Source organism: Lacibacter sediminis, from assembly GCF_014168535.1.
Lineage (GTDB): Bacteria > Bacteroidota > Bacteroidia > Chitinophagales > Chitinophagaceae > Lacibacter > Lacibacter sediminis.
The window spans coordinates 2249192-2364534 of sequence record NZ_CP060007.1; the positions used below are offsets into that span (position 1 = coordinate 2249192).

Annotated in this window: 92 protein-coding genes and 1 tRNA gene (1 of these 93 cut by a window edge); 61 read left to right on the forward strand and 32 right to left on the reverse strand. The window is 39.4% G+C overall.

The annotated features are described in order from the left end of the window. Positions 1–791 carry the 5' portion of an MFS transporter gene (locus H4075_RS09635; protein WP_182806284.1) on the reverse strand. Its footprint begins 445 nt before the window's first position, so 791 of the gene's 1236 nt are visible here — the first part of the coding sequence; its start codon is at positions 789–791; its stop codon lies off the left edge, out of view. Positions 792–1060: 269 nt separating this feature from the next. Between H4075_RS09635 and H4075_RS09640 the strand changes: the two genes are divergently transcribed. Then, positions 1061–2848: a hypothetical protein gene (locus tag H4075_RS09640; RefSeq protein WP_182806286.1), complete on the forward strand. Its 1788-nt coding sequence runs from the start codon at positions 1061–1063 to the stop codon at positions 2846–2848. Positions 2849–2939: 91 nt separating this feature from the next. Here the strand turns inward: H4075_RS09640 and lpdA are convergent, their stop codons facing one another. Further along, positions 2940–4346 (reverse strand): dihydrolipoyl dehydrogenase, encoded by a 1407-nt coding sequence (gene lpdA / locus H4075_RS09645; protein WP_182806288.1) that lies wholly within the window; start codon positions 4344–4346, stop codon positions 2940–2942. A gap of 353 nt (positions 4347–4699) precedes the next feature. Here lpdA and H4075_RS09650 point away from each other — a divergent pair, with 353 nt between their 5' ends. From H4075_RS09650 to H4075_RS09660, 3 genes are all read left to right on the forward strand, one after another. Further along, entirely contained in the window at positions 4700–5398 is a 699-nt protein-coding gene (locus H4075_RS09650; RefSeq protein WP_182806290.1) for a MotA/TolQ/ExbB proton channel family protein, read from the forward strand. Between the two features lie 12 nt (positions 5399–5410). Then, positions 5411–5824, forward strand: coding sequence for an ExbD/TolR family protein (locus tag H4075_RS09655; protein ID WP_182806292.1), 414 nt, complete (start codon positions 5411–5413; stop codon positions 5822–5824). A gap of 73 nt (positions 5825–5897) precedes the next feature. Next, positions 5898–6599, forward strand: a complete 702-nt coding sequence (locus tag H4075_RS09660) for a hypothetical protein (RefSeq protein ID WP_182806294.1) — start codon at positions 5898–5900, stop codon at positions 6597–6599. A 14-nt stretch (positions 6600–6613) separates the two neighbouring features. Here H4075_RS09660 and prmC read toward each other — a convergent pair whose 3' ends face one another. Further along, the gene (gene prmC, locus H4075_RS09665; RefSeq protein WP_182806638.1) at positions 6614–7507 is read right to left on the reverse strand and encodes a peptide chain release factor N(5)-glutamine methyltransferase; all 894 of its coding nucleotides are present in this window, start codon (positions 7505–7507) and stop codon (positions 6614–6616) included. 50 nt (positions 7508–7557) lie between these two features. Here prmC and ribD point away from each other — a divergent pair, with 50 nt between their 5' ends. Genes ribD through H4075_RS09680 form a run of 3 tightly spaced genes read left to right on the forward strand, consistent with a single transcriptional unit; the run spans position 7558 to position 10163 of the window. Then, positions 7558–8622, forward strand: a complete 1065-nt coding sequence (ribD, locus tag H4075_RS09670; RefSeq protein WP_182806296.1) for a bifunctional diaminohydroxyphosphoribosylaminopyrimidine deaminase/5-amino-6-(5-phosphoribosylamino)uracil reductase RibD — start codon at positions 7558–7560, stop codon at positions 8620–8622. A gap of 1 nt (position 8623) precedes the next feature. Beyond that, positions 8624–9508 carry an EamA family transporter gene (locus H4075_RS09675; RefSeq protein WP_182806298.1) on the forward strand — a complete coding sequence of 295 codons (885 nt, stop codon included), beginning with the start codon at positions 8624–8626 and terminating at the stop codon, positions 9506–9508. A 52-nt stretch (positions 9509–9560) separates the two neighbouring features. Then, positions 9561–10163 carry an IMPACT family protein gene (locus H4075_RS09680; RefSeq protein ID WP_182806300.1) on the forward strand — a complete coding sequence of 201 codons (603 nt, stop codon included), beginning with the start codon at positions 9561–9563 and terminating at the stop codon, positions 10161–10163. A 93-nt stretch (positions 10164–10256) separates the two neighbouring features. On the opposite strand, the gene H4075_RS09685 is transcribed toward H4075_RS09680, so the two are convergent. Next, complete coding sequence (locus H4075_RS09685) at positions 10257–11018, reverse strand: YdcF family protein (RefSeq protein WP_182806302.1); 762 nt, start codon at positions 11016–11018, stop codon at positions 10257–10259. 92 nt (positions 11019–11110) lie between these two features. On the opposite strand from H4075_RS09685, the gene H4075_RS09690 reads away from it, so the two are divergent. Both H4075_RS09690 and H4075_RS09695 read left to right on the forward strand, forming a co-directional pair. Further along, positions 11111–11608: a hypothetical protein gene (locus H4075_RS09690; protein ID WP_182806303.1), complete on the forward strand. Its 498-nt coding sequence runs from the start codon at positions 11111–11113 to the stop codon at positions 11606–11608. A gap of 75 nt (positions 11609–11683) precedes the next feature. Continuing rightward, the gene (locus H4075_RS09695) at positions 11684–12181 is read left to right on the forward strand and encodes a hypothetical protein (RefSeq protein ID WP_182806305.1); all 498 of its coding nucleotides are present in this window, start codon (positions 11684–11686) and stop codon (positions 12179–12181) included. A 4-nt stretch (positions 12182–12185) separates the two neighbouring features. Here the strand turns inward: H4075_RS09695 and H4075_RS09700 are convergent, their stop codons facing one another. The 8 genes from H4075_RS09700 to H4075_RS09735 all read right to left on the reverse strand — a co-directional run bounded on the left by H4075_RS09700 (position 12186) and on the right by H4075_RS09735 (position 18104). Further along, positions 12186–12830, reverse strand: coding sequence for a L,D-transpeptidase family protein (locus H4075_RS09700; RefSeq protein WP_182806307.1), 645 nt, complete (start codon positions 12828–12830; stop codon positions 12186–12188). A gap of 160 nt (positions 12831–12990) precedes the next feature. After that, entirely contained in the window at positions 12991–13974 is a 984-nt protein-coding gene (locus tag H4075_RS09705; protein ID WP_182806309.1) for a bestrophin family protein, read from the reverse strand. A gap of 56 nt (positions 13975–14030) precedes the next feature. Further along, positions 14031–14576, reverse strand: a complete 546-nt coding sequence (locus H4075_RS09710) for a GNAT family N-acetyltransferase (RefSeq protein WP_182806310.1) — start codon at positions 14574–14576, stop codon at positions 14031–14033. Positions 14577–14698: 122 nt separating this feature from the next. Further along, the gene (locus H4075_RS09715) at positions 14699–16015 is read right to left on the reverse strand and encodes a sugar porter family MFS transporter (RefSeq protein ID WP_182806312.1); all 1317 of its coding nucleotides are present in this window, start codon (positions 16013–16015) and stop codon (positions 14699–14701) included. 128 nt (positions 16016–16143) lie between these two features. Further along, positions 16144–16365: a hypothetical protein gene (locus tag H4075_RS09720; RefSeq protein WP_182806314.1), complete on the reverse strand. Its 222-nt coding sequence runs from the start codon at positions 16363–16365 to the stop codon at positions 16144–16146. Between the two features lie 81 nt (positions 16366–16446). Next, complete coding sequence (locus H4075_RS09725; RefSeq protein ID WP_182806316.1) at positions 16447–16989, reverse strand: hypothetical protein; 543 nt, start codon at positions 16987–16989, stop codon at positions 16447–16449. Between the two features lie 106 nt (positions 16990–17095). Further along, positions 17096–17560, reverse strand: a complete 465-nt coding sequence (locus H4075_RS09730) for a hypothetical protein (RefSeq protein WP_182806317.1) — start codon at positions 17558–17560, stop codon at positions 17096–17098. Between the two features lie 130 nt (positions 17561–17690). Next, positions 17691–18104 (reverse strand): DsrE family protein, encoded by a 414-nt coding sequence (locus H4075_RS09735; protein ID WP_182806319.1) that lies wholly within the window; start codon positions 18102–18104, stop codon positions 17691–17693. A 300-nt stretch (positions 18105–18404) separates the two neighbouring features. Here H4075_RS09735 and H4075_RS09740 point away from each other — a divergent pair, with 300 nt between their 5' ends. Continuing rightward, the gene (locus H4075_RS09740; protein ID WP_182806321.1) at positions 18405–19094 is read left to right on the forward strand and encodes a hypothetical protein; all 690 of its coding nucleotides are present in this window, start codon (positions 18405–18407) and stop codon (positions 19092–19094) included. 153 nt (positions 19095–19247) lie between these two features. Here H4075_RS09740 and H4075_RS09745 read toward each other — a convergent pair whose 3' ends face one another. The 3 genes from H4075_RS09745 to H4075_RS09755 form a co-directional block, all read right to left on the reverse strand. After that, a complete protein-coding gene (locus H4075_RS09745; RefSeq protein ID WP_182806323.1) occupies positions 19248–19769 on the reverse strand; it encodes a hypothetical protein in 522 nt (173 codons plus the stop codon). Positions 19770–19901: 132 nt separating this feature from the next. Continuing rightward, positions 19902–21071 carry an aminofutalosine synthase MqnE gene (gene mqnE / locus H4075_RS09750; protein WP_182806324.1) on the reverse strand — a complete coding sequence of 390 codons (1170 nt, stop codon included), beginning with the start codon at positions 21069–21071 and terminating at the stop codon, positions 19902–19904. Between the two features lie 139 nt (positions 21072–21210). Next, positions 21211–23487: a M43 family zinc metalloprotease gene (locus tag H4075_RS09755; protein WP_182806326.1), complete on the reverse strand. Its 2277-nt coding sequence runs from the start codon at positions 23485–23487 to the stop codon at positions 21211–21213. Between the two features lie 182 nt (positions 23488–23669). On the opposite strand from H4075_RS09755, the gene H4075_RS09760 reads away from it, so the two are divergent. Then, positions 23670–24935, forward strand: coding sequence for a nucleoside permease (locus H4075_RS09760; protein ID WP_182806327.1), 1266 nt, complete (start codon positions 23670–23672; stop codon positions 24933–24935). 70 nt (positions 24936–25005) lie between these two features. Here the strand turns inward: H4075_RS09760 and H4075_RS09765 are convergent, their stop codons facing one another. Together H4075_RS09765 and rocD are read right to left on the reverse strand one after the other, a co-directional pair. Beyond that, positions 25006–26667: a glutamine--tRNA ligase/YqeY domain fusion protein gene (locus tag H4075_RS09765; RefSeq protein WP_182806328.1), complete on the reverse strand. Its 1662-nt coding sequence runs from the start codon at positions 26665–26667 to the stop codon at positions 25006–25008. Between the two features lie 125 nt (positions 26668–26792). Beyond that, positions 26793–28031, reverse strand: a complete 1239-nt coding sequence (gene rocD / locus H4075_RS09770) for an ornithine--oxo-acid transaminase (protein ID WP_182806329.1) — start codon at positions 28029–28031, stop codon at positions 26793–26795. A gap of 185 nt (positions 28032–28216) precedes the next feature. Between rocD and H4075_RS09775 the strand changes: the two genes are divergently transcribed. Next, on the forward strand, positions 28217–28702 hold the full coding sequence (locus tag H4075_RS09775; protein WP_182806330.1) for a VOC family protein: 486 nt from the start codon (positions 28217–28219) through the stop codon (positions 28700–28702). Between the two features lie 558 nt (positions 28703–29260). Here H4075_RS09775 and ispE read toward each other — a convergent pair. From ispE to H4075_RS09795, 4 genes are all read right to left on the reverse strand, one after another. Continuing rightward, on the reverse strand, positions 29261–30127 hold the full coding sequence (ispE, locus tag H4075_RS09780) for a 4-(cytidine 5'-diphospho)-2-C-methyl-D-erythritol kinase (RefSeq protein ID WP_182806331.1): 867 nt from the start codon (positions 30125–30127) through the stop codon (positions 29261–29263). 69 nt (positions 30128–30196) lie between these two features. Continuing rightward, positions 30197–30793: a bifunctional nuclease family protein gene (locus H4075_RS09785; protein WP_182806332.1), complete on the reverse strand. Its 597-nt coding sequence runs from the start codon at positions 30791–30793 to the stop codon at positions 30197–30199. A 151-nt stretch (positions 30794–30944) separates the two neighbouring features. After that, a complete protein-coding gene (locus tag H4075_RS09790) occupies positions 30945–31910 on the reverse strand; it encodes an electron transfer flavoprotein subunit alpha/FixB family protein (RefSeq protein ID WP_182806333.1) in 966 nt (321 codons plus the stop codon). A 77-nt stretch (positions 31911–31987) separates the two neighbouring features. After that, complete coding sequence (locus H4075_RS09795) at positions 31988–32731, reverse strand: electron transfer flavoprotein subunit beta/FixA family protein (protein ID WP_182806334.1); 744 nt, start codon at positions 32729–32731, stop codon at positions 31988–31990. Between the two features lie 106 nt (positions 32732–32837). Between H4075_RS09795 and H4075_RS09800 the strand changes: the two genes are divergently transcribed. The 4 genes from H4075_RS09800 to tilS all read left to right on the forward strand — a co-directional run bounded on the left by H4075_RS09800 (position 32838) and on the right by tilS (position 35305). Beyond that, entirely contained in the window at positions 32838–33149 is a 312-nt protein-coding gene (locus H4075_RS09800; protein ID WP_182806335.1) for a tetratricopeptide repeat protein, read from the forward strand. Between the two features lie 155 nt (positions 33150–33304). Next, positions 33305–33616 carry a type II toxin-antitoxin system RelE/ParE family toxin gene (locus tag H4075_RS21810; protein ID WP_182806336.1) on the forward strand — a complete coding sequence of 104 codons (312 nt, stop codon included), beginning with the start codon at positions 33305–33307 and terminating at the stop codon, positions 33614–33616. Continuing rightward, positions 33616–33915, forward strand: coding sequence for a HigA family addiction module antitoxin (locus H4075_RS09810; protein WP_182806337.1), 300 nt, complete (start codon positions 33616–33618; stop codon positions 33913–33915). The genes H4075_RS21810 and H4075_RS09810 overlap by 1 nt, the downstream gene beginning before the upstream one ends. 7 nt (positions 33916–33922) lie before the next feature. Beyond that, complete coding sequence (gene tilS / locus H4075_RS09815) at positions 33923–35305, forward strand: tRNA lysidine(34) synthetase TilS (protein ID WP_182806338.1); 1383 nt, start codon at positions 33923–33925, stop codon at positions 35303–35305. A gap of 24 nt (positions 35306–35329) precedes the next feature. On the opposite strand, the gene H4075_RS09820 is transcribed toward tilS, so the two are convergent. From H4075_RS09820 to H4075_RS09835, 4 genes are all read right to left on the reverse strand, one after another. Further along, complete coding sequence (locus H4075_RS09820) at positions 35330–35944, reverse strand: rhomboid family intramembrane serine protease (RefSeq protein WP_182806339.1); 615 nt, start codon at positions 35942–35944, stop codon at positions 35330–35332. Positions 35945–36021: 77 nt separating this feature from the next. Next, complete coding sequence (locus tag H4075_RS09825; protein ID WP_182806340.1) at positions 36022–36495, reverse strand: 23S rRNA (pseudouridine(1915)-N(3))-methyltransferase RlmH; 474 nt, start codon at positions 36493–36495, stop codon at positions 36022–36024. A gap of 138 nt (positions 36496–36633) precedes the next feature. After that, a complete protein-coding gene (locus H4075_RS09830) occupies positions 36634–37539 on the reverse strand; it encodes a hypothetical protein (protein WP_182806341.1) in 906 nt (301 codons plus the stop codon). A 4-nt stretch (positions 37540–37543) separates the two neighbouring features. Then, the gene (locus H4075_RS09835) at positions 37544–38812 is read right to left on the reverse strand and encodes a CHASE2 domain-containing protein (protein ID WP_182806342.1); all 1269 of its coding nucleotides are present in this window, start codon (positions 38810–38812) and stop codon (positions 37544–37546) included. A 72-nt stretch (positions 38813–38884) separates the two neighbouring features. Here H4075_RS09835 and H4075_RS09840 point away from each other — a divergent pair, with 72 nt between their 5' ends. The 23 genes from H4075_RS09840 (at position 38885) to H4075_RS09950 (ending at position 66549) form a co-directional block, all read left to right on the forward strand. Then, on the forward strand, positions 38885–42112 hold the full coding sequence (locus H4075_RS09840; RefSeq protein ID WP_182806343.1) for a tetratricopeptide repeat protein: 3228 nt from the start codon (positions 38885–38887) through the stop codon (positions 42110–42112). A gap of 102 nt (positions 42113–42214) precedes the next feature. Further along, positions 42215–43795 (forward strand): amidohydrolase family protein, encoded by a 1581-nt coding sequence (locus tag H4075_RS09845; RefSeq protein WP_220494929.1) that lies wholly within the window; start codon positions 42215–42217, stop codon positions 43793–43795. 64 nt (positions 43796–43859) lie between these two features. After that, on the forward strand, positions 43860–44297 hold the full coding sequence (locus H4075_RS09850; RefSeq protein ID WP_182806344.1) for a Rossmann-fold NAD(P)-binding domain-containing protein: 438 nt from the start codon (positions 43860–43862) through the stop codon (positions 44295–44297). A 110-nt stretch (positions 44298–44407) separates the two neighbouring features. Continuing rightward, positions 44408–45085, forward strand: coding sequence for an OmpA family protein (locus H4075_RS09855; protein ID WP_182806345.1), 678 nt, complete (start codon positions 44408–44410; stop codon positions 45083–45085). Between the two features lie 44 nt (positions 45086–45129). Continuing rightward, complete coding sequence (locus H4075_RS09860; protein ID WP_182806346.1) at positions 45130–45798, forward strand: porin family protein; 669 nt, start codon at positions 45130–45132, stop codon at positions 45796–45798. A 126-nt stretch (positions 45799–45924) separates the two neighbouring features. Next, positions 45925–45998: transfer RNA gene (locus H4075_RS09865), tRNA-Arg, on the forward strand. 159 nt (positions 45999–46157) lie between these two features. Next, positions 46158–46622: a hypothetical protein gene (locus H4075_RS09870; RefSeq protein ID WP_182806347.1), complete on the forward strand. Its 465-nt coding sequence runs from the start codon at positions 46158–46160 to the stop codon at positions 46620–46622. Continuing rightward, positions 46531–47403, forward strand: a complete 873-nt coding sequence (locus tag H4075_RS09875) for a phage integrase SAM-like domain-containing protein (RefSeq protein ID WP_182806348.1) — start codon at positions 46531–46533, stop codon at positions 47401–47403. Before H4075_RS09870 ends, H4075_RS09875 begins: the two co-directional genes overlap by 92 nt. Further along, a complete protein-coding gene (locus tag H4075_RS09880) occupies positions 47400–48353 on the forward strand; it encodes a hypothetical protein (RefSeq protein WP_182806349.1) in 954 nt (317 codons plus the stop codon). The genes H4075_RS09875 and H4075_RS09880 overlap by 4 nt, the downstream gene beginning before the upstream one ends. 69 nt (positions 48354–48422) lie before the next feature. Then, entirely contained in the window at positions 48423–48644 is a 222-nt protein-coding gene (locus tag H4075_RS09885) for a helix-turn-helix domain-containing protein (RefSeq protein WP_182806350.1), read from the forward strand. Between the two features lie 26 nt (positions 48645–48670). Beyond that, the gene (locus tag H4075_RS09890; RefSeq protein ID WP_182806351.1) at positions 48671–49090 is read left to right on the forward strand and encodes a hypothetical protein; all 420 of its coding nucleotides are present in this window, start codon (positions 48671–48673) and stop codon (positions 49088–49090) included. Beyond that, complete coding sequence (locus H4075_RS09895) at positions 49074–49346, forward strand: hypothetical protein (RefSeq protein WP_182806352.1); 273 nt, start codon at positions 49074–49076, stop codon at positions 49344–49346. Before H4075_RS09890 ends, H4075_RS09895 begins: the two co-directional genes overlap by 17 nt. Before the next feature lie 872 nt (positions 49347–50218). Further along, positions 50219–51619, forward strand: a complete 1401-nt coding sequence (gene rmuC, locus H4075_RS09900; RefSeq protein ID WP_182806353.1) for a DNA recombination protein RmuC — start codon at positions 50219–50221, stop codon at positions 51617–51619. Positions 51620–51975: 356 nt separating this feature from the next. Beyond that, complete coding sequence (locus tag H4075_RS09905; protein WP_220494931.1) at positions 51976–52812, forward strand: DNA adenine methylase; 837 nt, start codon at positions 51976–51978, stop codon at positions 52810–52812. A gap of 2 nt (positions 52813–52814) precedes the next feature. After that, positions 52815–54827, forward strand: coding sequence for an ATP-binding protein (locus tag H4075_RS09910; RefSeq protein ID WP_182806354.1), 2013 nt, complete (start codon positions 52815–52817; stop codon positions 54825–54827). Positions 54828–54832: 5 nt separating this feature from the next. Beyond that, complete coding sequence (locus H4075_RS09915; RefSeq protein ID WP_182806355.1) at positions 54833–56167, forward strand: hypothetical protein; 1335 nt, start codon at positions 54833–54835, stop codon at positions 56165–56167. A gap of 27 nt (positions 56168–56194) precedes the next feature. After that, entirely contained in the window at positions 56195–58798 is a 2604-nt protein-coding gene (locus tag H4075_RS09920) for a UvrD-helicase domain-containing protein (RefSeq protein ID WP_182806356.1), read from the forward strand. Beyond that, the gene (locus H4075_RS09925; RefSeq protein ID WP_182806357.1) at positions 58795–59637 is read left to right on the forward strand and encodes a PD-(D/E)XK nuclease family protein; all 843 of its coding nucleotides are present in this window, start codon (positions 58795–58797) and stop codon (positions 59635–59637) included. Before H4075_RS09920 ends, H4075_RS09925 begins: the two co-directional genes overlap by 4 nt. 25 nt (positions 59638–59662) lie before the next feature. Then, a complete protein-coding gene (locus H4075_RS09930; protein ID WP_182806358.1) occupies positions 59663–61519 on the forward strand; it encodes a site-specific DNA-methyltransferase in 1857 nt (618 codons plus the stop codon). 8 nt (positions 61520–61527) lie between these two features. Beyond that, positions 61528–64575 carry a restriction endonuclease gene (locus tag H4075_RS09935; RefSeq protein WP_182806359.1) on the forward strand — a complete coding sequence of 1016 codons (3048 nt, stop codon included), beginning with the start codon at positions 61528–61530 and terminating at the stop codon, positions 64573–64575. Between the two features lie 19 nt (positions 64576–64594). After that, positions 64595–65233 (forward strand): uracil-DNA glycosylase family protein, encoded by a 639-nt coding sequence (locus H4075_RS09940; RefSeq protein ID WP_182806360.1) that lies wholly within the window; start codon positions 64595–64597, stop codon positions 65231–65233. Positions 65234–65250: 17 nt separating this feature from the next. Beyond that, positions 65251–65820, forward strand: coding sequence for a hypothetical protein (locus H4075_RS09945; RefSeq protein ID WP_182806361.1), 570 nt, complete (start codon positions 65251–65253; stop codon positions 65818–65820). Positions 65821–65823: 3 nt separating this feature from the next. Continuing rightward, on the forward strand, positions 65824–66549 hold the full coding sequence (locus H4075_RS09950) for a hypothetical protein (protein ID WP_182806362.1): 726 nt from the start codon (positions 65824–65826) through the stop codon (positions 66547–66549). A gap of 31 nt (positions 66550–66580) precedes the next feature. Here the strand turns inward: H4075_RS09950 and H4075_RS09955 are convergent, their stop codons facing one another. The 6 genes from H4075_RS09955 to H4075_RS09980 all read right to left on the reverse strand — a co-directional run bounded on the left by H4075_RS09955 (position 66581) and on the right by H4075_RS09980 (position 72786). Beyond that, complete coding sequence (locus H4075_RS09955) at positions 66581–67120, reverse strand: DUF1643 domain-containing protein (protein ID WP_182806363.1); 540 nt, start codon at positions 67118–67120, stop codon at positions 66581–66583. A gap of 59 nt (positions 67121–67179) precedes the next feature. Further along, complete coding sequence (locus H4075_RS09960; RefSeq protein ID WP_182806364.1) at positions 67180–67878, reverse strand: uracil-DNA glycosylase family protein; 699 nt, start codon at positions 67876–67878, stop codon at positions 67180–67182. A gap of 194 nt (positions 67879–68072) precedes the next feature. Continuing rightward, positions 68073–69755 carry a BUD32 family EKC/KEOPS complex subunit gene (locus H4075_RS09965; protein WP_182806365.1) on the reverse strand — a complete coding sequence of 561 codons (1683 nt, stop codon included), beginning with the start codon at positions 69753–69755 and terminating at the stop codon, positions 68073–68075. Further along, positions 69755–70495: a PP2C family serine/threonine-protein phosphatase gene (locus H4075_RS09970; protein ID WP_182806366.1), complete on the reverse strand. Its 741-nt coding sequence runs from the start codon at positions 70493–70495 to the stop codon at positions 69755–69757. The genes H4075_RS09965 and H4075_RS09970 overlap by 1 nt, the downstream gene beginning before the upstream one ends. Then, positions 70495–71343, reverse strand: coding sequence for a vWA domain-containing protein (locus tag H4075_RS09975; protein WP_182806367.1), 849 nt, complete (start codon positions 71341–71343; stop codon positions 70495–70497). Before H4075_RS09975 ends, H4075_RS09970 begins: the two co-directional genes overlap by 1 nt. A gap of 423 nt (positions 71344–71766) precedes the next feature. After that, positions 71767–72786, reverse strand: coding sequence for a P-loop NTPase family protein (locus H4075_RS09980; protein WP_182806368.1), 1020 nt, complete (start codon positions 72784–72786; stop codon positions 71767–71769). A gap of 404 nt (positions 72787–73190) precedes the next feature. Here H4075_RS09980 and H4075_RS09985 point away from each other — a divergent pair, with 404 nt between their 5' ends. From H4075_RS09985 to H4075_RS09995, 3 genes are read left to right on the forward strand one after another with little or no spacing between them, the layout of a single operon-like run. After that, positions 73191–75485: a glycosyltransferase gene (locus H4075_RS09985; RefSeq protein ID WP_182806369.1), complete on the forward strand. Its 2295-nt coding sequence runs from the start codon at positions 73191–73193 to the stop codon at positions 75483–75485. Between the two features lie 15 nt (positions 75486–75500). Then, positions 75501–76934, forward strand: coding sequence for a tyrosine-protein phosphatase (locus H4075_RS09990; RefSeq protein ID WP_182806370.1), 1434 nt, complete (start codon positions 75501–75503; stop codon positions 76932–76934). Next, complete coding sequence (locus tag H4075_RS09995) at positions 76934–77635, forward strand: WG repeat-containing protein (RefSeq protein WP_182806371.1); 702 nt, start codon at positions 76934–76936, stop codon at positions 77633–77635. The genes H4075_RS09990 and H4075_RS09995 overlap by 1 nt, the downstream gene beginning before the upstream one ends. Positions 77636–78325: 690 nt before the next feature. On the opposite strand, the gene H4075_RS10000 is transcribed toward H4075_RS09995, so the two are convergent. Then, positions 78326–82465, reverse strand: coding sequence for a hybrid sensor histidine kinase/response regulator transcription factor (locus tag H4075_RS10000; protein ID WP_182806372.1), 4140 nt, complete (start codon positions 82463–82465; stop codon positions 78326–78328). Positions 82466–83204: 739 nt separating this feature from the next. On the opposite strand from H4075_RS10000, the gene H4075_RS10005 reads away from it, so the two are divergent. From H4075_RS10005 to H4075_RS10095, 19 genes are all read left to right on the forward strand, one after another. After that, complete coding sequence (locus tag H4075_RS10005) at positions 83205–83813, forward strand: RNA polymerase sigma-70 factor (protein WP_182806373.1); 609 nt, start codon at positions 83205–83207, stop codon at positions 83811–83813. Between the two features lie 590 nt (positions 83814–84403). Continuing rightward, positions 84404–87508: a SusC/RagA family TonB-linked outer membrane protein gene (locus H4075_RS10010; RefSeq protein ID WP_182806374.1), complete on the forward strand. Its 3105-nt coding sequence runs from the start codon at positions 84404–84406 to the stop codon at positions 87506–87508. An 18-nt stretch (positions 87509–87526) separates the two neighbouring features. Beyond that, positions 87527–89353 (forward strand): RagB/SusD family nutrient uptake outer membrane protein, encoded by a 1827-nt coding sequence (locus tag H4075_RS10015; RefSeq protein ID WP_182806375.1) that lies wholly within the window; start codon positions 87527–87529, stop codon positions 89351–89353. 84 nt (positions 89354–89437) lie between these two features. Further along, complete coding sequence (locus H4075_RS10020; RefSeq protein ID WP_182806376.1) at positions 89438–92437, forward strand: SusC/RagA family TonB-linked outer membrane protein; 3000 nt, start codon at positions 89438–89440, stop codon at positions 92435–92437. A gap of 30 nt (positions 92438–92467) precedes the next feature. Next, complete coding sequence (locus tag H4075_RS10025) at positions 92468–94225, forward strand: RagB/SusD family nutrient uptake outer membrane protein (RefSeq protein WP_182806377.1); 1758 nt, start codon at positions 92468–92470, stop codon at positions 94223–94225. 31 nt (positions 94226–94256) lie between these two features. Continuing rightward, positions 94257–95285: a DUF5627 domain-containing protein gene (locus H4075_RS10030; RefSeq protein ID WP_182806378.1), complete on the forward strand. Its 1029-nt coding sequence runs from the start codon at positions 94257–94259 to the stop codon at positions 95283–95285. A gap of 112 nt (positions 95286–95397) precedes the next feature. Beyond that, on the forward strand, positions 95398–96531 hold the full coding sequence (locus H4075_RS10035; RefSeq protein WP_182806379.1) for an endo-1,4-beta-xylanase: 1134 nt from the start codon (positions 95398–95400) through the stop codon (positions 96529–96531). A gap of 225 nt (positions 96532–96756) precedes the next feature. Beyond that, positions 96757–98718, forward strand: coding sequence for a family 43 glycosylhydrolase (locus H4075_RS10040; protein WP_182806380.1), 1962 nt, complete (start codon positions 96757–96759; stop codon positions 98716–98718). 63 nt (positions 98719–98781) lie between these two features. Next, entirely contained in the window at positions 98782–101244 is a 2463-nt protein-coding gene (locus H4075_RS10045) for a glycoside hydrolase family 95 protein (protein WP_182806381.1), read from the forward strand. Positions 101245–101572: 328 nt separating this feature from the next. Then, positions 101573–102736, forward strand: a complete 1164-nt coding sequence (locus tag H4075_RS10050; RefSeq protein WP_182806382.1) for an alpha/beta hydrolase — start codon at positions 101573–101575, stop codon at positions 102734–102736. A gap of 6 nt (positions 102737–102742) precedes the next feature. After that, a complete protein-coding gene (locus H4075_RS10055) occupies positions 102743–103819 on the forward strand; it encodes an esterase (protein ID WP_182806383.1) in 1077 nt (358 codons plus the stop codon). Positions 103820–103859: 40 nt separating this feature from the next. Further along, complete coding sequence (locus H4075_RS21680) at positions 103860–105089, forward strand: alpha/beta hydrolase-fold protein (RefSeq protein WP_255460439.1); 1230 nt, start codon at positions 103860–103862, stop codon at positions 105087–105089. Between the two features lie 32 nt (positions 105090–105121). Next, a complete protein-coding gene (locus H4075_RS10065; RefSeq protein ID WP_220494935.1) occupies positions 105122–106390 on the forward strand; it encodes a glycosyl hydrolase family 8 in 1269 nt (422 codons plus the stop codon). A 23-nt stretch (positions 106391–106413) separates the two neighbouring features. Then, a complete protein-coding gene (locus H4075_RS10070; RefSeq protein WP_182806385.1) occupies positions 106414–108339 on the forward strand; it encodes an alpha/beta hydrolase-fold protein in 1926 nt (641 codons plus the stop codon). 19 nt (positions 108340–108358) lie between these two features. Continuing rightward, positions 108359–109201 carry a sialate O-acetylesterase gene (locus H4075_RS10075; protein WP_182806386.1) on the forward strand — a complete coding sequence of 281 codons (843 nt, stop codon included), beginning with the start codon at positions 108359–108361 and terminating at the stop codon, positions 109199–109201. 78 nt (positions 109202–109279) lie between these two features. After that, the gene (locus H4075_RS10080) at positions 109280–111295 is read left to right on the forward strand and encodes an alpha-L-arabinofuranosidase C-terminal domain-containing protein (RefSeq protein WP_220494937.1); all 2016 of its coding nucleotides are present in this window, start codon (positions 109280–109282) and stop codon (positions 111293–111295) included. 8 nt (positions 111296–111303) lie between these two features. Beyond that, positions 111304–112257, forward strand: a complete 954-nt coding sequence (locus H4075_RS10085; RefSeq protein WP_182806387.1) for a glycoside hydrolase family 43 protein — start codon at positions 111304–111306, stop codon at positions 112255–112257. Positions 112258–112300: 43 nt separating this feature from the next. Beyond that, positions 112301–113878 (forward strand): glycoside hydrolase family 43 protein, encoded by a 1578-nt coding sequence (locus H4075_RS10090; protein WP_220494939.1) that lies wholly within the window; start codon positions 112301–112303, stop codon positions 113876–113878. A 46-nt stretch (positions 113879–113924) separates the two neighbouring features. Further along, the gene (locus tag H4075_RS10095) at positions 113925–115274 is read left to right on the forward strand and encodes a family 43 glycosylhydrolase (protein WP_182806388.1); all 1350 of its coding nucleotides are present in this window, start codon (positions 113925–113927) and stop codon (positions 115272–115274) included. Positions 115275–115343: the final 69 nt, after the last annotated feature.

The following is a 115343-nucleotide window of genomic DNA, read 5'->3' on the forward strand; positions in this document are numbered from 1 at the left end:
GCGACATACTGTAACATCAATGCTTTTGGTTGATCGAAACCGGCAATGCCGAACTGCTTGGCAAACTCATCGGAAAAACTGATAATGATACCGATGATGTACCAAACAGGTAAGCCAATGGTGATAGCCCGCAGGTAACGCACAAAACGTTCTTTGTTATTTAGCAGCATGAGAAAATTGCCACGGGGTGTGTTGTCTTTTTTTACAGCTGCAAACATGTGGCTCTCCAGAAAACCTACCCGCAAAAATAAAAGAGCCAGTCCCATGCCGCCGCCTATAAAATAGCAGAGCCTCCAGTTTTCATCGCTCAGGTAATGAATAAAATAAGCAGTGATGGTGCCAAACACACCGCTTGTTGCAATGATAGCAGCAGCAATACCTCGTTTTTCTTTTGGCAACAGTTCACTTGTTAAGGTAATGCTGGCGCCTAATTCACCGGCTAAGCCTAATGCCGCAATAAAACGTATCCAACGGTATTGCTCAACATCTGTTACAAATCCATTGGCAACAGTTGCCAGCGAATACAATAAGATAGAACTGAAGAGCACACTTTTTCTTCCTTTCTTATCGCCCAGTATTCCCCAAAGAATACCGCCGATGGTTAAGCCGAGCATTTGCCAGCTCAATAAGTTTTCACCAATGTTTTTTAATTCGTTTTCAGGAACGCCTAATTCAGTGAGGCTTGAACGCCTCGTGATATTGAACAGCAGGAGATCATAAATGTCAACAAAGAATCCTAAAGCGCCAACGATAACAGGTAGGGAGAAAATGCCGTATTGTTTTGGTTGCATGCAAACGTGATTTGAAACGGAAGATAAAATATTCTGTTGAAGTAAGTCTCTCCGGGGTTTAGTAGATATGGATGTGAATTATCACCGATGTTTAAAACTGAGCTGACGAAGATCATCTTTTGATCAGTTTACTGTCAGTTGTTTCAAAACCTTACTACTGATCATACAGGATACTTTTGCGCTAGCAAAAAAGTTGGTCAAATCGAACCACTATTTATTCATCACTATCCAAAAATTTCAGGCCGGTTTTCGTCTGTTTATTTCAACTCATGAATTATTCTTCTCCGCACAGGTTTCATATTCCCGTAATGGGATTGGCATATACTGTTGATAGTCCCATTAAAGTTGCACGCTTCGGCATTTCATCCGTTATTTCCATTGTGGAAGACCGGTTGATCGAAATGATGCGTAGTCATTATTATCAAACAGCGAATCTTCCTTACACACCTATTGCTGTGCATGAAGAAGATTACAGGGCAAAGCGAATTACCGATTATCTCAACCTTGTAAACGCAATTGTGCAGGAGCAGGTAGAGAAATTGAAAACAGCAGCTTTTGAAAAAGGCTCGGAGATCATCAAGTATTTTGAAATGTTGCCGGAGGATAGTGCGTTGAAACAACTATACAGGCAGATGATAAAGTTAAATGATCAATCTGAAAAAGAAAAGATCGAAAGTTATCTGCGTTCGCAAATCGTTCCCGGTACAATTGATGTAAACATCATGACCAAAGTTGACCGAGAAACATTCACTAAAGAAGGAACATTGGTAGAAGATGGATCGGACGCTGTTGCTGCACTACGTGGATTTGTAAAAAGTAATCTCAGCAATTCATCGGTGATCTTTTCTGCAGGAATGAATCCACGTTTGTACAACTACCTTGAACATTGCAAAGAGCTTGATGCAAATGAAGAAGCTGTGTTTACTAAGAAAGTGGTTGTAAAAGTGAGTGATTACCGCTCTGCATTGATACAAGGAAAATATTTAGCGAAAAAAGGTATTTGGGTAAGTGAGTTCAGAATTGAATCGGGTTTGAATTGCGGCGGACATGCATTTGCCACAGAAGGTTATTTGTTGGGCCCAATTCTTGAGGAATTTAAAACGAAGAAAGAAGAACTGACCAATTCTTTGTTTGAAATTTATAATGCGGCACAACTGAAAAAGAATAACCGCAGTTTTGAAAAGGCGCCTGCAATTGTTTATTCTGTGCAGGGTGGAATAGGTACATATGAAGAAGATGTTTTTCTGCATCAGCAATATGGTATTGAAAGCACTGGTTGGGGCACACCGTTTTTGTTAGTGCCCGAAGCCACAACTGTTGATGATGAAACTCTGCAACTCTTATGTGCAGCAAAAGAAAAGGATGTGGTGCTGAGTGGCAACTCACCGTTGGGTGTGCGTTTCCATTACCTCAAAGGAACAAGTTCGGCTAAAGAAAAAGCAGCAAGGATCAGCAATGGAAATCCCGGCAGCCCTTGCACTGAAAAACATTTGTCGTTCAATACAGAATTTACCAAAGAACCCATCTGCACCGCTTCAAAAAAATACCAGAAACTGAAACTGGAACAATTAAAATCACTTGAGCTTCCGGGGCCGGAATACGAAAAGCAAGTGCAGGAAGTGCTGGATAAAGAATGTTTATGCGTTGGTCTAAGTAACTCTGCTGCTATTAACTATCAGCAAACTTTTGTAAAAAAGCTGGAAGCGGTAACAATTTGTCCCGGCCCGAATATCGCTAATTTCTCCAAAGTGGTTTCATTGCAAACGATGACAAATCATATTTATGGCCGTGAAAATATCATGGAAAATAAAAACCGGCCGCACATGTTTATTGCCGAGCTGAATTTATATATGAACTATCTCCGTGAGCAATTGGCAGATCGTGCAGCAATTGAGCAAGATGCAAAAAAGAAAAAATACATTGCTTCTTTCTGTACTAATCTTCGGGAAGGAATAAACTACTACCGCAATCTTACTACCTGCGCATTGAATGGGAGAGAAGCATTTGAAAGCGCATTGCATAAAACTGAACTGGAACTGGATGTTTTATTGTGTTGATTCAATATCAGTGAAAATCAAAAGCCCCGACATTTCTGTCGGGGCTTTTTTATCTTTTGAATCAAATCAATTTTATTCCTCGTTCAAACTCTTAAATATCAATCGCTTCACCATAAGCAGCAGCAGTTGCTTCTTTCAACGCTTCGCTCATAGTTGGGTGAGGATGTACACCGTTCAATATCTCGTGATAAGTTGTTTCAAGTTTACGTGCAACAACTACTTCAGCGATCAATTCGGTTACACCGGCACCAATCATGTGTGCACCAAGAAACTCACCATATTTTGCATCAAAGATCACTTTTACAAAACCATCTGTATTACCTGCTGCACTTGCTTTACCACTCGCCATGAACGGAAACTTACCAACCTTTACTTCGTAACCTGCTTCCTTCGCTGCTTTTTCTGTATAACCTACAGATGCAATTTCAGGAGTGCAATAAGTACAACCAGGAATGTTATTGTAGTCCATTGCTTCAGGAGCGTGGTTGTATTTCTTTTCCATGTAAGCAATATGCTCAGCAGCATTGATACCTTCTTTACTTGCAACGTGTGCCAGCGCCTGGCCGGGAGCCACATCACCAATTGCATAAATGCCGGGTACTGATGTTGCACCATATTTATCAACAACAATTCTGCCTTTATCTGTTTTAATACCGTTTTCTTCCAATCCAATGTTTTCGATGTTGGCAACAACACCAGCCGCACTTAATAAAATGTCTGCTTCAAGTACCTGTTCGCCCGCAGCAGTTTTCACAGTAGCTTTTACACCTGCACCAGACGTATCAACTTTTGTTACTTCAGCACTGGTCATAATAGCAATGCCTTTTTTCTTGAACTGCTTTTCCAGTTCTTTCGAAATATCTTCATCTTCAACAGGCACTACACGTGGCATAAATTCCACGATTGTAATTTTTGTACCCATACTGTTATAAAAATCAGCAAACTCTACACCAATGGCACCACTGCCCACCACGATCATAGATTTTGGTTGAGTTGGTAACACCATTGCTTCACGGTAGCCAATGATCTTTTTACCATCCTGGGGCATTGAAGGCAATACACGACTACGGCCACCTGTTGCAATAATTATATATTTAGCTTCAACTGTTTGTTTACTTCCATCTGCAGCAGTTACTTCCAGTTTGCCTTTGCCGGCAACTTTTCCGTAACCCATGATCACATCAATCTTGTTCTTCTTCATTAAAAAGTTAACACCCTTGCTCATTTTATCGGCCACACCACGGCTGCGTTTTACCACACCGCCAAAATCGTGTTTAACATCGTTGGCAGAAATACCATAATCGGCACTATGTTTCATGTATTCATACACCTGAGCACTCTTCAACAAGGCTTTGGTTGGAATACAACCCCAGTTTAAACAAACGCCACCAAGGCTTTCTTTTTCAACAATTGCAACTTTAAAACCAAGCTGTGAAGCACGGATAGCAGCAGGATAACCACCGGGGCCACTACCAAGAACAATTACATCGTATGCCATACAAAGAATTTGAAAATTTGAAAATGCAGTAATTTGAAAATTATCGGCTGCGAAGGTAGTTGAAGTGGGGGAAATAGCAAAAGGCAAGAAGCTGCTGAATGTTAGCCGATAGTCCATAGCCTGTAGCCGGTAGTTAGTAGTAAGGGCCGGAGTTCTTTTCCCACTTCCTACTACCCAATAACCACTATCGGCTCTGTTTTAGCTTTCCTCTAACACAAATCGTTAAAACATGGACGCATATTTGACTGTGGAAAATAAACAGTGAAAGCGCACGTTTAGATGCTTTGCAAGATTTACATTTGACCGTCGCAACCTTTTAGGAATGTGACAATTACTAAAACCATTGAACAGATATGAATTTCTTTCTTCTCCAGGTTCAGAATGCAGTTGATACCTTAACCAATGCAGCAACAACACAGGTAGTACCCAAAAAAGAAATGCATCTCATCGATCTGCTGATGCAGGCCGGTTGGATCATGATCCCTTTGTTATTGTTGAGCGTGGCCACCGTGTATGTGTTTGTTGAACGCTGGCTGGCCATTAAAAAAGCCACTGAAGTGGATGGTAATTTCATGAACATCATTCGTGATAATATCCTTAGCGGCAACGTAACAGCAGCACGCAACTTTGCCCGTAACACACAAAATCCAGTTGGACGTATCATCGATAAAGGTCTGCAACGTATTGGCAAGCCCATCGATTCTATTGAGAACAGTATGGAGAATGTGGCCCAGCTGGAGATGTATAAACTGGAGCGTAACGTCAACATCCTTTCCGTGATCTCTAAAGTGGCGCCCATCTTTGGTTTCGTGGGTACACTGGTTGGTTTGATGCAACTCTTCTTTAATATTAATGCCACCGGCGAATATGAACTGAGTACCATTGCCGGCGGTATCTACACAAAACTGATTACATCAATCAGTGGTCTGGTGATCGGTTTGATCGCTTACCTGTGCCATAACATTCTGCATACGCAGGTGGAGAAAGCATTGAATAAAATGGAAGCATCAGCTGCCGATTTTCTTGATGTATTGCAGGAACCAACCCGTTAAACCAACTCACGCATGAATCTCAGAAAGAAAAGAGCAGAATCATCGGAGGTGTTTACAGATGCGCTGAACGATATCCTGTTCATCCTGTTGATGTTTTTCTTAATTGTATCAACACTGGCTAACCCCAATGTGCGCAAAGCATCATTGCCAAAAGCCAAAAGCAATACCCGCAGTAAGCAAACGGTGGTGGTAACCATTGATGCCACCAATCATTTTTATGTTGGCTCCAAACCTGTTGATCCGTTGCTGATGGATACAACGCTTTCGCAAATGATCAGCGCTAAACGCAACAGCGGAGAAGAAGTAAGTATTGTGATCAATGCCGATCGTAACGCCACCATTGAAAGTTTTGCTGCAGTTCTCCGTGCTGCCGATCGCTTGGGTGTGAAGGCGGTGATGAGTGTTGATAAGAAAGGAGTGCAGTAAAGTACAAAGTGGGAAGTTGAAAGTACGAAGTATTCAAATGCAGTTTCGCCGATAAAATTGATACATCTTACCGATGAATAGAATACCTATATGCACATATAACTCTTGCAAGTCTGCACTTACATTTTTGTTATTGTTTACTGCTATTTCGGTTGGTGGGCAAACTGTAAATAATACTGTTTCAATTTATAATGCGAAGGGCGATACAATGTATTCTGATAAATCGAATGCAATAGCGGTTGTATCCGATAGTAATGTAAGAAAACAGATGATGATCACGGTAAATCAGGGAAGGATTTTTAGCCCTGATAAACAAATATATCTTGTTGATAGTTTAAAAAATGGCAGGGTAGTGGTTTCTGCCTACAATGTTAACGAAGGGAAAAAGATGTTACTTGCAAGGGAAAGCTACATCGTAGTTACTTCCCCTGAAAAAATTGTTTATGATGGATACGGTATTGAACATGGCTTTAATCTTCTCGGATATTATACAGGAAATATTCCGGTATCTATGTTCAAAAAAATTGATCGAATCAGTTTAACTCCAGGTCTGGACTTGGTTAGTGCCGTAGTTTACATAACCGTCGATAAAGAATTTGCCGAACCATATTACACAATAATTTCGTCGGCAACATTTCCTGATTACTTGTTGAGTGCATGGGCTAGAATAAAAGCAGGATATAGTGTGATTTTCGATGAGGTTAAAGTCAAAGATCAACAAGGGAATATCATAGCATTACCCAATAATATCGCATTTAAGGTGACTGCAGATTGACAACCTAGTGCTATTTATTTTTCACTGCTCACAAATGCTTTTATCATCCGCTCATTCCCACTCATATCATTCCTCAATTCAACAGTAAATCCTTTTTGCTGAAATAATTCAACGGTTTCTTTCCCCAACTGCTGATTGATCTCAACATACACAGCTCCGTTTGACTTTAGATGATGCAATGCAAAGTCAGCGATCTTTCGATAGAACAACAATGCATCTACATCAGGTACAAACAAAGCTTTGTGCGGTTCAAACTCCAGCACATGTTTACTCATCGTGTTTGCTTCTGTTGTTTTGATATAGGGTGGATTGCTGACGATGATATCGTATTTCCTTAGTTCACTCCATTTGCTCTCATCCAAAAAATCAAGCAATTGAAAGTTGATCTCTGCTTCGTTGTTTACAGCATTAATTGTAGCTGTGTGTAATGCTTCACTGCAAACATCAATGGCTGAGACTTCTGTTTCGGGAAGGTTTTTTTTGAGAGCGATGGGGATGCAGCCACTGCCGGTACCGATGTCGAGAATGGTGAGTGGTGAATAGTTAGTGGCGAGTGAGGCTGAATCCTGTACCACGTACTTCGTATTTCGTACTTCCCTGATGATCCAATCAACTAATTCTTCTGTTTCCGGTCTTGGTATCAACACAGTTTCATTTACTTCAAACTTCAACCCATAGAACCAGGCTTCGTTCAATACATATTGTAGCGGACGATGAGTGAGCAATTGTTGCAGAATGCGATCAATCTTTTGGGTTTCTTCAGCTGGGATGTTCTCTTGTTTGAGGTGATACAACTTCTTTTTACCTACATGTTCAACTACTAAAGCAGCCATCGCTTCAGCTTCAGATATTTCATGTACAGCAGTTAATGCTTCCCGTAAGTGTTGGTATTGTTCCTGCCAAGTCATACGCAAATCTACCTGCTTCTTCCGAATCCGCTATTTTTGCAGCCTTACAGATGATCACCGACGAACAATATATGCAACGCTGTATTGAACTTGCCCGTAAAGGCACAGGTTCGGTTGCGCCCAATCCCATGGTTGGGGCGGTGTTGGTACATGGTAGCGAGATCATTGGCGAAGGATGGCATCAACAGTATGGCGAAGCCCATGCGGAGGTAAATTGTATAGGTGAGGCTGTTCAAAACGGCCAGACCGATAAATTTCAACAATCTACTTTGTACGTTTCACTCGAACCCTGTGCCCATTTTGGTAAAACGCCGCCCTGCAGCGATCTCATCATCAACCACAAGATCCCGAAAGTGGTGATCGGTTGTCGAGATCCGTTTAAAGAAGTGGATGGCAAGGGAATTGAAAAACTGAAAGCTGCTGGTGTGGTAGTGATCGTTGATGTGTTGAAAGACGAATGTATTGATCTCAACAAACGGTTCTTTACGTTTCACCGGCAGCAACGTCCTTATATCATTCTCAAGTGGGCACAAACAAAGAATGGAATGATGGCTTCTAAATCGTCGGAGCGATTGTTGATCAGTAATGAAATGACCAACCGTTTGGTACATCAATGGCGCAGTGAAGAAGCTTCTATACTTGTAGGAACAAATACTGCTTTGCTTGATGATCCGCAACTTACCAACCGTTACTGGCCCGGCAAACAACCTGTTCGTTTGGTGCTGGATAAACAATTGCGGTTACCGAATACATTAAAACTGTTTAATGATGAAGCAAAAACCATCATTTTTAATTCAATAAAAAATAGTGAAGAAGTGAATGTGCGATACTATCAATTGCCAAATGCCGAAACCGTTCCTGCTTTATTAAATGCATTATATCAACTCAACATTAACAGCGTAATTGTGGAAGGCGGTGCGCAACTGCTGCAAAGTTTTATTGCTGCCGGTTTGTGGGATGAAGCAAGAATCATTACCAACGATCAACTAACTGTCGATAATGGATTAACAGCACCACAATTGATCAATTCCGTACAAACAGGCGAACAACTTATCGGTTCAGATAGAATTGGATACTTTATAAACTCATCATTCATTACTCATCACTCATTGTAATATGCTTTTATTGTTGCTCGGTAGTATTGTCTTCAGTTCATGGTTAACATTGTCGTTTAAGCTTGTTGAGAAGTTTGGCATCAATACATTCCAGGCAATTGTATTTAACTATATTACCTGTGTTATTACAGGTTCTTTTGTGAATGGAACTTTTCCTATTAACAAAGATGTAATGGGCGAGGAGTGGTTTCGCTGGGCCATGTTGATGGGCACTATATTTATTTCATTGTTCAATGTAATTGCCAAGACTGCACAAACAATGGGTGTAGCTGTTGCATCAGTTGGAAATAAGTTGTCGCTGGTAATACCTTTTTTGTTTTCCATTTACCTGTATAACGAAGAAGCCACAATTTTTAAAATAGTTGGTGTAGTTGCAGCACTGATTGCAGTAGTGCTTACCTGCTGGCCAGCACCCGGACATGTTGAACCTTCCGGCAAAGTAGTAAAGACAGCCTATTTTCTTTTGCCGGTGATTTTATTTGTTGCCAGTGGTTTGCTCGATACAATGATCAAATATGTTGAAACAACTTATATCAACGAAGAAAATCAAAATGCATATCTCATCAGTGCATTTGCAGCAGCTGCGTCTATTGGAATTATCAGTTTAGTTTTCCTGTTTGCAAGCGGACGGATAAAGTTTGAACCAAAAGCTGTTCTTGCAGGAATCATCATTGGTATACCGAATTATTTTTCGATCTGGTGCCTCATGGGTGTGTTGAAAGCATTTGCAGGAAACAGTTCTGCCATCATCCCCATCAATAATATGGGCATCGTGTTATTCAGTACGGTGGCGGCATTTTTAATGTTCAAAGAAAAATTGACCAAACTTAACTGGATGGGAATTGTATTATCCATTGTTGCTATTGCATTAATTGCCTATGGATAACGTTGCTCATTGTTAAACTCCCATTCACAATTCACCATTGACTATTCACTACATGAACGAAGAATTTTATTATACCATTGCCCAACCTGTTGTAGCCGAGTTTAAAGACCGGGGTAGTCGTTTTCTGGCCTATGCTTACCCGCTAACTTCGGTTGATGATTTTAAAGCAAAGATGAAGTTGCTGAAGGAAGAACATCCAAAAGCGGTGCATCATTGTTTTGCGTATCGGTTAGGTGTTGATGGCAATACATTTCGTGTGAGTGATGATGGAGAACCATCAGGCAGTGCAGGCAGGCCCATTCTTGGACAGATCGACAGCAAGCAGCTTTGCAATGTGCTGGTGGTTGTGGTGCGATACTTCGGTGGCACTTTGTTAGGTGTGCCAGGTTTGATCAATGCGTACAGAACAGTTACATCGCTGGCTTTGCAAACAACGCCCATCATTCAAAAGCAAATTGAAGTGAACTATCAATTGCACTTTGATTATACACGCATGAACGATGTAATGATCATAGTAAAACAATACAATTGCACTGTTATAAAACAAGAGCAGAATTTATTCTGTGATGTTGAGATCAGTATTCCTAAAAACAGGTTGGAAGAAGTGTTGTTTAAGTTAGGGGAGATGCATACGGTGGAGACAAGAAAGTTGTAAGTTCAAGGTTCTAAGTTGTAAGTCGGTCCCTGCTTGCGGTTTGTTCCTTGGATTTTGTTTTTTGGATTTTCTTCCTTGAACCTTGTGTCTTTGTCAAGCTTTGCCCGTCATCTTATACACCAGTAACCCAACTACTTCTTTCAAATAATTATCCCATCCCTGAAATGCATGATGCGACGGTGTAACAGATTCCCAGAATAGCTGCGGATTATTGATCGACGTAAAGTTGCAGGGGTAAGCAACGGTGTTCAATCCCACTTTTGTAAACACCTGCTGCGAACGTTTCATGTGCATCGCCGAGGTTATGAGCAGGTAAGGACCTTTCAACTGCAATGAATCAAGTAGTTTTTTTGAATAAACAGCATTCTCATAAGTATTGCGGCTTTGGTTCTCGCTTAATATATCCTCTTTCGCAACGCCCATCAACAACAATTCTTCTTTTACAAAATCCGCTTCTTTATATTCCTGTCGTAACACACTTCCGCTGCCACCTGTAATCAATATTTTTTTGATGTGCCCTAGTTTGTATAAACGAACGGCCTGTATATAACGATCGCTTGCGCCGCCGTAAAAACCCTGTTTGCTTTTAAATTCAAACGAAACAAAACCTGCCAGTAGAATACCTGCTTCATATTTTTCACCTGCAGTCAATATTTTTTGCTTTTCCTGCCAGCTAAGCGAAAGTTTATGAATGATGTATGGGTTTGAAAAAAGCAGGAACCAACTGATGCAGAAAATAAGCCGTCGGCGTTTTCGTTGCTGGTCTTTTGTAAAAAAAGTGATCAGGACAAAAATGAGCAGCCAGTTAAAGGGCGAAATAAAAATGGACAGAAGTTTCGATAACAGAAAAAACATGCCGTGAAGATAAAAATTTCCTGTTGCCGGCAAAGAAAGCTGGGTAAAACAAACTTTAGCAGGGATTTTGCAGTAATAAAGAAAAATATTTTATGAGACAGACTGCGGTTCTGCTTGTATTCCTGATCACTGGTGTTGCAGCATCAGCTCAATTAAAAGTAAAGCCTGATTGCGGGGTTTTAACGGTTGATGTATTCAAAGGCTGGATCAATGAAACCAAACCTAATGCCGATCCTGAGCAAATAAAAACAAAGCTTCCTTGTTTTACTTTTTCCGAAAAAGAAGCGCCTTCCTCTACCTGTGGTGGTGGGGTTTACCTGGATGATAAAGGTGTTCGTTTTTATACGCAACGTGATTACATTGTGATCAACGAAAAATTCAAAGGGAAATTTACAGCGCCTGTAATGGGTGTTAAAAAAGGCGGATTGTTTACAAGGTTCGGTAATCCCAAACTAAAAGATGCTAACTGGGAAGCCTATCAAATGGCTTATGGAATCATGATCGTTTATTACAATGCAAAAGGCGTTGTAAACAAAGTGATCATCAGTACCAAAACAACTGATGATATAGATCTCTGCACTACTAATTAACCCTTATTGCGTAAAGCTTCATTTGTTCAATTGAGACTTATACAGGAGATTTGCAGCATTCTTAAATTAGTTACTATGAAATATGCTTTTCTTCTGTGTGCAGTTTTACTGACTGGTTCTGCGGCAACAGCCCAATTAAAAACAAAGCCAGATTGTGGCGTTATCACTGTTGATGTGTACAAAGGCTGGATCAATGAAGCAAAGCCCAATGCCGATCCTGAACAGATCAAAGCCAAGCTACCATGCTTTACTTCAGCCGATAAAGAAGGAAACGAATCAGGTTGTGGTGGCGGTGTTTATTACGACGATAAAGGCATCTGCTTTTACGTACAACGTGATTATGTAGTGATCACAGATGCATTCAAAGGAAAATTCAGTGTTCCGGTTTTGGGTGCCAAACGAGATGATCTGTTTGTACGCTTTGGTAATCCTAAAATGAAAGATGCCAATTGGGAAGCGTATCAAATGGCCTTTGGCATCATGATCGTTTACTATAACATGAAAGAGGTGATCAACAAAGTTATCCTTAGCACTAAATCAATGGATGAAATTGATCTGTGCAATATCAACTAAGCATTTATTTCTGAATAGTAACGATCGTACCTGTTTGTGCATAACGGGCAAGATCGTCAATATGTGTATTCTTGAGTGAAATGCATCCGTTGGTCCAGTTGTAGTAACGGTCAATAAAATAATCGTTACCTCTTTCAACACCATGAATGCCTATCCCGTTACCAACATTTGCATTTGCAGGGATAAGTCCATTCTTTTTGCGGAGTTTGTATTTGATCATGCTTTCTGTTGTTGGATAATCCAGCATCAACATCTTTCTCCATAGTTGATGTTCTTTAGCATAGGTAATTTTGAACGAGCCTTCGGGAGTTTTGCGATCGCCCTGCATAAATTTATCTTCCAACGGTTTCAGACCAAATACAACCGGGTATGCAGCCAGTAATCCTTTGCTGTCGTACACACGCAATTCAAAATCAGATTTGTCAATGATAATGCGAACTGTTCCTGTAGCTGTACCTGCAGGTCGGTAATATTTTTGCATGGGACGAATGCCGGTCTTGTCAACATTTGTAGTTGATGAAGCGGTGGATTTGTAAACAACCGGTGTTGCGTTTGTTGTTTCCGGAACAGATGCGGCCGGACTTGAATTGGTTGAACAGGCCATTATAAGCACTGTAAACAGTAATAGTACTGATGTAAAAAGTTTCATAGCATATTTTGTTTAAATAAAGCAGTTGAAACGGTTTTACAGTGCAGAAGGAGGGTATCGAATCAATGAGATAACGATGCAAAATAATTTCTTATTGCATACAAAAATGCAAATAGGGAAAGCCTTTTTAAAAATGGGAAAAACAACCTGGTAGCTTTACTTACATCAGTATGTTATTTACGGGAGTTACAGGCGGCGGCAGCTCTTTTTCGTTAAGCATTTCACGCAGATCAATTTCAATAGTGCGGCTCAATGCAGTAATAGGCACATCATTCGCACTGCCTTCAAACGGATTTTCTGTGGCTTCGCCTACACGTTCAAGACTCATAAACACCCAGGCCACAATTAAACTAAACGGAATATTCAACCAAACATAAACATCGCCCAGTTTTTGAAATTCATTCAACAAGCCAAACGGTACAATAAATGTAAACAGGCGAATGAAAAATAAATTGATCGATGCAAATTGTCGTGGGTAAGGGAAATTCTTAATACGCTCACATTTGCCCTGCTGTTCATATAAATTCACCAGCATATTTTCCAGTTCAATATGATAAAGCGTATCAAGCTGTCCTTTTTCGTGTAACTCTTTTAAATGGGTTGACTGGAGTTTAATAAGATGTGTAGCACAGTTTTTCTTTTGCAGACAATGCAGCAAATCTTCATCACTTAAAAAGGGTTTCAATTCATCTTCTTTTTTGCTTTGCCATTCAGGAATAATATAAAAACGTTTATACTCGATGTTGTATCGCTTCTGTGTATTCTCCCATGCTCTTGTTTCACGCAATTGAAACCTTAGTGCAGTTAACCACGCAATGTGCCGGTAAATAATTGGCTTGTGTGCGGCTTCATCTTTTATGTAATCTTTCACCATCATGCCCCATGCACGGCTCAGGTTTACAATAGAGCCATAGATCTGTCTTGCTTCCCACAAGCGGCTATAGGTTTGTGTATTTCGGAAACCCGCTATGAAAGCGGCAGCGGTACCAATCATCGCAATCGGTACCCATGGAATGGCCAGCCAATGCCAATCGAATAATTGATACAATACCGTAGGGATAGCAGAAATTATAAACAGTCTGAATATTTCATCTCTTGTCCAGACAAGAAATTCTTTCAGTGAATACTGGCGACCTGCATGCATATGTAGTTGATGATTTGAAACTGAAAATAAGAAGAAAATGGATTCAGTTTTACAAACTAATCAATAAGCTGGAGGAGCATATCTTCATTTAAGCCATTGTATTGAAAATGGCCGAGGGAACGGAATCCGTTCTTTTGATAAAAACGAACAGCTTTATAGTTATCCGTTTGCACACCACCCCAAAGAATGATCTGTTTCACATTTCTGTTCTTCATTTCTGTAAGTACGTTGTTAAATAGTAGTTGACCAACACCCGTACTTTGCCATTCGTCTGTAACCGACGGAGCAATGGTATAACAATGATCATAGGAAATATCTACGCCATATTGTTGCAAGCGTGGGTAATCATGATGCAGATAGCCTTTTTTCAGAACTGTATAGGCAATGATGTTTTCAGATGATGGATCAACAGCTACCCATGCTTCATGCTCGTGATGATGATAAAAATTCACTACTTCTTCTTTATGAAAAGAGTGTGGCTGAAAACGCTTTACCGTTGCCGGGCTTAGTTGATGGAGATAAGCAAGCAGGCGATCAAGATCATTACCGTCCAGTTGCCTGAGTATAACCGGTTTGTTTTGTTTGGTTAAAGCTGTCATCATTTTACATTTTCAGTACTGCACAGGTCTGCTCAAAAAAGATTACAGATTCTTATTCAATTGTACTGATGTTTTCATGGTTTGTGTTTAACAATTTACGTAATTCTATTGTGATTGGTTTCACATTAATGAATTATTCTTGTTTCCATATCCTCCAATGCTACTCCTTTTGTTTCAGGCATCATAAAACGCACATAGAGCAATTGCAGTACCATCATTACACAGAAGAAAAGGAAAATGGGGGCACCGCCATATTTGCCGGCAAACCAAGGGAAGGCATTGGCAATAATTGCGGCGAATACCCAATGGGTGAGGCTGCCAAACGATTGGCCGCTTGCCCTTACTTCATTCGGGAATATCTCTGAAATAAATACCCAAATCACTGCTCCTTGTCCAACTGCATGTGCAGCAATAAACATAAATACAAAAAACTGCATCCCGGTATATTGATCGGTATAAAATGCATACGCCATCAGACCCAATGAAATAATGTAGCCAATGGAGCCGATGTACATGAGCAGCTTGCGGCCAAAACGATCAATAAGCGAAAGACCGATCATGGTGAAAATTAAATTCACTAATCCAATTCCGGTTGACGACAGCAATGCTGATGATGTGCCAAGTCCCGTCATTTCAAATACACGTGGTGCATAATAGATGATGGCATTAATACCTGATGCCTGGTTGAAGAATGCCAATAGAAATGCAAGTAGGATAGGCCAGCGGAATTGTTTTGAAAAGAAACTTGTCGTTGTTTTCCGTTCGCTGTGTTTTGATTCAATGATGGCCTTTAATGTTTGTTCTGCAGTGGATGGATCAATTTGATTCAATACATCTTTTGCTTTTGTATGATCAGCTTTGTGTAATACCAGCCAACGTGGACTTTCAGAAATGAACAGTGTGAGTAAAATAAAGAGGAGTGAAGGGATGGCAACAATGCCCAGCATCCAGCGCCAATCATTTTCTCCGGTAGCGCCGAGAAAATAATTAGATACGTATGCGAACAGTATTCCAAATACAATGTTGAATTGAAAAAGGGCAACTAAAAATCCCCGTTTCTTTGGCGGTGCAATTTCAGAAATGTATAATGGTGATACAACCGATGATGCACCAATGCTGAAACCGCCCAGCACACGAAAGATCATGAACACATATACATCCTGCGCCATGGCCGAACCCAGCGATGATACAAGGAATAATAAGCCGATCCAGAACAAGGAGCGTTTGCGACCGAGTTTATCAGCAATGAGACCGCCAAACAATGCACCAATGACAGTGCCGTACAAAGCAGTTGCAATTGCCAGCCCATGCATGGCATCGCTCAATTGCCAGAGTTGCTGAATCTTTTGTTCAGCGCCTGAAATAACAGCAACGTCTAATCCAAATAAGAAACCACTCAACGCAACGGTGAGCGACCAGAGAAGTAGTTTGTTTGTTTGCATGCAATCGTGGTTTAGGCATGAGATTCTTAGCAGAGGCTGCGGTGAAAATAATATTTCTGTTGAAAGATGAGTACATGCTTATTTCTGCAAACGATTGATGTTTGGAGATTTGTACACAGTATCAATTTCTATACTGCTTCTGTATCCGGTTTGCCCCAGTTGCGCCATTCTATAAAATAATCAATGGCTTTGTAGGTGAAATAAGCACTTCCGAGAATACGCATAAATAAAAGCATACGGTCACTTTGGATGAGCCTGCTCCAATTCATACATACATATGTAATTAAGTAAACAGCAAATGCCAAAAAAATGATCATACGAATAAAATAGAATGTTTTTGATTTGAACATGGTAAAGGTGTTGTTGCTTAATCTTGTTGTTCAATTCTAAAGTTGGAATAACACTGTTATAATCGTGGGTTTGGATTTATTCTAAGGTATAAAGACTTCTTTTATTTTTACAACGAATCCACTCTTGTCAATTGTCAATATGAAAGGGCTGTCACGATAAATTGTTTTAAGACTTTTTAAGGAATTGCCGGAGATTGGATGAGCCCTGTCTGGATTATACAACAAATCAAAAGCACAATCCCTTGTAAGAGATAGTTGTCGGATTTTCTTGCTTTTGTTCACAATATAATAATCATTCGGAACCACTAGTTCAATCCTGCCGTCTTTTGTTCTGAATGTGTCAACTTCACCGGCTTTTGTTGCTTCTTCAATTGCTGCTTCTCCAGTCAAATATTGAATATAGTCAGCGTCTAATATCGTTGTATCTCCTTTTTGAATAATACTTAGAATATTAGCGTATTTATCTATAGTATTTGGTTGGGTGTCAGATGGATCCTCTTCAGCTATATTCAAATCATCCAGTATTGAGTCAGCTTTTACCAAAGTTGTCTCACTTGCAGGATTTGAACCGCAGGAAAGAAATGCTGAAATCGAAATCGTCAGCAGTATTGTACGAAATGTCATATTATAGAATTACAAACATTCACTAAATTATTCGCCACTTTCCGTATTTCCAAACTTTCAAACTGGTTGTGATTCAAAAATTATTTCAGGGTTATAACGAAGCCGTTTATTCCGCCTGTTTCCGAAAAGCAGCCACCATATAAGCCAACGGAATACCAATGCAAACAATAAGTATGAGGATGGCCATCAAGGTTCCATTTAGAGTAGCGGGTTGTTTATTTGTAAGTGACAGGGGCACCACTACAAAACGCATCACTGCCCAGGTAAATATGCCATAACCAATTCCGGTTAACAGGCGATTGGTAAGAAGAGAGGGTCGTTTGCTGCAAAGCCAAAAAAAGAATACAGTAAAGCTCATGGCAATAAAGTAATGAAATAGAAATCCCCAGGCTATCATATTTGCTCCGCCTTTCATTGCAGCACTGCCAAACACACCACTTGCAACAAACTTTGGAACAATAAAAGGATCCTTACCTGTTTTGAGAAAAAACTGGAGCATGGCAGCGCAAATATCCAGTGTGCCGACGATAATACCTGCCAGCAATACTTTTGCCGTAAACAGTTTACGCATAGCAATTGGTTGTTTAAGGAAGATTAAGTTAAATCATTTTCCTTGGCCTGCTTTCTGATTTGGATGAAAGGAAAATGGCTTGACTGAAGCAAGCCATTTTTTATTTGTAACCGGATCATGCAGGTCATCATCAATTCGCCACTTTAATATATCCGTAGCCTTCTGCCTGTTTTTTTACCAGTTCATAAATGCCATCCGGTACAGTTTGCACACCGGGTAATAAATCTTCTTTCTTGATCGCATGCACTTTCATGGCCACTTCGCACACTTTGAAATTTGCTTTGTTAGTAGCCACGATCTTTTGAATATCATCTGCCACCGATGATTTTTCTTTAGCGATCATATTGAGCGATTTTCCATAAAAAACCACTACAACTTTTGCTTTCGGATCGGCTTCCGTTATTAAGTTGATCCAACGGATGACCCTTGCATGCACTTCAGGATCTGAACTGGTAAGATCGAAGACCACGTTGTATGGTTTTTCTTGAGCAAACAGTTGCGCTGTGGCTATGCACAGCAGCAGGAACATGTATATCTTTTTCATAACCTGGTTGTTTAATAGGTATAAGTTAAACAATCTAAAAGGCTATGTCAAGTGAATTGTGTATTTGTTGTAACGTATCCATAAAAATGCAGGGTACTGCGTAAGGCAGTTGTCGGTAATTGATCTTGCGCAAGCTACGCCTTTGTTTGGCAAAAAATGCCGCATATTAATTCTGTATGTTCGGATAGTAGTAGTTTCTGCAAATAATAACGAAGGTATCAGAAGGATTCGATTTCGGATACGGCATTGTTGGAATGTAATTTTGAACTAACAACTACTGATCATCGAAACCTTCAAAATATGAAAAAGATTATAACTGCAGTTGCAATGGTTGTTTCAATCACAGGCTGTCTTACAAAAAAGGATTTAGAACCTCAACAGAAATCTACGATATACGGACAACTGTTATCGTATTCAAATAATGCGCCTATCGATAATGCAACTGTTGTATCGTCCAAGTGCGTTCAACCCGATTATCTTTTCGGCTGTAACGGCTGGGATGATATTACGGTTCGTACATCAACTGATGGAAGTTTTAGTATACCAAAAGGGTATGAATCTAAAATATCTGCTTACAAACCTGGTTATTGGGATTTCAGAATATGGTCTAATGATAGTTACGGACAACCCGGGGAGGTTCAGTATGTAAGTAACACTGGAGGGTTAGACAAAATAGTTATAAAGCTTTTTGAAAGGGTTAGAATTAATGTTCATATAAAAAATACATCTGCAATTGCCGACTCAGTTACTGTGGCATTTTTTGCAGAAGGGGTTCATTCAAATAAATTCAAAGCTAACCCGGTTTTATTGAGGAAGGGAATCGATACTACATTTAATTACGACGCTTTTGGAAATATCAACAACCGGATTAAAATTGTAAGTGGTTATGCCGATTATTACTTTGGCTATAATGCCGTAGACTCAGCTCTGTACTCAAAAGATGTTTTCATCTCATCAGGAAACAATATCTCGCTTGATATTAATTTTTGATCAGGATAGCGTATTCTAAGATTAAAACACGCAATTTTTAAGCTGCTACCCTCATTTCATGCGGAGATTGGTCGTTTGCGATTAAACGTTCGTAATGAAGTTTAAGATATAATGATCAGGCACAAGCGAGACCTTTGCGCCATAAGAGGCTCGTCATTTTTTGGGTATGCCAATAACGACAAGGTAGTTTTTGAAATGAAAGCTTTTGTCTGCACGCTCTTCCTGGTAATTATTATAGCCATTCGGCAATCCGGTAAATTCCCCCGATTCGTAAGCTGCTATCCGAAATCTTTTTTCAACATACTGAAGCTTCATTTTATTTATTTCGATTGACGTTAATGTGCCAGTCTCTTTATGGTAAAGTTTTTTATAAAGTGAAAAATCGTCAGCAGGAAAACTGCCTGTTTCATCTTTAAACGGAAGGATGATTGTGTCTGTTATAATACTGTCCTCTATTCGAAGGATTTTCATAAAATAATTACCTGAATTTCCCTTTTCATAAGTTGAATCACCGTCGAAAATCTCAACGTCCATTTTCAGTATCGTTCCAAACGGATGGTTTAATCGTTCTTTTACCATAGGATGGGGTTGGGCCATTTGGCTTTGCAATTGCGTTTTGGGGGAACATGCAAATAATGCGAATGTTGTTATGTAGACCATTATTAGTACACGCATTTGCTTGTTTATTTGTTAGAAAGTTAATTCATTCATTATTTGTGATGCAACTCTTGTTGAATTGTGAGGCTGGGAACAAATTAAAAAGGCTTCTTTTTCAAGAAGCTCTTTCGTATCTGTCTTTGTAAATAATTAATTACTTGAAAACCCAGCTTCTTCAGCAACAGTGACTTCACTGTAATCTTTCACCACATTATACAACGTATCACGTTCAACAGGCTTGCGGTTTACTTGTTTGATCAATGCAACAAGTTGTTCCGTTGTCATGGTTGGCGTTTGTTCTTCACTGCCGGCCATGCTGTAAATCTTTGTGGTATCATCAATAGTACCGTCAATATCATTCACCCCAAAGCTTAACGTCATTTGAGCATTGTGACGGCCAAGCATTGGCCAGTATGCTTTAATATGCGGAAAATTATCAAGGAACAAACGTGCAATAGCATACATCTTCATGTCTTCCACAACTGTGCTTTCAGCAACATTGCTCATATCATTATCCTGGTTGCGGAACTTCAAAGGAATAAAGGTTTGAAAGCCCTTTGTTTCATCCTGCAAAGTTCTTAAACGACTCATGTGGTCAACACGATGCCAGTATTGTTCAATATGTCCGTATAACATCGTTGCATTACTATGCAGGCCAAGTTTATGAGCTGTTGCATGAATATTCAACCAGCCATCTCCATCTACTTTATCGGCACAGATCTTTTCACGGATCTCGGGATGAAAAATTTCTGCACCACCGCCGGGAATAGAATCCAATCCATGACTGATCAATATTTTCAATCCTTCTTCTGCACTCACTTTTGCTTTACGGAACATATAATCGTATTCAACAGCAGTAAATGCTTTGATATGCAGATCAGGACGATGATCCTTAATTGCTTTCAACAGATCAGCAAAGAACTGGAGATCCATTTTCGGATGCACACCACCAACAATATGCACTTCGGTAACAGGCACGCCATCATACTTTTTCACCATGTGCAGCATCTGATCAATGCTTAATTCCCATCCTTCATCACGCTTTGCATAAAGTTTAGAGTAAGAACAGAAATTGCAACTGAACACACATACATTGGTGGGTTCAATATGAAAGTTGCGGTTAAAGTAAGTGGTATCGCCATGCATTCGCTCACGGACAAAATTTGCAAGTGCTCCTAAAAAGGGGAGGCTGGCTTTTTCAAACAACAACACAGCATCTTCTTCACTGATGCGTTGCTTGTTATAAATCTTATCGGCTATCTGTTGCAGATCTTCACTGATGCGGTTGCCTTTGAGTATTGCTTCAATTCCTGTTTGCATAATTTTCAATCTTTTATGTTAGCGCCTTCGTTGGTCGCCTGACCAACGGAACAAATTCAAAAAATAAAACAGCGCAACTTTTGCAAAGTTACGCTGCGATCTGTTTCAAAACTTAATGAGTTATCTGTTATCTGACAGGTTAATTATTGACCTTGATCACCCTGAAAATATCGGTATTTCGAGAGCGATAAACAATCTGCACTGTATAAATGCCGCTGCTCATACTGCCGAGGTCAATTTCCTGGTAGCCCGGAGTAGGGATAGAGCCGGGTCTGCCTAGCGCAATGCGTTTCTGCCATACCAACTGGCCGACCTGATTGTACACGTTGATGTATTCAATATTGGCAGGCGGATCATAATACTGCAATGAAAACTTTTCACGGAAAGGGTTGGGTGTGATCATGACGCCCTTTGCTTTGAGGTTAGGGTTTACATCACGCACCACAATGTTAATATCGTCAATGTAAAGATTGTTCTCGTAGTTGGTGGTATTGCGGAATACAACCTGCATATATGGAGCAGTTGCACCGGAGAAATCGCCAAGGAAAACACTGTCTCTCCGCCATTCATTTGCATCAGGTACAAACGCCTCTTCAATAGCAATATTGCCCGTGGTGATCAGATCACGTCCCCATTTTTTATAAACAGAACGAAGTGTTTGTCCGCAATTATCTGTCACAAATATTTCCAATGTATCTGTTGGCACATCTGTCTGGAATGGATTGGTGAACATTGCTGCAGCTATCTGGAAGGTAAGAAAGGCCGAATCTTTTCCTCTCACTTCAAGAAGTGGCGAATGCATAAAATCCTGGTTACCGTTTACATCGTAATCAAAGTTGTTGATATACATCGAAGCGCTGCCCGTTTTAGCGGCGGCAGTTGTGCGTTCCCATGTAATGCTGTTATCCGGGTTCATGCGTTGCCATAAAGAAGGAGGGAAGGTTGTTGATTCAAATCCTTCTGCTAATGGTAATGTGCCAATAGGGAATACAACTCCATCAATACGTCCCGTATCATTTGTTAAGCGTTGATCGGCATTCCCATTTGGGTTTGATGTGTACACAATCAAATTAGCATTGGTGCCGGGGCTTAAAGTCATTGGGTTCAACGTAACATCAACGGAAGCAAGTGATACGAGATTACCTGTCCAGTTTGTAACAACAGGTGTGCCGGTCCCGAATTTTGCAGTGATCGTAAGGTTAGTGATATTATCAGTTCCTGCATTACGGATGGTTACAACAGGTCGGTATGTATTGTTACATGCGTAAACGAAATTGATGCCATTGGTACAAGGCCCAAGTGCAGCATCAATAAACTTTACAAATTTTGCATCACGGTTAAATGTTGTTACAGGTGTGCATCCGTTTGAAGTGGCCAATGATTGCATCCATGGCACTGTTGCAAGTGTTGCTTCCATACGCAACTGTTGCTGCGTGGTGTACATCACCATTGCACGGTCATCCACATAATCCATGTAGTTCATCCACATGATGCCGGGAGCTGTTGTTTGGCAGGCGTCAACGATCACACTATCTGCGGCAGGTGCACCAAATGTGCAGTCAAATTGTGAAGGGGTATCAGCAATACCGTCATCATCGGTGCAGCTTTGTGCACCGTCGCAATTGTTGGGGCCCCAGATATGTTCAAGATCAAAGAAGTGGCCAATTTCATGTGTGGCAGTACGGCCCTGGTTGTAAGGAGCAACTGCTGTTCCGTTTTTGCCGAATGCCTGGTAATTGTTTACAAAGCCACGTTCGTTTAACGGCACATCGGGTAAGGGTAATGAAGCGTAATATGCATAACCTAAAAAGCCGTCGGGCATTTCACACACCCAGATGTTTAAATATTTTGAAGCATCCCATGCATCGCTGCCGCCTTCACATGTAAATTTCACAGGATCTCCTTCTCCGGGTTCAGATAAAATTGTAGATGCAACACGTACGATACCATTTGTTGCTTCGCCCTGCGGATCTCTTTTTGCTAAACAAAAACGGAGATTGCCTTTGCCATAGCGTGATTTGAATGCTGCAGGTATACGTATCGAATCAGCATTAAGACCTGCATAATCTGCGTTCAGTACATCTATTTGTGATTGGATCTGCGCATCTGTAACAAGGCTTGGATTGGCTAAAATCACATGCACCACTACCGGAATTGTGATGATGGCATTGGTACGCAAAAGTTGATTGAATTGATTGAGTTGATCGTAACGGGCAACTACAGTTTGCCTCTTGTTCATCATCCTTGTCTTTAATCGTGGATCTTTTTTTACAGCTTCATCAAAAAGCGTTTGGGTGCCGCAACGCTGAAAGCTGTTGGTACGTTTAGTAGCTGTTGTTTTTTGTTTTTGTGCCGATGTGTGTAAACAGCAGGTGCTTATCAATAAAAGGAAGAGAACCGGTTTGATCAACTTCATACAGGATGTTATACTGTGAATGTACGAAGTAGCGCTCAAAAAGGTTGCTTCTGTCAAACACAGAATTTAACCGTTTGTGTAAAGTTGTACTAAATTGCCTGACTGAGTAACAGTGGGTTAGATGTTGCAAAAACCGTTATCTTTCAAGCTAAATACAAATCCTTCAACCAAAACAGTTGTTGATGAATCTTAAATCACGCCTTACGATTTTAAGTTTTTTACAGTTCTTTATCTGGGGTATCTGGCTTATTTCATTGGGGGGCTATATGTTCGCCAATTTTAATAATCCTATTGATCCTAATCTGGGGTCCAAAGTAGGTAACACTTACGGTACCATGGGTTGGGCATCACTCTTTATGCCTGCGTTAATTGGTATTATTGCCGATAAGTATATCCGTGCTGAGATCATGCTGGGCATCAGTCATATTATTGCTGGTGCCGGTTTGTATTATGCCAGTACTGTTACCAATGCCGGGGATATGTATTGGGCTATTTTCTTCGTAAGTTGTTTTTATATGCCAACCATCGGTTTGAGCAACTCTGTTTCTTATTCATTATTGAGTAAACAAAACCTGGATGTACAAAAAACATTTGCCCCGATTCGTGTGTGGGGGACCGTTGGTTTTATTGTTGCGGAATGGGCGGTTGATTTGTTGGGCTGGACACAAAACAACAATCAATTTTATTTTGCAGCAGTGGCAGGTATCATTACAGGTTTGTATTGTTTTACTCTTCCACGTATTGAAACGAGTAAATCAACAGAAAAGAAATCGTTTGCTACACGTTTGGGCTTAGATGCATTTCAATTGTTTAAAAGCCCGATGATGACGAAGTTCTTTTTATTCGCCATGTTTTTAGGAGCTGCATTACAGATCACGAATATGTTTGGTAATCCTTTCCTTGGCGACTTTGGAAAAACAACCGAGTATGCAGAAAGTTTTGCAGTAAAACACAGTAACATATTGATCTCTCTTTCTCAGATATCGGAAACGCTGTTTATTCTTGCTATTCCGTTTTTCCTCAAACGTTTTGGGATTAAGCAGGTAATGTTGATCAGTATGATCGCATGGGTGCTGCGGTTTGCGTTGTTTGGGTTAGGTAATCCGGGTACCGGACTTTCATTGCTTATTCTGTCGATGATTGTGTATGGCATGGCCTTCGACTTCTTTAATATCTCCGGTTCGCTGTTTGTTGACAGAGAAGCAAAGCCGGGCATCCGTGCAAGTGCACAAGGTTTGTTTATGTTGATGACGAATGGACTTGGTGCCATTCTCGGAGGAATTTTTGCTGGACAGGTTGTTGATTATTTTACAGATGCAGCAGGAGTAAAAGACTGGCCAAGCATCTGGTACAGTTTTGCGGCTTACTCGCTTGTAATTGCGATATTATTCTTTGTTACATTCAAATACAAACACGATCCAAATTCATTAAAATCACTAGAGCATTAAAAAATAAACCCCGCCATTGGCGGGGTTTATTTTTTAATAACTGTTCATCCTTCGACTTCGCTCAGGATTGTTATCCTTTCTTCACTTCTTTGGCCCACGCATCTTTCAACGTTACTGTGCGGTTGAAGATGAATTTATCTGCTGTTGAATCTTTATCTAAACAATAATATCCTTTGCGCAAAAACTGGAAACGATCAGTAAGTGTTGCTGTTTGAATAGCCGGCTCAGCATATCCTTTTACTACTGTTAATGAGTTGGGGTTGATGTATTCTTTAAAATCACCTTCTTCACTTGCCGGATTTTCTACTCTGAACAAACGGTCATACTCTCTTACTTCCACCTCAACTGCATCAGCAGCATTTACCCAATGCAGAGTTCCTTTTACACTGATGCCGCTTGTATCACTTCCGCTTTTACTTTCAGGGATATAACTGCAATGAATAGCTGCAATGGAGCCATCGTCATTCTTCACTACTTCATCACATTTGATAATGTAAGCGCTCTTTAAACGCACCATTTGTCCGGGAGCAAGGCGGAAGTATTTTTTGGGAGCCACTTCCATAAAATCGTCTGCTTCAATCAGTATTTCACGGCTGAATGGAATCGCTCTTGCGCCGCTGTTTGGATCTTCCGGATTATTTTCTGAATGCAGTGTTTCTGTTTGTCCTTCCGGATAATTTGTGATGATCACTTTGATGGGATTGAACACCACCATGCGTCGGTGTGCGATTCTGTTAAGATCTTCTCTAACACAAAACTCAAGTAATCCAAATTCGATCAGGTTGTCACGCTTTGCAACACCGATCTTGTCACAAAATTCACGGATACTTTCAGGTGTATATCCTCTGCGGCGTAAACCACTGATGGTGGGCATACGTGGATCGTCCCAACCGGTTACATGATTTTCATTCACCAACTGTAACAGTTTGCGTTTACTCATCACCGTGTAGTTCAGGTTGAGCCTCGCAAACTCATATTGCTTTGATGGGAAGATTTCTAATTTCTCAATACACCAATCATATAATGGACGATGCGGAATAAATTCCAATGTACAGATAGAGTGTGTGATATTTTCAATAGAATCACTTTGTCCATGGGCAAAATCATACATCGGGTAAATGCACCAGGCATCGCCTGTGCGGTGATGATGTGCATGTTTGATGCGGTACATCAACGGATCACGCATGTGCATGTTAGGTGAACTCATGTCGATCTTTGCACGCAATACTTTTTCGCCGTCTTTATATTTACCTGCACGCATGTCAGCAAACAGTTGCAGATTTTCTTCTACGCTACGATTGCTGAATTCATTGCGAACACCAGGTTGAGTAGGAGTGCCTTTTTGTTTGGCAATTTCTTCACTGCTGCTGTCATCAACATAAGCCAATCCTTTCTCGATCAGTTTTACAGCAAAGCCATACAACTGTTCGAAATAATCAGATGCATAAAATTCATTGGCCCAGTTAAAACCCAGCCATTGAATATCTTCTTTAATACTGTCTACATATTCTGTGTCTTCCGTTACCGGATTCGTATCATCGAAACGGAGATTGGTTTTGCCGTTGTATTTAATGCCCAAGCCAAAGTTTAAGCAAATGCTTTTGGCATGACCAATGTGCAGGTAACCATTTGGTTCCGGCGGAAAACGTGTAAGGATGCTTTTGTATTTCCCATTCTTCAGATCTTCTTCAATGATCTCTTCAATAAAATTCAGGCTTTTTTCTTCGCTCATGCTTTCTTCAATTGAGGTGCAAAAATAAGGGTTCTAAGGCAGCTGGTAGTCATAAGTAAATAGCCGGCAGTCAGTTGCCGGAACCTAAAGGGCAGCTAACGACCGGCTATCGGCTAATGACTTTGTTATTGAAGTATCTGCAAACTTTTACTGATGATCCCTACACATTCATGGATTTGTTCTTCGGTAATCACCAATGGTGGGGCAAAACGGATTTTATCACCATGTGTTGGCTTGGCCAGTAATCCGTTTTCTTTCATCTCCATGCAAAGATCCCATGCTGCTTCCGGATTGCTGTGTTTGATCACAATCGCATTCAACAAACCTTTACCCCGCACCAAACTGATAAAAGGTGAATTGAGCTTTTCAATTTCAGTTCGCAACAATTGGCCGAGCTGTTCTGCACGTTCTGCCAGCTTCTCATCTTTCAGTACCTGCAAAGACGTAATCGCAACGGCACATGCCAACGGATTACCACCATACGTACTTCCATGTTCACCGGGTTTGATCGTCATCATCACTTGATCATCAGCTAATACTGCACTCACAGGCAATACACCACCGCTGAGAGCCTTGCCAAGAATTAAAATATCCGGACGAACATTTTCATGATCGCAGGCCAGCATTTTTCCTGTGCGACAAAGACCGGTTTGTATTTCATCTCCAATGAACAATACGTTCGCATCTGCACAATATTTTTTTGCAGTTGACAGGTAACCATCATCGGGAACAACGACACCTGCTTCACCTTGGATAGGTTCAACTAAAAATCCACACACATTTTTATCTTGTAACGCTTCGTGCAAAGCTTCCAGATCATTGTAAGAAATTACATGAAAGCCCGGCATGTAAGGTCCAAAGTTTGTGTATGATGAAGGGTCGGTACTGAATGAGATCACCGTACTTGTTCTTCCATGAAAGTTATGTGCACATACAATGATCTTCGCCCTGTTCTCTTCAACGCCTTTTACTTCATACCCCCAACGACGTGCAAGTTTGATAGCTGTTTCCACCGCTTCCACACCGGTATTCATCGGCAACACTTTATCATAACCGAAATACTGCGTGATGTATTCTTCATACTCACCTAATAGATTATTATGAAATGCACGAGAAGTAAGTGTCAGTTTTTGTGCCTGCTCAATCAACGATGCAACAATGCGGGGGTGACAATGTCCCTGGTTAACGGCAGAGTAACCACTCAGGAAATCGTAGTAACGCTTGTCATCTACATCCCACATAAAAACACCTTCGCCACGTTTTAATACCACAGGTAATGGATGATAATTGTGAGCACCGAACTGCTCTTCTTTATCAATAAAAAATTGTGTATTAGCAGAAACTGCTGCAATAGAAGTATGCATGGTAAGAAAATTAAAAATGAAGAATTGAAAATGAAAAATGCAAAAGTTGATCAGCATTGCTGATCAGAAACAGTACTGCAGAACTTAGTGGTTAAGCAGATCAAGATTTTGCTGGAGAAAGGAATGTTGCTGTTTCATTGCCTTACAAAAATACTGGCTTACTTTCATAAAATAAAATCAGAGTTATGGGCTACACTGTTCCTGCACAAACACGCATCGGCCATGTGCATTTAAAAGTCTCCGATTTAGAACGTTCATTAGCTTTTTATCACGAACTGCTTGGTTTTGAAATTACGCAACGTTATGGTTCACAAGCCGTATTTATTTCAGCCGGTGGCTATCATCATCATATTGGGTTAAATACCTGGCACAGCAAAGGAGCAGGACCTGCACCTGTGAATGCGCCGGGTTTGTATCACACCGCTATTCTCTATCCCACACGAAAAGATCTGGCGTTGATATTGAAGCGTTTGCTGGAAGCAAAGTATCCGTTAACCGGTGCATCTGATCATGGCGTGAGTGAAGCGCTTTATTTAGATGATCCTGATGGAAATGGTGTTGAATTGTATTGGGATAAACCAAAAGAGCGATGGCCTTTGGATACAAATGGAAATTTAGTAATGGTAAGCGAGCGATTGGATTTGGAGGGGTTGTTGAGGGAGGTGGAGTGAGTTTTGTTATGGGTGAAGCCCGGACAGCTTTTGCAGACACTTTCGGCGATTGAAATATTAATCTAGTACTGCATTATGGAGGCTATGAAAGTTTTTATAATAGCGTGATTTGATTTTTAATTTTCGTCCTTCTATGGTTTGAATATGAAGAGTATAATACTCGTTGTATTTTCCAAAAATGTTGTGATGTTGAAAACGATAAAATGCAGTTTCCCTTTTTAAACGAATATCCTTAGACGAAGGGAGTGTATATGTTTTTCTTCGAAGTCCGAACCAGTCTATGACTTTTATTTTTCCATCGATGATGATAAACTTAGTAGTTGACCATGACAGAATGAACAATGGGAGTATTATGAAAAAAATCGAATAGAGTAAGCCTCTCAGAATAAAACTTAGGTTTCCTTTCTTTACCTCCTGAACATAGTCAACATCCCAAAAAATAACGAAGAAGCATGGGGCAATTATTAGGAACAAGATTAGATTGCAATAAAATAGTGTTTTGTCTGCTTTTGATATTGTTGTCATAGATAAATAAATAGCTACCAGAAAGCGAATAGGTTAAATCACTTTGTATAAATAAGCGTCTGAGAATTTCAGCTCAGGTTCTTTCTCAAATATCCCAAACACCGTACTTCCACTTCCCGTCATGCTTGCATACACAGCACCTGCATCATACAATTGTTGTTTGATGCGTACAATCTCCGGATGTGCTTTGCTTACCGGTTCTTCAAAATCATTGATGAGTTGGTCTTTCCAGGTTGAGATGGGTTGTTGAATGATCTGTTTGAGATCAGCTTTCTGCTCACTGTCTGGCCGCATTGAGCGGCCTGACAGATTCGCAAATGCCCAACCCGTATTAACATGTATACCCGGGTTTACAATGGCAAACTTGTAAGCCGATAAATCAAGATCAACTGTTTCTAACAGTTCACCTCTGCCAGTTGCAAAGCAAGGTTTGTTGATGATGAAGAACGGACAATCACTTCCCAATTGTAATGCATAATCGATCAAATGTTGAGTTGACAAACCGAGTTGAAATTTATCTTTCAATAACTTCAACGCAAACGCACCATCGGCACTGCCACCACCTAAACCTGCACCCATGGGAATGGCTTTGTGCAAATGCATCTGAACGGGTGGGAGAGCAGGATAATCTTTTTTAAGTAAGTGATAGGCTTTAATACAGAGATTGTTAGCTTCGTCGCCGGTGATGGGGAGGCCGGTTGATGAGAAAGAAATGGGAGTGGTGAGTGGTGAGCCGTAAGTGTCATCCATCGTCTGTCGTCCATCGTCTCTTCGTATTACCTCCAACGCATCTCTCAACTGCACCGGATAAAAGACTGTTTCCAGGTTGTGATAACCATCTTCCCGTTTGTTGAGAATATGTAATCCGAGATTGATTTTACAATTAGGGAAAACGATCATTCGGGAATGAAAAATGAGAAATGAAAAATATTAAATGAAAAAGTAAATGATGCTTTGCAGCATCATCAATTATTTCTTCCTGTTCGATAACTCATCACGGATAGCGATGGCCCTGATGTAATCTTCCTGCTCCAGAACATCATTGAGTAAGGTTTGTAATTCTTCGATGCTGAGTGATTTCAAATCTTCTTTTTCTTCGCCGCTGCTGCTAACCTGTGAACTGCTAACCGCTACCTCTTCTTTTTTCTTCTCTTCGTCTTCCATTAAAATACCTGCACTTTCAAGAATATTCTCGTAGGTATAAATGGGGCATCCGAAACGAACGGCCAATGCGAGTGCGTCGCTGGTACGGCTGTCGATCTCAACTGTATCATGGTCAGTTGAGCAAAGCAGTTTGGAGTAGAAGATACCTTCCTGCAGATCGTTGATCACTATTTCATGCAGCTCCACGTTAAACGCCATCATGAAATTCTTCATCAGGTCATGGGTAAGCGGGCGACTGGGTTGCATACGTTCAAGTGCCACAGCGATGGCCTGTGCTTCAAAACCGCCGATTACAATGGGTAACCGACGCAATCCGTTTACTTCACCTAACACCACAGCATAGCTATGTGTTTGGGTAATGCTGTGCGAGAGGGCAACTATTTCCAGTTCGATCTTTTTCATAACCTGTCGGCAAATTTAAGGGCTTTGAGTTGAATAAAACAGGAGAATAAATAGCTAAAAATATGATAGCCTTCAGCCGATAGTCGCCAGTAAATCACTAACAACATTCAGCCAAAGGCTATCAACTATAAACTATCGGCTACAGGCTGCTTTAAGCTACTCCTTTGAGCTTCTTCACTTCCTGTATCATTTTTGGTACTACATCAAAAGCATCGCCCACAATACCATAGTCGGCTGCTTTAAAGAATGGAGCTTCGGGATCTTTATTGATCACAACGATCACCCTGCTGCGGTTTACACCGGCAAGATGTTGAATAGAACCACTGATGCCGATTGCGATATAAAGATTTGGTGCAATGGCGCCTCCTGTTTGTCCCACATGTTCGTGGTGCGGACGCCAATGTGCATCAGCTACCGGACGGCTACATGCAGTAGCAGCACCAAGCAAGCCTGCCAATTCTTCGATCATGCCCCAGTTCTCAGGTCCTTTTAAACCACGGCCACCACTTACTACCAGTTCAGCTTCGCTCAATGGAACCTGACCGGTTACCTTATTGGTTGCCGTTACTTTCACTTTTGCTGCATCAACAGTTACGTTTGCCGCAACTACTTCCGCTGTTCCTTCACCTGCCTCAGTTTTAAATGAGTTAGGACTGATGGAAAGAATTTTTACCGGAGTGTTCACTGCAATATGCGCAAACGCCTTTCCGCTGAACACCCCTTTCTTTACAACAAAGCCATTGCCTGTATCGGGTAAGCCAACTGCACCAGCCACCAAACCTGCTTTTAAACGTGCACTCAGTCGTGGAGAAACAGCTTTACCTGTTACATTATGCGAAAGAACGATCACGGTTGCGCCTGCAGCAGTTGCCACATCGGCAATTGCTTTGGCATAAACCTGTGCATCCACATGATTCAATGTGTCATTCGCAACTTGATGAATTTTTGAAACGCCATATTTTCCTAAAGCAGCAACATCATCGGCCACGGTTCCTAACAAAACGCCTTCAGCATTTGTGCCGAGTTGTTTTGCTAATTGTGCACCATAGGTTAATGCTTCAAACGAAGATTTTTTTACATGACCTTCGGCAGAGTCTATGAATATTAAAACAGACATGAAATTTCAGATTTTAGATTTACGATTTTAGTTGTAACACAAGTGGCAATCTGCATTCTGCAATCGCCAATCTGCAATTAGATCACCTTGGCTTCTTCATGCAGCAATCTCACCAATTCTCCTACGTTTTCCGGGTCTACCAATTTTACACCGGCTTTTGCAGGAGGCAGTTCAAATGAAGCAACAGATGTTAATGCATCTACTGCAACCGGTTCCACTGCTTTCAACGGTTTGGTACGAGCACCCATAATGCCTTTCATATTCGGGATGCGTTGTTCGGCCATTCCTTTCTGGCAACTAACAACCACGGGCAGACTAACCTCGCAGGTTTCTTCGCCACCTTCAACTTCACGATCGATGGTTGCAACATTACCATTCAGATCAAACTTGGTTGCAAGTGATACATAAGGTTGATCAAGTAACTCGGCAACCATACCGCCAATTGAAGAGCCGTTGTAATCAATGGTTTCTTTTCCGGTGAAAACAAGATCGTAAGCTCCCTGTTTTGCCACTTCAGCAATTTGTGCAGCGATGTAAAAACTGTCGTGACTATCAGAGTTCACACGAATAGCTTCATCACCACCCAAAGCCAATGCTTTGCGGATGATGGGATCTGCATCTGCAGGTCCAACTGTTACAAGATGAATCACTACAGACGGATCTTTTTCCTTCAGTTCAATAGCACGCACCAATGCATACCATTCATCGTAGGGATTAATGATCCACTGTACACCATCCTGCGCAAACTTTGTGTTGTTATCGGTGAAAGCTATTTTTGCCGTGGTATCAGGCGTTTTACTGATACAAACTAAAATCTTCATGCAAGCAAATTTTGTATGAGGTTAAAAATAGTTGTTTATGCAACTATACAAAGATAAAGGTTTGTGCTTCACGGCAGCAATATTGTAGCAAAAAAAATTCACAGTTATGGAGAGAATTGAACAGTTGAAGAAATTTCTGGAAGCAAATCCCACCGATAGTTTTCTAAAGCATGCGTTGGCGCTGGAATATATTAAGCTGGGCGATGATGAAACAGCCAGGAAAGTATTTGAAGGATTACTGGCGGATGAGCCGGGTTATGTTGGTTCTTATTATCATCTCGGTAAATTATTTGAGCGGATTGGTGATAACGATAAAGCCATTGAATGGTACCAAAATGGAATGCAGGTAGCCAAAGAAAAAGGCGAGCAACATGCGTTTGGTGAGTTGAGAGGGGCTTGGGAGGAGTTGACGTTTTAATGTTTTTATTTACCGGCATTTGTGCCCTGAACTATCTTTTGTTGCGTCGCACACTTGTACTACTTTGCCTATATCATCTTTAAGTTTTTGTAAGAGGTTACTCCAACATTGGAAACAATATAAATAAATTCCCTAATTTTGGGAATATCTTAGAAATGGAGGTATATTTCAATAACACTAATCTGGAAAAACTTTACGTCGGTTTGCCCGTTGCGGGTAAGTTGAAATATAATAAAGAGATAATTGAGAAATTTAGAACGAAGGTGGATATTCTTAAGAACGTTGAGAATACGAACGAATTGAGAGAATTCAAAAGTTTGAACTTCGAAGCATTGAAAGGAAATAAGAAAGGATTGTATTCGATAAGGGTTGATTTGAAATATCGATTAGAGTTTAAAATTGAAAAGAATAAGATCAGTGTCAGTGAAATTGTTTTTATTGAGGATTTGTCAAATCATTATAGATAATGGGATCATATAAAGTCATAGGAAAATACGGAAAAGAACTTGTGTCTGATGTGTTATTACATCCTGGTTCTGTTTTGGGCGATGAACTTACTGCACGGGCAATTCCTCAAAAGGACTTTGCGGCGTTATTGGACATGCGTGCATCGCATTTGAACGAGTTAATCAAAGGCAAACGTCATATTTCGGCATTGCTTGCATTAAAGCTTGAGCAGCATCTCAAAATCAGCGCAGGCTTTTGGATGCGTTTACAGGTAGAGTATGATTTAAAAATGGCAAAAAAGCAACTGAAGGTTGCATAAGTTTTTCATGCAACTTCTTTCCCGTTTTCAACAATACATTCAACAACATCATCTTTTTCAAACAAAAGATCAACTACTGCTGGCCGTTAGCGGCGGCGTAGACAGTGTAGTGTTGGCAGACCTTTGTCATAAAGCAGGCAATCAATTCATCATTGCTCATTGCAATTTTCAATTGAGAGGAGAGGAGAGTGATGCAGATGAACTATTTGTTAGATCACTTGGTGAGAAATACAAGGTTGAAGTATTGGTGAAGAAATTTGATACAAAGGAATATGCAGCTACAAATAAATTATCGATCCAGGAAGCAGCAAGAGCATTACGGTATATGTGGTTTGAGGAATTGGTGAATGGTCAATGGTCAATGGTCAATGGTCAATCGCCAGGTGAAGCTCATCACTCATCACTCATCACTCATCTCCTCACTGCCCATCATGCTGATGATAATATCGAAACTCTGCTCATGAATTTCTTCCGTGGTACAGGGCTGCATGGACTCACCGGTATACCGGCTGCGAACGGACATATAAAACGACCTTTATTATCATTTACTAAACAGGAGTTGTTGGATTATGCAACAGCAGAAGGTCTGCAGTTCAGGGAAGATTCATCCAATCAATCGTCCAAATACACCCGTAACTTTTTCCGGAATGAAATTATTCCTGCCATTGAAAAGGTATATCCACAGGTAAAAACAAATCTCACGGACAACATCAATCGCTTTTTAGAAATTGAGCAGTTATACAAACTGTCTACACAAGCCATCATTAAAAAACTGTGCAGAATTAAAGGCAAAGAAATTCATATTCCTGTAAAACAATTACTACAGTACAATAACAAAGCATTGATCTATGAGATCATTCATCCTTATGGTTTTTCTGAAAAGCAGATCGATGAAGTACTGAAGTTAGCCGAGAGTGATTCAGGTAAGTATATCGACTCACCTGCTTTTCATTACCGCATCATCAAACACAGGCATTGGTTTATTATTTCTCCTGTGCAGTCTGCTGAATCTGTCACTCTCATCATCGAAGAAAACGATGAGAGAGTTCTGTTTGAAGATGGGCATTTGTTGTGCAGGAAAATCGATGCATCAAAAGTTGATCTGAACTCATCCAATACTATCGCATTGCTCGATGCAAAGGGAATCACCTTTCCTTTGTTACTGCGTAAATGGAAAACAGGTGATTATTTCTATCCACTTGGTATGAAGAAGAAAAAGAAAGTGGCCCGTTTTCTTATCGATGCAAAACTATCCAAACCACAAAAAGAAAAAGTGTGGGTATTGGAAAGTAACAGGAAGATCATTTGGGTGGTCGGTCACCGTATTGATGACCGGTTCAAACTGATTCCTTCAACAAAAGATGTGTTGCAGATCAGCTATACTGTTTAAATGAAACAGCTAGCCAAATTGCATTTAGAAGTTAGGATGCATCAACTGATCAATGAAGCGATTAATAATATCGGGCTCCATCAATAAAGTAAACACAACACCCCAGGCCGCTCCCCATAAATGTGCGCTGTGATTTACGTTATCGCCACCTTTGCGATCCATGTAAATGGAGTAACCAACATACAAAGCAGCAAAAATTATTGCAGGTACAGGCAGAAAGAAAACATAGATCGTTTGCCATGGTGCCAACAGAATAAACGAAAATAAAACAGCAGTAACTGCACCCGATGCACCAAGGCTACGATAGCTGTAATTGTTACGATGTTTGATGTAGGAAGGTATCTCCGACACGATGATGCCTGCAATATAGAAAAGCAGATAACCAGTCTTCCCGATTCTTGGGATGAACAGGTATTCTTCCACCAAACGGCCAAAGAAATATAAGGTGATCATGTTAAATGCAAGATGGGGAATATCGGCATGTATCAAACCTGAAGTAATAAAACGATAGAATTGTTTTTTCTCCTGTATCATCGGTGGCCAGAAGATAAGATCGTTGATGATCTTTTCACTGCTGAACGCTGTAAATGAGATGATACAAGTGATGATGATGATAATGACCGTAATTGTAAAATCCATGCTATCTATGTGTTTGTTTTCAAAACTAATGAGAAATGGGCAATTGTCAATTGTGAATAGGCAATGAGCAATCGTGCTTAACTATGATGATACTTTTCATTCCTGTTAATACTGCAAGCTCTGTACACCTGTTCAGCGAGGATCAGGCGCACTAACTGGTGTGGGAAAACAAGCTGCGATAAACTCCATTTGTAGTTTGCTCTTTTCATCACCGCTTCATCAATCCCATATGCACCACCAATCAGGAACACAAGATTCTTTACACTTTCATTTCCACGTTTCATGATAAACTCTGCCAAGCCTTCGCTGCTGATCTGTTTACCCCGTTCATCCAGCGCTACCAGGTAATCATCTTTCTGTAACATGCCAAGAATGGTTTCGCCTTCTTTCTTTTTCAAATCAGCTTCGCTCATTGCTCCCGAGTTTTTTGGCACAGGAATAATGGTCCACTCAACCGGGTAATAATTAGAGATGCGTTTTGTGAAATCTTCCACACCTGCTTTTACATAAGATTCATGTGCTTTGCCAATACTCCAGAAACGGATCTTCATGTGTTCACTTGAGAAGGGTGATTAAACTGTTGAGCGGTAAATTTCGGAAGAACAGAATTGATTGCTCCAATTTTCTTTACACAAAAGAAAACCGGCTGCATTACTGCAACCGGTTCATGAAAAATCAGGAAAATAATATTATTGTCCGATAGCATAATCCTTACGGAATGCTTCGAGTGTTTTCTTATATAATTCCAATTCAGGATTTAACTGAGCAGCTTTCTGATAGTAACCATATGCATCAGAATAAAAACGGGCAGACTCAAGTAAGAAACCGATCCTGAAGTTTTCTTCAGCAGGCGTTTCAGAACCCTTTTCTGCATTGCGTAATTGAGCTACTAATTTTTCGAATGAAGCTTTGTCCCAAACATAAATCACTTTACGTTTTTCAGGATCTTCATTCTTCACATTCACCTGCCAGTAGTATGGCGTTCCTTTTTTCAGCTTCGATGCGAAATCTGAAATAGGTACAGTTGTTTTCTTTACAACTTTTTGGAACATAGGTTTTGTTCCTTCATGGTCCTGGTAAATGTCGAATGTAAATTCATCGGCATCAGAATAGCATTTCCATGAAACAGGAAATTCGCCTGAATAATAATTAATGGTATCAAGCCTTGAGTCGATCCAGATGCTGATATTGGCACGGCTTACCGCACCCACATTGTTCATGTAGCTTTTGCGGTTTTTTTCCGGGCTTCCTTTTGGCGTAGTAAGCTGGTTCCAGATAAATTTCAGGTAGTTTGATGTAATGGAACTTTTGTTCGACATGCAAGAGTCTTTGAACTGTGCCATTGTATAAGTTCCGGGCTTTGTAATGGAAAACAAACTGCTTTCATTACAAATAATGCTGATCAGCGAGTTGGCACCAACGGTAAGTTTTGATTTGTCGTCGAGCAGTTTCCCGATCTGTGCTTTGGTGCCTTTGCTGTTCTCCAGAACAGAAACAGAACCTTTTACAGAGTAGATAAGAAATGAATTTGCTTTTTGCGCCTGGGTTGCAACACTGTAAAGAGTGAACAACAGGAGAATGTGGATGTGCTTCATGTTTTTAGTGTGATTTTGAATGAAAACTGGTTTGAAAACCAAATTTTGTATGGAGCCATACGGCAAGCGCTTCGTAGAAATAGATTATATCGATTGCCAAGATAATCACAATCAGCGATATTTTGGTATCAATTTTAATACTGAACCAGTCGAAACACATAATGCCGATGTAAACCGAAAGAATGGCAAAGAAAATCTGTGCAAGTTTTGCCACCAGGTGAAACCAGATATGTTCCTCAATATAATATCGCATGAAAAGGGCAACGTGCAGCCAGGCGATAAGAATCGTAATTACCCAGAAGATGCCCGATGGTATATCCCGGATATATTTCCCATCGAGGATCATCGAAATAATATTGGCATGGATAACGATACCGTTCATGTCGGGTGTCGACTTACCGGCAAACTGTTTATTAAGCGGTGTGAAATGTTTGTCTTCCACATTATACGGATCGGGATTGATGTAGCCCATCAACACGATCTTATCTTTAAACAGATCAGGTGAAACATTGTCTTCCAACAGATCGTTGCCATCGATCAGCATATACTGATCAATGTTGCGGCTGTAGTGTATTACCTCGTATTCACGTTTGCGGTTTTTTAATTTTATAAATGCCGCACTGTCTGCCTTTGCAATAAGTGCTGCGGTTAAACTTGTGTAAACCTCATTTTTGTATTTGCTCTTCTCAAACGGAGAAAAATTTCGGATCGTGCCGCCATCTTCACCAATTAAATTCACGTAGCCTCTGTTAGAAGTGAATATTCCAAAGTAGCCAATGTTTTCAGGTTCTGTCTTCTTCGTCCAATCGAGTTTAGAACCAATCACCAGGTTAGGTGTGCTGCCGATCATATGTCTCAGCAATGAATCACTTTGCGGTTCTCTGGGGCCATTAAATTCAACGTCAAGTCCAATAACTTTCGGATTTGCAATCCTGATTTTTTCGATCATTAACGCAAGACCCATTCTGTCGGCATTGCCGATATTCAGGATAACGATCCTGTTATCAATGGGTGTATTCGCATTTTTATTAAGTACTGAATAGGAGATATCATTGAAGTCAAGATCTTTCAGTGCCGTTTTAAATGGATTAAGGATACTTGTGTTTAACGGTAACAATGAAAACAATCCAATAACAATAAACACGGAAAAAGTGGACAGGATCGTGTCCCGCTTAAATAGATAACGCAGGTAAAAATGATAAAGCCATTGATAGGCTCTTTTAAAAAATGAAGATGATTTTTTGCCGGTTGGTGGTTTTTGGGGCGAGTGCATTTAGTTTGATACTTGTCTTCTTAAATCTGTTTACCTACTTTCGCCTTCGAATATATGCGAAATTGTAAAGCCTTGCTTTTTCTGTGCGCTGCATTTTTTACACTTCACACAGAAATATTATTAGCTCAGACCCCTGTCACTGCACCTGCAGGAGATACAAGTACCGCTCCTAAAACCGGACAGAGCTATGCTATGATACTGGGTATCTCCACCTATCAGCATATTCGTCCTTTATCATATGCCGACAGCGATGCAGGTTTATTTCGTGATTATTTACGATCAGCCGGTGCAGGAAGTATTCCTGACGACAGAATGTTGTTTTTGGTAAACGAACAGGCAACCTCAGCAAATTTTTGGGTAAAAGGAATGGCCTGGTTGCGTCAGAAAAATTTAAAGTCAGGCGATCGCTTATACATTTATTTAGCTGGTCACGGCGATGCCATTAACCAGGATGAATATTTCTTTCTCACCTACGACTGTAACCCGGCAGGCGACAAGAACAATTACATTGTAACAGGAAGTATACAGTTGTACAACCTGAAAAGTCGTATTGCAGAACTTAGCCGCAAGAATGTAGAGATCTATTTGATCATGGATGCTTGTCGCACAAACGAATTACCCGGTGGTACTGATGGACAACAGATCCTGAACTCAGCCATTTCTGAACGCAAAGCAGGTGAGGTGATCATGCTTGCCACCGGAGCAGGGCAGGAATCGATGGAAGATGCTACTATCGGTACCGGACATGGGCTTTTTACTTATTACCTTGTTGATGGTTTAAGTGGTTTGGCAGATGGATACGAAGGAAAAGATGGCATCATTACATTGGTTGAATTGCGTTCCTATGTATTATCGAAAGTGCCCGTGGTTGCAGAAAAGAAATATAAACGCAAACAAGAGCCATTTATTTGTTGTGATGATGCCGGCCGGAAATATGTAGCCAATGTTGACAGTGCTTATTTAATTCAATGGGAGAAAAGCAAGAATCTCAGTGGTATGACAGATGGCGATGGCATTAACGACATGGTTGTAAGTGCGAGGGGCAGAGGAGCAACACTTGCCGATACAAATATTATCAGGATCTACAGTCAATTTAGCCAATCGATCAAAAACAATAAACTCACCGGCGACAGTTCTGCTAATTTTTATTTTGATCAGTTGCAGAAATTTTTTCCCGATGATGTGTTGACGATTGATGCTAAACAAACACTTGCTGCCGAGTTCATCAATTTCGCACAACGCAAGATCAATTTATATTTAAGTGGAAAAGATGCAGCGGGTATTCAGCAAATAAGAACACAGCTGGATGATAATGACCGCAGCGAAGAAATTCAATCGGGCATTGAACGGCTTGAATATATTGCGGGACTCGATTTTGAAAAAGTGGCCATGATGATGAAGAAAGCCATTGATCTTGTTGAGCCTACTGAACAGGCGTTGATCACATCATTGAAAGGGAAATTATATTTCTTCCAGGCAAGAAGTTATTTTGATGGTAAGAATAATATCACCAACATGCAGGCTGCAAGAGATCTTATCTACCAGGCCTATGCATTGGATAGCAATGCTGCCTATGTGCTGCATACGATTGCATCATTACAGTTACAGTTGAAAAAGCCTGACAGTGCGGTTTACTACAGTTTAAAAGCGATCAGTAAAGCACCGAAGTGGCGCTATCCATATACAACCGCTGCATTTGCTTATACACAAATGAAGCGTTTTGATCTTGCCCGTACGTATTATGAAAAGGCCATTTCAGTTGATCCGAAGAATGCTGATGCTTATGTTGATCTTGGTTATTTTGAATTTCAACAGCGCAGGGTAGAGAAAGCAGAAAACTGGTACCGAAATGGATTGCAGCTCGATCCTTCAAACGTATCTGCACTCAATAACCTTGGCTGGTTAATGAAGGATAAAGGAAAGTATAAAGAAGCAATTGATTTCTTTAACCAAACTGTAAGCAAAGATTCTTCTTTTGTGTATGCTTACAACGGATTGGCCAGAGTGTATGGCGCCATGAAGCGTTACGATTCTGCACGTATCTTTTACCTGCGTAGTGTAAATTATTATCCTGACAAAGCTTACGTTTACGAGTTGCTCGGTAACTTCTTTAAAGAGATCAATCTTCCTGATTCGGCTTTACATTATTATCACAGTTCAATAAAACTCGATTCAAACTATACACAACCTTATCTTGATTTGGCAAGATTGCATGAGCAAGGCCGTCGTGCCGATTCTGCTGCTTTTTATCTGCAGAAGATCATCCGCATGAATCCAACATCAAAGAACGCATACATCAGTCTTGCTACGTTCTACCAGAATTCAAGAATGTTTGATTCTGCCAATGTGTATTTTAATAAAGCGATTGATGTGGATGCAGGTGATGCAGGAACTTATAATTCCATTGGTGTTTATTACTACAGGAAAAATCAAACAGATTCAGCCAGGAAATATTTTCTTACCGCACTTAAATTCGATACACTTAATTCATCGTTGTACAGCAACCTTGCAGCAGTGTATGAACGTACACGTCAATATGATTCCGCTTTGCTTTGTTTGAACAGGGCGCTTGCATTAAGTCCCGGCAATGCGCAGATCTATAACAGCATTGCATTGTTGTATAAAAAACAGGATAAGCCTGAACTTGCTCTTGAAAATTACAGGCAGGCTTATCAATTCAATAATGAAAACTTATCTGTGTTGATTGATATGGCTGATCTGTTCAGAGATATGAGTGAACCCGATTCTTCCATCAGGTATTTGCACGAAGCCATCAGGTTAAGGCCGGAGATCGCAGATCTGCACAACAGTGCAGGTGTGGTTTATCTCCGTTACAAACAATACGATTCAGCAAAAGTGTATTTATTAAGGGCAGTTGAACTGGATAAGTCATTATTCAGAGCTTATAATAACCTCGGCAACCTGTTTTATGTTCAGCAAAAATTTGATGAAGCTTTACCTTATTATGAATCAGCATTAAAGCTCGATTCAGTTTATGAAAATCCGCTTCTATTTAGTGGTTTGGTACACATTAATACCGGCCGATATGATAAGGCCGTTCCTTTCCTGGAACGTTTGGTGAAAGCAAATGCAAAAAATGGCGCAGGCCTCTATTATTTAGCTGTTTCATATGCTGCATTAAAGAATGATGCAAAAGCAATTTCAACACTGGAGAGTGCCTTAAAGCTGAAATACGGTGAAGGTGGGGAGGTGTGGAGCCAGAAAGAATTTGCCTTGATCCGTAACACGCCTGCATTTAAGGCGCTGATGACAAAGTATTTCCCCGGCGAAAAATTCTGATCATTTTAATGTACTGTATGCATCACTGTTTTATGTAAACGGTGATGCAAAACAACGTCTGTTATCTGAATAGTTGTAAATTTCAGCATAACTAAAATTGCTATGAGATTAATTACAACTGTGGTTGCATTCGTTTGCATGTTTTCAGCCGTTACCGCACAGGTAGCAAAAGCCCCCATTAAAAGTGAAGGCGATGGCCCCTACACACAACTCATCCTTCGTGGAGTAACTATGATCAATGGAACAGGTGCGCCGCCAATGGGTCCTGTTGATATTGTGATTGAGAAAAACAAAATTGTACAGATTGCTAATGTTGGTTACCCAGGTGTTGCCATTAACAATGAACGCCGGCCAAAATTGAAAGAAGGCGGCAAAGAAATGAATCTTGAAGGTCATTATGTATTGCCCGGCTTTATTGATATGCACGGACATATTGGTGGCACAGGACAAGGTGCAAATGCTGAATATGTATTCAAGCTGTGGATGGCACATGGCATCACTGCTGTTCGTGATCCTTCCTGTGGTAACGGTCTCGAGTGGGTGCTGGAAGAAAAAAAGTTAAGTGCTGCCAATAAAATTACAGCACCACGATTGTTTGCTTATACTGCTTTTGGACAGGGAAGTAAACAACCTATCTCCACACCTGAACAAGCCATTGCATGGGTGAGAGAAAATGCACAGAAGGGAGCAGATGGCATTAAATTTTTTGGAGCAGCTCCTGAAATTATGGATGCGGCCATCCGTGAAAATAAAAAACTCGGTTTACGCAGTTGTTGTCATCATGCACAAATGGATGTGGCACGATGGAACGTGGTGAACTCTGCAAAAGCAGGTATGACCTCAATGGAACATTGGTATGGTTTGCCCGAAGCGTTGTTTACACAGCAAACCATTCAGCAATATCCACTCAGTTATAATTACAGCAATGAACAACATCGTTTTGAAGAAGCAGGCAAGTTATGGAAACAGGCAGCTGCACCTTACAGCGATCATTGGAACAAAGTGATGAATGAATTACTGGCACTTGATTTTACACTCGATCCCACCTTTAATATTTACGATGCCAACCGTGACCTGCAACGTGCCAGAAGAGCGGAGTGGCACGAAGATTACACCTTGCCATCACTCTGGAAATTCTATGAACCAAGTCGAGTATCGCATGGCAGTTACTGGCATAGCTGGGGCACAGAGCAGGAAGTGCAATGGAAAGAAAATTACCGGTTGTGGATGACGTTTATCAATGAATATAAAAACCGTGGCGGACGTGTAACAACCGGTAGCGACAACGGTTTCATTTATCAAACCTATGGTTTTGGCTATATCCGTGAGTTGGAGTTGATGCGTGAGGCAGGGTTTCATCCATTAGAAGTCATACGTTCTGCAACATTATACGGTGCGCAGGCATTGGGTATGGAAAAAGAGATCGGCAGTATTGAAACAGGGAAGCTGGCCGATCTTGTTATCATTGATGTAAATCCATTAGAGAATCTTCAACTGTTATATGGCACAGGTGCAGTGCAACTGAATGCAGAAAATAAAGTGATACGTGCAGGCGGAGTTAAATTCACCATTAAAGATGGTATTGTGTATGATGCTAAGAAACTGCTGGCAGATGTAAAACAAATGGTGCTTGATGAAAAGAAAAAAACCGGCTGGCAATTGAAACAACCGGGCGTGGAATAATTTTTTTTGTTAACCCGAACCATCAACCGGTTTAAGTTGTATTATGATTTAAAATTATCTGTTTATGAACGTAAAATTCACCTTCGCATTTGCACTGTTGCTGTTTATTTCAGTAACAGGGTTTGCTCAGCTTCCGAAAATTTCCGGTGGCGGCAGTATCGGCAACCTTGTAACACAATTTACCAATGCCATTAAGCCAGCTTCTTTTCTCAGTTCGTGGACGGGTGCCAAAGGGAATTTCCTGAGCACAGCCGGCAAAGTAAAAGATGCTGTTGGTGTTGGAAAATCCATTGCATCATTAGCGGGTTTTATTAAGCCCGAACTGTTTAAACAGGGCTTCAATGTGCAGAACCTCATCAGCACAGCCAATACTGTAAAGACCATGACACAGGCAACCGGTTTGTTGAAAAACCTGGAAGGCGGGTTAAAGCCCGAAGCCTTTGTAAGCGGGTGGGCAGGTAAACGAAGCGGGTGGCTGAATGCACTCAACCTGATTAAATAAGTAATTCATACTTAATTACATAAGAGCCGCCGAAAGCGGCTCTTATTTTTTTAAAATGAGGTTGCTGGCACAATCTTTGGCAAAGGAGGGTAGAACAAATTTTTTTTTTTATGAGAATGACAAGTAAGGCCGTTTATTACATACTTGCACTGAGTATTGTACTGGCCGCATGTAAGGGAATGACAAAAACGCAAAAAGGTGCCATTATAGGTACAACAGGCGGAGCAGCAGTTGGTGCTGTTATTGGCCGGGCATCAGGTAACACTGCTTTAGGAACAATTATAGGCGCCGCAGTTGGCGGAACTGCCGGCGTGTTGATCGGCAAGAAAATGGATAAGCAAGCCGAAGAAATCAAGAAAGATGTTCCCAATGCAAAGGTGGAACGTGTTGGCGAGGGTATTGAAATTGAATTTGAAAGTAAAGTATTGTTTGATTACGATCAGGCAGGCTTGAAATCAGAAGCAAAAACAAGTTTGAATGAGTTTGTAAGCATCCTCAAAAAATATCCTGATACAAACATCGAGATACAGGGCCATACTGACAATAAAGGATCGGATGCCTACAATGATGGCTTATCGCAACGCAGAGCTAATTCAGTCATGATGTATCTGATTGACCGTGGTATTCCCAACTCACGTATGAACCCGAGAGCAATGGGTGAAAATCATCCGAAGTATTCAAACGATACAGAAGAAGGAAGAGCGCAAAACAGGAGAGTTGAATTTCTGATCACAGCGAATGAAAAAATGAAATCAGACGCCAAGAAAGAAGCCGGCAGCGGACAGTAAATAAATCAGTATAACCATTTATAAAAAATTAAACCAAGCATTAAATGAAAAAGATCTTTTTTTCTACAGCCCTGATTTTATCAGGTGCATTTATTACAGCATCAGCACAGTCAACAAAAACAACCGCTTCCGGTATCAGTTTCGGGATAAGAGCGGGTGTGAATCTGCAGAATATAAACGGAAAGGATTTTGACGGCGACAAACTGGAGAACAAACTGGTACCACGTTTCCAGGGAGGCGTGTTGGTGGATATTCCCTTAGCCGATCAGTTTTATATTCAACCCGGCGTATTGTTTTCAGGTAAAGGAGCAAAAGAAAAAGATACAGATATTAATGTTTCACTTTCTTACCTGGATATACCTGTTACATTTTTATTTAAACCGGCACTTGGCACCGGTCACATGTTGCTGGGTGTGGGGCCCTATGTAGGCTTTGCAATTGCAGGGAAGGTGACCGATGACAATGATAACAAAGCAACGATCAAATTTAAAAACAGCATTACGGCTTTAGAATCAATTACAGACCCTTACTTCCGTCGTATGGATGCAGGAGCTAACCTGCTGGTTGGTTATGAAATGAGCAATAAACTGAGTGTTCAGTTAAATGCACAATTGGGATTAGCGAAGATCAATCCTGAAATTGAAGGATCGAGCAATGATAAAACAGCACTGAGAAATACAGGTTTTGGTCTTTCTCTCGGCTACAGATTCTAAGCCATCTTTTGCTTTTATAAAATCAGTCCCCCGTTTACGGGGGATTTTTATTTTTCTGAAGAGAAGGAGATAAAGATTTCAAATTTCAAACGAACCGTCTTATATTTGCAGCCCGTTAAACGGAATGGCTGCGTAGCTCAACTGAATAGAGCATCTGACTACGGATCAGAAGGTTTTAGGTTTGAATCCTAACGCGGTCACAAATAATGCTTTAAATAGCTTCAAAACCCCTCACTTCAGGCTGAATGAGGGGTTTTTTAATGCCCCAACCTTCGCTTGAAGTCGGTTTTCGTAGGTTTTTGCTTCACTCATGTTTCACTGAAAATCGTTGTTTCACTAAAAATTTTTAAGACATGGTTATGCCTAATTTAATTTTTGAATTGGCCGTTCAAAAAAAACTACCAAATGGAACGGTGCCAATTATTGCCAGATTGATTTTTAGACGAAAGAAGGTTGAACGGACTATTGTTCGGGTAACAAACGAACAGGCCGCCTTATGGGATCCCCTGAAGAGGCGATTTAAACCCAGTGCAACGCCCTACCTTAACAGGATAATCTCCGACTATCAACAAAAGTTTGACAAGTTTCTATCTGACCATTATGGCGAAATAGGGAAACTAGAGTTGTCTGATATTGTCAAAGTTTTCGATGGTGATAAGGCGCAGGAGTCAGATGGACTCTTATTATTAAACTATCTGGATGATTATTATCAAAAAGTTCTTTTAAAACAATTTGAAGCAGGAAGCGGGACGCGGGACGCCTCGGAATTTCACAACGGCCTACAATATTCTAAAAGGATTCCTCGTGAAAGAAAAGCTTCTTAAAATAAAACTCACAGATTTTGACAGAACCGTTTTTGTAAAATTTCATGAGAGTATGACTGATCGAAATAGGTTACCTAAGCCAATGAAACCAAATTCAGCTGGGAGTGTCGTAAAAAAATTACGTCCAGCCTTCAACCGGGCAGTATTACTCAAATTGATTTCCGAGAATCCTACATACGGGACAAAGATTACCACGAAGAGCAAACAGAAACCTCGACTCGATATTAGTGAATTAAAACGTATATACGTGCTGGATTGTAGCGATAACTATAGCTTAAACCTTGCGAAAAATGTTTTTCTGCTGTGTTGTTTTACCGGGTTCTCAATTAAGGATGTTATGTCTCTTAAAAAATCTATGTTACTTAAAAGGGACGATGGCGAAGTGTTGATCAGGAAGCGAAGAGAAAAGTCGGACGAAGAAGTGTTGATATTCTTACATAAGTTTTCAAAATCTATTTTAAATGAATTTGCCGAATTGCCGGAAATGTGCAACGCAGATAACCTGGTGCCCAATAGGGTCGGCGAATATGTAAACCGGCAATTAAAAATCATTGGTGCGAAAGCGAATATACCTTTTAACCTGAGCACAAATATTGGCAGGCACAGCTTCCGCCAGTTAATACGGGAATCTGGCATAAGAGATATGGCGACGATTAAGAAAATGATGGGCCATGCTCCGCCGAGGGATATCGATAGTGTTTATGATTTTGTAACTTCAAAAGATTTGTTTGAAGCGAAATCGAAATTTGAAACTTTTTTAACTGAAAATATATTAGAATGAATATTTCTTATCAAGGCGAAAAGGATATTCTGGACAAGTTTGATCGTTACATATTTGAAGATCAAGTTGACCAGTATAAAAATATTTCTGAGGAGATAAAGTCGCAATTTATTCAGGAAGAGATTATAAATGGGCTCAAGAATAAAACCGAATTTCGAGAATTTATCGGCCCGTTTTATGAGTTCTACCAATTAAATTCATTAACCTTTTCTAATGAAGTTCGGGATGCATACGACGACTTGCTAAATGATTCTTATGCATACAAGTGGAATATTCCTATTAGCGATATTGCCAGCAAAATCGAAGACATAAATAATTCTGGGATTATCTATATCCCTATTAACATGGGAACGTTACTAAGTATGCATACAATTAATGTAAATATCGGGACTTACTTCAAAGAAGAATTTATTTCAATCATCGCAAATTCTGGAAGATTTGTGGATAGTAACCCTGAATCCTTACAAAAACTCATAGATGGTTTTGATTTCGATCATAATTTCGAAAACTATTTACGTCGGAGAGAATATTCTAAGAATAACAGTCTACAAGATAACCAGGAAAAAAGCCAATCAGATTTAGATGAAAAATTAAACCCGTTGTTCGATCTGGTAGATTACGAATTGGAAAACGGTAAAACTGAAGTGGCCGGGAAGAAAATTAAAAAGATTATAAGGAAGATTGCAAAAGGGAGGGTAGAAGACGAGTATTTGAAAATGTTATTCGAAAAGACTCTCTTGGCCCCAGGTTATGAGCAAGGTGAGAAATATTCAGCATTTTATCCTCTTCTATTGTTTCTGTTAAAGGATAAGATTGGATTAAAGTTTGACCTGTACACGGCAAGTGAGTTTGAACAACAGGTAGATAGACCTGAAAGAAAAAAAACGTTCTACAAAGGAAACTATAAGAAATATCAAAAGAGCAGAGTAGTGCGAATTCTAGGCTTGTAAAGTTTTCGTTGAGTTTTGCTTCTCATCGTTATATTTTGATCATGGACATTTGGAGTTAAAATATTAAACATGACAAAAACAACAGAAAACTCACAACTGACCGGTTCACTTTTGGCTGAGTGGATACCTCGTGCCGAAGTAATGCAGTTCCTCGGGTACAAAGCAACGCAGATGTATCACTTCCTAAAATCGGGTAAAGTGAAAACCGTTAAGGTCGGCAAGCGCATTTTTGTAAATCGAAAATCGCTAAATGATTTTATGGAGGCTCAGTCTTCTCAATCAGAGTATTGATTCATCAACTATTAAAATTTCAAAAAATGAATCAACCTCTTTATACTTATTTGGAGAACCGCAGGTGCCTGAACTGTGGTTCTCCAATTGCCGATCAAGTGCACAAAACAAAAAAGTTTTGTGCCAAAGAAACCTATTCAGACGGTACAACAAAAAACTGCAAGGATCAATATTGGTCAGAGCAGCGTCGGGAAGCGAAGTCAATTTTTAAAGCAATGGAAATCTATCACCAGAGCTGTTCTGAAAGTTTACATCAACTATATGGCCTGGATCTTCCGGAAATTACTATGGAACATCTAGAGCATATGGGAATTGACTTAGGTCGATCCGCTGTACATCGGGTTTTCGATAATGAGCACCGTTTCTTTTACTTTGGTTTTTTTATTTCTGTTAATACAATTACGCACAAAATTCAAATACACCCACACAATGAAAAACTTTTCTAATCGATCGTTTATCCGGTCAATTACTCCGCAAGATTCATCTTCACAAACATTCATACTGCTCGGTATTTCTGTAGCAGGATTATCAGTGGTAGCCATAGCCCTATTTTATAGGTATCGTCAACAAACCGAATTGTTGTATAGCCTCAGAAAACAAAACTTAATATTAACAGAGAAATTAGAAGCGTCAAAGTTGGCTGCAGCTATACCAGAAATCATCAGAAACGATGAGGAGCTTAGCCAGCAAACCGACAATTAAATTTACTTATAAAGCAATCTCAAAAGAAAAGGCAAATGGACACAAAACCATTTGCCTTTTCAATTAACATATAAGTTAATCAGTGTAGCAATTTGTGGTCACAAAAGGTTTAAAATTCCGGAAATTGTTTTTTCCATTGTCCAATCTTCCTCTTCAAAAAACTAAAGTAATGTGCGTCTAACAACTTTGTTGCGGCAATAAACGCCTCTGTTTCCATGTTAAATATGGCTTCGCCTAACTCATCATTCAAAAAATGACATTTTGATCTGCAGGGAGAATAAAAGCAATCAATGAGGTACTCTTTTCGATCCCTGTTGTAACAGGCGGTCAACCTTCTATTGGAATGATCGCTTCTTTTTGCAGGCTTAACTCGTGCCGGTGGAGTGGGAATAATATCATCAATTATACAATACATGCTGGTGGGGTGTGTGTTGGGGTGATTATTTTGCACCCTTTAAATTACATTATACTACAATTCATCCATGGTTTTTTCTCGTGATTTTATGTGGCTATTTGTGCTGTCATGTAAAATCATGTGATTTCACATGTTTATCAGTATCACGCAAAATCTCATGAAACCACGCTAAACTTTTGCGTGTTTTCATGCGAATTCAGGTAAATTCGGGTGTTTCACCTGTTTCTTATTCATAGCTTCTTATTTATATTGCAGAAATAACCCAGATAATCATTGAATCAAAACCCCGAACAACTTGCCCGTGATAACATCGATCAGCAACTCCGTGCTGTGGGCTGGGTTAATAGCGGTATTTATCGCTTTACGATATGTTAAATAGTTTAACACGACGCAATTTTCACTTTGCAAATAGGTTGCAATCTGCTCCGTTACATTTGTTATTCATTAAAACACTTTTATGACAGCATCTGTCCTGTACATTAGTTTCTCCCTTATTTCTTTAATCGTAGGCGCTTTAATTGGTTGGCTCATCAGCCAGACCAAATCCGGTAAATCTGTCGCCTTGTTAACAGAAAAAAGCAGGCAACTTGAAAGTGCATATAATGAATTAGTCCAATCCAATCAGAAACTGAGTGTTGAAAGGGAGGATTATTTTGGTCGCCTGCAGGCAATAAGCGGCAAAGTTGCTGTTCTTGAACTGGAACAAGCGAAGGCGCATCAACTGCAGCTGGATTATCAAGCCGCTTTAAATCAACTTGCTGCCATGAAGGAACAGTTGAATGCAGCTAATGAAAAGCTGGAAACCCAGAAGCAGGATGTAGAACAGTTGGGTGAGAAGTTTCGCTTTGAGTTTAAAAATTTAGCACAAGGGATTCTCGATGAGAAGACGCAAAAATTTACCGAGGCAAATGAGAAAAATATGAAGGCCATTCTGGATCCGCTGAAATCTGAAATTGTCGGATTCAAACAAAAAGTAGAAGAAACCTATGATAAAGAAAGTAAAGAACGTTTTACACTTGGTCGTGAAGTGCAGAAATTAGTAGAGAGTAGTCAATTGGTGAGCGAGCAGGCGCATAATTTATCAACTGCATTAAAGGGTAATAAAAAGTTGCAGGGTAATTGGGGAGAAATGATTCTTGAAACTATTCTTGAAAACAGTGGTTTGATCAAGGGGCTTCATTTCCAGGTACAGGATTTTATCAGAGATGCTGCAGGAATAATTATCAAAGATGAAAACGGCAAAGGACTGCAACCCGATGTGACGATTTATTACCCCGATGAACGTAAAGTGATTATTGATTCAAAGGTTTCGCTGATTGCTTATGAGGCTTCAATAAGTGCCGACCTTCCGGAAGATTCTGCGAAGCTGATGGAAGAACATATACGGGCAATAAAAGGTCATGTGGATGGACTAAGCAGGAAGAACTATCCGAAATATGCCAAAGCACTTGATTATGTATTGATGTTTGTTCCAATTGAGCCCGCATTTTTAGAAGCATTGAAAGCAGATCCGACGCTTTGGAAATATGCTTACGACAAAGGAATTATTTTAGTCAGTCCAACAAATCTGCTTGCCATTTTAAAGATCGTCGAAGAAATGTGGAAGGTGGATAAACAAACCAAAAATGCAGAAGCAATAGCCGAACAGGCGGGTGCCATTTATGAAAAATTTGTCGGCTTCCTATCCAATTTCAAATCAGTTGGCGATTCCTTAGGCGCAGCTCAACGAACCTATGAAGATGCATACAAGCAACTGTCAACAGGCAAAGGTAATTTTTCACGTCAGGTTGAACGACTGAAAGACATGGGTGCCAAAACAGTGAAACATATTCCAACTGATTTTTTGTTGGAGGAATAAGTTTAATGAAACTTATTCTATTGGATTTCGATTCAAATCCAATCAAAGTAATCACACAGTTATGCGTTAAAACAACACAGTAATTAGAATACTAGTGAATTCAAAGGAAGTTGTATTCGAATTCTTTAAATTGAACTGTTCATGAAATTACCCAAACCCGAACGCCACTGGCCTTCACAATTAACCAGTTCAATTTGCTTCCAACAGCTCAGCACTGCTTTACAGGTATGAAATTTAGATAGGACTTAAAAATCCAAGGGCTGAATGTATAGATAGCGAAATGTAAGGGTATATTTGGTGCTACATGGAAGTGTAAGTATAAAAATAAAGTATGTCACTCAAAAAATTATTTCAACGTGCAATTGAAGGTAAACTCTGACCCACAAATTGTGCCATTCTTAAAATGGCCTGGCGGCAAACGCTGGTTCGTAAACAACTATTGTAATTTATTACCTTCTAGTTATAACACATACATAGAACCCTTTCTTGGCAGTGGTGCGGTTTATTTTTATCTAAAGCCGAACAAGGCCATCCTCTCTGATTTAAATCCTGATGTCATTGCAGTATATGGCAGCATAAAAACCGATTTTAAATTCATCAAAAGGAGCCTTCAATACCATCAAAGGAAACACAATGAGGATTATTATTATCAGGTAAGAAAAAAGAAAACAATCAGCGAGTGCCAACAGGGTTCCAAAATGCTTTATTTGAATCGCACTTGTTTCAATGGAATTTATCGTGTTAATCAAAATGGTGAGTTTAACGTACCCATTGGCAGTAAACAAGCCGTCTTATTAGACACAGATAATTTTGAATCTATTTCAAAGCTTCTTCAATCAGCAGATATCTTTAAGTCAGATTTTGAAGTAGTTATAGACAAGGCAAAAAGCGGTGATTTTGTTTTTGCAGATCCTCCTTACACAGTGAGACATAATTTAAATGGCTTTATCAAATATAATGAACAGTTATTTTCATGGGAAGATCAAGAAAGATTAGCTGCAGCCTTGCTTAGAGCGAAAAATAGAGGCGTAAAAATCGTGCTAACGAATGCTAATCATTCTTCCATCAAAGAGTTGTATGAAGGACTTGGCTTCCATCTCCAGGTTGTTTCAAGATACTCCTCAATAGCTGCTAATGGAGCCAATCGTAAGCAATTTGAAGAACTTGTTATTTTATCACATCCAAATAAATGAAAATGTCTCAAGGATCTGTAACCCAATTGTTAAATAACACATCTATCAGCGGCAATCCGATCGAATCTTTAAGAAGCTTTCTGGATACGGAAGCACGCATGGAGGCTGCAAAGCAATTAGACAAAATGCGATTTGTTGGGTATGTACTGGAATTAGGGTACGACACAGCAAAAATAATCACAAGTGACCCATATAAGCTTGCTGTTGGAGGAATTCCCCGTGGCTCTTTCCTCATTATGACACCCATTAATGCAGGTAATACACCATTGCATTTTACTTTGCTGCGTGTAAATGGTGTGTCGCCAACTCCTCTTACAATGCAGGTTCAACAAACTTACTTTGAGCTTCATAAGAAGTCTATGCCTGAACTGGACCGATGGACACAAAGTGAATTACAATGGGGTGCTTTAAGCTGTAATGTGCTGGGTATGTTTTATGCAAACCCAGGAGACAATCAAAAGCTTGCTTTTTCGGGTGACGTTAATAATGTTGTAAGTGCTCACAGGTACAAAGTCTTTGCACCCGATGATGAATTATTGAAGTTAATCGTAGACGGAATGGTAAATATCGATCATAAGTATTCGATTGGTGTGTTGAGAACTATGGAATGTGGATTGTTCAGCCCAGGCGCAGCTGGAAAAATTCCTGTTTCAATATCGATGCGTGACTTTATGGGAACTCGTACGGCTATGTTTGGAAAAACAAGGTTAGGTAAATCGAATGTCGTAAAACTAATTGCTCAGGGGCTGATAGAAACTACAGGTACTAAAAAAAATGTTGGTCAGATAATTTTTGACATTAATGGTGAATATGCAAATGATAATCCGCAAGATGGAAACAAATCTATCCGCTCAGCGTATGAGGACCGTTGCAAGGTATATGCCCTTACGGAGAGAGCTGAAACACCGTCGCTCCCATTAAGATTAAATTTTTACGAGCAACCTGATAGCATTATCGAGGTCATTGCCTCGATGTTAGCAACTGACAACAAAAATGCAAATTATATAAAAAGCTTTGCTAGTGTTAAGCTTCCTGCAATCAGTTCCATTGTTACAATGGAAGAAGGGGATAAGTGCAGGGCCATCAGGAAAGTTCAATTATTTTGGGCGATTCTGAAAAAAGCCGGTTTCCCAGCTGATGAAAGGAAGCTCAGGGCACTCGGGCTGACAAGCCGAAATGCCAAAAACTTTAATCCGTCATTTAAAGCAGACTTAAGAACTCAGGCTTATTTGCATCAAGGGCAAAACGCCGCACCTGCCCAGCCAGATTCATTAGATCAACTTGTTACCGAAATGGAGGTAATGGCCCAGTTTCGCCGTGATAATGGCAGCAGTCCACTTTTAAAATCAGGTAGCGGAAAAGATATTTTTGACGCTGATGATGTAGCAATGTTGGACTTCTTAAATCCCAATTCTGGTTCTGGGCCTTCGATATTAAGGTCTTACATCACCTACCATTCACCCAATGCCGGCGATTTTTTAATTGAGATACTCAAATTAATTGATGTTGGGACCACTGTGATCTTAGATCTTGGCAATGCTACAGATCAGATCAGGAGGTATTTTGCTGATATGATTTCCAAAGAGGTTTTCGGGCACCAGGAAAAAAAGTTTGTAGAAAATAAACTGGAGGATCATTTTATCCAATTATATTTTGAAGAGGCACACAACCTATTTCCGCCTGACGGGAAAGATCTAACAGGAGTGTATGCACGATTCGCCAAAGAAGGTGCTAAGTTTCATGTAGGTATGATATACTCGACACAGTCGCCATCAACAATTAATAAAGAATTACTTGCACAAACGGAAAACTTCTTTGTAGGTCATTTGTCGAGTCAGGATGAAACAAGGGCATTGTCCAGAGTTCAAATTGCATTCGACGGTAGCGAAGAGGATATTTTAAAAGCGAAGACCCCCGGGTACATGCGGATGTTAACCATGTCACACCGATTTGTCATCCCTATCCAAGCGAATAAATTCGAAGCCACAGCTTCTGTTGTTAAACCATTAAATTAACTATCATGCCTTACTCATCTGGAACCCGCCTCCCTGGCGAAATGGCTTCTAAACTAGGGCATATTTCCGTCATTGAAAGTCCCTGGGTTCAATCGTTGGTCGAGGATTTCGAAAGTGCAGAATTCAATAGTGAAGAGGAAGCAACTGAAATATGGCAGGAGTTCGATGCGAATAATATCCTGCCTTTAAGAAACATCTGGGCCGTAGACGGTTCGTTCGTAGCAGTTAAGACCTCTGGAAAGCCTCAAAAAGAAGTGTCATTTGTAAAGACTGCACTTCTTACAGTAGATAGATTAAAGCTTGAAAAAATTGATAAAGAACATCCGCATCCTTTATTAATGCAGGACATCTTAAGAGACAGCGCAATTTTTCATGCTACTGTCTTCCCACTTAAAAACGTAAGGACATCACTTGGCTCAAATTATGACGCCATTCGTAACATAGTAAATGATTCTTTAAAGGTTGATGATAACGGAGTGTTTTACGAAACTTTAAAATGGTTATCGTATCGAAAATGGGATACTACTGAATTTAATAGCCCCGGGTTTGAATGTCCCCACTGCCATTTTAAAAACGACAAGGGCCTGCCGTTTGATGCTGACCAAGGCAACTGCGAAGACTGTGATAAACCAATCTTTCTTACAGACATGATCGGGTTTCATTTAGATATGGATGAAGATAGCGCTCCGGACTCGGTTGCTTCTGCTTACATGTTAGTAATGGAACACCTGATGCTTTTTACTCCAATACGTTTGTTATGGTCCCATTCAGACCAGAACATTATCTCTGAGACTTTATTTATAAAAGACGGACCATTAACCTTACGAAGCCAATATTCTAAGCTAATACCCAACATCCGAGCTTTTATTCAACATGCTAAAAATATTAAAAGGCCACTTCATATTATTGGACAGGAAAAAAGCGGGGCTTTCTTTGATCATCTGGCTTCGATTGTTCAAACTGTTGCCCCACATGATCGTGGGGAAAAACTATCATTTGCTCCGCTAACACATGACTACGTTCGTCGCCAGGTTTACCGTTCTCCAGACCTCTCAAACCCGTATGGTAAAAGAACCAACTGGGGAGAAAAACTCTTTGTAAAAATAGATCCAGGAACTTATATGGTGTTGAATGTGCCTACAGGAATTTATGTTGATGATGGTAGTTTCCCCCTTGCCACTGATTTGATCGGTTTAGACCGAATTCTCGCCACCTTGCCTGAAATTGTCAGTAGCAAATTTGAAGGAGCTTTATTTCCTGTTGAATTAGCAAATGGGGTTGCATCGATGTCGAGTTATCCATCAGCCAAAATACTTGAAAGATTTTTGGACGGAAGATAAATTTCTTCAAAAACCTTTACATTATAAATGAATAAGAGGGTAAATATCACAATCGAGGAATTATGGGCAATCCATAAGTTTTCACCGAACGACAATCAAAGGGAGGCCATTCTTTATGGGGAAGGTCCTCTATTGCTTACTGCAGGTCCGGGTTCAGGCAAAACGAGGGTACTTCTGTGGCGAACATTAAATTTAATTGTTTTTCATGCTGTGGCGCCTGAAGAGATATTTCTGGCAACCTTCACTGAAAAAGCTGCTCAACAACTAAAAGATGGACTGCGTACGCTCCTCGGAACAGTAACTAATCTTACCGGCAAGCCTTATGATATTTCGAAAATGTCATTGGGCACAGTTCACTCAATTTGTCAATCATTGATAACAGATAGAAGGTTCTCTTCGGGACGTGTTCGAAAAAATTCCCCCATTTTAATGGATAGCCTTTCGCAATACTTTAAGATTTATCAAAAAAGATTTTGGCAGGAATTATGGGTTAGTGGTGAATTTACTGATGAAGAATCTGCTAACCTCGCTATCACAAAATATTTATTAGGCAAAGAGATCAATTCCCGTCATGTTGCGGTAACCGAATGTATTGCCCTCTTTAATCGATTTTCTGAAGAGAATATCATCCCGGACGCTGTCCAAACCAATGACGTTTCTTTGAGGGGATTATTAAAAATGTATTCCTATTATAGAAATTCACTTCAAATTAACCCTAACACAAAACAAGTCGATTTTTCACTGTTACAGCAAGAGGCTTTCACGGCTATAGAAAACTTCACTCATTCCGGCAATGTATTCAAATACCTGATTATTGATGAGTACCAGGACACAAATGCTATTCAGGAGAAATTATACTTTTCGTTGGCGAAGGGTTCAAAAAATATTTGTGTAGTGGGTGATGATGACCAAGCCCTGTATCGCTTTCGAGGTGCTACTGTAGAAAACCTTGTTGAATTTGAAAACAGATGCAAGCAGAATATTGGAATAAAACCCAAACGGATTGACCTTGATATAAATTATCGTTCAAGAAAAAACATCGTCGACCTCTATACACATTTCATCGTTCAAACAGACTGGAAAAATCCAACAAAGAAGGGAAGTCATTTCCGTGTACATGATAAAGTAATCAAGGCACACAGCAAGGACGCCAAACCTTCGGTAGTAGTTTCAGAAAGAGACAAAGCAGATAACGTATATGCTGAAATCGCCCAGTTGGTAGTCGATTTAAAACGGACTGGGAAAATTACTGACTATAATCAATGTGCTTTCCTCTTTCCCTCGATGAAATTCAGAGGTGAAATTAATACAAGGGTTGCAGGTTTTCAGGCAGCATTTGAAAATTTAGGCGTTCCTGTTTACGCACCACGTGCAGGAAGTTTTGTAGAGGTAGATGAAGCAAGGGCCATCTTTGGATTGTTCCTGAAAATATTCGATCGACCTCACTATGGCGCTACGGGCAGCCAAAATATCATCAAATTCCGTAATTGGATGATTGGATGTATGCAATATGCTGATAACTTAATGAAAGAAGATAAACTGCTGAAAGAGTATGTTGAAGATAGAAAAAACGATGTAGCCACCGCTTTAGCTGATTACAATTTACTGCTTGCGTTGGTTAAAAAGAAGAAATGGAATGTAAAAGACCCTTTCCAGTTTTCTATGATCAGGGATTTCGCAGAAGTGGCAAAACTCTCACCTAAAGCGAAAAAGAATCTCACCAATTCTTACTTCAGAAAAGTTATTGAACTAAAAGAAAAGGAAAACAAACCATACAGCATTGATTACATCATCAACCGTACTACCTCATTGGATTGGACCGTATTGGATTTATTCTATCAACTAAATGGCTTTCGCCATTTCAGGGACATGTATCTGCTGGCAGAAGACGGTACAGATGAAGGTCCGGTTTGCAACCTTGGCTTGCTGTCGCAATACCTGTCACGGTTCATGGAGCAATACGGAACTTTATTGACTGCATCTTTCATGTCAGATGAAAAATTTGTTCGGGTATTCTTCGCCTCGTACGTTTATGCATTGTATCGCCTTGGTGAAAGTGAATACGAAGATGCAGATGATCCCTTTCCAAAAGGCAGGGTTCCTTTTTTAACCATTCACCAATCAAAAGGCCTTGAGTTTCCGGTAGTGGTATTAGGTGCTGTTTACAAGGGGGAGAAACCGCCAGATAAAAAGGAAGTAATTGTGCGGCATTTATTGAATAAAGAAGGAGAACCTTTAGATCGTATTTCTCACTTCGATAATATGCGAATGTTTTATGTGGGTCTTTCCAGGGCGCAAAACCTTTTGGTATTGCCCCGATATACTTATGCTGCTGCAGCCACAGATATTTTCAAAAACATTTTTGAAAACTATCCACTACAGAAGATTGCTGACCTTGATTTAAAGCATATACCCGTGGCAGATGAAGCGAAGCAGGATTTAGGCAAAAGCTACAGTTATACTTCCGACTATCTGTTGTATAACAAATGCCCGAGAAATTACATGATCTTCAAAAAATATGGCTTTGTACCTTCCCGTTCCCAAACAATGCTGTTTGGCTCATTGGTGCACCAAACGATTGAAGATCTGCATCACTTATTAATTTATGAACGTAAAAACGCTGCTGTATGATGACAGATCAGGAAATAGAAAAAAGGCTGGCGGAAATTTTTGCCCAGAACTATGAGCTGTTGAAGATGGAAGGAGGTCATGCTCTTACAGAAGCGGGTCAAAAAGATGCCTTTAACCAGGTGCTGTACTATTATCGGAAACTAAAAGAAGTTGCTTCCAAAGTAACTGATACGGAAGTAAAGCTAACCCTGCCTGATCAGAAAACACCCGATGGAAGAAGCTTCACTATTGAAGGAATTGTAGATATTGTTAGGGAAGAGGACGAAGTGTGGATGTACGATATAAAAACACATGATCCTTTTTATGTGATGGCAAATAAGCACCTCTATGAAAAGCAACTCAATGTCTATGCGTACATCTGGGAAAACCTGCGGGGCAATCCATTGGACCATACTGCCGTTATTTCAACAGTTATTCCGGATGCACTAAAGGAAGCCGAAAGTGTAGGCGATACAGCCCGGATTCAGAAAGAATTGACGAAGTGGGAACCAGTAATCGAAATTCCATATAAAGAAGATAATGTAAAAGATACCATTCACGATTTTGCTTTGGTGGTTGACAATATTGAAAAGCATTGCTTTACCCCACCACCGTTGAAGGTACTGGATGATAAAATCTATGGCACCAACAGCAAATTTGCCACCCGCATTTGCCGTAACTGTGATGCCCGTTTTTCCTGTAGCTCATTCAGAGAATATGCCACTAAACTGCAGAAAAGCGGCACCATGAATTTTAAAAAATATTATGAGGATTTTGGAACAGATGCTGAGCAGGAAGAATTTATTAATGCATCTATTGACCTGGATAAAATAAACAGTATACCCGAACTACCACAATAAATATTCACCAGTACATTATTTAAACATGGCAATAGAAAGAGTAAAGCCGGCTTTTCATTTTGAAGCAGAACGCATAGAGCAATTAAAACAAATTGCACCGGAAGCTTTTGCTGATGGCAAAATAAATTGGGAAACCCTGCAGGAGGCATTGGGTACATATTTAGAAGAGGAAGATATAGCCGCTGAACATTTTGGTCTCTTTTGGCCAGGGAAGAGAGCAGCCCGTAAAATAGCCAGTACTCCGAGCGAAGGCACATTGATTCCTTGTCCAGGAGAGGGAGTTGATGAGGAAAATACACGGAATATTTTTATTGAAGGTGAGAACTTGGAAGTTCTAAAGCTTCTCCAAAAAAGTTACGCCAATAGAATCAAGATGATTTATATAGATCCTCCATATAATACGGGAAACGATTTTATCTATGAAGATGATTTTACAGAAACAATTGATGAATATTTGAAAAGGACAGGGCAATTAGATGAAGAAGCAAAGCCTGTTTCTATTAATTCCAAATCTGATGGGAGATTTCATTCTAAATGGCTAAATATGATGTATCCACGATTGCGTTTAGCAAGAAATCTTTTACGTGACGATGGGTTGATATTTGTAAGTATAGACGATAACGAAATTTATAATCTTAGAATGCTTATGAATGAGGTTTTTGGGGAAGAGAATTTTGTAGAGCAAATTTGCTGGAAGAATAAATATGGTGCAGGAGCTCAAACAAGAGGCTTTATTAGTGTGCACGAATATGTTTTATGTTACTCAAAAACTTTAATAAGCAATTTAGAATCTCCGTTAGACGAGGAAGCGAAAAAAGCTTACAATAAAAAAGATGACAAATATGAAAAACGAGGTGGGTATTTCACTCAACCATTGATGACTAATTCACTTGGCGATAGGCCGAATCTTCAATATTCAATTTATTATGATGGTGAAGAAATTGTACCTAATAAGCAATGGGTTTGGAGTCAAGAACGACTTTTATCGGCAATTGAAAGCAATGAAGTCGTATTTAATAAGCAAAAAGATGGCTCATATAGTGTTAGGTCTAAACAATATTTAAAAGATGAAAATGGAATAGAGCGAAAAGGAAAGCCACTCTCTGTTCTAAATGGCCCTTTTACTCAAGAGGGGACAGCGGATATCGCAGATTTGTTCGGATACAATCCATTCGGTTTTGTTAAACCTGTAAAACTAATTGAATACCTTTTTTCTTTTGTTGTAAATGAAAAGGAAGATCCAGAAGGAATTTATCTGGATTTTTTTGCTGGCTCTGGAACAACGGGACAAGCTGTTATGAAATTAAACAACTCATTAGGGTTTAAACGGAAATACATCTGTGTTCAAATGCCAGCTGAAATTATTGAAGATTCAAACGGTAAGAGGGCGGCTAAAGACCTAAAAGAAAAAAATAAACCTACAGTAATATCAGAATTGACAAAAGAAAGATTAAGACTTGCTTCGAATCAATTCAATGAAGGATTTAAAATCTATAAGTTGCAAAAATCAAATTTTAATATTTGGAAGAACTATTCAGGAAGCGACTTAAATGAGTTACAAAAGTTATTTGAAAGCAATACAACTCCGCTTGTTGAAGATTGGGAGCCGCAAAACTTGCTTACTGAAATTCTCTTGATTGAAGGATTTCCATTAGATAGCAAAATTGAAGTAATAAGTGATTATAAGAAAAATGAGGTTACGATGGTTACTTCCAATTTCTGTGAACACAAACTGCTTGTCTGTTTGGATAAAAATGTATATGCTGAAACAATAAAAAATCTTCAACTAGACGATGATGATATTTTCATTTGTTTGGATAGTGCCATAAACGATCAGGATAAAGTTACACTGCAAGACAAGGGCTTAATCAAAACTATCTAATTGCTGGTATGGCAAAAAATATTAAACTGAAATTTGAAAATAACCAAGAGCATCAGAACATTGCTGTAAATAGTGTTGTTAATTTGTTTGAGGGCTTTTCGCAAAATCTAATCGTGAATGAGTTTAGTTCTGACATTGCTCCAAATATCGAGCCTTTTTATAATCTCGAAGAAAACTGGCTATTAGACAATCTACAAGCAGTACAGGAAGCAAATAGTTTGCAACCAGGTCTTGCGTTAGATGTAGATGATGGTCCCATGCTCGATATTGATGGGTATAATACGCACCGCTTTCCGTGCTTTACAGTAGAGATGGAAACCGGTACAGGTAAAACCTATGCTTATCTCAAAACGGTTTTTGAGCTTAACAAGCGTTATGGCTTCCGCAAATTCATCATTGTAGTGCCAAGTATTGCAATTTACGAAGGTGTTTATAAGACGATCGAGATCACCAAAGAGCATTTCAAAACATTGTATGGCAATACTACGATGAATGCCATCAAATACGATGGCCAACAGATTGGTAAGGTGAAAGATTTTGCAGTCAATCCTTATATCAACATCATGATCATGACGATTGATGCTTTCAATAGTAAAACGAATAACCTATACAAGCCAACAGAGAAATTACCAGGTGAAAAAAAGCCTTATCAATACCTGCAGGAAACAAAACCGATTTACATACTGGACGAAAGCCAGAATTATTTATCACCTAAAAGCAGGGAGGCATTACGAACACTCAATCCTTTATTTGCAGTTAATTATTCTGCCACACCAAAAGAAAAACCCAACCTTATTTATCGCCTCAGCCCGGTAGATGCATTTAAGCTAAACCTCGTAAAGAAAATACAGGTGGAAGGTGTAACAGAGCAACACAACCTAAATGATAAAGACCTGAGTGTTTTACTGGAAGAAGTTGTGAGAAATGGCAATACAATTCAGGCAACCCTGAAAGCTCACTGTATGGTGAACGGAGCTAAACAACTAAAGTCAATCACCCTCAAAAAGAACGATGATCTTTTTGATAAAACGAAGAATCCGGATTTTGAAGGGTTTCTTGTGGAAGATATAAACCTGAAAACGCAACAGGTAATGTTCTCGAATGGTTCTACGTTGGGGAATGATCAAACGCAGGGCATTACCCTATCTAAAACAGAAATATTCAGAGTACAGATTGAACAAACCATTAAGTACCATATCGAGCGTCAAAAAGCATTAAGAAATAAGGGGATAAAAGTATTATCGTTATTTTTTATTGATCGGGTTGATAATTATGTACAGGATGATGGAATTATTAAAAACCTTTTTGATAGTGCCTTTGATAAATTAAAGCATTTAGATAAGCATTATGCCAAGCTTGAAGCAAGACAAGTGAGACAAGGTTATTTTGCTAAAAAGAAAAATAAAAAGAAGGAAGAAGAGTTTGTTGACACTGCTATTTTCAATAATGACAAAACAAAGGATGATAAAGAAGCAGAGAAACAGGCGTACGAACTCATCATGAAGAATAAAGAAGTGCTGTTGAATTTCTCAGAAAATGTTTCATTCATTTTTGCTCACTCAGCATTAAGAGAAGGTTGGGATAATCCAAATGTTTTTCAGATTTGTACCCTTAATACGGCCACCTCAGAAAATCGTAAAAGGCAGGAGATTGGTCGTGGCCTTCGCCTCTGTGTAAACCAAGACGGTGAACGGGTACAGGAAGAAGGTGTGAATGTATTAACCGTGATAGCTAATGAGCATTATGAAGAGTATTGTAATGACCTGCAAAAAGAATATCGTGAAAGTGGTGATGTTGCACCAACCAAGCCTAGCAATGCCCGCAAAAGCGATGCAAAACGTAATGATAAAGTATTCAATTCTAAAGAGTTTAAAATCTTCTGGGATCTATTGGCACTTAAAACCGATTATGAAATAAAACTCGATACCGATAAACTGATTACGGAATGTATCACGAAACTAAACAGCCCGAAAACTGTTTTCCCGGAATCTCAGATTATCATTACCAGGGGAAAGTTTGTTATAACTACTTTTCGTTTCAAGCTAAATAAGGTATCAGTTGGGTTAGCTCAGATCGATATTACAATTTCAGATACGAATGGGGTTGAGAATGTTATCAAAGGTGAATGGTATAAAGTAGGGTATGATTTTGGAACCAAAAAAAGTAAGCGCCTCTCCGGTTACAAAATTGTTGAGATAAAAGAATACAAATCAGATAGTGTAGTTCACTTCGGCAACGGAGAATCACTCTCTCTGGAATCCGATATTTTGCACACTGATAATAAAGGGCATCAGTCAGAATCAATCACCAAGCAGGAGGCGCAAACCAGTTATCCAGTTTTTAACATCATTGATCGTACTAGCAAAGAGACAGGTATTACAAGGCCAACTGTATTGCAGATATTCAAAGGAATGGAAGAAGATAGAAAGAAGCATATTTTTAAGAATCCCGAAGGCTTTACAAGCAAATTCATAGAAGTAATAAAAGAACAATTGGCAGATCATATTGCTGAGGGAATCGAATACAAACTAACAGGTGAATTGGAAACGTACGATTTTGATGAAATGTTCCCTAGTACAAAAAAGTTTCCTCAAAAAGAATTGATTGATGGTTCAGACAATTCGTTATATGACTTTGTTCAAATTGATTCAGGAGTAGAAGAACGTTTTGTTTCAAATATCTTAGTTGAGGATGATAGAAGCGGAAATATTATTGGTTACTTCAAGTTCCCGCCAACCTTTAAAGTACGCATTCCTAAAATTATTAAGAACTATAATCCTGATTGGGGAATACTAAGGAAAAGTAGAGACGGCAAAACGTCGATCAATCTTGTGCGTGAAACGAAAGGTTCTTTGATTCCTGAGCAATTACAATGGCCAAGTGAAAAAAGAAAAATTAAATGCGCTATCAAACATTTTGAGAAGTTGGGAATCAATTACCGGCAGGTAACGTCGGATACACTCAAATATTGGGAAAACAATAAACCAACGCAATCGTATAGACTGGATCTGGAGCAAGAGAATGATCACCTATTATATGATGAAGGTAAAATTTAATAACTATTAGCTCAATCACATGAAACGAGGCAGACCAAGAAAGCATCAGTCATGGGACAATAGGGTTGAAACTCATCCCTGGAAAAGATTCCCTGAGATAGATAATGACGCTACACAGTTAATCCTTGGTAGCTTTCCTCCGAATAAATTTACCGACTATCCAAACCGGCTCTCAAGATGTGATGAGCAGTTTTTTTATGGCAGCAAGGACAATGCTTTCTGGGATCTGTTTATTGTTGCAAAAGATTTAGCGTTACGCTGGCCGGATCATTTGGAGGGGCTTAAAAATTGGCTTTCAACAAACAAATGGATTATAAGCGATATTTTATTGACCACAACAAGAAAAAAGGATTCTGCTACTGATTCCGATTTAGTGCCTGTCAAATGGAATACAGAAGTGATTAATCGGATACTTACAAATAATCCAATTCAAACAATACTGTTCACGAGTAACTGGGTGAAGAATAAGTTTGATCAAGAAGTGAAGAAGGAATTATCAGCATTTACCGGATCATACCGTGAAGTTGTATTGATATCACCATCGCCAGCAGGATTAATAAGTACTGAATGGGCAAAAAAGGAACTTCCAATCTTAGATGGAGAGGATTTAGAGTCATACCGTCAACGCTATTATCAATGGGCATTAAATGAGCCCTAATTTAAAACCTTTTAAAAGTGGCTTTAAAAAAACTCCCGTACAAAAATATTAATGAGCTGATACAAAAAAATCTTCCGGATGAAGATGATCAACACACGGTGAACCTATCCCGTTTGCTTCAACCATCCAGACGGCGAGGGTGGCTTACAAAAACTGAGCTGGAAATGATTTGCCGCTGGAAATCTCCCAGAGCTATTCGTCTCATTCAGTCCAATCATGCAGCTACGATTAGAAAGGTTACGAAAGCTGCGTTTCAAGTAAAAGATGAAACAGAAAAAATGCGACTGCTGACTTTGCTAAAAGGCGTTTCAATTCCAATGGCATCTGCTGTTCTTACACTACTTTATCCTAAGCGTTATGGGGTAATTGATATTAGAGTCTGGCAGATTTTACACCAGATGAAGATTGTAGAAACGAATAAAAGAGGTACTGCATTTCGTGTTGCAGAATGGGTAGAATTATTGGTGCTTCTTCGCAAGCTGTCGAAGCAGTTTGGACAAAGCGTTCGATTGATCGAGTACAGTATTTTTCTTGCACATCAGCGGCACCAGGTAGGAACACTTTACCAAACTTTAAAAAACGATTAATATATGAACGATGTAAAAAACTTTCAAGATCAAATAGCTTTATTAAACGATGAAATCAGAAAAGCTTACTCTGACAATGAGGAAGAAATATTTCCAATCTATGACGGGGCACTAAACCCGGAGGAGTACTTCATGAATCCATCTTATAAAATTCTCTGGTTGATGAAAGAACCTTATGACGGCGGTGAGCGGGAGGGGGAATGGTCATTGCCTGATTTTTTTATCGATGATTACGATCGATTTTATAATGATCTGATTAAAGGTAGTTCAGGTCGTACATGGCAGCCGGCGGTTTATGCATCGTATGGAATTCTGAATAATTTCTCCAATTGGGATGAAATGTCCTACATACGAGATGAGCCATCAATGGTTAAAGTGTTGGGGAAGATAGCATGGGTAAATATTCAAAAACTTCCTTCTGAAACCGGCAAGAAAACCGATATTACGAATGTTCATGATGCTTACAAAAAACACAAAGCGATTCTGAATAAACAGATTGAATTGCTGAACCCGGATATCATCATTTGCGGAAATACTTTTTCGGTTATACGGGAAGATTTGGGTAATCCTGTTACAACCAAGTTTGATATGGTGGAATACTTTTTTAATAATGGAAAACTGTTTATTAACGCTTATCACCCGGCTCAATTTCAAATTTCACGTGAGCGATACGTAAATAACATTATTCAGTGTGCTAAGGAATGGGAAGAGCGGAAGCGAGGAAAATAGGTTTTACATGGTGTACTAGTAATGAGAATAATCATCGAATTCTGTCCTTGACATATTTATGAATGTCAAATGGTTTTGGTTTGTTGGCTGAGCTGAGATATAAGGGATGGTGTGGGTGGCCTTTTTTTGATATATTTCCAATGGTGATCCAGTTGGTATTGAAAGTCGGAGTGCATTTTAATATATCCGCTAAACAATGTATTAAGTAAGGGCGCTTCTCAATAAGTGTTCCCCACGCTGCCCAAATAATTCGTTGCGAAGAATCTTCGAATAAGCTCTTGATGATTTTTAGATTGTTTTGGTGAAGGTTGAGATCAAGATCATGATGTAGCCCGTCTGGGTTGGTTGCTCTTTGTGGGTAGATGTTCAACATAAACCAGCTATCATGTCCGTTTGAGATGCATAGTCTTTCAACTGATCTCAATGTACTATCAAGCTTATTTGGCTCAGCCGTGCTGGGGTTAATACCGAAACAAATCAATGGTTTTTTCCCAACGGTACCGAGAAGATATCTTGCTGAATTGTCAGCATTTATTTCATAAAGCCACTTGTCGTTTAAATGGTTCTTCATTAACTTAATAGTTATTTATGCCGTGGAAGGGAAATTTAAAGTTCTATGCATTGCTAACCTCACGGCTGCTGAAGAATTTTTGCAAGTTGCTCTCTGGCTATTCTTGCACCACCTTGCGATGGGTGTCTTATTTTTAGTATCTGATACTTATTGCTTAAAAGCTTACTGAGAAAAGCAAAACTTTCATTACCTAATGCAATGATAAACGTTGGATTGATAAGTGCAAGTTCTTCAACCAAAAAAGCCTCCTCTTCTTTTGCTCTTTTCCAGAATAATTGTCGGGCAATCCTGTCATCATTCTTCTTATCGCCCGATACTAAATAGGATTTTACCACATCAGTAAAATAGACAAACAAATTGTTACTATTCAACAGATCTTGAAAGGCGGCGTAATAAGGTCCTCTTGGTCGTTCAAGTGCAAATGGTGTTGCAAAAACATATTGCCCAACCCGTTCAATATTCAGGATCCCGTCCGGATCGCTGTTCCTTGGTTCTAAACCCATAACAGCAATTCGAACTGGTGAAGAAAGATTACCGAACCAAACCGGAAGATCAACACGAATATCATTACTTCCTGTAATTATCTTTTCAGCCTGTTGGGTCGTTTTATTTTGCGATTCATAGCCTTGCAAAAAAGTTTCACTCTTTAAGTGATATGCAGGCCAGGTTGCAATGTTATTTACCAGGTTATCATAAAACCTTTCAAATGGGAATCGTTTTCTGTAATGCTTTAGGATGGCTTGTGTATTAATGGGCATGTATTTAGCTACTTTATAAGATTCCTTGGGGAATGTGTTTTAAAATGTCTGTTAGTATTTGATCATGTCTTTTTTGAAAATATCAGATTTCTGAAGTGAATAAGTGCTATCGTTTTTCAGGATGCTCAATAAAACAGCTAGTTATCAAAATAGTTACTAAGTCGGCTGAGAATCTTTACAACTGATTAATACAGTTAATCAGTTGTAAAGATTGAGTATAAAATAAAGCCACCTATTGCACCTGCAATGAAACCGCCAACGTTTTCAGTAATACCAGCTCCAATAAAACCAAAAATAGCAGCAACAACAATTCCAACAGAACAGCCTTCATTTTCCGTTGTAGAAGTTGAAGTCGTTTTGTTTGATGTTTGTGATATTGGTTGATTTGTTTGACTTTTTGTCGTGTGCTGAGCTGGCGGTGTAGGTTTTGGCTTTGATGTAGGAGAAGTTTGTGCGGTGGGTGTGGCCGGGATATTTTTATATATATTATTAAAAACTTCAGCTTCTTTATCCTGTATTTTCTTTCTTTCTTGTATTTGTTCAAGAACAGATTTATGTTTTGCATTTCTTGATCCGATACCTGGACTTATTTTTTTCAAGCTAAGTCTATCTTTAGCTTCCTGTTCATTGTTTAGGATTTGAATTTGTGAGGCCGAATCAATAATCATTTGAGGTCGCTCCGCATAACTTGTTATTATTCCGATTGCAGATACCCATTTATTAACTAATGAGGTAGGCGATTTGCCAGCAGAGGATAATGCGGCTATCCCTTCAGACCAGACTGTTAGTGTAAATGTTTGATTAGGGTAGCTCCCTACATTTAGAAAGTAATATGAACTACCTAGTCGTGTAATTCCTTTATACTGATTCGATATATATCCTATAACTTCTACTTTTTCGCCGAAATGCTCCAAAATAGTGCCTTTCATTTTAGCATCTAAGACATCGTATTGGGAATTTTTAACTGCTATTTTACCAACCTTGTTCTTATCATAATTAAAGCTGCCGGAAATAAACTCATTTAACGATGGGACTTTATCAAAATCAAGATGACAAATTCCAACAAAACGTTCCACCAATGGTTTTATTTCCGCAATCGAATTAAGTTCTGTAATAGCAGGAGAATTGTTTAAGTCTGCAATGTCCTGACTTTTCAGGATTATATTTTCGCCATTATGATATTTCCAAAGTGCTGGTTTAGCAATTAATGCTCTTAAACTTAAATAAATAACAATTGAAGAAAACCTGTCAATTCTTGCGCTATAATGATTTGCTGAGCGTTGGGGGTGTTGAAAATTTGGATGTCCTAATTCATTTGATTTTAAACCGCTTAATGTTGGCAAATACATTCCATCGTAATCAATAAGAAATAAACGATCGTTTTTAACGATGATATTGCCTTGTTGTAAGTCACCATGTGCAATTCCAAAACTTTCCAACTCGGCAACCATATTTAAGAAGTCACTGAGCAATGTTTGCAACTTGGCTTTATTGTTACGATTGTTTTCTAGGTAAAAATTTAAAGGCTCTCCCTCCATCCACTTCATTTTAATGACTGGAAAGAACGTCCCTGACACCCTTATGCCATCTTTCAAATATTTTGCTTCGACAAAATACCTTGAAGGCTTAGATGCAAAGAAACTTGATATCGCTTGGTATCGTCTTTGTATATCAGATATATCTCTAGTAAAGCAGCGAACAGCATAATTCGTCGTAGGTGTTTGAAGCTTGAATGTAACAGTAAATCCTCCTGAATAAGGTTTGGGAAGATCAAACATACCTGTTTCTACTTTTGCAGTTTTCAATTCTGTATCTGCAAATGAAACTCTTGGATTTTGTACTGCTTCGTTATATTGGTCACCTTTAGGTAAAGCCATTATTCAAATTTTAAAAGCACTATGGTTGTATCATCATTTTTAATTCTATTCTCACTACGCTGTTCATTAAGCCAGTTTACAAAATCTAATTCTCCTGAAAATAAAGCCAATAATGTTTGGTAAGCATTCAAACTATTTTCCTCTTGCCACAAAATCCATTGAGAAATTGCATCTGAACCAATAAACACTAAGTCTCCCTTTTGAATTTTATATATTTCTTGGGAAAAGAAAAATTTATCAATGCGGTTATTTCTTTCTTGAACACTACTTAATAAGAATGGCGAGGAACCAAAATCACTTGCTTTTTCAAGAGGGAATTTTAAAACAACTTGTCCTTCTCTATAAATAATAATGTTACTATCCCCTATGGCAGATATGCTGCAATAACCTGATAAAAGAGAAATGGATGTTCCGATTAGCGTTGCAAATGCCCCCATTTCTAACTTTTCTTGAGCATACCAAGGCAAATCTCGCTTATGGACTTTTTCGAGCCATTGTTTTCTTACAGAAGGATATATTTCAACGAAAAATGTATCATTATTAAATTCAAATATGGAAAAGTACTGCACTAGCAGTTCTGCCCATTCTTGGGAGAACGAGCTTTCGGTTGCACCGTCTGAAACTGCAATTTTCAGGACGCTTTCATCATTGGGGTAAGTTAATATAAAAGCATCTTCATTTTCATTTTCGGAATTGCCTTTTTTGCAAGTACTATATGTTTTTGCTTTATATGTTAGCATTATCTTAAAGCAAGAGCATTACTTGGTCTTGTTCCAATATCAATTGCAGTGATTAATAACTCAGGGTCTGCATTTAAAACAAATGCCCTAGCATCTTCTGCGAGATTTAATCCATATTCTTGTTTGCCGACAGTCATCATAAACTCTGGAAGTGGTGACGCACCTTGAAAAAGCATTTCTGCATATTGGTCAGGGAGTGTAGTTGAAGAACCACAAAATGAGATAATGTTATTTGCACGTGCTGATGCGTGAATATTAAATAGTATTACACTACCATCTGATGATGCTTTGCCTTTTAATTTGTCCATTTCTTCTATCGGACTGCCATCAGTACTTTCCCCATCTGTAATATTTATAACAACTGGGGGAAAGCAATCCGGATGGTCAGCCAACCAACTGTCAATAATTCCATTGGCTTTTTGAAATGCTTCTTTCATTGGCGTTCCTCCGTTGTTGATTGCATCAAACCAAATAGGAAATTTAATAGTAGTAGTGATTAAGCCTCCTGCGCCATCATCAATTTTCTTGTTACGTTCTTCAACTCTTGCAGGCGTTTTTGCAATTTCAGAAATTGGCACTAATTCTTTACCAGCAATTGCCCCAGTAAATGCTGGTTTTACGCCATCTGCATTATACCCGATAACGCCAATGTGGTAGTAGTCTCTCACGCCCTCTGATTTTGCACATTTAATTACAAGTTGTTGTAAAAGCTTATTTATGGCATCAGCTACCGCTTGTGATTTGGGTTTTTGGGTTGCCACAAAGTTGTCACTCATTGAGCCCGATTGATCAATAAGAAATAGAAAACAACTAGGGTTGGTTCTGCTAATTTCGGCTGTGTATGCCATATTTGTTATTTATTGGTTTTCAAAATGAAATTTAGTCAAAATGTTATTAAGATAATAGCAAAGTGGAGAAAAGCGTTGGCGCAGCTATTCATCTAATCTTTTTTTTGTTTTTCGTATTCACTACTCAAGTAATACATCAATATTTTTTGGCTTTCCGGCCAGATAATTTGCAGCCCATTTATGTTAAATTTGTTGACCATTTATCTCAAGATCAATAAAGGCAGTTACGTTCATAAGGGTTAAAGGTTTGAATATACCTTATCCACCCTTATTTTCAAAATTCCTCTAGAATAAAGTTGAGTTTTGGTTAAGCTGACTGGTATTCTAGATCTTCATAATAGGATATTCGTAAAATTGAGAGATAAAATTTGGTAATCAGCTGATCGAATGCATAAATGATTCGACGATATAAGGTGATAATTCTTACTTGGGTTTGTTAAAAATTGCTCTGTGTGTCTTTGTTACCTTTTTCTCTGTCCAATTTTTCATTGTACCCTGACCTAACCCTAGTTTTTTTTCTGCTAGTGATATTGTTCCGTACTCTTTTTTACCCCATTTTTTTAGTTGAATTTTAAATTGACCTATTAGGTCATCCATTATATAACCAGGCTTAATTTGAAATATACTTAAATCATTACCGGAATGACTATGTAATTGTGATTTACCTATAAAGTCATTTTTAATATCTTGAACAATTTTCTTTTCAATTTCCTCCGTAATTTTTCTTATCGCCCCGTAGCGTAAAATCCGGTAATTAAAATACATACAAGTGAGTTTGTCTAAATCACGAAATCCACCGTCAAACTTATCAGCATACTCTTCGAGAAATCTGTTCAATGCAATGTTTTTAGGCAAATCTGAAAAATGTTTATAGCGGAGGATTTTATCAAACTTCATTTTTATCCAAGTTGACTTAAAGTCGTTGTGTATATTGTAGGCCTCATCTTTGTATGATGGGAACTCTACTACCAATTGACTTATGCGATCCCAAAAAATACCCTGTAATTGATTTTTATCTTCCCTTAATGCATCTACATCTTTAGCTGAAGTAAAAACTATCCGGATATTGAACTTGTCATTGAATCCGAATTTCCCGTCAGTTGTTGACAGTGCTGCAAAAAGTAATTCCTGTTTTTCGTCCGTAAGCTGCTCTACATCTTCAATTACTAATATTCCGTTTTCATTTTTTTTAAATAAGTCATCTATTTCTTTTTCATTGCTAGGAACTTTGGATGCAGATAAAAATTCTAATGTAACAGTACAATCTTCTTTTGTATGAGTTAGACTAATATCTTTATACACACTTTCAATAGCGTAATGTTTACCAGTTCCTCTTTCCCCAAGGATAATAAGACAAAATTTCCCAGGGTTAACAAGGAATACTTTCAGTTTTTTATATGCTTCTGTCCTTAAAGCTCCTCCTGTGTCCAAGATTTCGTTCATTTTTATTGGCAAATATTTGACAAAAATAGGGAGAAATATTTCCCCATACTACTATTCCACTGTAATTCGATCGAGATTTGGATACATATCAAATTCATCAAAATGATTACGACAAGATTCTCAATCAACCCTAATAATGAATGTAAAGCTGCGAAGGCAATTCCCAGCCAGTCCGCAATTAAGGCAATGTTGGCTTCTGCTAAGAAAGCTCCATTGAAAAAAAATACAGTCATAATTGCTAGATATCAATGGCTTGTTAGGCATAGGCTTTCTTTCCCTATTGAAATGGAATTGCCAAACCTATGCCTAACAATTAAAGATGGGCAGTTGGAGAGGGCGTTCTTCTCAAACGTATTAACTCATGTCATAAAGAAGCAGAATTACTACATTCAAATTTTGAATTAATGCATATCCTCAAAATCATTCACGGATACCCGCCAAACTATAATGCAGGTTCGGAAGTTTACAGCCAGTCGATCTGTAATGAGCTTTCAAAATATCATAAAGTCTCTGTATTCACAAGAGAAGAAAATCCATACAAGCCGGATTTTAGTGTTAGGAAAGAAATCAAAAGTGATAACCTGGATTTCTATTTCGTAAATAATCCGCAAGGAAAAGACGGCTACAGACACAAAGAAATGGATGCTCATTTTGGAAATCTTATCGCTGAAATCAAACCGGATATTGCTCATATTGGCCATCTTAATCATCTCTCCACGGGTTTGGTGGATGAGCTTAATAAACTTAGTATACCAATTGTTTTTACGCTTCACGATTTTTGGCTTATGTGCCTAAGGGGGCAATTTCTCACAAGAGGTATTGGAAATGAAAATAACTTTCAATTGTGTTCCGGGCAACAAGACAACAAATGTGCGACAAACTGTTATAAAGTTTATTTCAGTGGCAGGGAAGAACATGAAGTGCAAGATATTCAGCATTGGAGTTCATGGATAAAGCAGCGAATGGCTGAAACAAAGGCACTCATTAATAAAGTTGATTTGTTTATTGCCCCCTCAAATTATCTGCGTACCAGATTTATAAATGAGTTTTCAGTGCCTGAAAACAAAATCATTTACCTGGATTATGGTTTCCCAACCGAATATTTAACCCAAACCGAAAAATCAAAAGACAATACGAATTTTACCTTCGGGTACATTGGAACACTAATACCTGCTAAAGGAGTAAATCAACTCATTGAAGCCTTTAATCAAATTGATTCACCCGCAACACTCAAAATTTACGGAAGGCAAAATGGACAAAGCGCAGATGCTTTAAAATTGCTTGCAGCAAATTCAATCAATAAAATTGAGTTTGCAGGTGAATACATCAATCACAATTTAGCAAACGATGTTTTCTCCAAGGTGGATTGTATTGTAGTCCCCAGTATCTGGGCAGAAAATTCACCCTTGGTAATTCACGAAGCACAAGCTTGTAAAATCCCTGTGATCACCGCCGATTTTGGTGGAATGAAGGAATATGTTCACCATCAGGTAAACGGACTTTTATTTGAACACCGCAATACAAATTCACTGGCAGAGCAAATGAAGTTTGCGATCGAAAACCCACATTTACTGAAAGAGTATGGTCAGAAAGGGTACTTATTTTCTGATAATGGCAGTGTTCCAGATATTATAAACCATTGCAAAGAATTAGAGAAAATTTACAATCGCTTCACTTTTCCAAAAAACCTTTGGCGTATCACCATTGACACTAACCCAGAAGATTGCAATCTAAAATGTATTATGTGTGAGGAACACAGTCCTTATAGTGATTTTATTCCAACACTCTTCAAAGAAACTGGTGTAAAACGTAGACGAATGAAGTTTGCAACAGTGGAAGATATTTTTCTGCAGGCAGAAAAATTAGGAGTAAAAGAAATTATTCCTTCTACTATGGGTGAACCTTTGCTTTACAAGGAATTTGATAAAATATTTGAACTGGCAGAGCAGAAAAATATAAAAATCAATCTCACTACAAATGGCACTTTTCCTAAAAAAACAGTTGAAGAATGGGCAAAACTGATTGTGCCCAATACCACGGATGTAAAAATTAGTTGGAATGGAGCAACGAAAGAAACATCTGAAAAAATAATGATGGGCATAGACTTTGAAAAGGCAATTGAAAATGTAAAAGGGTTTATCAAATACCGTGATGAATACTTTGAAAATACTGGTTACTTCTGCCGGGTTACTTTCCAACTGACTTTTATGCGAAACAATATGCACGAGTTAGCAGAGATCATAAAGTTGGCTGCTTCCCTCGGTGTAGATAGAGTGAAGGGGCATCAGCTTTGGGCGCACTTTGATGAAATAACAGATCTTTCAATGAAAGCATCAGTTGAAAGTATAACACAGTGGAATGAATATGTGAAACACGCATACCAGGCTCAGGAGAAATATCGGAAACCAAATGGTGAAAGAGTGCTTTTAGAAAATATTATTCCATTAACTGAAGACGAAAATTCAGAAGTTCCTTGGCATTACGAATGTCCCTTTCTTACGAAAGAGCTTTGGATTTCAGCAACTGGAAAAATTTCACCGTGCTGTGCACCGGATAATCTTCGAAAATCGTTAGGCGAATTTGGAAATATTGAGCACACGTCAATTGCAGATGTATTAAAAAGTCCTACTTATTTGGATTTGGTAAAAAACTATAAGTCGAAGCCCCTTTGCAAAACCTGTAATATGCGTAAACCTTAATGAAAAAATAAGTAAATGAAACAAACAGATACGATTAATCAGTTTAAAGATTTAATTCCAAATGTAGCTGCTGTCGAAGTGGCTTTACTCTATGGGTCCTTTGGAAGAAACGAAGCTACTCCAAATTCAGATGTTGATATTCAGCTTTTGGTTAGTCAGGGCTTCGATTACGAAAACTTACTAGTTCAGTTGAAGAATCAGTTTAAAGCGGAAATTAAATCAATTCGTAGCGTAGAGCTTCGAAGTAAAGTCCTGGTTTATTTAAAGGATCAACCTAGAATTGAAATTACTATCTGTAAAGATGTTACAGAGATCGATCGAAACTATCTGGGATCCGAAATAAAGGACGTCGAACAGACAATTCTTTTCGAAAGGCAACCGGAGAGATATTTGGTTAGGCAATACCTGAATCAAATTGTAGCGGATTATCAGAAAAATAAAACTTTGCAACACAAGGAAAAGCAAATTTCAGATTTGATTGATAAATTTATTTATGAGTTTGAAAGTTGCTCAATGATGCATCGCCTAAGTGATAGCTATCAGTTTTATTTTTTTTATAACATTGCGTTGGAGGTTGTAGTGCAGCTAAACTATCTCTCAAAAGGGCATGATAAGTTTAGATTCCTCCCCAAAAATTTCATTGCTAAGGTTTTGAAAAAAGATGAACTAAAATCTTTTTATAATTTGAATGCCACTTTATATTTACCTGATGCTAATCAATGCAAAAGGAACTTACTTGATTTCTTTTACAATTCGATAGAAGGGTTAATTCCATCACAGAAGCTAAATGAGGTAAAGGATTTTTGTGAATGGATTTACGAACGTGATTTCTTTTGGAACTTTAGAGATATAAGTGCTCATAACCCCAAAATCAAAAGTGGTATAGTTTACAGAACAGCAACAATGAGCTTATATCAAAGCGAGCGACGCTTTGATGATTTATTACTTGAAAGGAATATCAAGACGGTGGTTGATCTAAGGGCAGATAGGGAAATCGAGGAAATACCGTATTTGGAACCGGCACTGTTAAAGTTTAGATATGTAAAGGCCCAGTTTGATCCATGGAATCAGCCGGAATGGTTCAAACGGGATTATCATAGCGGCACTAATGAAGAAATTGCCTATCGTTTTTTTGTTATCGGGTGTAAAGATCAAATCAAGGAAGTCCTATTGACAATATTAAATGAGAACGAAGGTTCGGTGATGATACATTGTTTTGCCGGGAAGGACAGAACAGGGATAGTTATGACAATGCTCCATTTATTAGTAGATGAATCAATGGATGTAGTTCGGGCCGATTATTTAGCCAGTGAATCAGATGTAAATCTGAAGTATTTAGACTTGGTACTACAAATCATAAACGAGAGCGGCGGTATTGAAGAATATATCAAGTCATGTGGAGTAACATCAGATCAAATTTCTCAACTAAGGCAAAAATTAACCAACTAATGAAGTGGGAGGATATCAAAGTATCGAGAAGTAATACCTATTTTCTTTTTGAAGGAGAGCAGGTTTTTGACCGGCAGTTTATAGAAGTCTTAAAATTCCATTCACCAGGCATTGCACCAGTGAAGGATGATACAGGATCATACCATATTGATGTCATGGGCAACCAACTTTATTTTGACAGGTATACAAGAACTTTTGGTTTTTATTGTAATCGGGCTGCTGTTGTTCAAAACAAGAACTGGTTCCACATAACAGAGAAAGGCGAGAAAGCGTATTCAGATAGTTATCAGTGGGTAGGTAATTATCAGGAAAATCTTTGTACGGTTCGTGATTTTAACAACCGATATTTTCATATCAATCAAAATGGCTCAAAAAACTACTCAGAATATTATGTGTATGCCGGGGATTACAAAGATGGAATTGCGTGTGTGAAGTTGTCATCTGGATTTTATAGACATATTGATAGTTACGGGGCTTTCTTAAATGAAAAGGAATTCCTTGATTTGGGAATATTTCATAAAAATTTTGCGACTGCAAAAGATCAGCAGGGGTGGCACCATATTGATAGAACTGGGAAAGCAATTTATGAAAACCGCTATGCTGTGGTTGAACCATTTTACAATGGGTTTGCTTTAGTCACAACTCATGATGACCAAAAAAGCGTAATTAACGAAAAGGGAGAATTGATTCTAAAAGTATAGGTACATTTTAGTAGCATACATCAGTTTGCAAATATTTGGTTTAACTATTCTACAGATTTACCTAATTACCAGGATGCATCCATGGCCTTGGGTGATAAGCAGGCGGCCATGGAATATTATCTAAATCAAGTTGACGTTGGGACAGATGGGGTTGTCAGGTGGCTTCAAAATACGCATACAACTAATCTGTAGATAACAACAGCGGTTAACCAATACTACTGCTAATAGTTAATTTTATTAGAGAGCCATTTTTCGAAGTAGTCTATTCTTATTGTCAGATAGAAAGGATATAATAGCCTCGATGTCTATTATAGTTAGGGTAGAACTGGGGGCAGTCCTCCCCACAAGAATTAAGTATGGCAGGAGAGCCGGTAGTTTAGTATGGAAATGAGAGCGGTTTGCCAGAGGGGTGGAAGCAAGTTCCAATTAAAGAAGTTGCACAAACTTATGGAGGGTATGCTTTTAAAAGCGGTTGTTATCAAATATCATCTGTAGATTTATTTCGCAAGTGAAATGATGCGCAGTAAACGAATGATGTTTCACTGAGGGTTGAGCTTTAAAAGAGTTTATTCGGTTATAAGTTTGGGTGTCAATACTTTTTAAAATAAAGTTTGAATCCTGTTCGAATTCAGTTTTCGTCGGATTTTGCTTTGTTCAGCTAGATTGTAGTTGATTTTCCCTGTCGTTTTATTAACTCGTTTTTTTCTTCTTGGCAATATATTCTGAGGGCAACATGTTAAATTTAGCCTTAAACGATTTTGCAAAATAGTTAGGTGTAGAAAATCCTACAGAGTATGCTACTTCAGCAATAGTTAATTCGCTTTTCTCCAACATCTGTGCTGCTTTGTCAAGTTTTACAGAACGTATAAATTCAACTGGTGTTTGTCCCGTTAGTTCCAGCAATTTGCTATAGAGTGTACCTCTGCTCATGCCAACATGCCTGCTTAAGGTCTCAACAGACAATTGTGTATCGGTAAGATTGTCTTCAATATAAAGAACAATTTTTTGAATGAGTTTATCATTGGATGACTCTGTTTTGATTTTTGGTGTAAGAACTTCAACTCTTTTTGTATACGTGTTCTTTAATGTATCATTCAACAGTAACAGGTTTTTAACCTTGGCATTAAGCACTTCAAAATTAAATGGCTTAGTGATGTAGTCGCTTGCCCCGGTTTTTAATCCCTTGATCTGGTTTTCTTCATCCGCTAATGCAGTTAAAAGTATTACGGGGATATGACTGGTTCTTTTATCTGCTTTAATTTTTTTACACAGTTGTATGCCGTCCATTTGAGGCATACTGATGTCGCTTACAATGAGAGTAGGGTGTAAAGACAATGCTTTCTGCCAACCTTCTATTCCGTTGGTAGCTTCAAAAACTTTATACTGCAAACGAAGATTTTCTTTGAGATAAAAGCGGAAATCATCATTGTCTTCTACCAATAAAATTGACGGGATGATCGATGAATGGGTTGTACCTTCTTCTAGCAGATCTTCTTTATTTTCTGCCTGTTCAATTGCTTCGTTTTCATTAATTGGCGAAATCGTTAATATTTCACCCATTCGCTTACTCGCTGTTGATTCAACAAACGGAAGCTGAACAATAAACGTAGCTCCTTTTTCAACTTCGCTCATTACCTCAATTGTGCCTCCGTGCATTTTTACAAACTCTTTGGTAATAGATAAACCAATGCCTGAACCCTGGTTTAGTATTGTGGCTTCAGTCGTATTCTGAAAAAAACGTTCGAATATAACACCCATTTTATCTTGGGGAATTCCAATTCCGGAATCTCTAACGATCATCGAAATCCATGAGCTGGCATTGTCTGCATCACTTTCCTTTTTCTCAACTTCAAAATGGATACTTCCACCTTCAAGTGTGAACTTGAATGCATTCGACAAAAGATTAAATAGTATACGTTCTATTTTATCATGATCAAATTGTGTATGAAAATGTTCGATAGTGCTTGTAAAAGAGAAGTCAATTTTCTTTCTTTCTGAAAGATCCTGGAACGAATCAAACACGTCTCTTACAAAGAAAATAAGCTCGCCATCTTTTGGTTGAAGTTTTAATTCCTGTTCTTCCATTTTACGAAAGTCAAGCAGTTGATTTACCAGGTTCAACAGCCGTTTACCATTGCGTTTGATCATATTCAACTGCACCTTAAAAGCATTATTCTTTTCCTGAGCTATTAGATTATCTACGGGACCAAGTATCAAAGAGATTGGTGTGCGGAACTCATGGCTGAGGTTTGTTAAGAATTTGAGTTTAAGTTGATCAAGTTCGTGTATTCGTTCGGTTTCTTTACGTTCTTGTTCTGCGTGGAACCGTTCCTGCTCAAGGATATATTTACGTCTTATTTTTTCAATGCCACGGTGCCGGAAGTAGATAAGTGTACCGACTATGATCAAGGTATATAATATATAGGCATAAATGGTGCGCCAGAACGGCGGGTGTACATAAATCTTTATCGATGTTCCTTTTGTATTCCATACACCGTTATTATTACTTGCTCTTACCCGAAAGACATATTTGCCGGGATCAATATTCGTAAACGACACTGTTGAAGCATTTCCGATATTGATCCATTCTTTATCAAATCCTTCTAGTTTGTATTCATATTGGTTTTGCTCGGGTGCTGTATAGTTTAAGCCAACAAAACTTAACGCAAAGTTTTGCTTGTAATCAAGGTTTATTTCATTGGCAGTAATAATATTTTCCTTTACAGGTCCGTCTTCTGATGGAACTACAGACCTGTTAGAGATTTTCAGGTCAGTAAATATTACAGGTGGTACGGCATTATTCTTTTTCAGGTTTGATGGATTGAAGTAGTTGAAGCCTTCGTGACCTCCAAAAAACAAATCACCATTTCGTAATCGTAAGCCAGATCCAAGAATAAAAATATTATGCTGGATACCATTGTGATAACTGTAATTATTGATCTTTTTTGAGTCTGTATCAAAACTGCTCAACCCCTTATTTGTGCTGATCCATAGAAGCCCGTTACTATCTTCAATTATTTTATAAATATTATTATTGTTAAGCCCATCTTTTTCTGAATAAGATATAAACTCATTTGTCTTCCTGTTAAATAATCCCAAGCCTCCGCCAAACGTACCCGCCCAAATATTTCCTTGCCTGTCTTCTAATAATGTAAGCACCTTGTCGTTGGGTAGTTTGCTGTTTTCAGTTGTGAAGATTTTAAATTTTTGTGAAGAAGGATTATAAACAGCAATTCCTCCTCCATGCGTTGCGATCCACATATCGCCATTTTTAGCCTCAACAATATCACGTATATATCCGTTAATAGGTAAGTTTATATCGTTCGATAAAGTGGGGCGGGGCGTCATTTTAAATAATACCTTGTTATCGTTCCCTAAAACGAAAATGCCATTCCCATTGGTGCCAACCCATTTATTCCCTTTTTTGTCTTCTTTAACACAATATATATGGTTCGAATTAATGTCTGTGTTTTTTGTTCCCCGCAGAAGCTGTGCATATTTTCCGGAAGACTGATCATACATAAAATAACCATCACCAAACGTGCCGATCAATAGTTGATTATTCCCCGACATGGTTAAGGTTATTATCGAAAGCCGTTTGCTATCCGGACGCCTGGACTGTATATTGATTTGCTGAAATAATTTTGTTTTCGGATCAAACAAACTTAGCCCGCCACCATCTGTACCAACAAACACATTACCGTCTTTTGCTTCTGCAAAAGATGTAACAATGGGAGCGTTCAGCCCTTGTTTGTCAAATGGGTTGCTCTGTACTAAATTAAAAAGGTTGAGGTTCTTATCATACTTGCTGATACCGCCCAAAAAGGTACCGATCCAGCAAATACCTTCTTTGGCAAGGTAAACACTACGAATATTATTGCTTGAAAGACCATTGGTATTTCGGGGATCAAAATTGTAACCTGTGATAGTTTTTGTTTTCGTATCCTGTATGTTCAATCCTTTTGATGTGCCGATCCATAATTTATTAGCGTCGTCAACGGCTATTGAATAAATGAAATTGCTATTGAGCGTTTGTGGGTTTCCTTCTATATGCTTAAACCTGGTAAATTCTTTGCCGTTGCCGGCTAACATATTTAACCCATTATTTGTACCAACCCAAATAGTCCCATCTTTATCTTCTGTAATTGACAGCACGTGGTTGTCGCTTAAACTTGCCGGGTCATTTGCGGAATAAAGAAATGGAGTGAGGGAATTTGTTTCTTTTATATATAAGAACAATCCGTCTGAAGTTCCAATCCAAATCCGGTGTTTACTATCTTCAAAAAGAACGTTGCAGGTTTTGGTGAAACGGGATTTATTACCGGGTGTAAAATCAGTGATACGTTGAGTTTTTTTGTCCATGATGTTTATGCCATCGAAATGGCCGATCCATAATTTACCCTGAAAATCGCTGCAAAGACTCATTATCACATTGTTTCGGATTGCATGTTTCAGAGGTTTGGCCGGAAAATTGATGAAAGCATCCTTTTTCCGGTTGTATAAACTCAGCGACCCGCCACTGGTGCCAACCCATAAATTACCATCCTTGTCTTCGTGAAGCGATAAAATTTCGTTGGCTTGTAAACTTGTAGAGTCGGTTGTTTTCTTACGGTAAACTTTAAAGTTGGCTCCATCGAACCTGTCTAACCCATCGTCGGTGGCAAACCACATAAATCCATACCTGTCCTTTAGAATTGCATTTACATTATTTGAAGACAGTCCGTCTCTGGTGGTGAGTGTTGTAAAATTTATATCGTCTTGTGCATTGGCTAGTGATAGCCACGTAAACATGCAAATAAAGGAAAGTAACAGCGTGTTATTGTTTTGCATTTGGGGCGGCAGGCAATTGCTTTTAAAGTGATATAGAAATGCAGTCAATTCAACTGCAACTCCAGCGTTAAATAATTTTCGATCATTTGTTTCGATGGGCTGATAGTGCAAGCCTTCAAATAAACAGGTATTCCGTTTAATTGGTTTGAAAGATTTTCTGATCCATCAAAAAGCTGCTTAATAGAAAAATTTTGAACGACAAGCATATTCATTTTAGACCAACTTCTTCGGAACAGAAGCAAATTTTTTCCTCTTAAAGCATTTCAAAATGCAAATCAAACAATCATTTAAAAATGCTAATCTAAAACATGTTTGCTTATGTAGTGCACATGTTCAAAAAAAAGGCAAAATTGCAACTAATTGATTTTCAATAAATCTAATCGGTTGCATAAAATCGAAATTAAACATTTGTTCTATAAGTTTCAACAAATGAGCCAGCCTTGCGGAGATTCAAAAATTAGTTTTGAATTCATAAGAATTTTTTTTGGCAATGATTAGATGCAAGAACGTTCGCTATTGATTTGATTGAAAAAAATTCGAAAGTGTATGACGTGAGGTGTCTGTAAAAACAACGAAACAAAATAAAAATTGCCTCCTTGTAAAAACCAGATTTTGACCGGCATACATGCGATTGTCTAGTTAATCATATACCAACTTGAATTAGCTGCTTTGGAATTTACATAGAACTTCTATGTGGGGCCATGGTATGTAATTCAGGATTACCACTACTGATTGCCATATGGAAGTAATAAAAGATTTGCAACGCCAGTTTGCTACGAATGCAGACATGAGGGCATATAAAGAACTTTATATGCTCCTGTTTGATGGTCTTCATAGATTTTCTTATTCCCTCGTTAAGTCTCGTGAAGGCGCAGAAGAAATAGTCTCAGATGTCTTTATTAAATTATGGCAAATAAGGAACGAGCTGCATCACATCGATAACCTGAAGGGCTATCTCTACACGGTTGCAAGAAACCTCTCTCTCAACTATCTGGAAAAAAAATCCAGAAACCCTGTTGGTCATCTAAATGATATAGATGTAGAAAAGGTAATTGAATTCAACAGCCCTGAAGATCTGTTTATTTCGAATGAAACCATAAAGGGAATTGAACAAGTTGTACATAGGCTTCCAGCCCAATGCAAAATGGTATTTCACTTGGTTAGAGAGGAAGGGTTAAAATATAAAGAGGTAGCTACTGAATTGAATATTTCTGTTTTCACGGTACGCAATCAAATGACGATTGCTACCAGGAAGATCGGAGAAGCTCTGTCGCAGCGTATTTCTAACCGCATGGGGTTGGAAATTTCTAATTTGATACCTGTTGATCAAATGAAAAAGACCAGTTGAATTTATGGGTTGCAGGCGGCAACTTTCATCCGTAAGTTTTTTTCTTTTTATCCAAGCAGAAGCTCTTTTAAAAAAGTTTTAAATGTCTTTGGTACATTTTTAATTCTTAGTTGTCATTTCTATATAAAGCCCGTTACTGTTTTGAAATCAGCGACTTTGGTTATTGTTCAGCTTAAGGTAAACTGCTGAATCGGGTAAGTAAAAAGTGGAATTGGTAATTCCATTAAAATCAATATTCTGATTTTTTAAATCACATGATGATGCTCGAAAATTTTTGGGACATAGAAGTGGAGGATTCATACAAAGAACAGGTCTACAACAAACATTTGCAACGATTGAGAAATCACTTGTGTAAAGATGTATCTCAATTCGAAATAAAATCAGAAAGGGTAACTGAGCTTGAAAACATAAAGATTGAGTGGGGATGTTGTAAAAGCAAATCATTATCCATCAACAAACAACTGGCTTAGTTATTCAGCGGAAAAAGTAGCGGCAAGTAAGATTCGTAAACGAAAATCATAGAACATTCTACTAAGGATGTTAGATAAACTGGTAAAATCAAGGCTTTCTATAAATTAAAAAAATCAAGTATGAAATGCGTGGCAAACAACTGGCTGCATAAGCTGACACTTGCTCTTTTCGGGATTTTATTGGCGGGGTTACCGGTTATGGCACAAGTAAGTGCACAAACGGTTTCGGGGTCAGTTAAAGATTCTTCCGGTGTTGCCCTTTCAGGGGCTACCGTAAAGGTAAAAGGGACCGCTATTGCAACTACAACCGATGCGGCTGGTAATTTCAAAATAACTATTCCATCAAAAGACAAAACGCTTTTGATCAGTTATGTTGGCATGGATGAGCTGGAAGTGAATGTAGGAGACCAAAGCATCATTGAAGTAAGGCTAAGTGTTGCCCGCTCTACATTGGAAGATGTGGTTATAGTGGGTTACGGAAAGCAGAAGAAAGAAAGTGTTGTAGGCGCCATTACTCAAACAACAGGTAAGGTACTTCAGCGTGCAGGAGGTGTTTCCAATATAGGTGCTGCGCTTACCGGTAATGTACCCGGGGTTATAACTGTGCAGGGAACAGGTATGCCGGGTGCTGAAGATCCGCTAATTTTTATTCGGGGTCAGGGAACATGGAATAGTTCAGGACCACTCATTCTAGTGGATGGAATTGAACGTCCGATGGCCGGAGTTGATATCGGTTCAGTAGAAAGTGTTTCAATTTTAAAGGATGCATCTGCTACAGCCGTGTTTGGTGTAAAAGGTGCAAACGGTGTTGTTCTTATCACTACTAAAAGAGGCGTAGAAGGCAAAGCCAACATAAATATTACAGTTAACTCTACAATGAAAGTTCCTTCTCGTTTGCCCGAGAAGTACGACGCATACGATGCGTTAACAATCAGAAATATGGCGATTGAACGGGAACTTGCAATTAGTCCCGCATCATGGCAGGATTATACTCCACAAGCAATTATTGAAAAATATCGTAACCCTGCAAATGCGCAAGAGGCACAGCAATATCCTAATATCGATTGGCAGGCCGAGTCATTAAAGAAGATGGCCATGGCACAAAATGCCAACATCAATATTTCAGGCGGATCAAGTTTTGTAAAATATTTTACTTCTGTAGATTTTCTTCACGAAGGTGATATCATGAAGATTCCGAATAATGGCAAAGGATATAAACCGGGATTTTTTTATGACAGGTTAAACATTCGTGCAAATCTTGATTTTAAGTTAACCAAAAGCACAACGCTCTCAACCAACATTTCCACACTTTATGGAAAAAGACAGGATACATGGAGCGGTTTTGAATATTCCTGGTATCAGGGAATCTATGGTCTTGCACCCGATCTTTTTTATCCACAGTATAGCGATGGTGCCTTCGGTTATTATCCGCTCGATCCGGTGTCAACCAATAACCCGGCTCACATACTTTCAAATAACGGGGTAAGAAATACGAAGACTACCCAGATGACAACCGATTTTATTTTGACACAGGATCTGGGTATGTTGGTAAAAAATCTGTCGTTTAGAGGTTCGTATTCTTTAGACAATACGTTTGTTGCGCAAGGGGGTCAATTTGACGATGGAAGTGCAATTGTTAAATGGATTGCTCCTGATGGAAGAGTGCAATACAGAAATACAGCAGGCCCTAATCAGTTCGACTATATATTGCCACAATGGTCAGTACGTCCAGATGCTTTCCAGAATGGACAAACAAGAAGAAGGCGTGTGTATCAGTTGCAATTAAATCATTCTGCAAAAATCGGACGGCATAATATCACAACCATGGGCTTGTTTATGCGCAATGAAAATGCACAGGGCAGCTCGTTTCCTGAGTTTCGTGAAGACTGGGTGTTTAGAAGCACGTACAATTTTGCAAACAGATATTTTGCTGAGATCAACGGAGCCTACAATGGTTCACAAAGATTTGGTCCGGATTACAGGTTCGACTTTTTCCCTTCTGCAGCTATAGGATGGACTTTGACGAACGAAAAATTCATGGACAGATTACCTTGGTTATCCACGTTGAAAATCCGGGGTTCTTATGGCTTGGTAGGTAATGATGCAATTGGTGGAAATTACCTTTACCTAACGCAGTGGGCTTTTGGAGGTCAAACACGCATGGGTGATAACAACGCAAACAGTCCCTATGTATGGTTCAGGGAAAATACAATTGGCAATCCGGATATACATTGGGAAACAGTGGCCAAGGCCAATATTGGTTTAGATTTCTCATTATTCAGAGGGCTTATTGAAGGTACGTTCGAGGTTTACAGAGATCAAAGAACAGATGTGTTGGTAGCCGGAACGCAAAGAGCGGTACCTGCTTATTTCGGCGGTACTCCACCAACATCTAACCTTGGTAAAACAATTGTACAGGGATATGAAATTGAGCTGAAGTTCAATAAAAATTTCGGCAGAAACAAAGAAATGCGTTTATGGGGAAATGTAGCGATAACGCATGCAAAAGATGAGATCATTGATCGGGATGATCCTCAATTATTGGATGATTATTTAAAGCAGGCGGGTTACCAGATCGGCCAGTACAGATCGCAATTGCGTTCAGGTTATTACAATACCTGGGATGAGGTTTACGGTAGCAGTGTTGTAGATCAAAACGACAATAATAAATTGCCTGGAAACTTTAACCTGATTGATTTCAATGGTGATGGTGTAATTAACAACTTTGACAATGTACCATATGCCTACCCGGAAAGACCTCAAAATACATATACAGGCAGCGTGGGATTTGATTACAAACGTTTCTCAATTTTCGTTCAATTCTATGCAGTAAATAATGTAACAAGGAATCTTGCGCAAACAAACTTCGCTGCAAATCTGAACTCTGTTTTCAAGCAAGGAGATTATTGGACGAAAGAGAATACAGATGCTGCTTCACCACTTCCCCGTTGGAAGTCACGTTTATATAGCTATGGTGATTTCTTCAACTACGACGGTTCTTATGTTCGTTTAAAAACAGCGGAAATATCTTACACGTTAGACCCATTATGGTTAATAAAGGCGGGTATTCAATCAATGCGTGTTTATGTAAATGGTAATAACCTTCTTTTTTGGAGTAAGATGCCCGACGATCGTGAAGCAAATGTTGGTTCAAGTAATTTTTCCGGTCAGGGTGCATATCCAACCGTTCGCAGGATCAACTTTGGAATTAACCTCAGTTTATAATTGATAAATACTATGATTATGAATAATTCTGTAAAATTAGCCTTAGCTACAAGTATTATACTTATAGTGTTTGGATTACCGTCTTGTAAAAAATACCTCGACCGCCCACTGGATGCAAACATCTCAGAGAAAGACGTGTTTACCAGTTTCAGAAGCTTTCAGGGTTTTACTGAAGAGTTATATTCCTGCTTGCCTGACATGTCCAAATCTACATGGAACAGTGAATGGAATATGGGTGACGATATTTTGTCAACCACTAACGCAAATTACAGGCTCAGTTCAGAATTTGACAATGGTAACTACCGGGCCTGGCAAACCGGTGGAGGTGGCTGGGATAATAGCTGGCTCGACGACAGAGCGGCTAATACAAACCCAAACGAGTGTCATGATAAAGGTCTGTGGCCATTGGCTTGGTATGGTATACGTAAAGCGAATCTTGGTTTGGCCAATCTGGATATGCTGAGTAATGCAACACAAAATGAAAAGGATGTCATAAGAGGACAGTTATTGTTTTTTCGTGGATTTTTCCATTTTCAATTAATGAGTTTCTGGGGTGGATTACCGTATATCGATACTGTACTATCCAGTTCAGCAAGGCTTGAATTACCGAGATTAACCTACCGGGAAACAGCTCTTAAAGCAGCAAAAGACTTTGAGGAAGCTGCAGCTTTATTGCCAGGCAATTGGGATAACTCTCCGGTAGGCCAGGCAACGTTGGGAAATAATCAACAACGTGTAACAAAATCAATGGCGCTTGGCTTTAAAGGTAAAAATTTACTTTACGCTGCAAGTCCAATGATGAATCAGTCATCTACTGGAAATGCCGGTTACGATGTGGAATTGTGTAAGCAGGCAGCAGATGCCTTTGCGAGAGTTATTAAAATGTCAGAGATCGGGGAATCTTATCATAAATTATTACCCTGGGATAAATACAGTGAAAACTGGTTTACTATCTCCAACTACTCAAAACATCCGGGTTATCCTGAGGTGATTTTTGGCCCTCCAACTTATGTAGGATGGAAATCACGCTGGTCATTAGTGAACATGTTTATACCACCACCATTAGGTGGAGAAGCAGGTATTTCATCACCAGCAGCTAACTACGTTAACTATTTTGGAATGGCAAACGGTCTTCCTATTGATGCTGCAGGATCGGGTTATGATATAGCTGATCCATGGACGGGTCGTGATCCTCGTTTTTACAAATCAATTACATATGATGGAGTACGGTTAATTCGTGGCACTGCAAATGCTGCATATCGTTTTGCCAATCTTTATAACGGAGGTAATCTGCGTCTTGATAATACAGCGAGCCGTAGCGGATATCTTGTTCGCAAGTTTGTAACAGACGGTTGTAACAACACAGACAATGAGTGGAACAATATCAACATTGTAATTCCTTATCTGCGTTTAGCAGATGTTTATCTCATGTATGCTGAGGCGGTATTGCATGGATATGGAACACCTCAAAGCAGTCACACGGGAAGTTTAACAGCGGAAAGTGCTGTAAACACCATAAGAGGAAGAGCAGGCGTGCCTCCTGTAGATGCAAGGTTCCTTGGCTCTAAGGATGCTTTTATGAGTGAACTAATGAGAGAGAGGGCAGTTGAACTCGCCTTCGAAGGTTTGCGTTGGCACGACCTTCGTCGATGGATGATTGCTGATCAGAAAAAATATGTTGAAAAGACTGTGATTGATTTTGACCGCGGATCAAATGGTAAACCCATAAATCTCAGAGAGAGAGTTGTTGTAACAAGAGTGTTTGAAAAGAAACACAATTGGCTGCCTTTACCAACAAGCCAGGTGAATCTTTATCCAACCTTCGGACAAAATCCGGGATGGTAATGAACACCTGTTGATTACAGGAACAAATAAAGATTGATATCGATTAAGCACAAACGAAACTCTTTAAGCCTTAAAAACTAGTTAATGAAGTATATTAAAATATGCGTGGTATTCTGTGCGATTGTCTCTTGCTTTACCCTTAAGTTGAAAGCGCAGGATGTTCCCCAGGTTAACATCACGTCAGTTGTTTACGATGATAAGGGTAAGCCGGTTTCCGGAGTACTGGTGTCAGGTAACGAGGGCAAAACCGTAGCTTATACGGATAATGCCGGAAAATTCTCGATAACAGTACCTGCAAATTCTGTTCTGGTGTTAACCGGCAAAGGTTTCAGAATTCAGACATTGAGAGCTACGGCAATTCCGGCAAGCATCAGCCTTTCAGTAGAAAATGGATCGGAGGAAGAAGTTTACCTGCCTTTTAGAAAGATTCAGAAACAGGATGTGCCCGGTGCTATCAGCATTTTAAACCCTGATACATATATTGACCGGGACTTTAACCTCAACGTTGAAGGTGGTATGAATGGAAGGGTAGCCGGTTTATTATGGAGTAATAATATTTGGGGATTGGAGAATGCGATTGTAATGATCGATGGTGTACGTCGTGAATTTAACGATATCACTCTTAACGAGGTAGAACAGATTTCTGTTTTGAAAGGAGTAAACGCTGTTGCACTTTATGGCAGCCAGGCAGCGAAAGGCATTATTTTCATTACAACAAAGAAAGGTGTAGCAAATGGTCGTAAAATCGGCGTGCGTGTAAACACAGGTGTTGCCACACCGAGTGAACTTCCTAACTACCTGAATTCTGCTGATTACATGACATTGTATAATGAGGCACGCCGTAATGATGGACTTGCAGATCTTTATAGTGCCACTACTATTCAAAATCATCGTACAGGTAATACTTTTCGTTTCCCAAGTGTAGATTATTATTCCTCACAGTACCTGAAAAAATATCAGAATTTCACCAATGCGAATGCTGAATTTTCAGGAGGAAACAGTAATGCAAGATTTTATTCAAATGTTGGTTGGTCAAACAGTACAACCTTGCTGAATATCGGCGAAGGTAAAAATGAAAATGACAATCGTTTGAATGTTAGAGGTAACGTTGATTTAAAGCTGAATGATAAGATTTCAAGCTCTGTTTATGTATCAGCGATTTTTAACGAAAGCCGCCGGGCCCGTGGTAATTATTGGGGCAACGCTGCTTCATTATTACCTAACAGGTTTACCCCGCTTATTCCAATAGATCTGATATCCCCCAACGATAAAGTGTCTCTTGGAATTGCAAATGCAAGTCGTAACCTGATCGACGGTAAATACTTGCTGGGTGGATTACAAAGTTTTCAAACGAATCCCATTGCCGACCTGTATGTGGCCGGCTATGATATAAATATCAGTCGTGTATTTCAGGTAACAAATGAAATCAATGCTAACCTCAGCTCGGTGTTGAAGGGTTTATCTTTCCATACGTTGTTCAATTTAGATTATGCAAATTCTTACCTGCAATCGATCAACAACACATACGCAGTGTACAACCCTATCTGGAGTGCTACAGCCGATTCATTATCCCTGAGCACGAGCCAGAGATTTGGTGCAGACGCCCGTCCGGGTACGCAAAACATTAATAACTCGGCGCAAAGACAGAACATTGGTTTTTCTACCTGGTTAAGCTATGATAAAACGATAAACAGTAATCACAATATTTCTTCGAAGCTGTTGGGTTACACGTCATCTACTACTGTAAATGATATCTATCAGCCAATTACCAATTCGCATCTCGGTTTACAAGTTGGTTATAATTACAAGCATAAGTATTGGGCCGACTTTAGCGGAGCTTATGTAAACTCAACAAAGTTGCCTGATGGTAACCGCACAGGGTTTTCTCTAACCATGAGCGTGGGATGGTTAGTTAGCGGAGAAAACTTTCTGAAAAATTCAAAGGCAGTAAATTATTTGAAACTGTCTGCATCCGCAGGTATTCTAAGCACCGACCTCGATATCGCCGATTACTATTTGTATAATGATATTTATCAAAGAGGTGGATTTTTTACATGGAACGATGGTGTTGCGGGGCAAAATCAAACAACAACTTCTCGATTTGGTGCGAGTCCTAATCTTTCATTTCCACAGCGAAAAGAGTTGAATGCCACTTTAGAAGGCGCTTTGTTTAATAATCTGCTGACTTTTCAGACAACTTATTTCAGGACACAAATGGCTGGTCTTCTTACGCAGCGCTTTTCACAGTATCCAAACTATTTCAATTCATTCATACCTTTTACCAACTACAATACAAATCAACGTACCGGTTTTGATTTGATGCTAAATATCGATAAGAAGTTTGGGGATGTTCAATTGAACGTTGGAGCTGTAGCTACTTACTCACAATCAAAAGTTATCAAACGTGATGAGCTGTTTCTGGATGATTATCAAAACAGAACCGGTAAACCAGCTGATGCTATATTTGGTCTTGTGAATGATGGCTTCTTTATGGATCAAAACGATATCAACAGCAGCCCACGACAATTATTCAGTGAAGTAAAACCCGGTGATATTAAGTACGTAGATCAAAATGGTGATAACGTGATTGATGCCAGAGACGAAGTCATGATCGGTCGTTTCATTGCACCTTTTACATACGGAATCAACTTCACCGTTGGATATAAAAACTTCAGCCTGTTTGTGCTGGGTACAGGAAACAACGGGGCTAATGGTATTACCAATAACAATTACTATTGGGTAAGCGGTGATCTTAAATATTCTGAAGTTGTAAATAACAGGTGGACGGAAGCGACAAAAGCCACTGCCACTTATCCCCGCCTCAGCTCACAACAGAATAACAACAATTTTCGCAATTCAGATTTTTGGTTGTATAAAACTGACCGGTTTAACCTGAGCAAAGTGCAGCTTACTTACAATTTTTCTAATAGAATTTTACGTAGCGCATTTGTAAAGGATCTGGTAGTGTACGTTTCAGGTGCCAATTTGTATACGTTCTCGCAGAACAGGAAAATTCTCGAGTTGTCGGTTGCCAGTACACCACAGTTCAGGAATTACAATATCGGAATCAGAGCCAAATTTTAAAGTATGATCTCACGTAGTAAAATGATAAACATGTTTAAAAAATTACTGATACTTTTTGTTGTTGGTTTAGTGCTGGTAGGGTGTAAAAAAACACTTGCTCCACTTGACGATAACCACCGCACACTGGAAGATATTTATGCTGATCCTGCGTATGCGGAGGGGATATTAATGAATGCATATACAAGGCTTCCAACAAATGGATATTCGTTTAACGAAGTCGCCACAGATGATGCGGTGACTAACGATAAATTTAATCCGCTGCTGAATATGGCCACGGGCTCATGGTCTGCTGCCAATAACCCTGTTGATCAATGGAATAATTCTTATACAGCAATTCTGTATTTGAATTTATTTCTTCGGGAGGTAGATAGTGTAAATTGGTCGCCTGTTAGTAAAGATGTACGTACTTTATTTACTGATCGTTTGAAAGGAGAAGTTTACGGGTTAAGAGCATTATTCATGTTTAACTTGCTTCAGGCACATGCGGGATACACTGCCGGGGGTGAATTATTGGGTGTACCTATCATTACAGAAGCGCTTGAAGCAAATTCTGATTTCAGAAAACCACGTAATACGTTTGATCAGTGTATACAGCAGATCTATACTGATCTTGCAGAGTCAGAAAAATATTTACCACTCGATTATGTCAACATTACTGCCGGACAATTACCTGCAAAATATAGCAGCATGGCAGTTGCAGATTATAACCGTGTGTTCGGAACCTTCAGCAGACAGCGTATATCCGGACGAATTTTAAAAGCTATAAAAGCAAGAACGGCATTGCTGGCTGCAAGCCCTGCATATAACCCGCAGGCAACTGCCAGCAAATGGGAAAATGCAGCCAATTATGCAAGTGAAATTCTTAATCTGAATGGAGGTATCAATGGTTTAGATCCTCAAGGGGCTTTGTTTTACACGGCTGCGAATGTAAATGCAATTAATATAAATCCATCTGCCGGTGCTCCTATTGAACAGCGGGAAATGTTGTGGAGAGGTAATATTGTTAACACTAATAATTTAGAGATCAACAATTTTCCTCCTACACTTTTTGGAAACGGAAGAGTGAATCCAACACAAAATCTCGTTGATGCATTTCCGATGGCCAATGGATTGCCAATTACTGATCCTGCCAGTGGTTATGTTGCAACAAATCCGTATGCCAACCGTGACCCGAGATTAAGAAACTATATCGTAGTAAACGGTGGTACTATTTCAAACAGAACGATTTTTACCAAAACCGATGCGCCCACTAATGATGCAGTGAACATACTTCCTACATCAACAAGAACCGGCTACTATCTGCGTAAATTACTAAGAGAAGATGTAAATGCGAATCCGGCTTCGATTTCAACGCAAAAGCATTATCCGGTTCACATACGTTACACCGAAATATTTTTGATTTGTGCTGAAGCTGCGAATGAGGCCTGGGGACCGGACGGAACAACTACTCATGGGCTCTCAGCTCGTAACATAATTGCAGCAATCAGAAAAAGAGCGGGTATCGCACAACCTGACACATACCTGGCATCCATCACTACAAAAGAAGGTATGCGTGATTTGATTCGTAATGAGAGACGATTGGAATTATGTTTTGAAGGGTTTCGTTTTTGGGATCTCCGTCGCTGGAAAGCAAACCTCACTGAGCCCGCAAAAGGAGTAACGATTAACAACAACGTGTTTAGCATACAGACTGTAGAAAACAGACAATATTCAAATGATATGTACTATGGTCCTATTCCGTTAACTGAGGCGTTAAAAGCCAACCTTCAACAAAACAAAGGGTGGTAACACCTATCAATAATTATTAATGCATAATAATATGAAAAGAGTTTTTTTAATATCCTTTACGTTGCTCTCGATATTAACTGCCTGTAATAAAAAATGGGAGTTCCCCGATTATAAATATTCAACCGTGTATTTTCCATATCAATCGCCGGTAAGAACGCTTGTTCTCGGAGAAGATATTATTGATAACACATTGGACAATCAGCGCAAGTTTTTGATCATGGCCACAATGGGTGGTGTATATGAAAACAAAAAGAATATCACGCTTACAGTAGCGTTAGAAAATACACTTACACAAAGGCTGAAGTTTGGTTCTGCAAGTGGGAGTGATGTTGTTGCCATGCCAAGTAACTATTATGTTCTGCCGCAAGACATGAAGATTGTTATTCCTGCAGGCAAAGTAATGGGTGGACTTGAAGTGCAGTTAACAGATGCGTTTTTTGCTGATCCACGGGCTATTAAAAATACATTCGTAATTCCGTTGAAGATTCTGTCTGTTGTTAATGCAGATTCTGTTTTGAGAGGTTCAACCACAAAACAATCTCCCGATCCCCGTTTGGCAAGCGATTGGGGTATTGCTCCAAAAGACTTTGTTCTGTATGCTGTTAAATATGTAAATCCTTACCACGGTGTTTACTTACGCAGAGGCGTAGACGAAGTAAAGGGTAGTGCCGGTAATACCGCATTAGATACAACAGTTGTATACCGCAATGCTTTTGTTGAAAAAGATGAAGTATGCAATCTTTTTACCAAATCAATGATGCAGGATAGTATTTCCCTGAACGCTAAGAATAAAGGTAATATCAATGCTCCTTTTCAGTTAGTACTGAATTTTGATAATACCGGCAAGTGTACAGTTGCAGGACCAGCTTCAGCCAGCTACACGGTTACAGGCAATGGTACATTTGTAAAGAAGGGCGATATGTGGGGTAATCAAAAACGAGATGTATTGCATCTGAAATATCAAGTCGATTTTGGAACAACAGTACACAGCTTTACCGATACGTTGGTGCTTCGTGACAGGGGAGTAAAATTTGAAACATTCGCTCCTTTCGTGTACTAAAAAATCAAAAGCAGAATTAAAAGATCCATGTCTCTGTTGTAATGAACAATGGATCGGTTAGCAGTTTTGCTTATAAATCCTATTCAGAACAAATCAATTTCACAAAAAAAGCATGCGCACAAAGTATTTAAATATTCTCTTCGTTGTTTTCGGCGGCATTACATTCTTGAATTGCAGCAGTGTCCAGAAAACAACAGGCGCATCAGGTACACCTTCGCTGAAAGAAACTTTCAAAGATGACTTCTTCATCGGCACGGCATTGAATAATGCACAGATTGAAGAGAGAATTCCCGGTGCGGCCGTCTTAGTGCCCCAACAATTTAATGCAGTAACACCTGAGAATATCATGAAAGCTGAGGTGATGCATCCGGAATGGAACCGATATAATTTTGACCTTTCAGACAAATTGGTTGCTTATGCCAAAAAGCATAACATCGTTGTGAATGCACATACATTGATTTGGCATAGTCAATTGCCGCAATTTGTCCGTCGCATGAAAGATGCAGATTCGGTTCGTCTATTTTTTAAAGAACACATTAACACCATTGCGGGCAGGTACGATGGCCAGGTGTATTCGTGGGATGTGGTGAATGAAGCATTGAATGAAGATGGCACAATGCGTAAATCTATTTTTTTTGAAAAGCTGGGAGATGATTTTGTTGTAGAAGCTTTTCGTCTGGCACAAAAAGCCGCACCTACCACAAAGCTTTACTACAATGATTATAATATAGAGCAACCTAAAAAAAGAGCAGGTGCCATTGCACTCATAAAAAAGATACAAGCTGCCGGTGTTCGCATTGACGGTGTGGGTATTCAAGGGCACTGGCATGTCAAAAACATTCCGTTGAAAGATATTGAGCAAAGCATTCTTGACTTTTCCGCATTGGGTATTGATGTGATGTTCACTGAACTGGATCTGAGTGTATTGCCAAATCCCCGTGATATTGTTGGTGCCGATTTAAATCAACGTGCCGAATACGAGACAAAGTTAAACCCGTATACAAAAGGGTTACCGGATTCGGTGCAGTTATTACTCGCCAAAGGATACGAAGATGTTTTCCGTTTGTTTTTAAAGCACAAGAATAAAATCAGCCGTGTAACTTTTTGGGGTGTAGATGACGGACAGTCCTGGTTGAATGGTTTCCCCATTCGTGGCAGAACTAATTATCCGCTCCTCTTCGATAAAGAGTTTAAACCTAAACCCGCTTTTTATAAGGTCATTGAATTAAAAAACAAGAATAAATAAGCCTTTGTACATATTATAGATAGGTGGACAAAAGATTTAATGTAAAAAAAAGTTTTTCTCGCATAGCAATCGATAGTCAATCGTCCGCCGTTTCTACAGCGGACTTTGCATTAGTTGCATTCAAATATTTACTTAGCAATCATTGATCAACAGCATTGTAAAAAGTAAGATATAAAATTCTTTTAATTGCGAAAATTGAAAGTAGCAAAGAATAAACAGAACGGTATGAACGTATACAATCATCGTAGCATAGCACTTGTTAGTTTGTTTTTATTGAATGTGTTAATTGTTTTGGGGCAAAAAGATGATGTTGATTCATCTGTTTATTATAACCAGGTTAAAACCTACGTTAATCCTGTTTTGCCGGGTGATCATCCTGATCCTACCATGTTACGAGTAGGAGATGATTTTTATCATTGCGGTTCCAGTTTCCATTTTACACCTTATCTGCCGATCTATCATTCAAAAGATATGGTGCATTGGAAAGTGATAAGCCGTGTGGTTACTCCTGCAAAAGCTGGATTTGTTACAGATCGTCCCTCTGCAGGTATTTGGCAGGGTGCTATTACTTATTTCTACGGCTCTTACTGGATTTATTTTTCAGCTAACGGACAGCATTTCAGTAAGGCCTCAACACCATACGGCCCATGGAGCGATCCTGTTCCTGTAAAATCAAATCCGGTTACAGGTCCGCTTGGTTACGATAACTCCATTTTTGTGGACGATGATGGCAAACCTTATATGGTAATCAAAAACGGGCAGAAAGTAAATCGCATACAAGCTCTTGGAAGAGATGGGCAGTTGACCGATACCGTTATTAATCTTGATTGGATCAATGCAAAGCTTCAATACAGTTGGGCCGAAGGGCCGGTAATGTGCAAGCGCAATGGATACTATTATTATTTCCCTGCAGGCGATGTTTCGGGCGGACAATATGTATTGAGAGGAAAATCATTAACAAGTGATTCAACACAATGGGAAAGGTTAGGCGAATTTTTCAAACCAATTACAGATCCCAATGTTGGTTTTCGCAGACCCAATCATATTTCAGCGCCAATTCAATTAGCTGATGGAACATGGTGGACAATTGGGCAGAGTTATGAAAAATATGGTAACGATGATTGGTCGGGTAAAGGTCGACAATCATCGCTTTATCCTGTGATATGGGAGGGTGATCGTCCTTGGGGAATGGCTCCAACAACACAACCCATTCAAAAACCAAACTTACCAAAAGCAGGCATTTTATGGCGCAGTGTGAACGCAGATTATTTTGAAAAAGATACACTCCAGTTATGGTGGCATTTTTTAACGAAAAAAGATATCGCCAACTATTCACTTTCTGCACGCAAAGGTTGGATAAGGCTTAGCCCCGATAGCGGCCGTACAAGCCTTGTGCAAAAAGAAACAGATCATTATTATACCGCAGTAACAAAAGTTGATTTTACTGCAACAGATACTACTGCAAAAGCCGGTCTTTATCTTTCAAACGGCAATCAAAAAACCGTTGTGCGTTTATATAGTGGATTTGATAATGGAAGGCAGCTTGTATTCTCATTAGATACAGCTGTTCGAAAAATTACAAATACAACAGGCAATATTGTATGGCTAAAAGTAGAGCGGCAACTGCATAAGTTGTTTGCTTATTACAGTGCAGATGGGAAAAAATGGTTGTCTATGGGTGCACCTATCAGTGCAGTTAGTTTAGATAAGGTGCAACCGAATTACAACTCATGGGTTGGTACAAGTATTGGCGTGTTTACAGAAGGGAAGCCGGCCGATTTTGATTTTTTCGTTTGTAAAGATGGTTTCTCGGCAATGCCTGCAGTTGGTTACAGTAATTATTATGGCGTTGAAAAAGTAACTTTTGGAGAAGAAGCGGTTGTAACGAATAATTCTGATCATGGCGGTTGGTTTATGCTCTCTGGTGTTGAAACTGGAAACAAGGCCACTCAAATTGAACTCATTATATCGGCAGTTAAAGCAGGTAACTTGGAAATATGGATCGACAATTTAAAAACGGGTAAGTTAATAGCAAAAATACCGGTTGCAGTAACAGGTGAAAGTAAATGGAAGTCAGTAAGCAAAGCTTTAAATAGCGTAACAGGAAAACATGACCTATTTATTAAATTTAAGGGTGGAAGCAATCATGAATTGTTTATAAAGAGTGTTCACTTTCTGAGTAAATAAACAAGTGGCAATTGTTTAAAAGGATGATTTACATTTAGGCAATTACCAGTTTATAAGTTTGTCATGAAATATTTAGTATTCCTTTCTTTTCTTTTTGCTCAGTGTATTTGTTTTGCACAAACGAATCCGGGTTTAAAACTTTGGTATAATACTTCTTCCGGTAAAACATGGGAAAATGCATTGCCCATTGGCAACGGACGATTAGGTGCAATGATCTACGGCAATGTATCAACCGAAACTGTCCAGTTGAATGAACATACTTTGTGGAGCGGAAGTCCGAACAGAAATGATAATCCACTTGCATTGGATTCTTTAGCACAGCTTCGACAATTGATTTTTGAAGGCAAACAAAAAGATGCCGAACGTTTAGCCAACAAAGTGATCATCAGCAAAAAATCGCATGGACAAATGTTTGAACCTGCCGGTGAATTGCATCTTCGTTTTGAAGGCCATGATAACCACAGTAACTATTACCGTGAACTGGATATTGAAAAAGCAATTGCCAAAACAACTTATACTGTTGGAAATATCAACTACACAAGAGAAGTACTGGCATCTTTTCCTGATCGTGTGATCGTCATGCATCTTAGTGCCAGTAAACCCAACAGTATTTCCTTCACTGCTTTTTATACATCTGTTCTTCCTAATGCTGAAAGAAAAACTGTTGCCGGAAAACAATTGACGATTGGTGGAACCACAGTTGATCATGAAGGGGTAAAAGGAATGCTTCGTTACAAAGGCATTACACAAATAAAAACAGAAGGTGGTAGTTCTTCCGCAAATGATACATCCATTAGTATTAAAAACGCAACAACAGTTACCATCTATATTTCCATTGCCACAAGTTTTAATAACTATAATAATGTAAGCGGGAATGAAAACGAACGTGCAGCTTCTTATCTCAACAAAGCTGTTACAAAATCTTTTCAGCAGATTAAGCCGCTACATATTGCAGCGTATCAAAAACAGTTTAACCGAGTAAAGATCGATCTTGGTGTAACCGACGCAGCAGCAAAACCAACCAATGAACGGTTGAAAAATTTTACAACCGTCAACGATCCGCAGTTTGCTGCATTGTATTACCAGTTTGGGCGTTATTTACTGATCTCATCCTCACAACCAGGAGGACAACCTGCCAACCTGCAGGGCATCTGGAATAATAAACTCCGTCCACCATGGGACAGCAAGTACACCATCAATATCAACACCGAGATGAACTACTGGCCTGCAGAAAAAACAAATCTTTCGGAGCTGCATGAACCGTTGTTGCAAATGGTGAAAGAATTATCTGTTACAGGTGTACAAACGGCAAAAGATATGTATGGTGCCAGAGGTTGGATGGCGCATCATAATACTGACATCTGGCGTGCAACCGGTGCAGTGGATGGTGTATTTTGGGGAGCATGGGCCAATGGCGGTGGCTGGCTCAGTCAGCATTTGTGGGAACATTATTTGTACAATGGGAATAAAACATTTTTGGCAACTGCTTATCCGGTGTTAAAAGGTGCAGCGTTATTTTATGTTGATTTTTTGGTAGAGCATCCAACCAAAAAATGGTTACTGATGAATCCGGATATGTCGCCCGAGAATGCACCCAAAGCACACCAGGGTTCTTCGCTTGATGCAGGAACAACCATGACCAATCAAATTGTGTTTGATGTGTTCAGCTCAACGATACGTGCTGCAGAAATTTTAAAGAAAGACAAATCGTTTGTTGATACGCTGAAACAAATGCGTGATCGTTTGGCCCCGATGCATATTGGTCAACATGGGCAATTACAAGAATGGCTCGATGATATTGATGACCCCAACGATAAACATCGTCATATATCACACCTCTATGGTTTGTTTCCTTCCAACCAGATCTCAGCTTACCGCACAGCACAACTGCATAGTGCAGCAAAAATTACACTGCTTCATCGTGGTGATATTTCAACAGGATGGAGCATGGGATGGAAAGTAAACTGGTGGGCAAAAATGCTGGATGGAAATCATGCATACAAACTCATCCAAAATCAGTTAACACCTGTTGGCACAGTAGAAGGTGGCGGTGGTACGTACAACAATCTGTTTGATGCACACGCTCCTTTCCAGATCGATGGAAATTTTGGTTGTACATCGGGCATCACTGAAATGCTGATGCAAAGCTCAGATGGTGCCATTCATCTGCTTCCTGCATTACCAACTGTTTGGCAAAGCGGCGGAAGCATAACGGGCTTGCGTGCAAGAGGTGGTTTTGAAATTGTACAGTTGGAATGGAAGAATGGAAAGCTGGTGAAAGCGGTGATCAAATCAACACTGGGAGGTAATTTGAGAGTACGTGTACCCAATCAACTGAAAGCAACGAATGGTGCGGTATTTAAAAATGCCGTTGGCGAAAACTCTAATCCGTTTTATGCAACGGAAATCATCAAAGAACCTGTTGTTTCTGAAAAAGCAAATCTTGCGCCTGCTGTGTTAGGCAAAACGTTTTTGTATGATATAACTACAAAGCCGGGGCAAATTGTAACGATGATGATGCAATGATCTTACAATCTGAACGAAAAATAGCGGATTGATTTTCACTGTCAGTTTACTAACAACAAATAGTATAAACGGATCTGTTGTATAATATTTTCCGCTGTGGTTTTTTGGAAGTTTAAGAGTAGGGGGCTGGTTAACTTGTAACGATTTGACACATTGCCACCGACCTGAACAAAATTTCACATACACAGCCGTGACTGTTGCGGATAAGTTTGGCAACAGGAATTGCCTGTGAAGCCGAATATCCACATCAGTTGTTGCACAAGGATTGAAACCCTTTGTATTCATCAAGCCAGGTCGTACAAAAAATGTTAACGAAAGCAATCAAAAAATGACAACAACTTTATTTCGGCGATTTGTGCTTGCAGCAGGAATTGTTTTCTGTACATGGTCTGCAACTGCACAACCACCACGTGGACCTTTTGTAATTTCTCCACAGGTACATGCTGATAAAAAAGTAACCTTTCGTTATCTCGCTCCTTCAGCAAAAGAAGTGAAACTCGGCGGAAGCCAGTTTGGTGCAGCTCAACTTCCAATGACAAAAGATACCATTGGTATCTGGAGTATAACTGTTGGGCCAATAAAGCCTGATATCTATCCATACAGTTTTACGGTTGATGGAGTCACAGTAATGGATCCAGCTAATGTTTCCTTTTTCCCAAACGAACGGTTCAAGGCAAGCCTTGTTGATATTCCGGGCGAAACGCCCTTGATCCACTCAATGAAAAATGTTCCGCATGGCAGTGTTACGTACGAATACTATCCTTCTGTTGAAGGCTCAACTGGTTCAGTAGTGGTATATACGCCGCCTGGTTATGATCAGCAACAAGGAAAAAAATATCCTGTATTCTATCTTATCAGCGGAACAACTGATACAGAAGAAACATTTTTTAAAGTAGGTAAAACAAATCTCATACTCGATAACCTGATTGCTGACGGAAAAGCTACTCCGATGATTGTTGTGATGCCTTATGGTAATCCAATGGCGAGAATAGCGGAACAGAAAAAACAAGCCAAGCCTGCTGATATTGTTGGAAGAGATAGTGAAGATGCTGTTACCCGTGCAAAACTGTTTGAAACAGATATTATCAACAACATCATTCCCTACATCGAAAAAAATTACCGCACCATCAATAACCGTGACAGCAGAGCCATTGGTGGTTTTTCAAGAGGTGGCGGACAAACTTTACGAACTGCTTTCAGTAACACCGATAAGTTTTCATGGATCTGTTGCTACAGTGCATACCTGTCTCCTCAGGAAATGGACAGCAGGTATAAAAATTTGATTGATAATCCTACGCAAACAAATAAAGACTTCAAGCTGCTTTGGGTAAGTGTTGGTAGCGAAGACTTTTTATACAAATCAACTGTTGAATTTATCGATTATTTGAAAGCAAAGAACATCAATCACAAAAGTCTCATCACCGGTGGCGGACATACATGGATGAATGTGAAAGATTATATGGCGCAAACAGTACCCTTACTTTTTAAATAGTATAAGATGAAATCATTTATCATAGCATTTGCAAGTTTATTCATTAGCGGTACTGTGTTTGCACAACAACGGCCACCTGTTATCAGTTCACCCGATGTGAATGCCGATGGCAGTGTTACTTTCCGCTATTATTCACGAACTGCACAAGCTGTGGTATTAAAAGGAGAATTTCTTACAGCACCTCTTCCATTTGTAAAAGATACATCCGGCATATGGTCTGTTACGGTGAAAGATATCAAGCCCGACATTTATCCATATAGTTTTAACGTAGATAATGTTGAACTGGCCGATCCCAACAACACCTATGTGTTCGCCAATGAGCGTTTCAAAAGAAGTGTTGTTGAAGTTCCGGGCAATACCCCATTGGTTCATTCATTGCAAAATGTACCGCACGGTAAAATCAGTTACCGTTATTACAACTCTGCCACATTAGAAACTACACGCCAGTTGTTGGTGTATACACCGCCGGGTTATAATGCCAACAGTAAAACAAAATATCCGGTCTTGTACCTGATTCATGGCGGATCTGATACAGAAGAAACATGGACAAAAGTGGGCAATGCAAATTTTATTGCAGATAATTTGATTGCACAAGGCAAAGCAGTGCCCATGATTATTGTAATGCCTTACGGTAATGTGCGGCCTAAACCAATGCCTGATTTTACAAAAGATGTGATGAATGATATCATCCCCTTTATTGAAGCAAACTATCCAGTGAACACAGATAGTAAACACCGTGCTATAGCAGGATTCTCTGTTGGTGGCGGACAAACACTCAACATTGGTTTAACCAACACCGACAAATTTGCTTACATAAGTTCTTATGCACCGTTTACAGCAACAGAAGAGTTTCAGAAAAATTTCGCCAACTACTCCCCTGATGCTGATAAGATCAATCAGCAGGTAAAATTATTTACCATCAGTGTTGGTACAGAAGATTTTCTATTCGAACCTGTAAAGAAGAACATTGCCATGTTTGAAGAGAAAAAGATCAAGCTGAAAAGCTACATCGTACCCGGCGGACATACATGGATGAATTGCAAATTATACTTAGCTACCACACTTGAGGAAATTTTTAAATAAAACATAGTAAACACTTTTTAACCACTTTAAAACAGGTAGTATGAAATTAAGATCAGTAGTTCTGTTGGCAGCTATACTTATAGCCGACAGTACAGGTTTCGCACAAACAACCATTATAGAAGATTTTAAGCCATCTCCATTTAATCAACCATTTCAGGCATACCCACAGGTAAACTCACAAGGCTATGCAAGGTTTAGAATTCATGCACCCAATGCAGACAGTGTTAGAGTTAGCCTTGGCCTTGGCGGACAAGGAGGAACAAAATTAGTGAAGGCAGATAGCGGCTATTTTATCGGCACAACTGCAGGCCCAATGGATGAGGGTTTTCATTACTACAGGGTAAATGTTGATGGTGCTACTTTCAATGATCCAGGTACCGGATTTTTTTATGGATCGCAACGTTGGGAAAGCGGAATAGAAATTCCTGCTAAAGACCAGGACATTTATGCATTAAAAGACGTACCGCATGGCAATATGCAGCATATCATTTTCCCTTCTAAAAGTACCAACACGCAAAGAGCAGCAGTGGTATATACTCCTCCGGGTTATGAAAAAGACAACACAAAATATCCTGTGCTTTACCTGCAACATGGCTGGGGAGAAAATGAAACTTCATGGGCTGTGCAGGGAAAAACAAATCTCATCATGGATAACATGATCGCATCGGGAAGAATAAAACCGTTCATTATTGTAATGACATATGGCATGACCAATACCGGTATGCCAATCGGACGCAGACCAACACCACCACCTGCTCCGGCCGGTACACCCACTACTCTTAATAATCCTGCACCCCCTGCCGGAGGTGGAATGGGTGCACCAGGCAGAGTGGCAACAGGAATTACTGCGGGCGAAATCACTGGTGTAGGTGCGTTTCAAACTGTATTACTCGATGAATTAATTCCTTACATCGATGCGCATTTCCGTACAAAAGCCAACAGAGATAACAGAGCGATGGCCGGCTTATCGATGGGTGGTTTTGAAACACATACGATCACATTGGCAAAACCAGAGGTGTTTGGCTATTGGGGATTATTAAGCGGCGGTAATTATACACCCGCACAACTGGAAGGTAAAATGAAACCAAAATTCATTTTCATCTCCTATGGAAGTAAAGAAACACGTGGCGCTGAGGGGCTTCCTAAAGTTGAAGCAGATTTAAAAGCTGCAGGCTATAAAGTGGCTACTTATGTTTCTCCGGGTACAGCACATGAATTTCAAAGCTGGCGGAGAAGTTTATACGAAATGGCGCCATCTCTTTTTAAATAAAATAGAAGCTGCGATAAATGAATATCATTTTTATGTCAAAACAAAGTCATCGCTTCTTGCTGATGTTATCTATAACTGCATTGCTGTTGGTATGTTCGTATGCAGATGCGCAGTCGAAAAAGAGCAAACAAAAGAATGCAACACCTGCGTACAAAAATGTATTTAAAGAAGCCGGTTATAAACAAGCAGATATAGATGCGAAGATTGAGAAAGCATACCGTGATCTCTTTGAAAGTCCGCAAGGAATTTATTTCAACGTGGGTGATACCATGGGCTATGTATCTGATTTAAAAAATCATGATGCAAGAAGCGAAGGACTTTCTTATGGGATGATGGTGGCTGTGCAGATGAATAAGAAAGAAGTGTTCGACAGAATATGGCGATGGACAAAAAAATATACACAGCACCAGGAAGGGCCAAGAGAAGCATACTTTGCGTGGAGTATTAATCCGCAAACACTAAAACGAAATTCACAAGGTTCTGCATCAGATGGTGAATTGTATTTTGTTACAAGTTTGCTCTTTGCTGCCAACAAGTGGGGCAACAATACCGGCATCAATTACTACGGCGAAGCACGCAGAATTTTAGATGCCATGTGGAAGAAAGATGGTACGGGTAATATTTTTCATGTCATCAACAAAGAACACAAACAGATCAGCTTTGTTCCAGAAGGCAATGGCTATACCTGGACAGATCCTTCTTATCATCTTCCTTCATTTATGGAAGTATGGGCGTTGTATGCAAAAGATGGACATGAAGCATTTTATAAAGAATGTGCAGATACATCAAGAGCGTATTTACACAGAGCCTGTCACCCCGTTACAGGTTTAAATCCTGATTACAGTGAATTCAGCGGTGCACCACATAATACGAGATGGATACCTGTTGCATTCCGTTATGATTCGTGGCGTGTGCCCATGAATATTTCCATGGACTATGCATGGTTCAAAAAAGATGCAGCATGGCAAGTTGATTATGCAAAACGTATTCAGCAGTTCTTCCGTTCAAAAGGTATCAACAGTTTTGATGACCAGTTTAACATGGATGGCACAAGACCTGATTCTATTTTGCAGGCAGGTGGATTTAAAAAACTTCGTCACTCGCTCGGGCTTGTATCCACATTGGCAACAACGGAGATGATCTATTCAGAAAATAACCGTTACGATTTTGTACATGCATTGTGGAATGCAAAACTGGAGCCGTATGAAGATGGTTATTTCGATCCTTACTATGATGGCTTATTGTATTTATTCAGCTTGCTGCAGTTAAGCGGCAAGTATCAAATTATAAAACCGGTTTAATCAAACGCAGATAATTTTCGATCATGATAAAGAAACTATTCAGTGCTGCTGTTTTAATTTGTTCATTGATGCATTTGCAGGCGCAGGAAATACTGAAGCAGATGCCAAAAGGATTTGAAGAAGTACGCACAGAAATTGCAAAAGGAAAAATTGATACGATCACTTACAATTCGAAAACAGTAGGCGCAAACAGAAGAGCATTGGTTTATACACCACCAGGTTTTTCAAAAAAGAAAAAATATCCTGTACTGTATTTGTTACATGGAATTGGCGGCGATGAAAAAGAATGGCTCAATGGCGGGAAGCCACAAAATATTCTTGATAATCTTTATGCGGAAGGAAAACTCCAGCCAATGATCGTTGTGATGCCAAACGGCAGAGCAATGAAAGACGACCGTGCAACGGGCAACATTATGTCGCAGGATAAAGTGCAGGCCTTTGCAACATTTGAGCAGGATCTGCTGAATGATCTCATTCCGTTCATTGAAAAGAAATTTCCTGTTTACAAGGATCGTGAAAACAGAGCGATTGCAGGTTTGTCGATGGGCGGCGGACAATCGTTGAATTTCGGATTAGGTAATCTCGACAGGTTTGCATGGGTGGGCGGATTTTCTTCAGCTCCCAATACAAAGTTGCCACAGGAACTGGTACCTAATCCTGAAACAGCGAAACAACAATTGAAATTATTGTTTATCTCCTGTGGTGATGCTGATGGTTTGCTTTCGTTCAGCAAACGCACTCATGATTACCTGCGTCAAAATGATGTGCCACATATTTATTACTTGGAACCAGGCGGACATGATTTTAAAGTATGGAAGAATGGATTGTATATGTTTTCGCAATTCCTTTTTAAACCGGTTGATGCATCGCAGTTTTCGAAGTACACAGTATCGGGAACTACAGCTGCAAGTAATATTCGTTCAGCAAAATATCCGCAAATATTACCTGATAGTCGTGTGATGTTTCGCATCAAAGCACCCGATGCACAAAAAGTGCAGATCGACTTAGGAAAGAAATATGATATGCAGAAAGATACCGGAGGTTATTGGATCGTTACTACCGATTCTATCAGCGAAGGATTTCATTACTATTCATTGATCATTGATGGAGTAGCAGTAGCTGATCCTGCAAGCGAAACTTTTTATGGCATGGGGCGCATGGCAAGTGGTATTGAAATTCCTTTCAAAGGCGATGGCTATTATGAATTGAAAGATGTGCCGCATGGCGACATCCGCATTAAAAAATATTATTCTGCGGTTACACGTTCGTGGAGGCAATGTTACATCTACACACCGCCGGGTTATGATGCCAATACAACAGCAAAATATCCTGTGCTCTATTTATTACATGGCGGTGGCGAAGATGAACGTGGCTGGGCCATGCAAGGCAAAACCGATATCATCCTCGACAATTTAATTGCTGAACAAAAAGCAAAACCAATGATCATTGTGATGATGGATGGCAATGTTTCAGCGGGCGGCCCTGGTGGTTTTGGTGAACAGGCCTTGCGTGCTTTTGAAAATGAATTAAAGCAAACGCTTATTCCATTCATTGAAAAAAATTACCGTGTTGCAACTGATGCAAACAGCAGGGCGTTGGCCGGTTTATCAATGGGTGGATTGCAAACATTGCATGCAGGTGTACGCAATACAAACATGTTTGCTTATCTCGGTGTGTTCAGTTCGGGATGGTGGAGCAATCAGCCTGCGCTTTCCAATCCTCAATATGAATTCATGAAAACCAATGCAAGCACCATCAATACTAACCTGAAACAATTCTGGATCGCTATGGGTGGTAAAGAAGATATTGCTTACAACAATTGCAAGATCATGCTTGCAAAATTTGATGAGTTGAACATTAAGTACAAGTACAGTGAATATCCCGGCGGACATACATGGCCGGTATGGCGCAACAACATTTACAATTTTGCACAATTGCTGTTTAAATAATAAGAACATCAGAATAAAAATGAAAAAGATAATCATAGCAGCATTCATTCTTGTTTCAACCTGTACAAACGTTTTTGCGCAGGATCCCAACTTTTATATTTTCTTAAGCTTCGGTCAATCGAATATGGAAGGCTATGCAAGAATTGAAGCACAGGATACAATGAGTGTTGATCCCCGTTTCAAAGTATTGGAAGCAGTTGATTGTCCGGCTATCGGCAGAGAAAAAGGGAAATGGTACACAGCAGTTCCTCCGTTATGCCGCTGCAGAACAGGTTTAACACCTGTTGATTATTTCGGAAGAACATTGTTAGCCAATCTTCCTGCGAATGTAAAGGTAGGCGTCATCAACGTTTCCGTTGGTGGTTGTAAAATCGATTTGTTCGACAGAGATAATTATCAAACATACACAGCAAATGCACCTAACTGGATGATGAATGCATTGAAAGAGTATGATGGCAATCCATATGGACGTTTGGTTGAAATGGCAAAGCTGGCGCAAAAAGAAGGTGTGATTAAAGGAATACTATTGCACCAGGGCGAATCAAATACAGGCGATACAACTTGGCCGAAAAAAGTAAGCATGGTGTATAAAAATTTGCTGAGTGATCTTCATCTCAATGCACAAAATGTTCCGTTGCTTGCCGGTGAAGTCGTACATGCAGAACAAGGCGGTGTTTGCGCAGGTATGAATAACATCATTAATCAACTGCCTGCTATCATTCCAACTGCACATGTTATTTCATCGAAAGGTTGTGCCGATTCACCGGATAATCTCCACTTCAATGCAGAAGGATATCGTGAGTTTGGAAAACGTTATGCAGAAAAGATGTTAACAATTATGGGCATCCGTTTAACGAAATAGAACCCAAATGAAAAGATTTCAGCATTTAAATTGGCCCTAAACCAAAGAAACAAAGAAATGAAAACGTATTTTCTTAGAATGAAAATGATTCGATATTGTCAATTAACAACATTCGTAATTGGCTCAATATTCTTTAGTGCCAATACTTTTTCACAAACAAAAAATATAAGTCCTGCTGGAAGCAGAATGATCAGCAGCGATATATTCGGTTTATTTTTTGAAGACATCAACTATGCAGCCGATGGTGGGTTGTATGCAGAGCTGGTGCAAAACCGTTCGTTTGAATACAGCCCGACAGATAACAAACAATGGCAGGCACTTTCGTTTTGGGAATATATCACACCCGGATTTTCGTATGGCTCATTGCAAATAGAGACCAATACGCCCGTGCATCCAAACAATCCGCATTATGCCGTACTTAACAGTGAGCATGTAGGAACAGTACCGCAACAAAACAATGGGCAGCCATTGCCTTCCTCCATTACAACAGGTCGCCCCGGCGTTGGTATTAAAAATCCGGGCTTCGGTAACATCATTACAAAAAAAGGCGAACGTTTTCATGTTGCATTTTTTGCGAAACAACTTTCTGTTCAGCCGGTTGATCTGTTTGTGAGTCTGCAGGATCCGAAAGGAAATATACTTGCAGAACAAAAATTAACCATTGACAAAAAAGAGTGGAATAAATATACAGCCACACTTTCTGTAACTGCCGGTCATGATAGCACGCAGGTTGTATTGCTCGCAACAAGTAAAGGAAAAATTGCGTTGGATGTTATTTCAGTTTTTCCGGAACATACATTTAAGAATCGACCAAATGGCTTACGTGCAGATCTTGCACAACTGCTGGCTGATATGAAACCATCATTCATTCGCTTTCCCGGCGGTTGTTTGGTACATGGTGATGGGTTAGGAAATATGTATCGCTGGAAAACAACTATTGGCCCCATTGAGCAACGTACTGAACAAAAGAATATCTGGGGTTATCATCAAACAGTTGGACTTGGCTATTATGAGTATTTCCAGTTTTGTGAAGATATCGGCGCTAAACCACTACCAGTTTTGCCAGCGGCAGTAAGTTGTCAGAACTCCGGTGGTACATGGCGTATTGGTGGCACTGGTCAGCGTGCAATACCATTGGAAGAAATGCAGGAGTATATTCAGGAAGTATTGGATCTGATTGAATGGGCCAACGGACCTGTTACATCAACATGGGGAGCAAAACGTGCAGCAGCAGGCCATCCTGCTCCGTTCAATCTTCAATATGTTGGTATTGGTAATGAAGATAAGATCACACCTGAATTTGAACAACGGTTCACCATGATCAATAATGCTGTAAAAGCAAAGTATCCAAACATTATTCTTGTTGGCACAAGCGGACCTTTTCATTCGGGTGAAGATTTCGAAAAAGGTTGGGCTGTTGCCAATCAACTGAAAGTTGATGTAATTGATGAACACTATTATGTACAGCCGGAATGGCTCATCAGTAATCAATACCGCTATGACAAGTACAATCGCAATGCCAGTAAAGTGTATTTGGGAGAATACGCTTCATGGGGAAACAAATTATATAATGCCATTGCCGAAGGATTGTATATGACAGGTCTTGAACGTAACGGCGACGTTGTAAGCATGGCATCGTATGCACCTTTACTGGCAAAGGATCAATTTACACAATGGAAAACAGATATGATCTTCTTTAGCAACAGTACTTATTATCTTACACCCAACTATTATGTACAAAAACTCTTTTCAACAAATGCAGGTGATCACTACGTTGACAAAGTGATTGTAAAGAACAATGCTGATTCTTTACAGGCTGGTTCCTGTGTATACGATAGTAAAACGGGTGATATTATTTTAAAGCTGGTAAATGCCGGTAAGCAGGCCAGGCAATTTCAGTTGAACCTTGCTGCATTCAAAAAAACAGCTTCCGTTGCAACAGTTACCCAATTGAGTGGTGATGCTGATGCTGAAAATTCGTTCCGGTCGGCTAATGCAGTTGCACCGGTAACATCAACTATCAACGTCAGTAAAAAATTCAATTACGAATCACCTGCAATGTCGCTTACAGTGATCAGGATCAAAACAAAATAAAGTACTACATGAAAAAAATTGTTTCATCATCAATCCTATGTCTTGCAAGCATGATGTCGTTTGCACAAAATCCCATCATCAAACACATCTTCACAGCCGATCCTTCGCCCATTGTGCACAAGGGCACTTTATACTTATACACAGGTCATGACACCGCATCTGTAACAGCCACCAATTATAAAATGCCCGACTGGCATGTGTTCTCTACAACCGATATGAAGAACTGGAAAGATCATGGCACATTGCTTTCGCCACACACATTTTCATGGGCAACGGGTGATGCTTATGCAGCACAGTGTATTGAACGTGATGGAAAATTTTACTGGTTTGTTTCAACGTTTCATAAAAAAGACAGTGTAAGTGGTGGCGGTGCTGCCATTGGTGTTGCAGTATCTGATAAGCCAACAGGCCCGTTTAAAGATGCAATTGGTAAAGCATTGATCACAAACGAAATGACAACTGATAAAAAACATAGTTGGGATGATATTGATCCTACAGTAATGATCGATGATGATGGACAGGCATATATGTATTGGGGCAACGGAAGTTGTAAGTGGGTAAAGCTGAAAAAAAACATGATCGAAATAGATGGGCCGATCAACATTGCACCTATTAAAAATTTCATCGAAGGCCCATGGATCTATAAACGCAAAGAGTGGTACTACCTGGTTTATGCAAGTGTGGGCACCAAACCCGAAATGATCGAATACTGCATGGCCAAGAGTCCAACAGGTCCATGGGAATACAAAGGTATTATACAGGAAAATGTACCGAATAGTTTTACAACACATCCCGGTATCATTGATTACAAAGGCAAATCGTATTTCTTTTACCACAATGGTACATTACCAACAGGTGGCAGTTACAGACGCTCCATTTGTGTTGACTATATGTATTATAACGAAGACGGAACGATTCAAAAAATTATTCAAACAACAGAAGGTGTGAAACCAATTAAGTGATTAAAAAAATACAGTATAACTTTCTATAAAACTACCGGGTGAAATGATGAAGAAATATTTATTTGTTATAGGACTAATGGTTTGTGTAAGTTCTAATGCAGTTGCACAAACTAAGCAGGCAATCAACCCTGTTATTCATGCTGACGTACCCGATCTGTCAATGATACGTGTGGGTAAAAATTATTACATGAGCAGTACCACCATGCACATGAGTCCCGGTGTGCCTATCATGAAATCGACTGATCTTGTAAACTGGAAACTGATCGGCTATGCTTATGACACGTTAGTGAGCAATGATGAGATGAATCTTGTAAATGGTAAATCAACTTATGGCCGTGGCTCATGGGCCAGCAGTATCCGTTATTACAAAGGCACTTATTACGTTTCAACATTTGCGGCAACCAGCGGCAAAACACATATCTACAGCACAAAGAATATTGAAAAGGGCCCATGGAAAGAAATTACGTTCCGTCCCGACCTGCATGATCATTCCTTGTATTTCGATGATGATGGCAAAGTGTACATGATCTATGGCAACCGAAAGTTGACATTGGTTGAATTAAAAGATGATCTGTCAGGTATTAAAGAGAATGGCATCAAGCAAGTGATCATTGAAGATGCAACACAATCCAGTCAATCTATTGGACAAAGTGGTTTAGGCGAAGGTTCGCAACTCTTCAAAGCAAACGGCATGTACTATCTGTTCAACATTACATGGCCAAGAGCTGGTATGCGCACAGTGGTGATCCATCGTGCAAAACAACTTACCGGTCCGTGGGAAGGCAGAATTGCATTGCAGGATCTCGGTGTTGCACAAGGCGGATTAATTGATATGCCCGATGGCAGATGGTTTTCTTATTTGTTTCGTGACTACGGAGCAGTAGGTCGCATCCCCTATCTCGTTCCTGTTAAATGGGAAGATGGTTGGCCGGTATTAGGTGAAAACGGAAAAGTTCCGGCAAAACTTAACTTACCTGCAAGCAAAGGATTGATTCCGGGTATTGTTGTATCTGATGAATTTAATCGAAAAAAAGGCGAAGCTGTATTACCACTTGCCTGGCAATGGAATCACAACCCTGATAATCGCTTTTGGTCGGTTACTGCACGCAAAGGTTTTTTACGATTAACAACCGGTAGAGTTGATACAAGTTTTCTTTCAGCAAGAAATTCATTAACGCAACGCACCATTGGTCCTGTTTGTACCGGTGTTACGGCATTGGATGTATCAAACATGAAAGATGGTGATATTGCAGGATTGGCTTTGTTGCAAAAAAATTATGGATTGATTGCTGTGCTTGTAACAGGTGCTACTAAAGAATTGGTGATGATCAATGCAAGTACAGGGCAACCGGAGGAAGCAAAGCGTATTCCTCTTGCACAGTCAACTGTTTACCTGAAAGCAGAATGCAATTTTACCGACAGGAAAGATGTGGCCGATTTCTTTTACAGTGTTGATGGAACGAACTGGACACCATTCGGCACACAATTGAAAATGCGCTATACACTTCCGCATTTTATGGGCTATCGTTTTACATTGTTCAACTATGCAACAAAAGAAGCAGGTGGCTTTGTTGATTTTGACTATTTCAGGATCAGTGATAAGGTTTCTAAAAAAGACTAATTCGAAAATCAATTTTCTCATGATTGTTCACTCCAACTCAATTGAAATGACAAGGTTAAAAAGAATATTTTTCGTTTGTGTGATTTTTTACTTCACTGCAAATACGTTGCTTGCCCAAAATCCATTTATCAGGGATCAGTTTACAGCCGATCCTACTGCAAGAGTATTCAACAACAAAGTATATGTTTTCCCCTCGCATGATATTCTTGCGCAGGAAGGCAAAGGACGTGTTGGTTGGTTTTGTATGGAAGATTATCATGTCTTCTCTTCCGAAAACTTAGCCGACTGGACAGATCATGGTGTAATTGTTACGCAGAATAAAGTGCCGTGGGTGCGTCCTGACAGTTACAGCATGTGGGCACCCGATTGTATTGAACGCAATGGAAAATATTATTTCTATTTTCCTACAGCTGCAAAAGATACGGTTACTTATGGCAGAGGGTTTACCATCGGTGTTGCTGTGGCTGATAAACCGGAAGGTCCATACATTCCACAGGAAACCCCGATAAAAGGCGTTCGTGGAATTGATCCGAATGTGTTTATTGATAAAGATGGCCAGGCTTATCTGTACTGGTCTGCAGGAAATATTTATGGCGCCAAACTGAAAGCAAATATGCTGGAGCTGGATTCGGAAGTAAAAACATTAGGTGAACTTCCAACAAAAGGATTGAAAGAAGGTCCGTTTGTATTTGAACGGAATGGAATTTACTACATGACCTATCCGCATGTAGAAAATAAAATTGAACGCCTGGAATATGCCATTGGCACAAATCCGCTTGGCCCTTTTAAAATTGTGGGTGCAATTATGGATGAATCACCAACGGGCTGCTGGACCAATCATCACTCGATCATTGAATTTAAAAAGCAATGGTATTTGTTTTATCATCACAACGATTATTCACCCAAGTTTGACAAAGCACGTTCGATCAGTTTAGACAGTTTATCATTTAACGCAGATGGTACTATTCAAAAAGTAATTCCTACATTACGTGGTGTTGGTGTTACTGCTGCAAACAAACAAATTCAGATCGATCGCTATACCCAGCTGAGTGAACAGGGAACATCGATTGCATTTCATGATACGGTTAATACTTTCAAAGGGTGGAAAACGTTGTTTGCAGCCGCCGGAGCATGGATACAGTATAATAGTGTTGATTTTGGAAAGAAAACTCTGAAAACAATTACTGCAAACGTCTTGTCAACAAATGGAGCTGTATTACAAGTACGTACTGATGCTGTTGATGGCCCTGTTATTGCAGAAATAAAAATCCCACCAACTAAAGAATGGACAATTGTAAACGCACCGGTTCTGAAATTTCAAACCGGCGTTAAGAATCTCTTCGTTGTCTTAAAGGAGCATGGACTGTTTGAAATTGACTGGGTAAGGTTTCAGTAGCAACAAAAATTAAAATGAATAATTAAATGTTTGGAACCATACAAATTCGGACAGCTTTTATTTAGTAAA

Bases quoted from the DNA above. Each gene is read 5' to 3' on its own strand.
- H4075_RS09860 (WP_182806346.1), top strand. From the start codon at position 45,130: ATGAAAAAGATCTTTTTTTCTACAGCCCTGATTTTATCAGGTGCATTT.
- mqnE (WP_182806324.1), bottom strand. From the start codon at position 21,071: ATGCAAACAGGAATTGAAGCAATACTCAAAGGCAACCGCATCAGTGAA.
- H4075_RS09640 (WP_182806286.1), top strand. From the start codon at position 1,061: ATGAATTATTCTTCTCCGCACAGGTTTCATATTCCCGTAATGGGATTG.
- H4075_RS09785 (WP_182806332.1), bottom strand. From the start codon at position 30,793: ATGAAAAAGATCGAACTGGAAATAGTTGCCCTCTCGCACAGCATTACC.
- H4075_RS09970 (WP_182806366.1), bottom strand. From the start codon at position 70,495: ATGCTAACATATAAAGCAAAAACATATAGTACTTGCAAAAAAGGCAAT.
- H4075_RS09960 (WP_182806364.1), bottom strand. From the start codon at position 67,878: ATGCCCATTAATACACAAGCCATCCTAAAGCATTACAGAAAACGATTC.
- H4075_RS09940 (WP_182806360.1), top strand. From the start codon at position 64,595: ATGAAACGAGGCAGACCAAGAAAGCATCAGTCATGGGACAATAGGGTT.
- rocD (WP_182806329.1), bottom strand. From the start codon at position 28,031: ATGCATACTTCTATTGCAGCAGTTTCTGCTAATACACAATTTTTTATT.
- tilS (WP_182806338.1), top strand. From the start codon at position 33,923: ATGCAACTTCTTTCCCGTTTTCAACAATACATTCAACAACATCATCTT.
- H4075_RS10050 (WP_182806382.1), top strand. From the start codon at position 101,573: ATGACAACAACTTTATTTCGGCGATTTGTGCTTGCAGCAGGAATTGTT.
- H4075_RS10025 (WP_182806377.1), top strand. From the start codon at position 92,468: ATGTTTAAAAAATTACTGATACTTTTTGTTGTTGGTTTAGTGCTGGTA.
- H4075_RS09935 (WP_182806359.1), top strand. From the start codon at position 61,528: ATGGCAAAAAATATTAAACTGAAATTTGAAAATAACCAAGAGCATCAG.
- H4075_RS09950 (WP_182806362.1), top strand. From the start codon at position 65,824: ATGAACGATGTAAAAAACTTTCAAGATCAAATAGCTTTATTAAACGAT.
- H4075_RS21810 (WP_182806336.1), top strand. From the start codon at position 33,305: ATGGAGGTATATTTCAATAACACTAATCTGGAAAAACTTTACGTCGGT.
- H4075_RS09925 (WP_182806357.1), top strand. From the start codon at position 58,795: ATGATGACAGATCAGGAAATAGAAAAAAGGCTGGCGGAAATTTTTGCC.
- H4075_RS09765 (WP_182806328.1), bottom strand. From the start codon at position 26,667: ATGAGCGAAGAAAAAAGCCTGAATTTTATTGAAGAGATCATTGAAGAA.
- lpdA (WP_182806288.1), bottom strand. From the start codon at position 4,346: ATGGCATACGATGTAATTGTTCTTGGTAGTGGCCCCGGTGGTTATCCT.
- H4075_RS09870 (WP_182806347.1), top strand. From the start codon at position 46,158: ATGCCTAATTTAATTTTTGAATTGGCCGTTCAAAAAAAACTACCAAAT.
- H4075_RS09660 (WP_182806294.1), top strand. From the start codon at position 5,898: ATGAATAGAATACCTATATGCACATATAACTCTTGCAAGTCTGCACTT.
- ribD (WP_182806296.1), top strand. From the start codon at position 7,558: ATGATCACCGACGAACAATATATGCAACGCTGTATTGAACTTGCCCGT.
- H4075_RS09820 (WP_182806339.1), bottom strand. From the start codon at position 35,944: ATGGATTTTACAATTACGGTCATTATCATCATCATCACTTGTATCATC.
- H4075_RS09730 (WP_182806317.1), bottom strand. From the start codon at position 17,560: ATGCGTAAACTGTTTACGGCAAAAGTATTGCTGGCAGGTATTATCGTC.
- H4075_RS09790 (WP_182806333.1), bottom strand. From the start codon at position 31,910: ATGTCTGTTTTAATATTCATAGACTCTGCCGAAGGTCATGTAAAAAAA.
- H4075_RS09910 (WP_182806354.1), top strand. From the start codon at position 52,815: ATGTCTCAAGGATCTGTAACCCAATTGTTAAATAACACATCTATCAGC.
- H4075_RS09850 (WP_182806344.1), top strand. From the start codon at position 43,860: ATGAACGTAAAATTCACCTTCGCATTTGCACTGTTGCTGTTTATTTCA.
- H4075_RS09830 (WP_182806341.1), bottom strand. From the start codon at position 37,539: ATGAAGCACATCCACATTCTCCTGTTGTTCACTCTTTACAGTGTTGCA.
- H4075_RS09835 (WP_182806342.1), bottom strand. From the start codon at position 38,812: ATGCACTCGCCCCAAAAACCACCAACCGGCAAAAAATCATCTTCATTT.
- H4075_RS21680 (WP_255460439.1), top strand. From the start codon at position 103,860: ATGAAATTAAGATCAGTAGTTCTGTTGGCAGCTATACTTATAGCCGAC.
- H4075_RS10065 (WP_220494935.1), top strand. From the start codon at position 105,122: ATGTCAAAACAAAGTCATCGCTTCTTGCTGATGTTATCTATAACTGCA.
- H4075_RS10000 (WP_182806372.1), bottom strand. From the start codon at position 82,465: ATGCAAAACAATAACACGCTGTTACTTTCCTTTATTTGCATGTTTACG.
- H4075_RS09920 (WP_182806356.1), top strand. From the start codon at position 56,195: ATGAATAAGAGGGTAAATATCACAATCGAGGAATTATGGGCAATCCAT.
- H4075_RS09985 (WP_182806369.1), top strand. From the start codon at position 73,191: ATGCATATCCTCAAAATCATTCACGGATACCCGCCAAACTATAATGCA.
- H4075_RS09705 (WP_182806309.1), bottom strand. From the start codon at position 13,974: ATGCATGCAGGTCGCCAGTATTCACTGAAAGAATTTCTTGTCTGGACA.
- H4075_RS10015 (WP_182806375.1), top strand. From the start codon at position 87,527: ATGAATAATTCTGTAAAATTAGCCTTAGCTACAAGTATTATACTTATA.
- H4075_RS09745 (WP_182806323.1), bottom strand. From the start codon at position 19,769: ATGCGTGTACTAATAATGGTCTACATAACAACATTCGCATTATTTGCA.
- H4075_RS09825 (WP_182806340.1), bottom strand. From the start codon at position 36,495: ATGAAGATCCGTTTCTGGAGTATTGGCAAAGCACATGAATCTTATGTA.
- H4075_RS09885 (WP_182806350.1), top strand. From the start codon at position 48,423: ATGACAAAAACAACAGAAAACTCACAACTGACCGGTTCACTTTTGGCT.
- H4075_RS09930 (WP_182806358.1), top strand. From the start codon at position 59,663: ATGGCAATAGAAAGAGTAAAGCCGGCTTTTCATTTTGAAGCAGAACGC.
- H4075_RS09700 (WP_182806307.1), bottom strand. From the start codon at position 12,830: ATGAAACTTTTTACATCAGTACTATTACTGTTTACAGTGCTTATAATG.
- H4075_RS10045 (WP_182806381.1), top strand. From the start codon at position 98,782: ATGAAATATTTAGTATTCCTTTCTTTTCTTTTTGCTCAGTGTATTTGT.
- H4075_RS09760 (WP_182806327.1), top strand. From the start codon at position 23,670: ATGAATCTTAAATCACGCCTTACGATTTTAAGTTTTTTACAGTTCTTT.
- H4075_RS09855 (WP_182806345.1), top strand. From the start codon at position 44,408: ATGAGAATGACAAGTAAGGCCGTTTATTACATACTTGCACTGAGTATT.
- H4075_RS09685 (WP_182806302.1), bottom strand. From the start codon at position 11,018: ATGTTTTTTCTGTTATCGAAACTTCTGTCCATTTTTATTTCGCCCTTT.
- H4075_RS10055 (WP_182806383.1), top strand. From the start codon at position 102,743: ATGAAATCATTTATCATAGCATTTGCAAGTTTATTCATTAGCGGTACT.
- H4075_RS09980 (WP_182806368.1), bottom strand. From the start codon at position 72,786: ATGAACGAAATCTTGGACACAGGAGGAGCTTTAAGGACAGAAGCATAT.
- H4075_RS10040 (WP_182806380.1), top strand. From the start codon at position 96,757: ATGAACGTATACAATCATCGTAGCATAGCACTTGTTAGTTTGTTTTTA.
- H4075_RS09955 (WP_182806363.1), bottom strand. From the start codon at position 67,120: ATGAAGAACCATTTAAACGACAAGTGGCTTTATGAAATAAATGCTGAC.
- H4075_RS09755 (WP_182806326.1), bottom strand. From the start codon at position 23,487: ATGAAGTTGATCAAACCGGTTCTCTTCCTTTTATTGATAAGCACCTGC.
- H4075_RS09710 (WP_182806310.1), bottom strand. From the start codon at position 14,576: ATGATGACAGCTTTAACCAAACAAAACAAACCGGTTATACTCAGGCAA.
- H4075_RS10090 (WP_220494939.1), top strand. From the start codon at position 112,301: ATGATGAAGAAATATTTATTTGTTATAGGACTAATGGTTTGTGTAAGT.
- H4075_RS10085 (WP_182806387.1), top strand. From the start codon at position 111,304: ATGAAAAAAATTGTTTCATCATCAATCCTATGTCTTGCAAGCATGATG.
- H4075_RS09800 (WP_182806335.1), top strand. From the start codon at position 32,838: ATGGAGAGAATTGAACAGTTGAAGAAATTTCTGGAAGCAAATCCCACC.
- H4075_RS09725 (WP_182806316.1), bottom strand. From the start codon at position 16,989: ATGACATTTCGTACAATACTGCTGACGATTTCGATTTCAGCATTTCTT.
- H4075_RS10070 (WP_182806385.1), top strand. From the start codon at position 106,414: ATGATAAAGAAACTATTCAGTGCTGCTGTTTTAATTTGTTCATTGATG.
- H4075_RS09740 (WP_182806321.1), top strand. From the start codon at position 18,405: ATGAAAAAGATTATAACTGCAGTTGCAATGGTTGTTTCAATCACAGGC.
- H4075_RS09675 (WP_182806298.1), top strand. From the start codon at position 8,624: ATGCTTTTATTGTTGCTCGGTAGTATTGTCTTCAGTTCATGGTTAACA.
- H4075_RS09795 (WP_182806334.1), bottom strand. From the start codon at position 32,731: ATGAAGATTTTAGTTTGTATCAGTAAAACGCCTGATACCACGGCAAAA.
- prmC (WP_182806638.1), bottom strand. From the start codon at position 7,507: ATGACTTGGCAGGAACAATACCAACACTTACGGGAAGCATTAACTGCT.
- H4075_RS10035 (WP_182806379.1), top strand. From the start codon at position 95,398: ATGCGCACAAAGTATTTAAATATTCTCTTCGTTGTTTTCGGCGGCATT.
- H4075_RS09735 (WP_182806319.1), bottom strand. From the start codon at position 18,104: ATGAAAAAGATATACATGTTCCTGCTGCTGTGCATAGCCACAGCGCAA.
- H4075_RS09775 (WP_182806330.1), top strand. From the start codon at position 28,217: ATGGGCTACACTGTTCCTGCACAAACACGCATCGGCCATGTGCATTTA.
- H4075_RS10075 (WP_182806386.1), top strand. From the start codon at position 108,359: ATGAAAAAGATAATCATAGCAGCATTCATTCTTGTTTCAACCTGTACA.
- H4075_RS09720 (WP_182806314.1), bottom strand. From the start codon at position 16,365: ATGTTCAAATCAAAAACATTCTATTTTATTCGTATGATCATTTTTTTG.
- H4075_RS09690 (WP_182806303.1), top strand. From the start codon at position 11,111: ATGAGACAGACTGCGGTTCTGCTTGTATTCCTGATCACTGGTGTTGCA.
- rmuC (WP_182806353.1), top strand. From the start codon at position 50,219: ATGACAGCATCTGTCCTGTACATTAGTTTCTCCCTTATTTCTTTAATC.
- H4075_RS09965 (WP_182806365.1), bottom strand. From the start codon at position 69,755: ATGGCTTTACCTAAAGGTGACCAATATAACGAAGCAGTACAAAATCCA.
- H4075_RS10010 (WP_182806374.1), top strand. From the start codon at position 84,404: ATGAAATGCGTGGCAAACAACTGGCTGCATAAGCTGACACTTGCTCTT.
- H4075_RS09715 (WP_182806312.1), bottom strand. From the start codon at position 16,015: ATGCAAACAAACAAACTACTTCTCTGGTCGCTCACCGTTGCGTTGAGT.
- H4075_RS09680 (WP_182806300.1), top strand. From the start codon at position 9,561: ATGAACGAAGAATTTTATTATACCATTGCCCAACCTGTTGTAGCCGAG.
- H4075_RS10095 (WP_182806388.1), top strand. From the start codon at position 113,925: ATGACAAGGTTAAAAAGAATATTTTTCGTTTGTGTGATTTTTTACTTC.
- H4075_RS09650 (WP_182806290.1), top strand. From the start codon at position 4,700: ATGAATTTCTTTCTTCTCCAGGTTCAGAATGCAGTTGATACCTTAACC.
- H4075_RS10005 (WP_182806373.1), top strand. From the start codon at position 83,205: ATGGAAGTAATAAAAGATTTGCAACGCCAGTTTGCTACGAATGCAGAC.
- H4075_RS09890 (WP_182806351.1), top strand. From the start codon at position 48,671: ATGAATCAACCTCTTTATACTTATTTGGAGAACCGCAGGTGCCTGAAC.
- H4075_RS10020 (WP_182806376.1), top strand. From the start codon at position 89,438: ATGAAGTATATTAAAATATGCGTGGTATTCTGTGCGATTGTCTCTTGC.
- H4075_RS09895 (WP_182806352.1), top strand. From the start codon at position 49,074: ATGAAAAACTTTTCTAATCGATCGTTTATCCGGTCAATTACTCCGCAA.
- H4075_RS09995 (WP_182806371.1), top strand. From the start codon at position 76,934: ATGAAGTGGGAGGATATCAAAGTATCGAGAAGTAATACCTATTTTCTT.
- H4075_RS09880 (WP_182806349.1), top strand. From the start codon at position 47,400: ATGAATATTTCTTATCAAGGCGAAAAGGATATTCTGGACAAGTTTGAT.
- H4075_RS09975 (WP_182806367.1), bottom strand. From the start codon at position 71,343: ATGGCATACACAGCCGAAATTAGCAGAACCAACCCTAGTTGTTTTCTA.
- H4075_RS09845 (WP_220494929.1), top strand. From the start codon at position 42,215: ATGAGATTAATTACAACTGTGGTTGCATTCGTTTGCATGTTTTCAGCC.
- H4075_RS09990 (WP_182806370.1), top strand. From the start codon at position 75,501: ATGAAACAAACAGATACGATTAATCAGTTTAAAGATTTAATTCCAAAT.
- H4075_RS09915 (WP_182806355.1), top strand. From the start codon at position 54,833: ATGCCTTACTCATCTGGAACCCGCCTCCCTGGCGAAATGGCTTCTAAA.
- H4075_RS09810 (WP_182806337.1), top strand. From the start codon at position 33,616: ATGGGATCATATAAAGTCATAGGAAAATACGGAAAAGAACTTGTGTCT.
- H4075_RS09655 (WP_182806292.1), top strand. From the start codon at position 5,411: ATGAATCTCAGAAAGAAAAGAGCAGAATCATCGGAGGTGTTTACAGAT.
- H4075_RS10030 (WP_182806378.1), top strand. From the start codon at position 94,257: ATGAAAAGAGTTTTTTTAATATCCTTTACGTTGCTCTCGATATTAACT.
- H4075_RS09695 (WP_182806305.1), top strand. From the start codon at position 11,684: ATGAAATATGCTTTTCTTCTGTGTGCAGTTTTACTGACTGGTTCTGCG.
- ispE (WP_182806331.1), bottom strand. From the start codon at position 30,127: ATGATCGTTTTCCCTAATTGTAAAATCAATCTCGGATTACATATTCTC.
- H4075_RS10080 (WP_220494937.1), top strand. From the start codon at position 109,280: ATGAAAATGATTCGATATTGTCAATTAACAACATTCGTAATTGGCTCA.